Source organism: Streptomyces sp. KL109B, assembly GCF_030766935.1.
Classification (GTDB): Bacteria; Actinomycetota; Actinomycetes; order Streptomycetales; family Streptomycetaceae; genus Streptomyces.
The window spans coordinates 396,257-509,155 of sequence record NZ_JASERL010000003.1; the positions used below are offsets into that span (position 1 = coordinate 396,257).

General features: G+C 69.5%; 105 protein-coding genes, 3 tRNA genes, 1 pseudogene and 1 riboswitch (2 of these 110 only partly in view). Of the genes and pseudogenes, 48 read left to right on the top strand and 61 right to left on the bottom strand.

The genetic code is table 11. The features are described 5' to 3' along the window. The 3 genes in view from RBJ65_RS13115 to pdhA are tightly spaced (at most 14 nt apart) and all read right to left on the bottom strand, a layout consistent with a single transcriptional unit that may run on beyond the window. Window positions 1-797: the 5' portion of a dihydrolipoamide acetyltransferase family protein gene (locus RBJ65_RS13115; protein ID WP_306322645.1), read on the bottom strand. The gene continues 592 nt to the left of window position 1, outside the view; the window shows 797 of its 1,389 coding nt (coding positions 1-797); its start codon is at window positions 795-797; its stop codon lies off the left edge, out of view. Window positions 798-811: 14 nt separating this feature from the next. Continuing rightward, entirely contained in the window at window positions 812-1,834 is a 1,023-nt protein-coding gene (locus RBJ65_RS13120) for an alpha-ketoacid dehydrogenase subunit beta (protein ID WP_306322646.1), read from the bottom strand. Next, entirely contained in the window at window positions 1,831-2,985 is a 1,155-nt protein-coding gene (pdhA, locus tag RBJ65_RS13125) for a pyruvate dehydrogenase (acetyl-transferring) E1 component subunit alpha (RefSeq protein WP_306322647.1), read from the bottom strand. The genes RBJ65_RS13120 and pdhA overlap by 4 nt, the downstream gene beginning before the upstream one ends. A 174-nt stretch (window positions 2,986-3,159) precedes the next feature. Here pdhA and RBJ65_RS13130 point away from each other — a divergent pair, with 174 nt between their 5' ends. Then, window positions 3,160-3,669: an Lrp/AsnC family transcriptional regulator gene (locus RBJ65_RS13130; protein ID WP_372341414.1), complete on the top strand. Its 510-nt coding sequence runs from the start codon at window positions 3,160-3,162 to the stop codon at window positions 3,667-3,669. A gap of 19 nt (window positions 3,670-3,688) precedes the next feature. Here RBJ65_RS13130 and RBJ65_RS13135 read toward each other — a convergent pair whose 3' ends face one another. Further along, window positions 3,689-4,297 (bottom strand): TetR/AcrR family transcriptional regulator, encoded by a 609-nt coding sequence (locus RBJ65_RS13135; protein WP_306322648.1) that lies wholly within the window; start codon window positions 4,295-4,297, stop codon window positions 3,689-3,691. Next, window positions 4,294-5,802: a 3-hydroxyacyl-CoA dehydrogenase gene (locus RBJ65_RS13140; protein WP_306322649.1), complete on the bottom strand. Its 1,509-nt coding sequence runs from the start codon at window positions 5,800-5,802 to the stop codon at window positions 4,294-4,296. The genes RBJ65_RS13135 and RBJ65_RS13140 overlap by 4 nt, the downstream gene beginning before the upstream one ends. Before the next feature lie 257 nt (window positions 5,803-6,059). On the opposite strand from RBJ65_RS13140, the gene paaN reads away from it, so the two are divergent. Continuing rightward, window positions 6,060-7,778: a phenylacetic acid degradation protein PaaN gene (paaN, locus tag RBJ65_RS13145; RefSeq protein WP_306322650.1), complete on the top strand. Its 1,719-nt coding sequence runs from the start codon at window positions 6,060-6,062 to the stop codon at window positions 7,776-7,778. A gap of 26 nt (window positions 7,779-7,804) precedes the next feature. Here paaN and RBJ65_RS13150 read toward each other — a convergent pair whose 3' ends face one another. The 3 genes from RBJ65_RS13150 to RBJ65_RS13160 all read right to left on the bottom strand — a co-directional run bounded on the left by RBJ65_RS13150 (window position 7,805) and on the right by RBJ65_RS13160 (window position 10,753). After that, window positions 7,805-8,569 carry an RNA methyltransferase gene (locus RBJ65_RS13150; protein WP_306322744.1) on the bottom strand — a complete coding sequence of 255 codons (765 nt, stop codon included), beginning with the start codon at window positions 8,567-8,569 and terminating at the stop codon, window positions 7,805-7,807. A 67-nt stretch (window positions 8,570-8,636) separates the two neighbouring features. Next, window positions 8,637-9,881, bottom strand: a complete 1,245-nt coding sequence (locus RBJ65_RS13155) for an HTTM domain-containing protein (RefSeq protein WP_306322651.1) — start codon at window positions 9,879-9,881, stop codon at window positions 8,637-8,639. After that, window positions 9,878-10,753 (bottom strand): DUF5819 family protein, encoded by an 876-nt coding sequence (locus tag RBJ65_RS13160; RefSeq protein WP_306322652.1) that lies wholly within the window; start codon window positions 10,751-10,753, stop codon window positions 9,878-9,880. Before RBJ65_RS13160 ends, RBJ65_RS13155 begins: the two co-directional genes overlap by 4 nt. 266 nt (window positions 10,754-11,019) lie before the next feature. On the opposite strand from RBJ65_RS13160, the gene paaA reads away from it, so the two are divergent. From paaA to RBJ65_RS13190, 6 genes are all read left to right on the top strand, one after another. Further along, entirely contained in the window at window positions 11,020-12,012 is a 993-nt protein-coding gene (gene paaA / locus RBJ65_RS13165) for a 1,2-phenylacetyl-CoA epoxidase subunit PaaA (RefSeq protein ID WP_306322653.1), read from the top strand. Continuing rightward, window positions 12,009-12,347, top strand: coding sequence for a 1,2-phenylacetyl-CoA epoxidase subunit PaaB (gene paaB, locus RBJ65_RS13170; protein WP_306322654.1), 339 nt, complete (start codon window positions 12,009-12,011; stop codon window positions 12,345-12,347). Before paaA ends, paaB begins: the two co-directional genes overlap by 4 nt. A 20-nt stretch (window positions 12,348-12,367) precedes the next feature. Further along, complete coding sequence (gene paaC, locus RBJ65_RS13175) at window positions 12,368-13,108, top strand: 1,2-phenylacetyl-CoA epoxidase subunit PaaC (protein WP_306322655.1); 741 nt, start codon at window positions 12,368-12,370, stop codon at window positions 13,106-13,108. Then, on the top strand, window positions 13,102-13,698 hold the full coding sequence (gene paaD, locus RBJ65_RS13180; protein ID WP_306322656.1) for a 1,2-phenylacetyl-CoA epoxidase subunit PaaD: 597 nt from the start codon (window positions 13,102-13,104) through the stop codon (window positions 13,696-13,698). Before paaC ends, paaD begins: the two co-directional genes overlap by 7 nt. Beyond that, the gene (paaE, locus tag RBJ65_RS13185; protein ID WP_306322657.1) at window positions 13,698-14,822 is read left to right on the top strand and encodes a 1,2-phenylacetyl-CoA epoxidase subunit PaaE; all 1,125 of its coding nucleotides are present in this window, start codon (window positions 13,698-13,700) and stop codon (window positions 14,820-14,822) included. Before paaD ends, paaE begins: the two co-directional genes overlap by 1 nt. 109 nt (window positions 14,823-14,931) lie before the next feature. Beyond that, entirely contained in the window at window positions 14,932-16,086 is a 1,155-nt protein-coding gene (locus tag RBJ65_RS13190; RefSeq protein ID WP_306322658.1) for an acyl-CoA dehydrogenase family protein, read from the top strand. Between the two features lie 55 nt (window positions 16,087-16,141). On the opposite strand, the gene RBJ65_RS13195 is transcribed toward RBJ65_RS13190, so the two are convergent. The 4 genes from RBJ65_RS13195 to RBJ65_RS13210 form a co-directional block, all read right to left on the bottom strand. After that, window positions 16,142-16,489: a rhodanese-like domain-containing protein gene (locus RBJ65_RS13195; protein WP_306322659.1), complete on the bottom strand. Its 348-nt coding sequence runs from the start codon at window positions 16,487-16,489 to the stop codon at window positions 16,142-16,144. A gap of 145 nt (window positions 16,490-16,634) precedes the next feature. After that, the gene (locus RBJ65_RS13200) at window positions 16,635-17,513 is read right to left on the bottom strand and encodes a J domain-containing protein (RefSeq protein WP_372341415.1); all 879 of its coding nucleotides are present in this window, start codon (window positions 17,511-17,513) and stop codon (window positions 16,635-16,637) included. Between the two features lie 196 nt (window positions 17,514-17,709). Next, the gene (locus tag RBJ65_RS13205; RefSeq protein WP_306322745.1) at window positions 17,710-19,191 is read right to left on the bottom strand and encodes a DUF2252 domain-containing protein; all 1,482 of its coding nucleotides are present in this window, start codon (window positions 19,189-19,191) and stop codon (window positions 17,710-17,712) included. A 242-nt stretch (window positions 19,192-19,433) separates the two neighbouring features. Continuing rightward, complete coding sequence (locus RBJ65_RS13210) at window positions 19,434-19,823, bottom strand: winged helix-turn-helix transcriptional regulator (RefSeq protein ID WP_372341416.1); 390 nt, start codon at window positions 19,821-19,823, stop codon at window positions 19,434-19,436. A gap of 149 nt (window positions 19,824-19,972) precedes the next feature. Between RBJ65_RS13210 and RBJ65_RS13215 the strand changes: the two genes are divergently transcribed. Continuing rightward, the gene (locus RBJ65_RS13215; protein WP_306322661.1) at window positions 19,973-20,629 is read left to right on the top strand and encodes an FMN-dependent NADH-azoreductase; all 657 of its coding nucleotides are present in this window, start codon (window positions 19,973-19,975) and stop codon (window positions 20,627-20,629) included. A 155-nt stretch (window positions 20,630-20,784) separates the two neighbouring features. Here RBJ65_RS13215 and RBJ65_RS13220 read toward each other — a convergent pair. Next, window positions 20,785-20,868 (bottom strand) — tRNA-Leu (locus tag RBJ65_RS13220). Between the two features lie 384 nt (window positions 20,869-21,252). Between RBJ65_RS13220 and RBJ65_RS13225 the strand changes: the two genes are divergently transcribed. The 6 genes from RBJ65_RS13225 to pknB all read left to right on the top strand — a co-directional run bounded on the left by RBJ65_RS13225 (window position 21,253) and on the right by pknB (window position 29,474). Next, complete coding sequence (locus RBJ65_RS13225; RefSeq protein WP_306322662.1) at window positions 21,253-22,119, top strand: DUF3662 and FHA domain-containing protein; 867 nt, start codon at window positions 21,253-21,255, stop codon at window positions 22,117-22,119. A gap of 10 nt (window positions 22,120-22,129) precedes the next feature. Then, on the top strand, window positions 22,130-22,642 hold the full coding sequence (locus RBJ65_RS13230; RefSeq protein ID WP_306322663.1) for an FHA domain-containing protein: 513 nt from the start codon (window positions 22,130-22,132) through the stop codon (window positions 22,640-22,642). 167 nt (window positions 22,643-22,809) lie between these two features. Further along, window positions 22,810-24,342, top strand: a complete 1,533-nt coding sequence (locus RBJ65_RS13235; RefSeq protein ID WP_306322664.1) for a Stp1/IreP family PP2C-type Ser/Thr phosphatase — start codon at window positions 22,810-22,812, stop codon at window positions 24,340-24,342. A gap of 25 nt (window positions 24,343-24,367) precedes the next feature. Further along, the gene (locus tag RBJ65_RS13240) at window positions 24,368-25,795 is read left to right on the top strand and encodes an FtsW/RodA/SpoVE family cell cycle protein (RefSeq protein ID WP_306322665.1); all 1,428 of its coding nucleotides are present in this window, start codon (window positions 24,368-24,370) and stop codon (window positions 25,793-25,795) included. Further along, window positions 25,792-27,267: a penicillin-binding protein 2 gene (locus RBJ65_RS13245; protein WP_306322666.1), complete on the top strand. Its 1,476-nt coding sequence runs from the start codon at window positions 25,792-25,794 to the stop codon at window positions 27,265-27,267. The genes RBJ65_RS13240 and RBJ65_RS13245 overlap by 4 nt, the downstream gene beginning before the upstream one ends. A 203-nt stretch (window positions 27,268-27,470) precedes the next feature. Then, window positions 27,471-29,474, top strand: coding sequence for a Stk1 family PASTA domain-containing Ser/Thr kinase (gene pknB / locus RBJ65_RS13250; RefSeq protein ID WP_306322667.1), 2,004 nt, complete (start codon window positions 27,471-27,473; stop codon window positions 29,472-29,474). 84 nt (window positions 29,475-29,558) lie between these two features. Here pknB and RBJ65_RS13255 read toward each other — a convergent pair whose 3' ends face one another. From RBJ65_RS13255 to RBJ65_RS13280, 6 genes are all read right to left on the bottom strand, one after another. Then, window positions 29,559-30,299 (bottom strand): class E sortase, encoded by a 741-nt coding sequence (locus tag RBJ65_RS13255; protein WP_306322668.1) that lies wholly within the window; start codon window positions 30,297-30,299, stop codon window positions 29,559-29,561. A gap of 61 nt (window positions 30,300-30,360) precedes the next feature. Beyond that, window positions 30,361-31,656, bottom strand: coding sequence for a class E sortase (locus RBJ65_RS13260; RefSeq protein WP_306322669.1), 1,296 nt, complete (start codon window positions 31,654-31,656; stop codon window positions 30,361-30,363). After that, window positions 31,653-32,300, bottom strand: a complete 648-nt coding sequence (locus tag RBJ65_RS13265; protein ID WP_306322670.1) for an aminodeoxychorismate/anthranilate synthase component II — start codon at window positions 32,298-32,300, stop codon at window positions 31,653-31,655. Before RBJ65_RS13265 ends, RBJ65_RS13260 begins: the two co-directional genes overlap by 4 nt. After that, window positions 32,297-32,458 (bottom strand): hypothetical protein, encoded by a 162-nt coding sequence (locus tag RBJ65_RS13270; RefSeq protein WP_306322671.1) that lies wholly within the window; start codon window positions 32,456-32,458, stop codon window positions 32,297-32,299. Before RBJ65_RS13270 ends, RBJ65_RS13265 begins: the two co-directional genes overlap by 4 nt. 41 nt (window positions 32,459-32,499) lie before the next feature. Beyond that, complete coding sequence (locus RBJ65_RS13275) at window positions 32,500-33,198, bottom strand: class E sortase (RefSeq protein ID WP_306322672.1); 699 nt, start codon at window positions 33,196-33,198, stop codon at window positions 32,500-32,502. A 71-nt stretch (window positions 33,199-33,269) separates the two neighbouring features. Then, on the bottom strand, window positions 33,270-34,037 hold the full coding sequence (locus RBJ65_RS13280; protein WP_306322673.1) for a DUF881 domain-containing protein: 768 nt from the start codon (window positions 34,035-34,037) through the stop codon (window positions 33,270-33,272). Between the two features lie 158 nt (window positions 34,038-34,195). Between RBJ65_RS13280 and crgA the strand changes: the two genes are divergently transcribed. Continuing rightward, window positions 34,196-34,453, top strand: a complete 258-nt coding sequence (gene crgA / locus RBJ65_RS13285; protein WP_306322674.1) for a cell division protein CrgA — start codon at window positions 34,196-34,198, stop codon at window positions 34,451-34,453. Window positions 34,454-34,740: 287 nt separating this feature from the next. Here crgA and RBJ65_RS13290 read toward each other — a convergent pair whose 3' ends face one another. Both RBJ65_RS13290 and RBJ65_RS13295 read right to left on the bottom strand, forming a co-directional pair. Continuing rightward, window positions 34,741-35,640, bottom strand: coding sequence for a rhomboid family intramembrane serine protease (locus tag RBJ65_RS13290; protein ID WP_306322675.1), 900 nt, complete (start codon window positions 35,638-35,640; stop codon window positions 34,741-34,743). A gap of 127 nt (window positions 35,641-35,767) precedes the next feature. Then, entirely contained in the window at window positions 35,768-36,295 is a 528-nt protein-coding gene (locus RBJ65_RS13295) for a peptidylprolyl isomerase (protein WP_306322676.1), read from the bottom strand. 281 nt (window positions 36,296-36,576) lie between these two features. Here RBJ65_RS13295 and RBJ65_RS13300 point away from each other — a divergent pair, with 281 nt between their 5' ends. Continuing rightward, window positions 36,577-37,278: a DUF5324 family protein gene (locus RBJ65_RS13300; protein ID WP_306322747.1), complete on the top strand. Its 702-nt coding sequence runs from the start codon at window positions 36,577-36,579 to the stop codon at window positions 37,276-37,278. 243 nt (window positions 37,279-37,521) lie between these two features. On the opposite strand, the gene RBJ65_RS13305 is transcribed toward RBJ65_RS13300, so the two are convergent. Further along, window positions 37,522-37,743 carry a hypothetical protein gene (locus RBJ65_RS13305; protein WP_306322677.1) on the bottom strand — a complete coding sequence of 74 codons (222 nt, stop codon included), beginning with the start codon at window positions 37,741-37,743 and terminating at the stop codon, window positions 37,522-37,524. A 201-nt stretch (window positions 37,744-37,944) separates the two neighbouring features. On the opposite strand from RBJ65_RS13305, the pseudogene RBJ65_RS13310 reads away from it, so the two are divergent. Both RBJ65_RS13310 and RBJ65_RS13315 read left to right on the top strand, forming a co-directional pair. After that, window positions 37,945-38,292: pseudogene (locus RBJ65_RS13310) on the top strand (MarR family winged helix-turn-helix transcriptional regulator); the annotation flags it as partial. A 175-nt stretch (window positions 38,293-38,467) separates the two neighbouring features. Further along, entirely contained in the window at window positions 38,468-38,809 is a 342-nt protein-coding gene (locus RBJ65_RS13315) for a hypothetical protein (protein WP_306322678.1), read from the top strand. A 52-nt stretch (window positions 38,810-38,861) separates the two neighbouring features. On the opposite strand, the gene RBJ65_RS13320 is transcribed toward RBJ65_RS13315, so the two are convergent. Further along, a tRNA-Ala gene (locus tag RBJ65_RS13320) sits at window positions 38,862-38,934 on the bottom strand. A 183-nt stretch (window positions 38,935-39,117) separates the two neighbouring features. Between RBJ65_RS13320 and RBJ65_RS13325 the strand changes: the two genes are divergently transcribed. Both RBJ65_RS13325 and RBJ65_RS13330 read left to right on the top strand, forming a co-directional pair. Continuing rightward, the gene (locus tag RBJ65_RS13325; RefSeq protein WP_306322679.1) at window positions 39,118-39,666 is read left to right on the top strand and encodes a helix-turn-helix domain-containing protein; all 549 of its coding nucleotides are present in this window, start codon (window positions 39,118-39,120) and stop codon (window positions 39,664-39,666) included. Window positions 39,667-39,720: 54 nt separating this feature from the next. After that, window positions 39,721-41,553, top strand: a complete 1,833-nt coding sequence (locus tag RBJ65_RS13330; protein WP_306322680.1) for a serine/threonine-protein kinase — start codon at window positions 39,721-39,723, stop codon at window positions 41,551-41,553. A 90-nt stretch (window positions 41,554-41,643) separates the two neighbouring features. Here RBJ65_RS13330 and RBJ65_RS13335 read toward each other — a convergent pair whose 3' ends face one another. Together RBJ65_RS13335 and RBJ65_RS13340 are read right to left on the bottom strand one after the other, a co-directional pair. After that, window positions 41,644-43,134, bottom strand: a complete 1,491-nt coding sequence (locus RBJ65_RS13335; RefSeq protein WP_306322681.1) for a hypothetical protein — start codon at window positions 43,132-43,134, stop codon at window positions 41,644-41,646. A 160-nt stretch (window positions 43,135-43,294) separates the two neighbouring features. After that, the gene (locus tag RBJ65_RS13340; protein ID WP_003999697.1) at window positions 43,295-43,423 is read right to left on the bottom strand and encodes a DLW-39 family protein; all 129 of its coding nucleotides are present in this window, start codon (window positions 43,421-43,423) and stop codon (window positions 43,295-43,297) included. Window positions 43,424-43,674: 251 nt separating this feature from the next. Here RBJ65_RS13340 and RBJ65_RS13345 point away from each other — a divergent pair, with 251 nt between their 5' ends. Continuing rightward, window positions 43,675-44,016, top strand: coding sequence for a DUF6344 domain-containing protein (locus RBJ65_RS13345; RefSeq protein ID WP_306322682.1), 342 nt, complete (start codon window positions 43,675-43,677; stop codon window positions 44,014-44,016). 294 nt (window positions 44,017-44,310) lie between these two features. Here the strand turns inward: RBJ65_RS13345 and RBJ65_RS13350 are convergent. The 9 genes from RBJ65_RS13350 to dnaA form a co-directional block, all read right to left on the bottom strand. Further along, window positions 44,311-44,384 (bottom strand) — tRNA-Ile (locus RBJ65_RS13350). Between the two features lie 111 nt (window positions 44,385-44,495). Next, a complete protein-coding gene (locus RBJ65_RS13355; RefSeq protein ID WP_306322683.1) occupies window positions 44,496-45,185 on the bottom strand; it encodes a DUF3566 domain-containing protein in 690 nt (229 codons plus the stop codon). Window positions 45,186-45,203: 18 nt separating this feature from the next. Further along, window positions 45,204-47,828: a DNA gyrase subunit A gene (gyrA, locus tag RBJ65_RS13360; RefSeq protein WP_306322684.1), complete on the bottom strand. Its 2,625-nt coding sequence runs from the start codon at window positions 47,826-47,828 to the stop codon at window positions 45,204-45,206. Between the two features lie 41 nt (window positions 47,829-47,869). After that, a complete protein-coding gene (gyrB, locus tag RBJ65_RS13365; protein ID WP_306322685.1) occupies window positions 47,870-49,918 on the bottom strand; it encodes a DNA topoisomerase (ATP-hydrolyzing) subunit B in 2,049 nt (682 codons plus the stop codon). A gap of 299 nt (window positions 49,919-50,217) precedes the next feature. Next, window positions 50,218-50,778: a DUF721 domain-containing protein gene (locus RBJ65_RS13370; RefSeq protein ID WP_306322686.1), complete on the bottom strand. Its 561-nt coding sequence runs from the start codon at window positions 50,776-50,778 to the stop codon at window positions 50,218-50,220. Further along, the gene (gene recF / locus RBJ65_RS13375) at window positions 50,775-51,899 is read right to left on the bottom strand and encodes a DNA replication/repair protein RecF (protein ID WP_306322687.1); all 1,125 of its coding nucleotides are present in this window, start codon (window positions 51,897-51,899) and stop codon (window positions 50,775-50,777) included. Before recF ends, RBJ65_RS13370 begins: the two co-directional genes overlap by 4 nt. Before the next feature lie 68 nt (window positions 51,900-51,967). Beyond that, on the bottom strand, window positions 51,968-52,843 hold the full coding sequence (gene gnd, locus RBJ65_RS13380; protein WP_306322688.1) for a phosphogluconate dehydrogenase (NAD(+)-dependent, decarboxylating): 876 nt from the start codon (window positions 52,841-52,843) through the stop codon (window positions 51,968-51,970). 176 nt (window positions 52,844-53,019) lie between these two features. Beyond that, window positions 53,020-54,150, bottom strand: coding sequence for a DNA polymerase III subunit beta (gene dnaN, locus RBJ65_RS13385; RefSeq protein ID WP_306322689.1), 1,131 nt, complete (start codon window positions 54,148-54,150; stop codon window positions 53,020-53,022). A gap of 941 nt (window positions 54,151-55,091) precedes the next feature. Next, a complete protein-coding gene (dnaA, locus tag RBJ65_RS13390) occupies window positions 55,092-57,212 on the bottom strand; it encodes a chromosomal replication initiator protein DnaA (RefSeq protein ID WP_306322690.1) in 2,121 nt (706 codons plus the stop codon). A gap of 382 nt (window positions 57,213-57,594) precedes the next feature. On the opposite strand from dnaA, the gene rpmH reads away from it, so the two are divergent. The 9 genes from rpmH to RBJ65_RS13435 all read left to right on the top strand — a co-directional run bounded on the left by rpmH (window position 57,595) and on the right by RBJ65_RS13435 (window position 64,557). Continuing rightward, entirely contained in the window at window positions 57,595-57,732 is a 138-nt protein-coding gene (rpmH, locus tag RBJ65_RS13395; RefSeq protein WP_003949374.1) for a 50S ribosomal protein L34, read from the top strand. Window positions 57,733-57,751: 19 nt separating this feature from the next. Continuing rightward, the gene (rnpA, locus tag RBJ65_RS13400) at window positions 57,752-58,123 is read left to right on the top strand and encodes a ribonuclease P protein component (RefSeq protein WP_306322691.1); all 372 of its coding nucleotides are present in this window, start codon (window positions 57,752-57,754) and stop codon (window positions 58,121-58,123) included. Then, window positions 58,120-58,470 (top strand): membrane protein insertion efficiency factor YidD, encoded by a 351-nt coding sequence (gene yidD, locus RBJ65_RS13405; RefSeq protein ID WP_306322692.1) that lies wholly within the window; start codon window positions 58,120-58,122, stop codon window positions 58,468-58,470. The genes rnpA and yidD overlap by 4 nt, the downstream gene beginning before the upstream one ends. Window positions 58,471-58,478: 8 nt before the next feature. Next, a complete protein-coding gene (gene yidC, locus RBJ65_RS13410) occupies window positions 58,479-59,801 on the top strand; it encodes a membrane protein insertase YidC (RefSeq protein ID WP_306322693.1) in 1,323 nt (440 codons plus the stop codon). Between the two features lie 62 nt (window positions 59,802-59,863). Beyond that, on the top strand, window positions 59,864-60,376 hold the full coding sequence (locus tag RBJ65_RS13415) for a R3H domain-containing nucleic acid-binding protein (protein WP_306322694.1): 513 nt from the start codon (window positions 59,864-59,866) through the stop codon (window positions 60,374-60,376). A 108-nt stretch (window positions 60,377-60,484) separates the two neighbouring features. Next, a complete protein-coding gene (gene rsmG / locus RBJ65_RS13420; protein WP_306322695.1) occupies window positions 60,485-61,201 on the top strand; it encodes a 16S rRNA (guanine(527)-N(7))-methyltransferase RsmG in 717 nt (238 codons plus the stop codon). A gap of 255 nt (window positions 61,202-61,456) precedes the next feature. Further along, window positions 61,457-62,533, top strand: a complete 1,077-nt coding sequence (locus RBJ65_RS13425; protein ID WP_306322748.1) for an AAA family ATPase — start codon at window positions 61,457-61,459, stop codon at window positions 62,531-62,533. Continuing rightward, window positions 62,530-63,636 (top strand): ParB/RepB/Spo0J family partition protein, encoded by a 1,107-nt coding sequence (locus tag RBJ65_RS13430; protein ID WP_306322696.1) that lies wholly within the window; start codon window positions 62,530-62,532, stop codon window positions 63,634-63,636. The genes RBJ65_RS13425 and RBJ65_RS13430 overlap by 4 nt, the downstream gene beginning before the upstream one ends. A 303-nt stretch (window positions 63,637-63,939) precedes the next feature. Then, window positions 63,940-64,557: a GNAT family N-acetyltransferase gene (locus RBJ65_RS13435; RefSeq protein WP_306322697.1), complete on the top strand. Its 618-nt coding sequence runs from the start codon at window positions 63,940-63,942 to the stop codon at window positions 64,555-64,557. A 98-nt stretch (window positions 64,558-64,655) separates the two neighbouring features. Here the strand turns inward: RBJ65_RS13435 and trxA are convergent, their stop codons facing one another. From trxA to RBJ65_RS13470, 7 genes are all read right to left on the bottom strand, one after another. Next, window positions 64,656-64,988, bottom strand: a complete 333-nt coding sequence (gene trxA / locus RBJ65_RS13440) for a thioredoxin (RefSeq protein ID WP_306322698.1) — start codon at window positions 64,986-64,988, stop codon at window positions 64,656-64,658. 49 nt (window positions 64,989-65,037) lie between these two features. Beyond that, complete coding sequence (gene trxB / locus RBJ65_RS13445) at window positions 65,038-66,015, bottom strand: thioredoxin-disulfide reductase (protein ID WP_306322699.1); 978 nt, start codon at window positions 66,013-66,015, stop codon at window positions 65,038-65,040. Window positions 66,016-66,134: 119 nt separating this feature from the next. After that, entirely contained in the window at window positions 66,135-66,989 is an 855-nt protein-coding gene (locus RBJ65_RS13450) for an anti-sigma factor (protein ID WP_306322700.1), read from the bottom strand. Further along, window positions 66,986-67,699, bottom strand: a complete 714-nt coding sequence (sigM, locus tag RBJ65_RS13455; RefSeq protein ID WP_306322701.1) for an RNA polymerase sigma factor SigM — start codon at window positions 67,697-67,699, stop codon at window positions 66,986-66,988. The genes RBJ65_RS13450 and sigM overlap by 4 nt, the downstream gene beginning before the upstream one ends. Before the next feature lie 34 nt (window positions 67,700-67,733). After that, window positions 67,734-69,455, bottom strand: a complete 1,722-nt coding sequence (locus RBJ65_RS13460; protein ID WP_306322702.1) for a protein kinase family protein — start codon at window positions 69,453-69,455, stop codon at window positions 67,734-67,736. A gap of 120 nt (window positions 69,456-69,575) precedes the next feature. After that, window positions 69,576-71,822 (bottom strand): murein biosynthesis integral membrane protein MurJ, encoded by a 2,247-nt coding sequence (gene murJ, locus RBJ65_RS13465; protein WP_306322703.1) that lies wholly within the window; start codon window positions 71,820-71,822, stop codon window positions 69,576-69,578. A gap of 45 nt (window positions 71,823-71,867) precedes the next feature. After that, window positions 71,868-74,264 carry a DUF6049 family protein gene (locus tag RBJ65_RS13470; RefSeq protein ID WP_306322704.1) on the bottom strand — a complete coding sequence of 799 codons (2,397 nt, stop codon included), beginning with the start codon at window positions 74,262-74,264 and terminating at the stop codon, window positions 71,868-71,870. Window positions 74,265-74,459: 195 nt separating this feature from the next. Between RBJ65_RS13470 and RBJ65_RS13475 the strand changes: the two genes are divergently transcribed. Continuing rightward, window positions 74,460-75,932, top strand: coding sequence for a CCA tRNA nucleotidyltransferase (locus RBJ65_RS13475; protein ID WP_306322705.1), 1,473 nt, complete (start codon window positions 74,460-74,462; stop codon window positions 75,930-75,932). A 53-nt stretch (window positions 75,933-75,985) separates the two neighbouring features. Here RBJ65_RS13475 and RBJ65_RS13480 read toward each other — a convergent pair whose 3' ends face one another. The 3 genes from RBJ65_RS13480 to RBJ65_RS13490 all read right to left on the bottom strand — a co-directional run bounded on the left by RBJ65_RS13480 (window position 75,986) and on the right by RBJ65_RS13490 (window position 79,191). Continuing rightward, on the bottom strand, window positions 75,986-77,260 hold the full coding sequence (locus tag RBJ65_RS13480; protein WP_306322706.1) for an MFS transporter: 1,275 nt from the start codon (window positions 77,258-77,260) through the stop codon (window positions 75,986-75,988). Window positions 77,261-77,383: 123 nt separating this feature from the next. Next, window positions 77,384-78,466, bottom strand: a complete 1,083-nt coding sequence (locus RBJ65_RS13485) for an inositol-3-phosphate synthase (protein WP_306322707.1) — start codon at window positions 78,464-78,466, stop codon at window positions 77,384-77,386. A gap of 44 nt (window positions 78,467-78,510) precedes the next feature. Further along, complete coding sequence (locus RBJ65_RS13490; protein WP_306322708.1) at window positions 78,511-79,191, bottom strand: PadR family transcriptional regulator; 681 nt, start codon at window positions 79,189-79,191, stop codon at window positions 78,511-78,513. 374 nt (window positions 79,192-79,565) lie between these two features. On the opposite strand from RBJ65_RS13490, the gene RBJ65_RS13495 reads away from it, so the two are divergent. Continuing rightward, entirely contained in the window at window positions 79,566-82,313 is a 2,748-nt protein-coding gene (locus RBJ65_RS13495) for a transglycosylase domain-containing protein (protein ID WP_306322709.1), read from the top strand. 126 nt (window positions 82,314-82,439) lie between these two features. Beyond that, complete coding sequence (locus RBJ65_RS13500; protein ID WP_372341417.1) at window positions 82,440-83,987, top strand: glycosyltransferase family 87 protein; 1,548 nt, start codon at window positions 82,440-82,442, stop codon at window positions 83,985-83,987. Between the two features lie 10 nt (window positions 83,988-83,997). On the opposite strand, the gene RBJ65_RS13505 is transcribed toward RBJ65_RS13500, so the two are convergent. The 3 genes from RBJ65_RS13505 to RBJ65_RS13515 form a co-directional block, all read right to left on the bottom strand. Continuing rightward, window positions 83,998-85,029 (bottom strand): alanine racemase, encoded by a 1,032-nt coding sequence (locus RBJ65_RS13505; RefSeq protein WP_306322711.1) that lies wholly within the window; start codon window positions 85,027-85,029, stop codon window positions 83,998-84,000. Window positions 85,030-85,088: 59 nt separating this feature from the next. Beyond that, on the bottom strand, window positions 85,089-86,210 hold the full coding sequence (locus RBJ65_RS13510; protein WP_306322712.1) for a peptidoglycan bridge formation glycyltransferase FemA/FemB family protein: 1,122 nt from the start codon (window positions 86,208-86,210) through the stop codon (window positions 85,089-85,091). Window positions 86,211-86,360: 150 nt separating this feature from the next. Beyond that, window positions 86,361-86,690, bottom strand: coding sequence for a hypothetical protein (locus RBJ65_RS13515; RefSeq protein ID WP_306322713.1), 330 nt, complete (start codon window positions 86,688-86,690; stop codon window positions 86,361-86,363). A 240-nt stretch (window positions 86,691-86,930) separates the two neighbouring features. On the opposite strand from RBJ65_RS13515, the gene rpsF reads away from it, so the two are divergent. The 4 genes from rpsF (at window position 86,931) to rplI (ending at window position 88,662) form a co-directional block, all read left to right on the top strand. Beyond that, window positions 86,931-87,221 (top strand): 30S ribosomal protein S6, encoded by a 291-nt coding sequence (rpsF, locus tag RBJ65_RS13520; protein WP_164559357.1) that lies wholly within the window; start codon window positions 86,931-86,933, stop codon window positions 87,219-87,221. Between the two features lie 76 nt (window positions 87,222-87,297). Further along, on the top strand, window positions 87,298-87,897 hold the full coding sequence (locus RBJ65_RS13525) for a single-stranded DNA-binding protein (RefSeq protein WP_306322714.1): 600 nt from the start codon (window positions 87,298-87,300) through the stop codon (window positions 87,895-87,897). 63 nt (window positions 87,898-87,960) lie between these two features. After that, window positions 87,961-88,197: a 30S ribosomal protein S18 gene (gene rpsR, locus RBJ65_RS13530; RefSeq protein ID WP_003949403.1), complete on the top strand. Its 237-nt coding sequence runs from the start codon at window positions 87,961-87,963 to the stop codon at window positions 88,195-88,197. A gap of 18 nt (window positions 88,198-88,215) precedes the next feature. Further along, window positions 88,216-88,662 carry a 50S ribosomal protein L9 gene (gene rplI, locus RBJ65_RS13535; RefSeq protein ID WP_306322715.1) on the top strand — a complete coding sequence of 149 codons (447 nt, stop codon included), beginning with the start codon at window positions 88,216-88,218 and terminating at the stop codon, window positions 88,660-88,662. A gap of 148 nt (window positions 88,663-88,810) precedes the next feature. On the opposite strand, the gene RBJ65_RS13540 is transcribed toward rplI, so the two are convergent. Further along, a complete protein-coding gene (locus tag RBJ65_RS13540; RefSeq protein WP_306322716.1) occupies window positions 88,811-90,148 on the bottom strand; it encodes an MATE family efflux transporter in 1,338 nt (445 codons plus the stop codon). A gap of 459 nt (window positions 90,149-90,607) precedes the next feature. Here RBJ65_RS13540 and dnaB point away from each other — a divergent pair, with 459 nt between their 5' ends. Next, window positions 90,608-92,086 (top strand): replicative DNA helicase, encoded by a 1,479-nt coding sequence (dnaB, locus tag RBJ65_RS13545; protein ID WP_306322717.1) that lies wholly within the window; start codon window positions 90,608-90,610, stop codon window positions 92,084-92,086. Here dnaB and RBJ65_RS13550 read toward each other — a convergent pair whose 3' ends face one another. After that, window positions 92,087-92,983, bottom strand: a complete 897-nt coding sequence (locus RBJ65_RS13550) for a sigma-70 family RNA polymerase sigma factor (RefSeq protein ID WP_306322749.1) — start codon at window positions 92,981-92,983, stop codon at window positions 92,087-92,089. Window positions 92,984-93,116: 133 nt separating this feature from the next. Here RBJ65_RS13550 and RBJ65_RS13555 point away from each other — a divergent pair, with 133 nt between their 5' ends. Next, a complete protein-coding gene (locus RBJ65_RS13555) occupies window positions 93,117-94,517 on the top strand; it encodes a serine hydrolase (protein ID WP_306322718.1) in 1,401 nt (466 codons plus the stop codon). A 132-nt stretch (window positions 94,518-94,649) separates the two neighbouring features. Here the strand turns inward: RBJ65_RS13555 and RBJ65_RS13560 are convergent, their stop codons facing one another. Continuing rightward, on the bottom strand, window positions 94,650-95,102 hold the full coding sequence (locus tag RBJ65_RS13560) for a GNAT family N-acetyltransferase (RefSeq protein ID WP_306322719.1): 453 nt from the start codon (window positions 95,100-95,102) through the stop codon (window positions 94,650-94,652). 44 nt (window positions 95,103-95,146) lie between these two features. Next, window positions 95,147-95,605 (bottom strand): MarR family winged helix-turn-helix transcriptional regulator, encoded by a 459-nt coding sequence (locus RBJ65_RS13565; RefSeq protein ID WP_306322720.1) that lies wholly within the window; start codon window positions 95,603-95,605, stop codon window positions 95,147-95,149. A 144-nt stretch (window positions 95,606-95,749) separates the two neighbouring features. Between RBJ65_RS13565 and RBJ65_RS13570 the strand changes: the two genes are divergently transcribed. Together RBJ65_RS13570 and RBJ65_RS13575 are read left to right on the top strand one after the other, a co-directional pair. Beyond that, the gene (locus RBJ65_RS13570; RefSeq protein ID WP_306322721.1) at window positions 95,750-96,955 is read left to right on the top strand and encodes an MFS transporter; all 1,206 of its coding nucleotides are present in this window, start codon (window positions 95,750-95,752) and stop codon (window positions 96,953-96,955) included. A gap of 97 nt (window positions 96,956-97,052) precedes the next feature. After that, a complete protein-coding gene (locus RBJ65_RS13575; RefSeq protein WP_306322722.1) occupies window positions 97,053-97,472 on the top strand; it encodes a heme-binding protein in 420 nt (139 codons plus the stop codon). A gap of 81 nt (window positions 97,473-97,553) precedes the next feature. On the opposite strand, the gene RBJ65_RS13580 is transcribed toward RBJ65_RS13575, so the two are convergent. Further along, complete coding sequence (locus RBJ65_RS13580) at window positions 97,554-98,429, bottom strand: GNAT family N-acetyltransferase (protein ID WP_306322723.1); 876 nt, start codon at window positions 98,427-98,429, stop codon at window positions 97,554-97,556. Between the two features lie 558 nt (window positions 98,430-98,987). Here RBJ65_RS13580 and RBJ65_RS13585 point away from each other — a divergent pair. Then, window positions 98,988-100,319 carry a globin domain-containing protein gene (locus RBJ65_RS13585; protein WP_306322724.1) on the top strand — a complete coding sequence of 444 codons (1,332 nt, stop codon included), beginning with the start codon at window positions 98,988-98,990 and terminating at the stop codon, window positions 100,317-100,319. A 76-nt stretch (window positions 100,320-100,395) separates the two neighbouring features. Here RBJ65_RS13585 and RBJ65_RS13590 read toward each other — a convergent pair whose 3' ends face one another. The 5 genes from RBJ65_RS13590 to RBJ65_RS13610 form a co-directional block, all read right to left on the bottom strand. After that, window positions 100,396-100,878, bottom strand: coding sequence for an NUDIX domain-containing protein (locus RBJ65_RS13590; protein WP_306322725.1), 483 nt, complete (start codon window positions 100,876-100,878; stop codon window positions 100,396-100,398). Window positions 100,879-100,937: 59 nt separating this feature from the next. Next, entirely contained in the window at window positions 100,938-101,843 is a 906-nt protein-coding gene (locus tag RBJ65_RS13595; RefSeq protein WP_306322726.1) for a LysR family transcriptional regulator, read from the bottom strand. A 204-nt stretch (window positions 101,844-102,047) separates the two neighbouring features. Further along, a complete protein-coding gene (locus RBJ65_RS13600) occupies window positions 102,048-103,196 on the bottom strand; it encodes a cystathionine gamma-lyase (protein WP_306322727.1) in 1,149 nt (382 codons plus the stop codon). Further along, entirely contained in the window at window positions 103,193-103,684 is a 492-nt protein-coding gene (locus tag RBJ65_RS13605) for a low molecular weight protein-tyrosine-phosphatase (protein WP_306322728.1), read from the bottom strand. The genes RBJ65_RS13600 and RBJ65_RS13605 overlap by 4 nt, the downstream gene beginning before the upstream one ends. A 31-nt stretch (window positions 103,685-103,715) precedes the next feature. Then, entirely contained in the window at window positions 103,716-104,096 is a 381-nt protein-coding gene (locus tag RBJ65_RS13610) for a phage holin family protein (RefSeq protein WP_306322729.1), read from the bottom strand. A gap of 48 nt (window positions 104,097-104,144) precedes the next feature. Between RBJ65_RS13610 and RBJ65_RS13615 the strand changes: the two genes are divergently transcribed. The 4 genes from RBJ65_RS13615 (at window position 104,145) to RBJ65_RS13630 (ending at window position 106,344) form a co-directional block, all read left to right on the top strand. After that, a complete protein-coding gene (locus tag RBJ65_RS13615; RefSeq protein ID WP_306322730.1) occupies window positions 104,145-104,462 on the top strand; it encodes a cupin domain-containing protein in 318 nt (105 codons plus the stop codon). A gap of 136 nt (window positions 104,463-104,598) precedes the next feature. Further along, window positions 104,599-104,814 (top strand): DUF5326 family protein, encoded by a 216-nt coding sequence (locus RBJ65_RS13620; protein ID WP_306322731.1) that lies wholly within the window; start codon window positions 104,599-104,601, stop codon window positions 104,812-104,814. A gap of 188 nt (window positions 104,815-105,002) precedes the next feature. Continuing rightward, the gene (locus RBJ65_RS13625) at window positions 105,003-105,779 is read left to right on the top strand and encodes an IclR family transcriptional regulator (RefSeq protein WP_306322732.1); all 777 of its coding nucleotides are present in this window, start codon (window positions 105,003-105,005) and stop codon (window positions 105,777-105,779) included. Between the two features lie 100 nt (window positions 105,780-105,879). Then, window positions 105,880-106,344: an SsgA family sporulation/cell division regulator gene (locus RBJ65_RS13630; protein WP_306322733.1), complete on the top strand. Its 465-nt coding sequence runs from the start codon at window positions 105,880-105,882 to the stop codon at window positions 106,342-106,344. Between the two features lie 102 nt (window positions 106,345-106,446). Here RBJ65_RS13630 and RBJ65_RS13635 read toward each other — a convergent pair whose 3' ends face one another. Next, complete coding sequence (locus RBJ65_RS13635; RefSeq protein WP_306322734.1) at window positions 106,447-107,781, bottom strand: YibE/F family protein; 1,335 nt, start codon at window positions 107,779-107,781, stop codon at window positions 106,447-106,449. Between the two features lie 71 nt (window positions 107,782-107,852). Continuing rightward, window positions 107,853-108,025, top strand: a riboswitch (TPP riboswitch). On the opposite strand from RBJ65_RS13635, the gene thiC reads away from it, so the two are divergent. Continuing rightward, complete coding sequence (gene thiC, locus RBJ65_RS13640; protein ID WP_306322735.1) at window positions 108,018-109,829, top strand: phosphomethylpyrimidine synthase ThiC; 1,812 nt, start codon at window positions 108,018-108,020, stop codon at window positions 109,827-109,829. Its footprint overlaps the riboswitch before it by 8 nt. 114 nt (window positions 109,830-109,943) lie before the next feature. Here thiC and RBJ65_RS13645 read toward each other — a convergent pair whose 3' ends face one another. The 3 genes from RBJ65_RS13645 to RBJ65_RS13655 form a co-directional block, all read right to left on the bottom strand. Continuing rightward, the gene (locus tag RBJ65_RS13645) at window positions 109,944-110,771 is read right to left on the bottom strand and encodes a hypothetical protein (protein ID WP_306322736.1); all 828 of its coding nucleotides are present in this window, start codon (window positions 110,769-110,771) and stop codon (window positions 109,944-109,946) included. A 182-nt stretch (window positions 110,772-110,953) separates the two neighbouring features. Beyond that, a complete protein-coding gene (locus RBJ65_RS13650) occupies window positions 110,954-112,030 on the bottom strand; it encodes a metallophosphoesterase (protein WP_306322737.1) in 1,077 nt (358 codons plus the stop codon). Window positions 112,031-112,249: 219 nt separating this feature from the next. Beyond that, window positions 112,250-112,899, bottom strand: partial view of a LacI family DNA-binding transcriptional regulator gene (locus RBJ65_RS13655; RefSeq protein WP_306322738.1) — the 3' portion only. 472 nt of this gene lie beyond the right edge of the window; 650 of the gene's 1,122 nt are visible here — the last part of the coding sequence; its start codon lies off the right edge, out of view — the gene reads right to left on this strand; the stop codon is at window positions 112,250-112,252.

Sequence of the window (112,899 nt, forward strand, 5' to 3'; positions counted from 1 at the left end):
GTGGCGTCGGCGTCCACCCAGCAGGTCGCGTCGGGTATCTCGCGCCTGCTGCGGGAGAGCTTGTCGGCCACGGCGCCGCGGATGCCGCGCAGGGGTGTGCGGTGCTCCTGTGGGGCGGGCGCCTGGGCGGGGGCCGACGCGGGGGCCTGCGCGGGGGCGGCGTTCGCAGCGTTCGCCGCGTTTTCCACATCCGCCCTGAGGATCAGTCCGTCGGGCCCGGACCCGGTCAGCGCTCTGAGGTCCACGCCGCGGTCACGGGCGAGCTTGCGGACGAGCGGGGAGATCACGGGGACGGGGCCCTGGGCGCGCGGGGCGCTCTCCGGGGCGGCGGGCACGCTGTCCAGCGGCGCGGGCCGCATCCGCCTGCGCCGGGTCGGCGCGGTGCTGGTCCCGTACCCCACCAGTACGTTCCCCGAGCCCTCGGCTGCCTTCTCCGGTGCCTTCCGGCCCGCCTCTTGCCGCGCCTGTACGGGCTCCCGCGCCGGTGCGGGCTCCTCGGCCGCCGTCGACGGCGCGGGAACGTCCGACAGGGGAACGTCCGAAGGCGACCGCGCGCCGACGGCCACCGTCAACAGCGGCGCCCCGACCGGAAGTTCGCTGCCCTCGTCGCCGAACCGGGCCGTGACCACACCCCCGTACGGGCACGGCACCTCGACCATCGCCTTGGCGGTCTCCACCTCGACGACGGGCTGGTCGACGTCGACGACGTCACCGACCTTCACCAGCCACTGGACGATCTCCGCCTCGGTGAGACCCTCCCCGAGGTCGGGCAGCTTGAACTCGAGCACCTGCGCCATTACCCCACCGTCCCTCACTGATCCCATTGCAGCCGCGCCACCGCGTCCAACACCCGGTCGACTCCGGGCAGATGGTGCCGCTCCAGCATGGGCGGCGGATACGGAATGTCGAAACCGGCCACCCGCAGCACCGGCGCCTCCAGGTGGTGGAAGCAGCGCTCGGTCACGCGCGCGGCGATCTCCCCGCCGGGCCCGCCGAAGCCGCCCGACTCGTGCACGACGACCGCGCGCCCCGTGCGCCGGACGGACGCGGCGACCGTCGCGTCGTCGAACGGCACCAGCGAGCGCAGGTCGACCACTTCAAGATCCCACCCCTCCCCTCGGGCCGCCTCCGCCGCCTCCAGGCAGACGGGGACGGACGGGCCGTACGTGAGCAGCGTGGCACTGGTGCCGGGCCTGCGGACCACTGCCCTGCCTATCGGAAGAACGTCTTCCGGTGCCTCGGGGTTCCAGGAATCCTTCGCCCAGTAAAGGCGCTTGGGCTCCAGGAAGACGACCGGGTCGTCGGAGGCGATGGACTGCCGCAGCAGCCCGTACGCGTCCGCGACGGTGGCCGGAGTGACGACGGTCAGGCCCGGCGTCGCCATGTAGTACGCCTCGGAGGAGTCGCTGTGGTGTTCTACGCCGCCGATCCCGCCGCCGTACGGAATCCGGACGGTGATGGGCAGCGGCAGGGCGCCGCGCGTGCGGTTGCGCATCCGCGCGACGTGCGAGATCAGCTGCTCGAAGGCGGGGTAGGCGAACGCGTCGAACTGCATCTCCACGACGGGCCGAAGCCCGTACATCGCCATGCCGACGGCGGCGCCGAGGATGCCGGCCTCGGCGAGCGGGGTGTCCGTGCAGCGGTCCTCGCCGAACTCCTTGGCGAGCCCGTCGGTGATCCGGAAGACGCCGCCCAGGGTGCCGACGTCCTCGCCCATGACGTGCACGGCGGGGTCCTCGGCCATGGAGTCGCGCAGCGCGCGCCCGAGGGCCTGCGCCATGGTGGCCGGTTTGGTGGCGGGCTTGGCCTTCGGCGGCCGGGCCACAGTGGTCATTCCCGGTCCCCTTCCGCCGCTGCCTCCGCCTCCGCTTCCAGCTCGGCGCGCAACTGCGCTGCCTGCTCTGCCAGTTGCGGCGTCTGCTGGGCGTACACGTCGCCGAACAGGTCCATCGGGTCGAGCGCCGGGTCCCGGTTCATGTGCTCGCGCAGTGCGGCGGCCCGCTGTTCGGCGTCGTCGCGGACGGCCCGGATGCCGTCCTCGTCGATGAGGCCCCGGCCGGTCAACTCCCGTTCCAGGAGCCGGACCGGGTCGTGGGCGCGCCACATCTCGACCTCGGCGTCGCCGCGGTAGCGGGTCGCGTCGTCGGCGTTGGTGTGCGCGTCCAGGCGGTACGTGACGGCCTCGACGAGCGTCGGGCCGCCGCCCCCACGCGCGCGGGAGACCGCGTCGGTGAGCACCTCGTGCAGGGCGGCGGCGTCGTTCCCGTCGACCAGGCGGCCCGGCATGCCGTAGCCGACGGCCTTGTGGGCCAGGGACGGCGCGGCGGTCTGCTTGGCGAGCGGCACGGAGATCGCGAACCCGTTGTTCTGCACGAGGAAGACGACGGGGGCCCGCCACACGGCGGCGAAGTTCAGCGCCTCGTGGAAGTCGCCCTCACTGGTGCCGCCGTCGCCGACCATGGCGAGCGCCACCACATCGTCGCCCTTGAGGCGCGCGGCATGTGCGAGGCCCACGGCGTGCGGGAGCTGTGTCGCGAGCGGGGTGCTGAGCGGCGCGATCCGGTGCTCGCGCGGGTCGTAGCCGGTGTGCCAGTCGCCGCGCAGCAGGGTCAGGGCCTGTACGGGGTCGAGGCCGCGGGCGACGGCGGCGAGGGTGTCGCGGTAGCTGGGGAAGAGCCAGTCCCGCTCCGCCAAGGCCAGCGCGGCGGCGACCTGAGCGGCCTCCTGGCCGGTCGACGAGGGGTACACGGCGAGGCACCCCTGCTTGGTCAGCGCGGTCGCCTGCGCGTTGTACCGGCGGCCGCGCACCACCTCCGCGTACAGGCGGCGCAGCAGTTCGGAGTCGACGTGGGCGGCGGCCTCGGTGCCCAGGACCCGGTGGGGCTCGGCGTCCGGCAGCAGCGGCGCGGGGTCCGTGCGGGGCTGCCAGGCGGGCGGCGGCACGGGCCTGCCCTCGCGCGCGGCCCGCTGGTCCATGACCGTCATGACGGCACCTCCTCGTGGGAGCGGCTCGGAAGGCGCGTCGGGTGTGATGCGCCTCACCTACCGATTGTTCGGTCGACGGCACATTTTGGCTACAGGCACCTTCAGGCTGTGGACAATCGGTTCTCCACAGCCTGAGATGAAAGCAGTACGTCCATGGTAAGGAGGCGGGGGCGGATGGCATCTGAACAAATGGCCGAGGGCTCCACAGGCCCCGGGGGCCCGGCTCCCGACCCCGCGGCCCGCCCCCTGGACGCCATCGACCGGGACATCCTTCAGCTGCTCCTGAGGGACGGCCGCGCGTCGATACGGTCCGTCGCCGAACAGGTCCACGTGTCCCGCGCGAACGCCTACGCGCGCATCAACCGCCTCATCGAGGACCGCGTGATCCGCGGATTCGGCGCCCGCGTCAACCACGAGCGGGCGGGCCAGGGCGCCTCCGCCTACATCACGCTCAAGATCGTCCAGAACACCTGGCGGACCGTGCGCGAACAGCTGCGCAGGCTGCCGGAGGCCTCGCACATCGCCCTGGTCAGCGGCGACTTCGACGTCCTGATCCTGGTGCACACCGAGGACAACAGGGCGCTGCGCGAACTGGTCCTCACCAAGCTCCAGTCCATCCCCGAGGTGCTCAGCACGCGCACGCTGCTGGTCTTCGAGGAGGAGGACCTGGAACCGGACTCCTAAGAGCCTGATCCTCCGGGGCTCAGCCCTCCTTGCGCAGCCCCTGGAAGACCAGCTCGACCACGGCGTCCGCCACTTCGCGGTCGCCGAGCCCGCCGCCGTCCGGCCGGTACCACTCCACCAGCGAGTTGATCATCCCGAAGACGAGCCGGGTGGCGAGCCGTACCTCGATGTCGCCGCGTACGTCCCCGTCGGCCGCGGCCGCCTTCAGCAGCTCGGCGACCTGGTGGTCGAACTCCCTGCGCCGCTCCATGGCCCACCGCTCGGTGTCGGTGTTGCCGCGCACCCGCAACAGCAGGGTGACGTAGGGCAGTTCACCGGTGAGCACCTCGACCATGCGCCGGGTGACGTACTCCAGGCGCTCGATGGCGCGTCCCGCGCGCGCGGGTTGCTCGTCGAGGATCCCGAAGAGGCCGTCGAGCGCGCGGCTCACGGCGCGGCGCAGCAGCTCCTCCTTGCCCGCCACATGGTGGTAGATCGACGACTTGGAGATGCCGGCCGCCTTGGAGAGGTGCTCCATGGAGGTGCCGTCGTAGCCGCGCTCGTTGAAGACGGTGACGGCGACGGCGAGCAGGCTGTCGGGCGTGTAGGTGTCGCGGCGCGCGACCGCGTCCCGGCGTGCGGTGGTCATGCGGAGCCCTCCCACTTCTTGGGGGTGTACGAGTGCCTGAGGAGGGCCAGTGACGGCGCGTGCCGCCCGGAGGGGTCGCGCTCGTGCAGCTCCTCCAGCAGGCCGCGGGCCCAGCCGCGGCCGAGCGCGCGGTCCCACTCCAGGGGTCCGAGCGGGTAGTTGACGCCCAGGCGCATCGCGGTGTCGATGTCGTCCTCGGTGGCCACCCCGCGCGCGTGGGCGTCGTGCGCGAGGTCGATGATCCGCGCGACGGTGCGGGCCACGATCATGCCGGGCACGTCGCCGATGACGCTGACCTTCTTGCCGAGCGCCTGGAAGAGTCCGACGGCCTCGCCCAGGGTGCGCGGGTTGCCGTCCTGGCATGCGGCGAGGGCGATGCGGGTGGCCGCGCGGTAGTCGTGGGCGAGGTCGAAGTAGACGACGTCGCGGAACTCGATGGACGTCTGGCCGTCCGCCTGGACGAGCTGGCCGCCGCTGGGCAGCAGGATCCGCGTGCCCTTGTCCTCGTCCTCCTGGACGACCTCGATGCCCGCCTCGCGCATCATCGGGATCAGCGCGCCCGCGGAGTCCAGGTCGCCCTCCACGGTCACGCGCGCGGGCGGCAGGGCCGGTGGCGCCGTGTGCGGTTCGGGAAGTTCCTCGCCGTCCCCGTACGCGTACCAGCCCTGCCCCGACTTCCGCCCCAGGCGCCCGGCCTCCACCAGGCGGCGCTGGGCCAGCGAGGGCCGGAACTTCGCGTCCTGGAAGAAGCCCTCCCACACGGAGCGCGTCACGGCCTCGTTGACGTCCTGCCCGATCAGGTCGGTCAGCTCGAAGGCGCCCATCCTGAAGCCGCCGCACTCGCGCAGCACGGCGTCGATGGTGGCGGGGTCCGCGCCCTGCTCCTCGTACACCGCGAACGCCTCGGCGTAGAAGGGCCGCGCGATCCGGTTGACCAGGAAGCCGGGGGTGTCGGCGCAGGCCACGGGGGTCTTGCCCCAGGCGCGGGCGGTCTCGTACGCGCGCGTGGCCGCGGTGACGTCGGTGGCGGCGCCGGAGACGACCTCCACGAGCGGCAGCAGGGGCGCCGGGTTGAAGAAGTGCAGCCCTACGAAGCGGCCCGGCCGGCGCAGCGCCCCGCCGATCGCCGTCACGGACAGGGAGGAGGTGTTGGTGGCGAGCAGGCAGTCGTCCGCGACGACGTCCTCCAGCTCGCGGAACAGGTCCTGTTTGACGTCGAGTCGCTCCAGGACGGCCTCGACGACGAGCGTGGCGGGCGCCAACTCGCCGATGCTCTGCGCTGGTTCGAGCCGGGCGACGGCGTCCGCGCGCTCCTCGGCGGCCATCCGGCCCTTCTCGACGAGCCGGTCGAGGCGCGCGGCGATCGACTCGGCGGCGCTCCTCGCACGGCCTGGCACGGCGTCGTACAGCCGGACGGGATGCCCGGCGACGAGGGCGACCTGGGCGATGCCCTGGCCCATGGTGCCGGTTCCGACCACGCCGACGAGGCGGTCAAGTGCTGTCATGCACGTGATCCTCCCGTACCCGTCCCCGCGGCGGGGTTCCGGGGCTCGTCGGTCCGGCCGCCCATCGCTTTTGGACCGCTTTTCCCTGGCTTTCCCTCGGCTTTTCCACAGCCCCTTGCCCCGACCGATCGTTCGGTTACTCTAACTCTGTTGGTCCTTTCCTGCCCAGTCCCGCCCAGCCCAGCCCCGTCCCGTTCCAGTCCCGCCCAGCTCGCCGGCTCGACGAGGAGCCGCAGTCCAGGAGGAGTTGGTCCGCCATGGCCGCCGCCGCACTCACCTCGCACGATCTGATCGCCAAGCACCGGCCGACCCTCGACCGGACGCTGGAAGCGATCCGCACGCGCGCGTACTGGTCCCCGCACCCCGAGCACCCCAAGGCGTACGGAGACGCCGAGACCGGCAGCCTGAGCATGCCCGAGGGCAAGGCCGCCTTCGACGCCCTGCTCGGCACCCGTCTCGACCTGGGCCAGCCCGGCACGGACGACTTCGTGGGCGGCGAAGTGTCGCCGTACGGAATCGAGTTGGGCGTCACCTACCCGCACGCCGACATCGACGTGCTGCTGCCTGCCATGCGCGCGGGCATGCGCGCGTGGCGCGAGGCGGGCGCCGAGGCGCGCGCGGTGACGTGCCTGGAGATCCTGGCCCGGATCAGCGCGCGGACGCACGAGTTCGCGCACGCGGTCATGCACACCAGCGGCCAGGCCTTCATGATGGCGTTCCAGGCGGGCGGCCCGCACGCGCAGGACCGCGGCCTGGAGGCGGTGGCGTACGCGTACGAGGAGCAGGTGCGCACCCCGGACGCCGCGCAGTGGTCCAAGCCGCAGGGCAAGCGCGATCCCCTGGTCCTGGACAAGGAGTTCACGCCGGTCGCGCGCGGCGTCTCGCTGCTGGTCGGCTGCAACACGTTCCCCACGTGGAACGGGTATCCGGGCCTGTTCGCCTCCCTGGCCACCGGCAACCCGGTCCTCGTGAAGCCGCACCCGCGCGCGGTGCTGCCGCTCGCGCTCACGGTGCGCATCGCCCGCGAGGTCCTCGCCGACGCGGGCTTCGACCCGAACCTGGTGGCGCTGGCCGTCGAGCGTCCGGGAGAGGGCATCGCCAAGACCCTCGCCGTACGCCCCGAGGTGAAGATCATCGACTACACGGGGTCCACGGCCTTCGGCGACTGGCTGGAGACGCACGCCCGGCAGGCGCAGGTCTACACGGAGAAGGCCGGCGTCAACACCGTCGTCATCGACTCCACGGACGACTACAAGGGCATGCTGGCGAACCTCGCCTTCTCGCTGTCCCTCTACAGCGGCCAGATGTGCACGACGCCGCAGAACCTCCTGATGCCGCGCGAGGGCATCACCACGGACGAGGGACCCAAGGCGTACGACGAGGTGGTGGCGGACCTCGCGACGTCGGTCGGCGGCCTGCTCGGCGACGACGCGCGGGCGAACGGGCTGCTGGGCGCGCTGGTCAACCCGGACGTGCGGGCCCGCCTCGACGCGGCCCGCGGAATCGGCGAAGTCGCCCTGCCCTCAAGGGAGATCGCCAACCCGGACTTCCCGGACGCCGTCGTGCGTACGCCGGTGATCGTGAAGCTGGACGGCGCGCGGAAATACTGGGAGGGGGCCGACGCGGAGGCCGCCTACATGAGCGAGTGCTTCGGCCCCGTCTCCTTCGCGGTCTGTGTCGACACGACCGGCGACGCGGTGGAGCTGCTGCGCCGCACCGTGCGCGACAAGGGCGCCATGACGGTCGGCGCCTACACCACCTCCGAGGACGTGGCGCAGGCCGTGGAGGAGGTCTGCCTGGAGGAGTGCGCGCAGCTCTCGCTCAACCTGACGGGCGGGGTGTACGTGAACCAGACTGCGGCGTTCTCCGACTTCCACGGCTCGGGCGGCAACCCGGCGGCGAACGCGGCGCTGTGCGACAGCGCGTTCGTGGCGAACCGCTTCCGGGTGGTGGAGGTGCGACGGGCAGCCGCGTAAGGCCCTAGGGGGCGTGGGCCCAGGCTCTACGGGGCGTGCGTGCTGTGTGCGCTCCAGTGGAAGAGCGTCATGCCGACGCTGGTGGCCAGGTTGTAGCTGGAGACCTGGGGCCGCATCGGCAGCGACACCAACTGGTCGGCACGCGCGCGTAGTTCCGCCGACAGGCCGCTGCGCTCGGACCCGAAGGCGAGCAGGGCGTCGTCGGGCAGCTTCAGGCCGCGGATGTCCGCGCCCTCGGGGTCGAGCGCGTACAGCGGCCCGCTCGGCAGCTCGTCCACGTCCAGCCGCTCCACGGCGGTCGCGAAGTGCAGCCCGGCCCCGCCCCGTACGACGGTGGGGTGCCAGGGGTCGAGGTCGCCGGTGGTGACGACGCCGGTGGCGCCGTAGCCGGCGGCGAGGCGGATCACGGCGCCCGCGTTGCCGAGGTTGCGCGGGTTGTCGAGCACGACGACGGGCGTGGTGCGGGCCTCGCGTCCCAGGGCGGCCAGATGGGCGTCCCGCGCGGGCCGCCCGGCGAGCGCGGCGACGCCGGTCGGGTGCAGGCGCGGCACGAGCCCCCGCAGCACGGCGTCCGGCACCTCCACGAGGAGCCGCGCCAGGTCCCGTACGACATCGGGGGCGAGGTCCTCGGCCAGGGCGAGCGCGGCCGCCCGGTCGACGGCGAGCGCGACGGGGACGTCGGCGCCGAAGCGTACGGCGTGCTTGAGGGCGTGGAAGCCGTCGAGCAGCACCGCCGCGTCGGCCCGCCGCTGCCAGGCGCGCACGGCGTCCTCGGCCCGCTCCTCGCGCATGCCGCCGTCCGCCGCACTCGTCCCACTCGTCCTGTTCACGCCGTTCACACCCTTCACGGCAAGAAGCCTACGTGCGCACGGCCGACTGCTCCGCCGCCACGGTCTCGCCGCTCGCCTCCGCGGGGCGGGCGCCGGGCACCGCGCCACCCTTCGCAGCCTTCGTAGAAGGAAGAACGCGACCACGCGCGCGTGCCGCCCAGCCGCCGACGCGCCGCAGGAAGGACGTCGGCAGGAACACCGCGTCCGCGGCGATCATCGCGAGCGAGAAGAAGGGCAGCCCCAGCACGACGGCGATGACCGCGTGCTCCAGCATCATGAACACCAACAGGACGTTCTTCAGGCGCCGGTTGAAGACGGTGAACGGGAAGGCGACCTGCACGGCCACCGTCCCGTACGTCACGAGCAGCACCATCGGGCCGAACGTGCTCAGCAGGTCGCCCAGGGCGGGCCAGGGCGAGAAGTAGTCCAGGTGGAGCGGGTAGTAGACCGCGGTGCCGTCCTGCCAGCGGCTGCCCTGGATCTTGTACCAGCCGGCCGTCGCGTAGATCAGGCACGCCTCGACCATGACCACGAGCAACCCGGCGTTGTGCATCAGATTGGCGATCACGTCGCACAGCAGGCGGGAGTCGCCGTGCGGATCGCGGCGGTTCACGGCCCACCACACCCCGTGGCCTGCCCACAGCGCCCAGAAGAACAGCAGCCAGCCGCCACCGACCTGCCCCATGAACGTGATCGCGGCGAGGACGAGCCCCATCGCCCACCACAGCACGATCCCGAACCGGTCCTCGGCCCCCCGCCGCGCCCTGCGGGCGTCCAGCGACCAGACCTGGCCGCACCGCGTGAAGATCAGGTAGATCGACATGAGGTGGATGACGTTGTCGCCGCCGTCCCCCATGAAGACGCTGCGGTTCTGCAGGGACAGCACACCGACCATGAAGAGCACCGACATGGTGCGGGTGCGCCAGCCCAGCATCAGCAGCACGGACGACAACACGGCCACTACGTAGACGAGCTCGAACCAGCCCTGCCCGTCGGACCACATGAGCGCGCTGAACGCGTGGTTGTCCTCGATGAGCTGCTGCGCCATGCCCCAGCTCCACGGCCCGTCGGGGCCGTACATCTCCTGCCGGTGCGGGAACTCGCGCAGCAGGAACAGCAGCCAGGTCGCGGAGAACCCGATGCGGATCACGGCGCTCTGGTAGGGCGCGAGCGAGGACGCGGAGATCCACTGGAGGCCGTCGGCCAGCTTCCGCTGGAGGCGGATCACGGGGTTCGCGGGGTTCTCGGTATTCACCGGAGGTACGTGGCTCATCGGTCACCGCCCGCCCGCGACTGCACGCGCGCACCGCTGTCGAGCGGCGCGTCACTGGAGGTGACCGTCCACCACGGCACCTGCCGGTACACCGGCTTCTGGTTCACCTTCTCGTCACTCCACTTCGGAGGATCGACCATCGTCGTCTTGGAGCGGATCTGGACGCGCTCGACGGTCTCGCCCTTGCCCGCGGTCCCGAGCCGGTCGAGGCGCAGCACGAGGATGCGGCGCAGGTACTGCTCGGACAGGGTGCCGCGCAGCCCGCTCGGCCGGTTCTGCTCGTCGTGGGTCCCGGTGTAGATGTCCCAGGCGCGGCGCAGCTCGTTCTGCTGGGTGTGGCTGGGCAGCAGGTTGCCGTCGATGGCGGCGCCGTCCTGCGCGGACAGGTCGTACCAGCGGCTCGAGCGCAGCTCCCCGTCGGGCGTACGCACCTCGGCACGGGCCTGCACCGCGACGTTCTGCTGCAGCGGGTTGGGCGCGAACAGCTTCCAGTTCTGCTCGAACTCCGGGTAGATCCACGCGCCGACCAGCTCGCCGTGCCGCTTGGTGACCGTGTTCGCCGGCGCGACGTGCAGGAACACCATCAGGATGTGGACGCAGGTGACGAGCGCGATACCGGCGAGCGCGAACCCGGCGGTCATCCGATAGCCGGGGGAGAGCGCGGCGAGGCCCCTGCGGGCGGGAGCCGCGCCGGAGCGCGGGCCGTCCGACGCGGTCGCCTCAGGCGCGACGGCCGACCCGGTCGTGGCGGCCGCGGTCGGCCCGGTCGTGGCGGTCGGCCCGGTCGAGTCCGGCAGGCGGGGGCGCGGCGGAGCCGACGGGTCCGTCGTGAGCCGGGCGCCCTCGTCCGCGGCGCCTGCTTCTGTCTCCATCGGTGCTCCCCGATCCCGATCCGGTTCTGACGGTCCCGTGTCCGACCCGCTGCCCGACGCCCCGTCGCCGAACCGATTCCGCTTCCGCGCCGCCGCCCCGCCGGACGATGCATCGGAACGGTACTGGGGAGCGCCCGCACGGCACAGGCGTCCGAGGTTATCCACAGCCCGACTGCACAGGGTTGACACCTTACGGCGCCTGGACCCACCATTGAATCCGACGGACCGAACGATCGGTCGGGAGCCTGGGTCGAGGGGGACCGAGAATGGCGACAGCAGCGCCGCGGCGGACGAAGACAGAGGTGACAGGGGCGTTCCAGGCCGCGTTCGACGCGGCGGTGGCGGCGGACGAGCGCATCGAACCCCGCGACTGGATGCCCGACGCCTACCGCGCGACGCTCGTGCGCCAGATCGCCCAGCACGCCCACTCCGAAATCATCGGCATGCAGCCGGAGGCGAACTGGATCACGCGCGCCCCCTCGCTGCGCCGCAAGGCGATCCTGATGGCGAAGGTCCAGGACGAGGCGGGGCACGGCCTCTACCTCTACAGCGCGGCGGAGACCCTCGGCACCGGCCGCGACGAACTCCTCGACAAGCTGCACAGCGGCCGCCAGAAGTACTCCTCGATCTTCAACTACCCCACGCTGACCTGGGCCGACGTCGGAGCGATCGGCTGGCTCGTGGACGGCGCCGCGATCACCAACCAGGTACCGCTGTGCCGCTGCTCGTACGGGCCGTACGCCCGCGCGATGGTGCGGATCTGCAAGGAGGAGTCCTTCCACCAGCGCCAGGGGTACGAGCTGCTGCTCGCGCTCAGCCGCGGCACCGAGGCCCAGCACGCGATGGCACAGGACGCCGTGGACCGCTGGTGGTGGCCGTCCCTGATGATGTTCGGCCCGCCCGACGACGAGTCGGCGCACTCCGCGCAGTCCATGGAGTGGAAGATCAAGCGGCACTCGAACGACGAGCTGCGCCAGCGCTTCGTCGACATCTGCGTCCCCCAGGCCGAATCCCTCGGACTCACGCTCCCCGACCCGGAGTTGAGGTGGAACGAGGAGCGCGGGCAGCACGACTTCGGGGCGATCGACTGGTCCGAGTTCAAGGCGGTCCTCAAGGGCAACGGGCCGTGCAACGAACAGCGCATCACCCAGCGCAGGCACGCCCACGAAGAGGGCGCGTGGGTGCGCGAGGCCGCCGCGGCCCACGCCGCCAAGCACTCCACATCCACCACGGCGACCCGAGAAGGCAGGGCGGCATGAGCGACACCCCGAGCAGCGCCACCGACAGCGCCTCCGGCACCAGCTCCACCGGCGCCGCGGACTGGCCCCTGTGGGAGGTCTTCGTACGCTCCCGCCGCGGCCTCTCCCACACGCACGCCGGCAGCCTGCACGCCCCGGACGCCGAACTGGCGCTGCGCAACGCGCGTGACCTGTACACCCGGCGCGGCGAAGGCATCTCCCTGTGGGTCGTGCCGTCCGCGTCGATCACCGCCTCCTCGCCGGACGAGAAGGACCCCTTCTTCGAGCCCGCCGCCGACAAGCCCTACCGGCACCCGACGTTCTACGAGATCCCGGAAGGGGTGAAGCACCTGTGACGCGCCCCTCGGAAACACCTGTGACGCAGCCTCGTACGCACGAGACGACGGACACCGCGTCCGCCGCCGCCCTGGCCCTCGGCGACGACGCCCTGGTGCTCTCGCACCGCCTGGGGGAGTGGGCGGGCCACGCCCCCGTCCTCGAAGAGGAGGTCGCCCTCGCGAACATCGCCCTCGACCTGCTCGGCCAGGCCCGCGTCCTGCTGAGCATGGTCGGCGACGAGGACGAACTGGCGTACCTGCGCGAGGAACGCGCCTTCCGCAACGTACAACTGGTCGAGCAGCCCAACGGAGACTTCGCCCGCACCATCGCCCGCCAGCTCTACTTCTCGGCCTACCAGCAGTTCCTCTACGCCCAACTGGCCGAGCGGGAATCCGAGTTCACACCCCTCGCCGTCAAAGCGGCCAAAGAGGTCGCCTACCACCAGGACCACGCCCGCCAGTGGACACTCCGCCTCGGAGACGGCACCCAGGAGAGCCACACGCGGATGCAGCGCGCGGTCGACGCGCTGTGGCGCTACACCGGAGAGCTGTTCCAGCCCGTCCCCGGACTGGACCTCAACCCGCAGGAGCTCCGGGCGAGTTGGACCGCTTCCGTCACCGACACCCTGCGCGAGGCGACGCTGACCGTGCCCGAAGGGCCACAGCTCGGCGCCTGGAGCGCCGGAGCCGGACGGCAGGGCGTCCACACCGAGCCCTTCGGCCGGATGCTCGCCGAGATGCAGCATCTGCACCGCAGCCACCCGGGGGCGTCATGGTGAGCACCGCGAAGGCCCCAGGGACCGGGCACGAAACCCGGCACGAAACCCGGCACGAGACCCCGCTCGAAGCCGAACTGCGCAGCCTGGCCGGGTCCGTACCCGACCCCGAACTGCCCGTACTGAGTCTGGAGGAGCTGGGCGTACTGCGCGCCGTGCACGCGCGGGGACCCGGCTCCGTGGAGGTCGAGCTCAGCCCCACCTACACCGGATGCCCCGCGATCGAGACCATGTCGGCCGACATAGAGCGGGTGCTGCACGAGCACGGCATCCCCGAGGTCACCGTCCGCCCGGTACTCTCCCCCGCCTGGACGACGGACGACATCACACCCGAAGGCCGCCGCAAGCTACAGGAGTTCGGCATAGCGCCACCCCGCACGACGCGCGCACCCGCGGGCGCGGGCCCGGTGGCCGTACCGCTGGGCCCGACCCGGCACACGTCCGAACCGTCCGCGCCCCTGGACGCGATCGCCTGCCCGCACTGCGGATCGACGGAGACCGAGCTGCTGAGCCGGTTCTCCTCCACCGCCTGCAAGGCGCTGCGCCGCTGCCTGTCCTGCCGCGAACCCTTCGACCACTTCAAGGAGTTGTGATGGCGCACGAAGGGGGACGCGCCCGCTTCCACCGGCTGCGCGTCACGGCGGTCGACCGGCTCACCGACGACTCCGTGGCGCTGACCTTCGCCGTGCCGCAGGAGCTGCGCGAGGCGTACCGCTTCACCCCGGGCCAGCACCTCGCACTGCGCCGCACCGCGGACGGCGCGGAGATCCGGCGCACGTACTCGATCTGCTCGACCGCCCCGGCCGACGAGGCACCGCGCAGCCTCCGGGTGGGCGTACGCCTGGTCGACGACGGCGCCTTCTCCACGTACGCCCACAAGGAGATCGCCGTCGGCGACGAGCTGGAAGTGATGACACCGGCGGGCCGCTTCACCCTCGACCCGACCCCCGAAGCCGACCCCAACACCGGCACCGGCACCGCCCCGGTCTCCGGGCACTACGCGGCCGTGGTCGGCGGCAGCGGCATCACACCGGTCCTGTCCATCGCCGGCACCCTCCTGGAGCGGGCGCCCGAGGCCCGCTTCTGCCTGATACGCAGCGACCGCAGCACCGCGTCGACGATGTTCCTGGAGGAGGTCGCCGACCTGAAGGACCGGTACCCGGACCGGTTCCAGCTGGTCACCGTGCTCTCCCGGGAGGAACAGCAGGCGGGGCTCGCGTCCGGCCGGCTCGACCAGGAGCGACTCGGCGCACTCCTGCCCGCGCTGCTGCCGGTGGAGCGAGTGGCGGGCTGGTACCTGTGCGGGCCGTACGGCCTGGTCCAGGGAGCCGAGCGGGCCCTGCGCGCCCTCGGCGTACGGCGCGAGCGCGTCCACGAGGAGATATTCCACGTCGACGACGGGCCCGCCGCCAAGGACCGCCCGGCCACGCCGACTCCCGCGCACAGCACGGTGACCGCGCAGCTCGACGGCCGTTCGGGAACCTGGCCCGTACAAGGCGGCGAGTCCGTTCTGGAGACGGTGCTGCGCAACCGGCCGGACGCGCCGTACGCCTGCAAGGGCGGCGTCTGCGGGACCTGCCGCGCCTTCCTCGTCACCGGATCGGTGCGCATGGACCGGAACTTCGCGCTGGAGGCCGAGGAGACCGACGCGGGCTATGTGCTGGCCTGCCAGTCGCACCCCACCACGGAGGGGGTACAGGTGGACTTCGACCGCTGAGCGCGAGCGAAGCCCGTGGGGCCCACTGTTCCCTTCTCGTAGAACCTGTTCTATCTTGACGCCCCGTCAGATCACGGACGCGGTACGGCAGGAACGGGAGGAAAGGCCAGTGGACTTCACCTTCTCCGAGGAGCAGCAGGCAGCAGCCGAGGCGGCAAAAGCGGTGTTCGGACCGGTCGCGCCCGACAGTGTGCCCAGCCCCTCGCTCACCTCCGGGGCGGTCGCCGAGGACTTCGACCGGGCACTGTGGGCGAAGGCCGCCGACGCCGACCTGCTCAGCCTGCTGATCGCGCCGGAACACGGCGGAGCCGGACTCGACGCCATCGCGCTCTGCCTCGTCCTGCGCGAATCGGCGAAGGCCCTCGCCAGGCTCCCGCTCCTGGAACACAGCGCGGCCGCGACAGCCGTACAGGCCCATGGCAGCGAGGAGTTGAAGCAGGAGATCCTCCCCCGCGCCGGACGCGGCGAACTCACCCTGACCGTGGCCTCCGCGGGCCGCACCGGACACGACCCGGCCGAACTCGCCGTCACCGCACGCAAGGAGACCGACGGCGACCGGACGACCTGGGTGCTCGACGGCGTACAGACCGCAGTGCCCTGGGCCTACGGCGCCGACCGGATCCTCGTCCCGGCCCACGTCGGCGAGGGCGAGGCGGTACTCGCCGTACTCCCGGGACCGTTCGCCGAACTGCCGGGATGCACGCTCGCCGAACAGATATCGACGACCGGCGAGCGCCAGGCCGAGCTCCGCCTCGACGGCGCCCGCGTCGAGGCACACCACATCATCGAGGACCCCGCCGCCTGGCCCCGCCTGCACGACCTGCTCGTCACCGGCACCTGCGCGCTCGCGCTCGGCCTCGGCGACGGCGTACTCAAGATGACCAGCGACTACGCGGGCAAGCGCGAGCAGTTCGGGTATCCCATCGCCACGTTCCAGGCCGTCGCCGTGCAGGCCGCCGACCGCTTCATCGACCTGCGCGCCATGGAAGCCACCCTCTGGCAGGCCGCCTGGCGCATCAGCAGCGGAGCGAGCGGCCCCCTACCGGTCGCGGGAGACGTGGCGGTCGCCAAGACCTGGGCCTCCGACGGCGTACGACGCGTCGTACAGACCGCACAGCACCTGCACGGCGGCTTCGGCGCGGACACCGACTACCCACTGCACCGCTACCACGCGTGGGCCAAGCACCTGGAGCTCTCGCTCGGCCCGGCCGCCGCCCACGAGGAGGCACTCGGCGACCTGCTCGCGGCGCACCCACTCGGCTGACCCCGCCGGCCTGACCGACCCGGCCTGGCCGACCCGGCCGGCCCATGGGCGAAAGCTAGATCACAGCGCCCGGCTGCCCGTTGTCGGCCTCGACGGGGCGGCCGGCCGCCTCCCACGCCTGCATACCACCCGCGACGTTCGCCGCGTCGACACCCTGCTGGGTCAGATACATCGTCACCTGGGCGGAACGCCCGCCGGAGCGACAGATCACGTTGACACGGCCGTCCTGCGGCGCCGCCTCCGTCAACTCGCCGTAACGGGCGACGAATTCGCTCATCGGAATGTGCAGCGCACCCGCGGCGTGACCTGCCTGCCACTCGTCGTCCTCACGGACGTCGAGCAGGAAGTCCTGCTCCTTGAGCTCGTCGACACCGACCGTGGGCACACCAGAACCGAAAACCATGCCCCCGACGCTACCCTCTCCGGCCACGGCCTCCACCAGCACCACGAAGGTCAGGCACCACGGACCCCGGCGCTACGAAGGTCAGGCGTCACGTAGGTCAGGCACCACGGAGGCCAGGCACCATGAAGGTCAGGCACCACGTAGGTCAGGACGCGGTCAACCGCTCCAGCTCGGCCTCCTGCTCGGCGACCTGCGCGAGCAACTGCTCGGCGATCTGGTCGAGCAACGCGTCCGGGTCCTCGGGAGCCATCCGCAGCATCGCGCCGATCGCGCTCTCCTCCAGCTCCCGCGCCACCGCCGTGAGCAACTCCTTGCGCTGCGCCAGCCACTCCAGACGCGCGTACAGCTCCTCGCTCTCGGTCGGCTGCTGCTCGGGCGGCTTCGGCCCCGCGGCCCACTCCTCGGCCAGCTCACGCAGCAACGCCTCGTCGCCACGCCCGTACGCCGCGTTCACCCGCGAGATGAACTCGTCGCGGCGCTCCCGCTCCTTCTCGTCCTGCGCCAGATCCGGGTGCGCCTTGCGGGCCAGCTCGCGGTAGAGCTTGCGCGCCTCGTCGCTGGGCCGCACCCGCTGCGGCGGCCGCACCGGCTGCTCGGTCAGCATCGCGGAGGCCTCGGGGAACAGCCCGTCCCCGTCCATCCACCCGTGGAACAGCTCCTCGACGCCCGGCATCGGCAACACCCGCGCCCGCGCCTCATCGGCCTTGCGGCGGTCCTCCGGATCACCGGTGCGGGCCGCCGTTGCCTCCGCGATCAACGCCTCCAGCTCGTCGAGCCGGGCGTACATCGGGCCGAGCTTCTGGTGGTGCAGACGCGAGAAGTTCTCCACCTCGACCCGGAACGTCTCGACGGCGATCTCGAACTCGATCAACGCCTGCTCAGCCGCCCGCACAGCCCGCTCGAGCCGCTCCTCGGCTCGCTCCCCGGCCGGCTGCTCAGCCGATTCCCCGGCCCGCCCCTCGGGGCGCCCTCCCGGCTGCTCCGCGCTCCGCTCTTCGGCCCGCTCCTCGAGGCGCTCCTTCAGGCGGTCCTTGAGGCGCTGCCGAGGCTGCCCCTCAGGCTGCTGCCCTGCCACATCGTCGGTATCCGAAGTCGTCACCCGACCAGCGTAGGGCACGGCATCGACCGCGAAGGGCGGGGCGGATCCACCCCACGAACCGCAACGCCTCCGGGGGCCCCTCCCCCCTCCCTCCCCTCCCACCCCACCCCCTCAAAGCCCCTCAAACCCCCACCTCAGCCCCCACCCTCCCCTCCCGCACGGCGCGCACCAGTGCCCCGTGGTCCGCCTCCGTCCGGTCCGCGTACGTCACGGCGAACGCGGCGACGGCCTCGTCCAGTTCCTCGTTCTTGCCGCAGTAGCCGGCCACGAGCCTCGGGTCCGCGCTGTGCGCGTGGGCGCGGGCGAGGAGGGCGCCGGTCATCCGGGCGTAGTCGTCGATCTGGTCGGCGGCGAGGGCGGCCGGGTCGACGCTGCCCTTGCGGTTCCTGAACTGCCGGACCTGGAAGGGCCGTTCGGCGACCGTGGTCCAGCCGAGCAGGATGTCGCTGACGACCTGCATCCGCTTCTGCCCGAGCACCACCCGCCGGCCCTCGTGCTCGACGGGCGCCGCCGCGAACCCGGCCGTCGGCAGATGCGGCAGCAGCACCGAGGACCGTGCCTCCTTCACCTGAAGTACGAGTGCTTCGCCCCGGTGGTCGAGGAGCAGCACCACGTAGGAGCGCGTGCCCACGCTGCCGGTGCCGACGACGCGGAACGCCACGTCGTGGATCGCGTACCGGCCGAGCAGCGGCAGTCGGTCCTCGGACAGGGTGTCGAGGTACGGGCCGAGGGCGCTCGCGACGGCTTCGGCTTCCGCGTCGGGTATCGACCGCAGTACGGGTGGGGCGTCGACGAAGCGTCGTCCGCCGCCGTCCGCGGCGACCGTGGATTTGGCGGCGTAGCGTCCGCTGGTGTTTCTGCTGGCTTTCTCGGAGACGCGTTCCAGGGTGCCGAGCAGGTCTTGGGCGTCGGTGTGCGAGACGAGTTCCTCGTCGGCGATGGCGTTCCACGCGTCGAGGGCCGGCAGCTTGGCGAGCAGCCGCATGGTGCGCCGGTAGGCGCCGACGGCGTCGTGTGCGGCTTCGCGGCAGGTGTTCTCGTCGGCTCCGGCTTCGCGTCCGGCGAGGACCAGCGACGTGGCGAGGCGTTTGACGTCCCATTCCCAGGGGCCGTGCACGGTCTCGTCGAAGTCGTTGAGGTCCATGACGAGGCCGCCGCGTGCGTCGGCGTAGAGGCCGAAGTTGGCGGCGTGGGCGTCACCGCATATCTGGGCGCCGATGCCGGTCGTGGGGGTGTGTGCGAGGTCGTGTGCCATGAGGCCGGCGGATCCGCGCAGGAAGGCGAAGGGGGTGGCGGCCATGCGTCCGACGCGTATCGGGGTCAGGTGGGGGAGTCGGCCGCGGTTGGATTCCTCGACGGCGGCGACCGCGTCGGGCCGGTCGGGCCCCGGTGTGAGGTCGCGGTGTGCGGTGCGGGCCAGTTTCTCGCGCAGTGCCTTGCCCTCGGCCTTGGGCGAGGTTCCCGAGCCGCTTCCCGTGGCCGCGGCGAACCCGGGCACCCTCGGCACCCGCGACACCGTCTGTGTCCCGCCTCGCGGCCCGCCTTGTGTCCCGCCCCGCGCCTCGCGCTGTCGCGGCACCGCCGCGTCGTCCGATCCGCGCATGCCGACCGCCTCCCCCGTCCCGTACGGACGTCCCGTACGGACGTCGCGTACGGGCCCGTCCCCGCACGTCGTGTCCCGCACGTCGTATGTGATCGGTCATGACCGTACCGCCGCCCGGAAAGCGTCGTCAGCGCCTGTGGAAAACCCTCAGCACGTGCACAACTCGCTCACTCCGCAGGCCCGGCGCAACGCCCCACAGGCCTCACCGGGCCTCGCCGGGCCTCACCGGGCCTCACCGGGCCTCATTTCCGAAACTCCTCCGGGCACGTCCCGCCCTCGGCGCCCAGGTACTTCTCGGCCCACACCCCGAGCTCCCGCAGCGCGGGTCCCAGTGCCTCGCCCGCTGCCGACAGCCGGTACGAGACCCGCAGGGGTGGCCCTTCGTCGACCTGTCGTACGACGAGTCCGGCGGCGCCGAGTTCGGTGAGCCGGTCGGAGAGCATGCGCTCGCTGATGCCGGGGATGGCCCTGCGCAGGTCCGCGAAGTGCCTGGGGCCGGCCATCAGGACGGAGACGATCAGCCCCGTCCAGCGCTTGCCGAGCAGTCCGAAGACGCGCGTCATGCCGATGTCGACCGTCGAACACCTTTGGGGTTCGTGGGTCACGACGCCTCCCGCGCCCGCCCCGCTCATGTCTTCCCCGTTGCCCACCATGCCTCCAGGGTACTGCGTTCTTGTATGGGGATGAAAAAAAGTAAGCCCCTGTGCTATTACTAGTTACATACTCAATTACCGCGCCCTCAACCCTCGCGGGGCGCCCTCAACCCTCACGGGAGAGAACCATGGCCACCCTGCTCCACATCGACTCCTCCGTCTTCGACGGCCAGTCTTCCGCCTCGCGCCCCGTCACGGACGCCTTCCGCAAGGCCTGGCAGGAGCAGCACCCCGAGGGCACCGTCGTCTACCGCGACCTGGCCGCGAACCCGGTGCCGCACATCACCGCCGCCTCCCACCTGGCCGGCTTCACCCCCGCCGACGCGCACAGCCCGGAGCAGGCCGCCGTCTTCGCCGAGCGCGTCAAGCTCATCGAGGAGCTGGAGCAGGCGGACGCCATCCTGATCGGCGCCCCCATGTACAACTTCTCGATCCCCTCCACGCTGAAGGCGTGGCTGGACAACGTGATCCTGATGGGCCGCACCTCGGGCGGCCCCGACTCCCAGTCCGCCAAGGGCACCCCGGTCACCGTCGTCGCCAGCCGCGGCGGCTCCTACGCGCCGGGCACCCCGCGCGAGGACTTCGAGTACGTGCAGAACTTCCTGGGCGCCGCCCTGCGCGACACCCTCGGTCTCGACCTGGACTTCATCGTCCCGGAGCTGACCATGGCCCCGCAGAACCCGGCGATGTCCGAGCTGGTCCCGAAGTTCGAGGCCTCCCGTGACAAGGCTCTCGCCGACGCCCAGGAGAAGGGCAAGACGCTGGCCGCCCGTTTCGCCGCCTGAAACCCGCCTCGAACGCGGACGTGACATAACCCACAGGGCCCCGGCCCTGTGGGTTCACTCATGCACCCCGCCGCACCGCCCACGCGGCTCCACCGCACCGTCTCCGGGCAACGCAAAAGCCCCGCAGATCCTGAGATCTGCGGGGCTTTTCGCTGTGCGCGAGGGGGGAGTTGAACCCCCACGCCCTTGCGGGCACTGGAACCTGAATCCAGCGCGTCTGCCTATTCCGCCACCCGCGCATTGGGTGTGTCTTCCGGCTCCTTCACCCTTGCGGGCCCGGCGCCTTCCGACGAACAAAACATTAGCACGCTGCGGAGGGTGGATTCACATCCGTTCTGCTGGGCACTGACCGGGCACCGGGAGCGGGCCCGGCACCCGGACCGAGCACGCGTGCGGGACCCTGACCGGGACCGGATCCCGCACGGTCCACAGCCGCGTACGGGACACTGTGTGGAGGCCACCTCTACGATCCCTACATAGGGGCCCGGCAAGGGGCTGTGAGCGTCGACACTCATCGAGCAGGCGGACAGGGGGAACCAGCCGATTTCCCGACGCGTGGATACGATCAGTAAGCAGTACCAAGAGCGGTACCAAGAAGGCAGCGACGAAGGAGGAGGTGCCTCATGGGAGTCCTGAAGAAGTTCGAACAGCGCCTCGAGGGGCTGGTCAACGGCACCTTCGCCAAGGTCTTCAAGTCCGAGGTGCAGCCCGTCGAGATCGCCGGAGCGCTGCAGCGCGAGTGCGACAACAACGCGACGATCTGGAATCGCGACCGGACCGTCGTCCCCAATGACTTCATCGTGGAGCTCAGCGCGCCCGACTACGAGCGCCTGAGCCCCTACTCGGGCCAGCTCGGCGACGAACTGTCCGGCATGGTGCGCGACTACGCGAAGCAGCAGCGCTACAGCTTCATGGGCCCCATCAAGGTGCACCTGGAGAAGGCGGACGACCTGGACACAGGTCTGTACCGGGTACGCAGCCGCACCCTCGCGTCGTCCACCAGCCAGGAGCGCCCGCAGTCCCAGCGCCCGGCCCCGGCCGCCCGGCCCCACCAGGCGCCCGGCGGCTACGGCTACCCGCAGCCCGCCGCGGCCCCGCCGATGCCCGCCGGTCCGCCGCCGGGACGTCCGGCGCAGGCCCCGCAGTCCGCTCAGGGACAGCAGGCGGCGCAGGGGCAGCAGGCGGGCGCGGGACCGCTGCCCGGCGCCCGCGTGCGCCACTGGATCGAGATCAATGGCACACGCCACCAGATCTCCCGCCCCACCCTCGTGCTCGGCCGGTCCACCGAGGCCGACGTGCGGATCGACGACCCCGGCGTATCGCGCCGGCACTGCGAGATCCGGACCGGAACGCCCTCGACGATCCAGGATCTCGGATCCACCAACGGCATCGTGGTGGACGGGCAGCACACCACCCGCGCTACGCTCCGCGACGGTTCGCGGATCGTCGTGGGCCAAACCACCATCGTTTACCGGCAAGCCGAAGGGTGAAGCGGGGGCAATGTCAGAGCTGACCCTGACGGTCATGCGGCTGGGTTTCCTGGCCGTTCTGTGGCTGTTCGTGATCGTGGCCGTCCAGGTCATCCGCAGCGACCTGTTCGGTACGCGCGTCACCCAGCGCGGTGCGCGCCGGGAGAGCGGGCGGGCGCAGCAGGCCGCCCGCCAGTCCGCGCCTCCGCAGCAGCGGCAACAGGGCGGCGGTGGCCGGCAACGGCGCGGCGCCCCCACCAAGCTGGTCGTCTCCGAAGGCACCCTCACCGGTACGACGGTGGCGCTGCAGGGGCAGACGATCACGCTCGGCCGTGCGCACGACAGCACGATCGTGCTCGACGACGACTACGCGTCGAGCCGGCATGCCAGGATCTACCCGGACCGGGACGGTCAGTGGATCGTCGAGGATCTCGGGTCCACCAACGGCACATATCTCGACCGGACCCGCCTCACGACGCCCCAGCCGATCCCGCTGGGCGCGCCGATCCGCATCGGCAAGACCGTCATCGAGCTGCGGAAGTAGTGCTACGTCATGAATGAGCGCGAGCGGAGCGAGCGAGCCGACACGGTCGGCCGGGTCCTGGACGACCAGGCTGCCCCGGCGACCGGCGCGCTCCCGAGCGGAGGGTGGGCAGTGTGGTTCGACACGACCGGCTGTACCCGGAGTCTGAGCCAGCTGGGCAGGTGCGCATGAGCCTGTCACTGCGCTTCGCCGCCGGATCACACAAAGGCATGATCCGCGAGGGCAACGAGGACTCCGGTTACGCCGGCCCCCGCCTTCTCGCGATCGCCGACGGCATGGGCGGTCAGGCCGCCGGTGAGGTCGCCTCGTCCGAGGTGATCTCCACCATCGTCGCGCTCGACGACGACGTACCGGGCTCGGACATCCTGACCTCGCTCGGCACCGCCGTGCAGCGGGCCAACGACCAGCTGCGCGTGATGGTCGAGGAGGACCCCCAGCTCGAGGGCATGGGGACCACCCTGACCGCGCTGCTGTGGACGGGCCAGCGGCTCGGCCTCGTACACGTCGGTGACTCGCGCGCGTACTTGCTGCGCGACGGTGTCCTTACGCAGATCACGCAGGACCACACGTGGGTGCAGCGCCTCGTCGACGAGGGCCGCATCACGGAAGAGGAAGCCACCACGCACCCGCAGCGCTCGCTCCTCATGCGGGCGCTGGGCAGCGGCGACCACGTCGAGCCCGACCTCTCCATCCGTGAGGTGCGGGCCGGCGACCGGTATCTGATCTGCTCCGACGGCCTGTCCGGCGTCGTCTCCCACCAGACGATGGAGGAGACACTCGCCAGCTACCAGGGCCCGCAGGAGACGGTCCAGGACCTGATCCAGCTGGCGCTGCGCGGCGGCGGACCCGACAACATCACCGTGATCGTCGCGGACGTCCTCGACATCGACAGCGGGGACACCCTCGCCGGTCAGCTCTCGGACGCCCCGGTCGTCGTCGGCGCGGTCGCCGAGAACCAGCAGGCGCTGCACGAGGGCTCCGCCATGGAGACCCCCGCGGGCCGCGCCGCCGGACTCGGCCGCCCGGCCCCGGGCGGAGGCGGCGAGTTCGGCCCGCCCGGCAGCGGCGACACCGTCGGCTACGCGCCCGAGGGGGGCTTCGGCGCGTACATGGACGAGGACTTCGTGAAGCCGCGGCCGCGCCGCAAGTGGCTGAAGAGATCCCTGTACACGGTGCTCGCGCTCGCCGTCATCGGCGGCGGCCTCTACGGCGGCTACCGCTGGACGCAGACCCAGTACTACGTCGGCTCCAACGAGGAGCACGTGGCGCTGTACCGCGGCATCAGCCAGGACCTGGCCTGGGTGAGCATGTCCGAGGTGGCCAAGGACCACCCGGAGATCCAGCTCAAGTACCTGCCGCCGTACCAGCGCAAGCAGGTCGAGGCGACCATCGCCGAAGGCGACCTGGCCGCCGCCCAGGACAAGATCCAGGAACTGTCAGCGCAGGCCACCGCATGCGAGAAGCAGGCCGAGCGGGACAAGGCCGAGAACGAGAAGAACGCGAAGACCGGCGAGGGCGAAGCAGGCGGAACCACCACAGGTGGCACGGCGTCCAAGGCGTCGTACCGCACCGTCACCCCTACGCCGAACCCGTCCTCTTCCGGCAAGTCCGGTCAGTCGAAGAACTCTCCCACGCCCACCCCTGGCCCCAGTCTCTCCGAGGAAGAGCAGCAGCTGGCCAAGGCGTGCGCACAGCAGTAGAAGCCGTTGGGGGCCTCAGCACGCCATGAGTAGTAACTCCACGACCCATACGTCGACCATTGGAGCGATCGGAGCACCCAGCCGGCGCAACACCGAGCTGGCACTGCTCGTGTTCGCCGTGATCATCCCGGTGTTCGCGTACGCCAACGTGGGCCTCGCCCTCGACGGCGAGCTCCCCGCGGGCCTGCTCGGCTACGGCCTCGGCCTCGGCCTGCTCGCGGGCGTCGCCCACATCGTCGTACGGAAGTTCGCGGCGTACTCGGACCCGCTGATGCTGCCGCTGGCCACGCTGCTGAACGGGCTCGGTCTGGTCGTCATCTGGCGGCTCGACCAGTCGAAGCTGCTGCAGTCGATCAATGTGTCGGGCAGTGCGGCGCCGAAGCAGCTGATGTACTCGGCGATCGGCATCGGCCTGTTCGTCGCCGTGCTGTTCTTCCTCAAGGACCACCGCGTTCTGCAGCGCTACACCTACATCTCCATGCTCGGCGCGATCGTGCTGCTGCTGCTGCCGCTGGTGCCGGGCATCGGGCAGAACATCAACGGCGCCAAGATCTGGATCCACGTCGGCGGATTCTCCATCCAGCCCGGTGAGTTCGCGAAGATCGTCCTCGCGGTGTTCTTCGCCGGCTACCTGATGGTGAAGCGGGACGCGCTGGCGCTCGCCTCGCGCCGCTTCATGGGCATGTACCTTCCGCGCGGCCGCGACCTCGGTCCGATCCTCGTCGTCTGGGCGATCTCGATCCTCATCCTGATCTTCGAGACCGACCTCGGTACGTCGCTGCTCTTCTTCGGCATGTTCGTGATCATGCTGTACGTCGCCACCGAGCGGACCAGCTGGATCGTCTTCGGCCTGATGATGTCCGCGGTCGGCGCCGTCGGCGTGGCCACGTTCGAGCCGCACATCCAGCAGCGCGTCGACGCCTGGCTCGACCCGATGAAGGAGTACATGCTCAGCCGGCAGGGCGTGCCCGGCCACTCCGAGCAGGCGATGCAGGCGCTGTGGGCGTTCGGCTCCGGCGGCACGCTGGGCACCGGCTGGGGCCAGGGCCACTCCGAGCTGATCCGCTTCGCCGCGAACTCCGACTTCATCCTCGCCACGTACGGCGAGGAGCTGGGCCTCGCGGGGCTGATGGCGATCCTGCTGATCTACGCGCTGATCGTGGAGCGCGGTGTGCGCACGGCGCTCGCGGCCCGCGACCCGTTCGGCAAGCTGCTCGCCGTCGGCCTGTCCGGCGCCTTCGCGCTGCAGGTCTTCGTCGTCGCGGGCGGCGTGATGGGGCTCATCCCGCTGACCGGTATGACGATGCCGTTCCTCGCCTACGGCGGTTCCTCCGTCATCGCGAACTGGGCGCTCATCGGCATCCTGATCCGCATCAGCGACACCGCGCGGCGCCCCGCGCCCAGCCCCACGCCAAGCCCCGACGCCGAGATGACCCAGGTGGTCCGACCGTGAACAAGCCCCTGCGCCGCATCGCGATCTTCTGCGGCCTCCTCATCCTGGGCCTCCTGATCCGCGACAACTGGCTCCAGTACGTGAAGGCCGACTCGCTCGCCTCCGACAAGGAGAACCGTCGCGTCGCCATCGAGCGGTACTCCACGCCGCGCGGCGACATCATCGTCGACGGCAAGTCCGTCACCGGCTCCAAGGCGACCACCGGCACCGACCTCAAGTACAAGCGGACCTGGAAGGACGGGCCCATGTGGTCGCCCGTCACCGGCTACGCCTCGCAGGTCGTCGGCGCCAGCCAGATCGAGAACCTCGAGGACGGCATCCTCAGCGGCAACGACGACCGCCTCTTCTTCCGCAACACCCTCGACATGATCACGGGCAAGCAGAAGGAGGGCGGCAACGTCGTCACCACCCTCAACGCCGACGCGCAGAAGGCCGCCTACGACGGCCTGAAGAACCGCGGCAAGGGTGCCGTCGCCGCCATCGAGCCGTCCACCGGCAAGATCCTCGCGCTCGCGTCCACGCCGTCGTACGACCCGTCGTCCTTCGCCGGGAACTCCATCGACGACGGCAAGACGTTCCAGCGGCTCGACAAGGACAAGGACAAGCCGCTCCTGAACCGCGCGCTGCGCGAGACGTACCCGCCGGGTTCCACGTTCAAGCTGGTGACGGCCGCGGCCGCGCTGGAGAGCGGGAACTACGACCCGGACAAGGCGACGGACACCCCGCTGCCGTGGACGATGCCGGGCACCACGACGCCGCTGAAGAACGAGGGCAACATCCCTTGTAAGAACGCGACGCTGCGCAACGCCCTGAAGGTGTCCTGCAACACCGTATTCGGCAAGATCGGCTCGGACCTCGGCGTCGACGCGATGCGCGAGGAGGCGGACAAGTTCGGCTTCAACAAGGAGCAGTTCATCCCGGTCCGCTCGAACGCGTCGAACTTCGACGACGACATGAACAAGTCGGAGACCGCGCTCTCCTCGATCGGCCAGTTCAACACCGCGACGACCCCGCTGCAGATGGCCATGGTCGCCTCCGCGATCGCCAACGACGGCAAGCTCATGGAGCCGTACATGGTCGACGAACTGAAGGCCCCGAACCTCGACACCATCGAGAAGACGGACCCGAAGGAGATGAGCCAGCCGCTCTCCGCGGAGAACGCGACGAAGCTCCAGTCGATGATGGAGACCGTCGTCAACGACCCGGGCGGCACCGGCTCCAACGCCAAGATCCCCGGCGTCACCGTCGGCGGCAAGACCGGTACCGCCCAGCACGGCGTCGACAACAGCGAGAAGCCGTACGCCTGGTTCGTCTCCTACGCCAAGACCGACTCCGGTTCGCCGGTCGCCGTGGCCGTGGTCGTCGAGGACGGCAGCGCCAACCGTGACGACATCTCCGGTGGCGGTCTGGCGGCGCCCATCGCGCGCGACGTGATGAAGGCAGTCGTCGACGGCGCTTCCAGCAAGAAGTGAGCGGACGGACCCCGGTTTCACCACTCCTTGTGAGCCCGGTCACTCGTTGTTCACATAGATGCACGTGGCGATACCGGTCCTGTCACGGGTCACGGTGGTGGCCAGGTCACGCCCAGCGAGCCGGGTACCGTAAGGCCCGGACAGCACACCGCCCGACCCGTACGCCGGGTGCGGTCGGGACCGACGGAGAGGGCTGGTAGGTAATGGAAGAGCCGCGTCGCCTCGGCGGCCGGTACGAGCTGGGCCAGGTGCTCGGCCGTGGTGGCATGGCGGAGGTCTACCTCGCCCATGACACCCGGCTCGGCCGCACCGTGGCGGTGAAGACGCTGCGCGTGGACCTCGCGCGCGACCCGTCGTTCCAGGCCCGGTTCCGCCGGGAGGCCCAGTCGGCCGCCTCGCTCAACCATCCCGCGATCGTGGCGGTGTACGACACGGGCGAGGACTACGTCGACCAGGTCTCCATCCCGTACATCGTGATGGAGTACGTCGACGGATCCACCCTCCGTGAGCTGCTGCACTCCGGCCGCAAGCTGCTGCCCGAGCGCGCCATGGAGATGACCGTCGGCATCCTGCAGGCGCTTGAGTACTCGCACCGCGCCGGCATCGTGCACCGCGACATCAAGCCGGCCAACGTGATGCTGACCCGCACCGGTCAGGTCAAGGTCATGGACTTCGGCATCGCCCGCGCGATGGGCGACGCCGGCATGACGATGACGCAGACCGCGGCCGTCATCGGCACCGCGCAGTACCTCTCCCCGGAGCAGGCCAAGGGCGAGCAGGTCGACGCCCGCTCCGACCTGTACTCCACGGGCTGCCTGCTGTACGAGCTCCTGACCGTGCGGCCGCCGTTCGTCGGCGACTCCCCGGTCGCCGTCGCGTACCAGCACGTACGTGAGGAGCCGCAGGCGCCCAGCGTCTTCGACGGCGAGATCACGCCCGAGATGGACGCGATCGTCCTCAAGGCCCTCACCAAGGACCCGGACTACCGCTACCAGTCGGCCGACGAGATGCGCGCCGACATCGAGGCCTGCCTCGACGGCCAGCCCGTCGCCGCCACCGCCGCCCTCGGCGCGGTCGGCTACGGCGGCGGTCACGCCGACGACCAGCAGACCGCGATGCTGCGCCCGCAGAACGGCGCGGGCCAGACGTCGATGCTGCCGCCGACCAACCCCGACGACGGCGGCTACGGCTACGACGACCGGCCGGACCGGCGCCGCTCGGGCAAGAACCGCACATCGACGATCTTCCTGGTCCTCGCGGGCATCCTGGTGCTCGTCGGAGCCATCCTCATCGGCAAGGAGATCTTCGGCAGCGGGGGCGTGGGCAACGAGTCGTTCAAGGCCCCGAACTTCGTCGGCAAGACGGTCGACGAGGCCGAGAAGATGGCCCAGAACCGCGACCTCAAGCTGGACTCCAGCAAGTCGGGCCCCTGCGAGGACTACCCCAAGGGCCAGATCTGCTCGCAGACCCCGAAGTCCGGCACCGAGGTCGAGAAGAACGACACGGTCACCGTGTCGGTCTCCACCGGCGCCCCCAAGGTCGCCATCCCGGACGTCAAGGGCCTCTCCTACGACGATGCCGTCGCCGAGCTGAACAACAAGGGCTTCGACAAGGTCGAGAAGCTGGTCGAGGAGTCCGACCGGACGCCGGGCACGGTCACCAAGCAGAGCCCGTCCCCGGACGGCGGCAAGGTCGAGAAGGGCACCCAGATCACCCTGACCGTCGCCAAGAAGAAGGCGCTCGTCACGGTCCCGGACGTGGCCGGCGGCAACCTCACCTGCGACCAGGCCACCGAGCAGCTCAAGAACAGCAAGCTGGAGGCCAGCTGCACCGAGGAGGAGAGCACCGCCGCCGAGCCCGGCAAGGTCTTCGCCCAGAGCCTCGCCGCGAACACCCAGGCCGAGCCCGGCTCCACGGTCACGCTCAAGGTCGCCAAGGCCGGCGCGCAGACCCCGGTCCCGAGCGTGGTCGGCCAGACCGTCAAGGACGCCAAGAAGACGCTGAACGAAGCGGGCTTCAAGAACGTCCAGTTCGCCGACGGCTCCGACCAGGGCGACGACGCCCGCGTCATCACCCAGGACCCGGCGGCCAACACCCCCTCCGACCCGGAGAACACCACGGTCACCCTGACCACGGTCGGCGGGAACGGCAACAACAACGGCGGGAACGACAACGGCGGCATCTTCGGAGGCAACCTCGGCGGCTGACGCCCACCCGCCCCCGCTCACGGCTGGAGCCCCGGTACCCCTCGACGCGAGGGGCCGGGGCTCCGGCCTTCGGGACGGCAGCCCCTACCGCAGTTCCTTCGGCGGCGTACGGTCCGCGTCCACCTTGTCGACCCGCTCCAGCTCGCCCCACACCACGTACCGGTACTTCGACGTGTAGACCGGCGTGCACGTCGTCAGCGTGATGTACTTCCCGGCCTTCTTCTTCCCCGACTCCTCGGGCACCTTGTCGAGGACGTCCACGTTGTACTTCGAGGTCTCCGGGAGGATGTCGTAGACCTTGTAGACGTACCAGTCGTCCTTCGTCTCGAAGACGATCGGGTCGCCCTTCTCGATCTTGTCGATGTTGTGGAACTTGGCGCCGTGCCCGTCCCGGTGCGCGGCCAGCGAGAAGTTGCCGTCCTTGCCGCTCGTCGGCAGCGCCGCCTTCACGGGGTCCGTGTAGTAGCCGGCGACACCGTCGTTGAGGATCTTCGTGTCGGTGCTCTTCTCGACCAGTACCTCGCCGCCGCTCATCGTGGGGACGTGCAGGAAGCCGATGCCGTTCTTGGTGTCCAGGGCGCCGGGCCCGCTGTCGCCCTTCCACTGGTCGCGCACCTTGTCGCCCTGCTTGCCCGCCGCACGATCGGCGACGACATTCGTCCACCACAGTGAATAGCCCACGAAGAGACCGAGGATCACGCCCGCGGTGATGAGCAGTTCACCGAAGACACTGACGGCGGTCGCGATCCGGCCCCGCCGGGGCGCGGGCGAACGCGGGCGGTCCTTCGGTGCGGCCTCTTCCCCATGGTCGGTCGTCGCTGCCACTGCGTCATGCCCCGTCTCTGTACGCCGTACTGCCCGATGCCCTGTGCCCGGTGGTCCCCGGTTATTCGACGAGCGCGTCCGGCTTGCCCTTGCTGCGCGGACGCTCCTCGACCATCTTGCCCCAGACGATCATTCGATACGTACTGGTGAATTCCGGCGTACAGGTCGTCAGAGTGAGGTACCGGCCCGGTTTGGTGAATCCGGAGCCCGCCGGGACCGGGTCGAGCACCGAGGTGTTCGAGGGCGCCGTCTGCGGCAGGATGTTCGCCATCTTGTACACGTAGTACTTGTCCTGCGTCTCGACCACGATCGGATCGCCGGGTTCGAGGCGGTTGATGAAGCGGAACGGCTCGCCGTGCGTATTGCGGTGGCCGGCGATCCCGAAGTTGCCCTTCTTCGCGTCCGGCATCGCGGTCGGAATGCTGTCCTTGTCGTAGTGCCCGACCATTCCCTTGTCGAGCACCTGCGTCTTGCTGATGCCCTCCGCGATCGGCACCACGACGTCCAGCTTCGGTATGTAGAGGATCGCGAAACCCTGACCGGGCTCGAAGGCGTCCGGCTTGCCCTTGCCGTTCGCCCAGTCGTCCTCAAGGCTGCTGCGCGCGCTGCCCGCGAGATCGTGGGCCCGTATGTTCGACCACCACAGCTGGTAGGTGACGAACAGCAGCATCAACACCCCGATGCTGATGAACACTTCGCCGACCGCCCGGCTCGCGATCACCCCGGCGGTGGGCTTCGCCGCGCGCGCCGCGGCCCGCGCCTCGACCCGGGTCAGCGGCTTGCCGTCCGCCGCCTCCGTCTCGGGGTCCTTCTCCGGCGCGGCCGCCGCCGAGTGCCGCCCGCCGCCCTTCTTGGCGGCCTTCCTGCGCGCGGCCCGGCCACCGACGGCCGGCGGGATCCCGGCCGCCCGCCGCGTGTCCGCGGTGCGCAGCGCGACGGTCTCGTCGTCCTGTACGGGCCCGGGCTCGGCCTCGGGCTCCTGTAGCTCCTGTACGGGGACGTGGGCCGGCTCGGGCTCCTGTACGGCTACGGGTGCCGGTTCCGGGGCCTGTTGCTGGGCGGCGTGTTGCTGAGTGGCGGGCTGGGCGCCTCCGTACCAGTCCTGCTCGTACCCCTGCGGGTCGTACCACTCGGGCTCCGGCTCGGGCCGGCGCCGCGCCTCCTCAGCCTGCCCCTGCGCCTGTCCCTGGCCCTGCCCTTGCCCCTGGTCCGGCTCCTGTTCCTGCGCCCCCGTCGGCCGGAACCACGGCGACGGGTGCTGCCCCGGCAACGGATCGTTCAGCGGGTCGTCGAGGCGGCGCACGGCATCCTCGAACCCACTGCTCCCACCGTCCTGTTCGGGGCGCAGCGCGGTCACGCCGAGGCCCTGCCCACGACCGGCGCGAGCCCGGCCGATCTGGCCACCGCCCCCTGGTCCCCGCACTCGACGAGCCAGTTCGCGAGCATCAGGTGCCCGTGCTCGGTCAGCACCGACTCGGGGTGGAACTGCACGCCCTCGACGGGCAGTTCACGGTGGCGCAGCCCCATGACGATGCCGTCGTCGGTGCGCGCCGTGACCTCGAGGATCTCCGGTACGGTGCCGGGCTGCGCGGCCAGCGAGTGGTAGCGGGTGGCCGTGAAGGGGTCGGGGAGGCCCGCGAAGACGCCCTTGCCCTCGTGGTGGACGAGGGAGGTCTTCCCGTGCAGCAGCTCGGGCGCGCGGTCCACGACGCCGCCGTACGCCACCTGCATCGACTGCATGCCCAGGCAGACGCCGAAGACCGGCACCCCGGTCTGCGCGCAGTGCCGGACCATGTCGATGCAGACCCCGGCCTGTTCGGGGGCGCCGGGGCCGGGGCTGAGCAGTACGCCGTCGAACCCGTCCTGTGCGTGCGAGGTGGTCACCTCGTCGTTGCGCACGACCTCGCACTCTGCACCCAGCTGGTACAGGTACTGGACGAGGTTGAAGACGAAGCTGTCGTAGTTGTCGACGACGAGAATGCGGGTCTTGCTGGCGCTCACTGGCCGTTCACCGTCACATCGTTGAAGGGCAGCAGCGGCTCGGCCCACGGGAAAACGTACTGGAAGAGGACGTAGACGACCGCCAGGACGAGCAGGACCGAAATCCCCGCCCTCACCCAGGTGTTCCCCGGCAGATGCCGCCAGATCCAGCCGTACATGCCGGGCTCCCCTTCCACCGCTTAGCGATTACGGCACCAGACTAACGGCGCAACGCTTTCGGTTTGCCTGCCTCTACAGGCTGAGTGGCATCGAGATGCGCCCAGACGATCAGACGGTGACTGTGGCCCCACTCCGGCTCACACGTCGTCAGCGTCAGATAGCGCCCCGGCTCGTCGTACCCGGACTTGCGCGGCACCGGATCGATGACCCCGACGTCGGTGGGCAGCGTCTTGTACGGCTTGGTGTCGATGACGTACGTGAACCAGGTGTCCCCGTCGGTGAGTATCACCTGGTCACCGGGGGTGAGCTTGGGAAAGTCCTTGAAGGGGTCGCCGTAGGTGCGCCGGTGCCCGGCGACCGCGAAGTTCCCCTTCTGCCCGAGCTGGGCCGTCCCCGCGTAGTGGCCGAGCCCCTTCTTGAGGGTGTCGACCTCGGTGTTCTGCAGCACGGGCTTGTTCCACGTGAAACCGAGCCGTGGGATGTACATCACGGCGAAGGGATCGCCGTCCTTGTACGGCTTCGGCTTCGGCGGCGCCGTACTGGTCTGGCCGCCTTCGGGCGCCGCGCTGGCCACCGGCCGCTTCGCCCACTGGTCCTGGAGGTCGTCGATCTGACCGCCCATCGCGCTGTCGGCCTTCACACCGGTCCAGAACAGGACGTAGGCGACGAACAACACGATCAACGCGCCGACGGTGATGCAGACTTCGCTGAATGTCCTGATGGCGACACGTACCGACACAGGCCCCCCCCAGACGGCTCTGGCTACCGGCGGCTACTCCACGGCTCGGCTCACGCGTTCAGCTCGCGGGTTCAGCTCACGGGCTTCGCGTAATGGAGATCCACTGTGCCCGAGTAACCGGGAAGAGTCACTGCCCCGTCGTCCTCGACTTTCCAGCCGAGCCCGTAGGCGTTGACGTACAGCATGTAGTTCTGGATCTCCGGCGAGGCCGCGACCGCCTGCTTCAGCTTCTCCGGGTCACCGACCGCGGTGATCTTGTACGGGGGCGAGTAGACGCGGCCCTGGAGGATCAGGGTGTTGCCGACGCAGCGGACGGCGGAGGTGGAGATGAGGCGCTGGTCCATGACCTTGATGCCCTTGGCGCCGCCGTGCCACAGGGCGTTCACCACGGCCTGGAGGTCCTGCTGGTGGATGACCAGGTCGTTGGGTTGCGGCTCGGGGTAGCCGGGGAGCTTGGGGCCGGCGTTCGGCGGGGCGTCGTCGAGCGTGACGGAGACGGCCTCGCCCTTCAGCTTCTTCGTGCCCGAGGCCTTCTCCAGGGCGTCGACCTTCTTGTCGTCGGCCTCGGTGGAGCCGTTGTCCCGCTCGGCGAGGCGCTCGACGTCGGCGCGCACTCCGCTGTTGCCCGCGTCCAGTTCCTGGTTCTTGCGGCTGCGCTCCTGGATGAGGTCGGAGAGCTTCAGCAGCGACCCGTCCGTCCGGATATTGGTGCCCTTGGCCGTATTGAAACTGGTGAAGAAGATGAGCCCGGCGAGAGCGAACACGCCAACGGTGAGCAAGCGCACGGGCTTGAGACGCCCACGGGCGGAACTCTTGGCAGAGTCGGCGGAATTGCTCAACGTACCCTTATCTCCTTCGACGCCACGGAAGCACTACGCTAACGGACGCCCGAAGGAGCACTGGGAATCCCCACAACTTCCCCTTGTACGCTGCTCCGGAGCCAGCACCGCCCACGTACTCTGCGCGGCCACGCAGCGCATCGACAGGAGAGACCCTCGTGCCGAAGTCACGTATCCGCAAGAAGGCCGACTACACGCCGCCGCCGGCGTCGAAGCAGGCGGCGAACATCAAGCTGACCAACCGCGGCTGGGTGGCGCCGGTGATGCTGGCGCTGTTCCTGATCGGTCTGGTCTGGATCGTCGTCTTCTACGTGGCCGACGGCTCGCTGCCCATCAAGGCGCTCGGCAACTGGAACATCGTCGTGGGCTTCGGCTTCATCGCCGGCGGCTTCGGCGTCTCCACCCAGTGGAAATAGCCTCCGCCTCCCCTGTGGACGTAGCTCTGCCCTGAGCTATCCCCTGAGTTATCCACAGACTTTCGTCCACTGTCCACAGCCGTGGAAAAGGTCGCATGATCTGTGGATAACCCACCGAGTGTTGACGCCGGTGTGACCGGTCCGACTCCACTCGACCACCTGTTCGCCCCTTGTCCTTCCTGGTCAAACCCGTGTTGATGACAAGGGGCACAGCTGTTCCCCACAGGATGCACAAGATCCGCCACTCGCTGTGGACAACGTCGGTCACCCTCGGTGGAAAACCGGGCTCACGTGAGCTGCGCGGTCCTGACGACGACGGTGACGATCACGGCGAGCAGCACCACGGCGCAGGTCCCGTACTGAATGAGCGCGCGGCGCTCGCGCGGGGCGTGCACCATCGCGTACCCGACGATCAGGCCGCCGACGAGGCCGCCGATGTGGGCCTGCCAGGCGATGTTGAAGCCCGGGCTGAACGTGAAGATCAGGTTGATCACGAGCAGCGCGATGACCGGCCGCAGATCGTAGTTGAGCCGCCGCATCAGCACGGCGGTCGCGCCGAACAGGCCGAAGATCGCTCCGGAGGCGCCGAGCGAGGGCTGGTTCTGCGCGGCGAGCAGATAGGTCAGCGCGCTGCCGGCCAGGCCGGAGACGAAGTAGAGCGCGAGGTAGCGGGCCCGGCCGAGGGCCGCCTCCAGGGGTCCGCCGATCCACCACAGGCTGAGCATGTTGAAGGCGATGTGCACGACGGAGCCGTGCAGGAACATCGCGGTGAGCAGCCGGTACCACTGCCCTTCCGCGACGCCTTCGAGTCCGCCGAGGCCGGGTACCCAGGCGAGGCCGATCATCTCGAAGCGCTCGGTGAACCGGTCGCCGATCGCCATCTGCAGCACGTACACGACCACGCAGATCCCGACCAGCACCTTCGTGACCAGGCGCGGGTCGGAGGTGAGGGTGCCGCCCGCCATGGTGCGCGGCTGGTTGGCGCTCGGCGCGTGCCCGGTGCCCGAGCCGGTGCGCACGCACTCCGGACACTGGAAGCCGACGGAGGCGCTGACCATGCACTCGGGGCAGATGGGCCGCTCGCAGCGGGTGCAGCTGATGCCGGTCGGGCGGTCCGGGTGCCGGTAGCAGCCGGGCAGGCCCTGGGCGTCCTTCGGTTCCTGCGGGCTGCCGGGCGCCTGGTCCATGGCGGTCGTCCCCTCGGGTCTCGGGTCGAGCGGTCGGTGGGTGTGCGTCGGCGCCGCGCGGCCGCCCAACGCACCGCCCCGCCCATCCTTGTTACGGACGGGCGGGGCGCATTGGTTCCCTGCGGAACTACCGGGTCTCTACGACGACGGTCTCGATGACCACGTCGTCGACCGGCCGGTCGGTGCGGGGGTTGGTCCGCGTACCGGCGATCGCGTCGACGACCTTCTGGCTGGCCTCGTCGACGACCTCACCGAAGATGGTGTGCTTGCGGGTGAGCCAGTTGGTGGTCTGGACGGTGATGAAGAACTGCGAGCCGTTCGTGCCGGGTCCCGCGTTGGCCATGGCCAGCAGGTACGGCTTGTCGAAGGCGAGGTCGGGGTGGAACTCGTCCGCGAACTGGTAGCCCGGGTCGCCCGTGCCGTTTCCCAGCGGGTCGCCGCCCTGGATCATGAAGCCGTTGATGACGCGGTGGAAGATCGTGCCGTCGTAGAGGGGGGCCGTGGACTTCTCCCCGGTCCGCGGGTTGGTCCACTCCCGCTCGCCCTTGGCGAGCTCCACGAAGTTCTTGACCGTCTTGGGCGTGTGGTTCGGCAGCAGCCGGACCTCGATGTCCCCCTGGTTGGTCTTGAGAGTGGCGTACAGCTGCTCGGCCACGATCTGCCTTCCGTCGAGTTTTGTGCACCCCGATCCTCGCACGGAGCGGCCTTGGCGACGCCGGATGGAGTTGTCAGGGTTGTGCGGGGGTTTCGGCCGCCGAAAACCGGTCTACTCGCGGTCGAAGAGGCGCGCCTCGCCGCGATCCGTGGCATTGTCGTCGCCAAGCCCCTTTATCAAGCCGTACCAAGCCTTACCACCGCATTGACGCTCCCCACAGGCATGATCCGCAAAAGGGTGGAAAGGTGAAATACCTGTACGCCACCGAGGAGGAGGATCCCGTGACCCGCATCGACAGCGTGCGTGCCGCGACCGGCTCGGCGAAGGACAGCGTGCTGCATGCCGCGGAAGTGGTGGCGCCCTACGCCGAGACGGCAAGGGACCGCGCCACGACGTACGCGCACGACGCGCGCGTCGCGCTCGGGCCCAAGGTTTCGCAGGCCGCGCTCCAGGCGCGTGCCCAGTACGACGCGCACCTCGCGCCGCGCCTCGAGCAGGCGCGGACGCACGTACCGCCGAAGCTCGACCAGGCCGCGCACGACGCGGCGACCCGCACCCGCGATGCCGCCCGGCAGGCGGCGGCGTATTCGAAGCCGCGTATCGAGCAGGCGGTGGCGGCGTCCGAGCCGGTACGCAAGGAGGCCGCGGCCCGCGGCAGCGCGGCGTACTCCGGGCTGCGCGGGGAGGTGACCCCGAAGGAGATCCGCAAGCTGGTGCGCAAGCACGAGCGCCGGTCCCGCACGGGCCGCCTCGCCAAGCGTCTCGCCGTCGTCGGCATTCTCGTGGGCGGTGCCTTCGCCGCGTGGAAGTGGTGGGACAAGCAGGCCAACCCGGACTGGCTGGTGGAGCCGCCGGCCGCCACCGAGGTCCCCGACAGCGCACCGCTGACCTCCGTCGACGGCAGCGGCCAGGACATCCTCGACCCGGAGGTCCAGGCGAAGCAGGCGGAGGCGGACACCTCGCCCGCGGAGGACGAGCGCTGACGGCGCCCTCTGCCACGTACGAAGAAGTACGCGGCAGCAGAACACAGAAGTACGGCACGAGCCCCTCCGCCCGGGAGAATCTGGGCGGAGGGGCTTTTGCCGGGGTGGCGCCCGGGTGGCGTGCTGCGTACGGTGGCGCTGCCCGCCGAGCGGGACACTTCGAGGGGCGGTGGACCGTCCGCGAGGGCCTGATCGCCACCGCTCTGACGGTCCCCCGCCCCTGACTCCCGGCCGGGGTCGGCCCTACGCGTCGGCCGCCTGGAAGATGCTGAACCCCACGCCCTGGTCATCGACGCAGTTGGCGAACCTTCCCGCCGGGATGGTCACCGCTTCGCCCGCAGTCCCGCCGAGTTCACGGATCCGCGCGGTGGCCGCCTCCAGGTCGTCGACGCCGAAGGAGACGCGCGGGAACTTCGCCGTGTCTCCGTGGGGGAAGCCGCCCATGGGGTTCGGGCCGTGAATCATCGAGTACCCCGGGAAGTTCCCCTCCTTGAACTCCCACCCGAACAACGACTCCCAGAACTTGGTCGTCGACGGACACCAACCCGAACGGCTCGCCGACCCTGCCGCCGAACTTCGCGAACTCCATCGGGTTTCTGCTGAACAAGGCCGGTCAGCTCCTGACCGGCCTAGTTCGAAAGCGAGCTCGCTCCGTACGGACTCAGCGCGCGGAACTGGGGAATCCTCCGGTTTATCGATGCCCACGGCAGCCGCTCCCAGCAGTACATCGGCGAGCGCCTGCGCATCGACCGGTCGACGATGGTGACCCTGGTCGACGAGCTGGAGCAGATGGGCTACGTCGTCAGGCTGCGCGACCGGCACGACCGTCGGCGCTACGCCGTGACGCTCACCGAGTACGGCGAGCGTCAGTTGCGCGACGGGCTCGACTCGGTCGAGGAGAAAGTGACGAAGCGGTTCCTCGCACCCGTCAGCGAGCAGAGCAGCGAGCGCCTGATCTCCATCCTGGTCTCGCTGGTCGTACCGGAGGACGCCGCGGTGTCGGGCACCGACTAGGCCCTCGCGACCACCGCGGTAGGCACCGACGCGTTCGTCATCGCCGCACCGGTTCTCAGCCGGCTGCTGAGTTCGTTCGACCGTCTTACGGCGCTACAGGTGGCGCTGCTCGTGTTCGCCGTGGGCAACGCGGTCACCGCGCTGAGTCCCGCTTACACGGTGGCGCGGGTGTGCGATGGCCTTCGTCATCGGCGGGCTCACCGTCTCGACAGCGCTGGGCATGCTGTTGGGCAACATGATCGGCAGCGTCGACCGGCGGCTGACGCTCTGGGCGGTGACCGCGCTCGGCGTCGTCACGGCGCTCGCCGCCGCGACGCTGCTGCTCGGTATCAGCCCGCTCGCGGTCGACAACCTCGCCGTCGTCATCATCTGGGCCGGGATCCGAGGCATCACGGACGGAGCCCCCTCGGTCATCCAGCAGTACCGGCTGGTCAGCTTTACTCCCGCCTCGGCCCCGGTCCTGTTCGGCCTCAACTCCTCCGCCTGGCCGCCACCGTGCTCACCGCGCCCCCCATAGCGCAAAAAGCCCCTCTGACCTGGGTTTACACAGGTCAGAGGGGCTATGGGTGTGGAGCCTAGGGGAGTCGAACCCCTGACATCTGCCATGCAAAGACAGCGCTCTACCAACTGAGCTAAGGCCCCGAAAACGGTGCGTTCCACCGGAAGGTTCATGCTCCCGTGCGGCACCGCAGACCAGAGTACCGGGTCACCCCCTGAATCCTGCAAAAAGATTGGGGGTCCCGGCGGGCGACCACTCTCCGTAAGATGCCCCACGTGCTTCGCGGCAGCGAAGGACCGTACATGGGGAAGCGATGGGGAGACGCAATGGACGCCGCACAGCAGGAAGCCACCGCAAGAGCCCGGGAGCTCCAGCGGAACTGGTACGGGGAGCCGCTGGGGGCGCTCTTCCGCCGGCTGATCGAGGACCTGGGGCTCAACCAGGCGCGCCTCGCGGGGGTGCTCGGCCTCTCCGCCCCCATGCTGTCGCAGCTGATGAGCGGTCAGCGCGCGAAGATCGGAAACCCCGCGGTGGTGCAGCGCGTGCAGCAACTGCAGGCGCTCTCGGGGCAGGTCGCCGACGGCAGCGTCAGCGCGGCCGAGGCCACCGAGCGGATGGACGAGATCAAGAAGTCTCAGGGCGGCTCCGTACTCACCAACACCGGGCAGCAGTCGAACAGTTCGGGCGCGCCGACGGTGAAGCGCGTGGTGCGCGAGATCCAGTCGCTGCTGCGCTCCGTCTCCGCCGCGGGCGACATCATCGACGCGGCGGACTCCCTCGCCCCCACCCACCCCGAACTGGCAGAGTTCCTCCGGGTGTACGGCGCGGGGCGCACCTCCGACGCGGTCGCCCACTACCAGTCGCACCAGAACTGACCCCGGCCTGGCGCGCCGCCGTGTCCGGCTCCGAAGGGGGAGCGACGCACGACCATGGGTGAGGTCTTCGCCGGCCGGTACGAACTGGCCGATCCGATCGGCCGCGGGGGAGTGGGCGCGGTCTGGCGCGCCTGGGACCACCGGCGCCGCCGCTATGTGGCGGCGAAAGTGCTTCAGCAGTCCGATGCCCACACCTTGCTGCGCTTCGTGCGGGAGCAGTCGCTGCGCATCGATCATCCGCATGTGCTGGCCCCGGCCAGTTGGGCCGCGGACGACGACAAGGTCCTGTTCACCATGGACCTGGTCGCCGGCGGCTCGCTGGTCCATCTCGTCGCGGACTACGGGCCGCTGCCGCCGCAGTTCGTCTGCCTCCTGCTCGACCAGCTCCTCTCCGGGCTCTCCGCCGTGCACGCGGAGGGCGTGGTGCACCGCGACATCAAGCCCGCCAACCTCCTCCTGGAGGCGACCGGCACCGGGCTTCCGCATCTGCGGGTGTCCGACTTCGGCATCGCGATGCGCAAGGGCGAGCCGCGCCTGACGGAGGCGGACTATGTGGTGGGCACGCCGGGGTACTTCGCGCCCGAGCAGGAGATGGGCGCGGAACCCGACTTCCCCGCCGACCTGTTCGCCACGGGTCTCGTCGGCCTCTACCTCCTCGAAGGCGCGCGGCCCGACTCCAGGGCACTGGTCAAGCACTTCGAGGAACACGGCACGCCGCGGGCGCCCCGGGGCGTGCCGGGTCCGCTGTGGGACGTCCTCGCGGGTCTGCTGCAGCCGGACCCCGACACCCGCTTCCGCACCGCGACCGGCGCCCGCAAGGCACTCCTCTCCGCCTCCGAACTCCTGCCGGAGCCGGGTCCCGACGACGAGCTGATCGAGGTCTTCGACCAACTCGGCCCCCTCCCCCCGGGCTTCGCCCCCGGCGGCCCAGCCGTACGCGGCCGCAGGGCCCGCCCACTGGACGCCGCGAGCACACCAACGGGCGGTGCCACCCCGCCGCTCCATGAGGCGAGCACGGTGGGGCCGGGGATGGGCGCGGCTGGTCCGGGAGGCAGTGCGGCGGGGCCGGAGGCCGGGCCGGAAACCGGCGCGGCAGGCCCCGGAGCGACCCCTTCGGCACATGGGGCAGTCGCCCCGCCGTCCACCAACTCCCCGCTCCCACCACGGCCTTCGGCACCCCCCACGGCCTCGGTACCTTCCGCGGCCGCGATACCTCCCGCGCCACCAACGCCCCCGGCGGCCCACATCCCTCCCGCCCCCGAGCTGCCCCCGGCACCACCGGTCCAGCACACCCCGCCACCGGCCAAGCCCCCGGCACCACCGGTCCAGCACACCCCGCCACCGGCCAAGCCCACGGCACCCCCCGCCGAAGCCACCCCGCCGCCGGCCGAACTCACGGCACCACCCACCGAGTCCACGCCACCACCGGCCAGGCCCACCCAGCCACCGGCCACCCCCACGCCCACTCCGCTGCCCGTCGAGTTCACCCCGCCACACGTCACACCGCCGCCGCCCACGCTCCGGCCAGGACCACCGGCCGAACCGACACCCGCGCCCGCGCCCGCGCCGAGCCACGACCCCAGCCCCAGCCCCGGCCACGACTCCGGCCCCGGCCCCAAGCCCGCCGCCGGCACCACGCCCTCGCACGACCCCGCGGCCCCCGTACCCGAACCAGCGCTCGCCCCCACGCCTCTCACCCCGCACCCTGCCGCCCCCTCCCCGCTCGCCCCTCCCCAGGCCCGTCACTCTCTGTACGCACACGATGACGCAGAAGTTCCCCGTCTCCGCCCCCCACGACCGGGACCACCCGCGAGGGTGACGATCCCGGTATTGCTCCTGGCCGTGATCTGTTTCGCCGTGGGCATCTGGGCCCTGACCCACCCCTGACCCCAGCCACCCCACCCCACCCGCACCCACACCCGCACTCGCCACCCGCACACCCCGGCTCGGGCCCGCCGCACACACCCACCGCTCCACTCAGCCCCGCACCCTCCGAAACCTCCGCACCGCGACCATCCGCCACACCCCCAGCCACAGCACCAACGCGCTCCCGGTCCCGACCCCGGTCACCCCCACCAGCGTCATCAGGCCGTCCCCCGGCGACGTAGCGGAGGAGGCCGTCGCCCCGGCGGAAGCGCCACCTCGCCCACCCGCGGCCCCGGAGTCCGCACCCGAACCGGCACCAGACCCGGAACCGGCCCCCGGGGACGCCTCCGCCCCCTTCCCCTCCGCCTCGGAGGAGGAACCGTCACCCCACTCGGCGCCGCCCTCCCCCCGCTCGGCAGCCGCCAGATCCGCCGACGTCACCTGGAACTCCCCCGGATCCCGTACGTAGTCGGGCGCCCGCTTCTCGTCCCCATCGACGGTCACCCTCAAGGTCACCCCGAAGTCCCCGCCGCCGAACTTCCCGGCCAGCGCCGGGTCGAGCGTGACCTTGAGGCAGTACCAGCCGGCGACCCGCATCGCCGCTTCGTCCTTGCGCGACAACAGCCGGTTCCCGTACGAGACGGGCGGCAGCGGATCGAGCGCGGCCGACGCCGAATCCCCCGAGTACGGGGCCCCCTTCACCGCCACCTGCGCCCGCGCGGGGTTGTACAGCTCCATGTCGAGTGCCCCCGCCACCGCACCTCGCCGGGCGCCGTCCCCCGTCACACCGCCCAACTCGGCGCCGAGGAAGAGCTGTTGCCCCCAGTCCACCGGAACCCGGTAGAAGTGGCTCTGCCCCGGCCGGATCCGGTCCTTCCAGACGCCGGACGTGAGCGCCTTGGCATCGTTGAACCCGGTGCCACCGACGCGCCGCACGCCCGCCCCCGAAGGCAGCGCAGCCGTCTCCGACGGCCAGGGGCGCGCCTCCTCGCTGGGCGTCGCGGACACAAGACCCGGCTCGGTGGCCACCCGCAGTTCGAGCCCCCAGGCCCGACCACTCGACCCGGCCGCCGCCTCGCGCTCCACGACTACGTAGTACGTCCCCGCCGACTGGCACCGCAGCCCTCCCGGACGTACGGAACGCTCGACCGCGACCGCGATCGGTTGCGGGGAGGAGCCGGACCGGAACGTCGCGCGCCCCGCGTCGCACTCATTGCCCCGCAGGTCCCGCAGCGACACCGCGATGCCGTCCGAGGCCGCCGCCTTCACCCCCGAACCGAGCGGGGGCACGGCGACGACCGAGGCGTACGCGGTCGCCGCCCCGTCCAGTTCGACGCGGTAGTACGCGACGGCGCCGTCCCCCGCCGCGAGCGAACTCCGGTAGGTCTCACCGGTCTTGAGCTGCGCCGCCGTCGCACTGCCGCGCGCCCCTCCGACGGTCCGGGCCCCCTCGGCGTAGACGTATGGATCGCCGCTGTCCACCGCCACCGCGGCCCCTGGCGCCACCATCACCAGCGCCGCGCCCAGGCCCGCCCCGGCCATGCCCCTCGCCAGGCCCCGGCCGCGTCGGACCGTCCTCAGCCGCCTCAGGAGTCTCCCCATGGACGGTCATCCTGCCGTTCCGGACCACGTGGTGTCCGCCGTGCGATGCTTTCCCGCCATCCAGCGGCCCACGGAGTCGCATACGTGAAGGCGGCCCGGACAGCACAAGGCCCCGGCCGCTACAGCGACCGGGGCCCTATGAAGAGACTGTTGTCGATACTCACGAACCCGTGGGCACGGAGTCAGTCGCCTCCGTCCACAGATCCTGCTCGGCGCGATCCGCCTGGATCTGGCGGTACACGAGGAGCCCGCCGATGGCGGCCAGTGCGACCAGGAGAAGCTTCTTCACCGCGCGACCTCGTCTTTCCTTGACGTAGGGGACTTCTGGCGCCCGACTATACACACCGATCGATACCGATCGGTGACCTGGATCCACCTCAACTCGACCCCTGCGAACCGCGGTAGAAACGGTCGTTTGCGCCCATCCGAGTGGTGTTCATCTGAATATCGACGCCCCGCGAGCGTCGGTCCCACCCTCGCGTCTCTCCATCCACATCATGAGGAAAGTACGCAAATCGCCCAACCTGAAAGCGAGGGGCCATGACCAAGAACAGGGTCATGACGCTGTGGACCGTCATCATCTCCGCCTTCATCGCGCTCTTCTCGGCGCTCGGACTCACCTCCCCGGCCACCGCGGCCACCACGACCGCTCCGGCCCAGCAGGCGGAGAAGACGCAGACCGCGCAGGCCAGCACTCCTGCCACCGAGTCGGCCCGCCCGTACTGGGCCTTCAAGCGGTCCCTGCCACCGACGATGAAGCAGCGCATCCGCGCCGAGGCCCACGGTTCCTCCCCCAGCGCCCGCCACCGCCCGCCGGCCGACACTGAGCAGCGCAACGCCGACAGCAACCTGGCGTCCGAGGCCCTCACCACGCAGAAGTAGGCCGCCCCAGGCAGTAGACGCGCAGCACGAGCAGCACAGACGGAACAGACGGAACAGACGGAACAGCCGGGCGCACTACAACGCCCGGACCAGGCAAGACCGCACACAGCAAGACCGCACAACAGAAGAGCACGACTGTCGAACGAGGCCCCAGCCATCCCCTACGGCTGCGAGGGCCCATCGGCATGTCCGCGCGCACCCTCGCGCCACATACAACAGAACCACCGCGTACAGCAGAACGATCGCGTACAGCAGAAGACCCCCAAGCGTTTCCGCTTGAGGGTCCTCATGATGTGGGGCTAACAGGATTTGAACCTGTGGCCTCATCCTTATCAGGGATGCGCTCTAACCAACTGAGCTATAGCCCCGCCGCGCTCTGCGGGGTGTGTCCCGCGCGCTGACTCCTGAAGATTAGCGCACTGGGGGGCCAGTCCCAAAATCGATAGTCCCGGCCCGCCCACCAGCGGATCTCTCAGACGTCACTCGTCCTCGGCGAGCGTGAGCTCGACGCCGCCGACGAAGCCCGCGGAGAGGTTGTAGATGAACGCGCCGAGCGTCGCCAGGGCCGTGGCCAGGACGACGTCGATGACGGCGATGACCGTCGTGAACATCAGGACGCGCGGCAGCGACAGGAACGACTGCAGGTCGAAGCCGTTGGACTCGTTCGAGCCCGTGGCCTCGGAGATCGTGCCGCCCACGGTCGAGAAGACGCCCATGGCGTCCATGACCATCCACAGCACGGCGGCCGCGATGATCGTGCAGATGCCGAGCGCGATGGAGAGCAGGAAGCTGACCTTCATCACCGACCACGGATCCGCCTTGGCGACCCGCAGCCGGGCCTTGCGGGTGCGCGGGGTGGTGCGCGCCCCGGTGCGCGGCCTGCGAACCCCGTCCGGGGAGTTCTGGTAGGCCTGCGGCGGGTGGTACGGCTGGGCCGGCTGCTGCGGCCGCTCGCCCGGCAGGGCACCGCTGCCCCCGGCCGCGTATTGCTGGGTCTGCGGACCTCGGGTGTCCGTCACAGTTCCCCCCTGGGATCCATGAGACTCGTTCGAGTCAGAAGAGCCTTTGGCGTCGGCGACGCCGTCAATGTCGTGAGCGGAGCCACGGCCGCTCTCGGTTTCCGTACCGGTGGATGTACCGGTAGAGCCTGCGCCCGTGGCTCCGCTCACGATGACTCACTCCTCGCGCTACTCGGCCGAGGACTGTCCGCCCTCGTCCGTTCCGACGGCCGTCTCGCCCGCGGTGGATTCGTCGTTCTCGGCGCCGTCCGCGTCCTGCGCGATGTCGCCGTCGACTTCCTCCGCCTCACGACCGGCCTCGGCGTTACGTGCGATGCCGACGACGGCATCGCGCTTGCCCAGGTTGATCAGTTGGACGCCCATGGTGTCACGGCCCGTCTCCCTGACCTCGTTGACTCGCGTACGAATCACACCGCCGGACAGCGTGATGGCGAGGATCTCATCGGTCTCCTCGACCACCAGGGCACCGACGAGTTCGCCGCGGTCCTCCACGATCCTGGCGGCCTTGATACCGAGGCCACCGCGACCCTGGACGCGGTAATCGTCGACGTTGGTCCGCTTTGCGTACCCACCGTCGGTGGCGGTGAACACGAACGTACCGGCACGGACGACATTCATCGAGAGCAGTTCGTCTCCCTCGCGGAAGCTCATGCCCTTCACGCCGGAGGTGGCACGGCCCATCGGACGCAGCGCGTCGTCGGTGGCCGTGAACCGGATGGACTGCGCCTTCTTACTGATGAGCAGCAGGTCGTCCTCGGGGGACACCAGCTCGGCGCCGATCAGCTCGTCGTCCGAACCGTCCGCGGCCTCACGGAGGTTGATGGCGATGACACCGCCGGAGCGCGGCGAGTCGTAGTCCTTGAGAGGCGTCTTCTTTACGAGGCCGGCCTTTGTGGCGAGGACCAGGTAGGGCACCGCTTCGTAGTCGCGGATCGCGAGGATCTCGGCGATCGACTCGTCCGGCTGGAAGGCGAGCAGGTTCGCCACGTGCTGGCCGCGCGCGTCCCTGCCGGCGTCCGGGAGTTCGTACGCCTTCGCCCTGTAGACGCGTCCCTTGTTGGTGAAGAAGAGCAGCCAGTGGTGCGTCGTCGATACGAAGAAGTGGTCGACGATGTCGTCTTCCTTGAGCTTCGTGCCGCGTACGCCCTTGCCGCCGCGCTTCTGGGAGCGGTAGTCGTCGGTCTTGGTGCGCTTGATGTAGCCGCCGCGCGTGATGGTGACGACGATGTCCTCTTCGGCGATGAGGTCCTCGATGGACATGTCGCCTTCGAAGGGCACCAGCTTGGTGCGGCGGTCGTCGCCGAACTTGTCGACGATCTGCTGCAGTTCCGCGCTGACGATCTCGCGCTGGCGCTGCGGCGAGGCCAGGATCGCGTTGTACTCGTTGATCTTCTGCTGGAGCTCGTCGTGCTCCTGGACGATCTTCTGGCGCTCCAGGGCGGCCAGTCGGCGCAGCTGCATCTCGAGGATGGCGTTCGCCTGGATCTCGTCGATCTCCAGGAGGCCCATGAGGCCCTCTCGAGCGACGTCTACGGTCTCGCTGCGCCGGATGAGGGCGATGACCTCGTCGATGGCGTCCAGGGCCTTCAGGAGGCCGCGCAGGATGTGTGCGCGCTCCTCGGCCTTGCGCAGGCGGAACTTCGTACGCCGGACGATGACCTCGATCTGGTGCGCCACCCAGTGCCGGATGAACGCGTCGAGGGACAGCGTGCGCGGCACACCGTCGACGAGCGCCAGCATGTTGGCGCCGAAGTTCGTCTGCAGGTCGGTGTGCTTGTAGAGGTTGTTCAGGACGACCTTGGCGACCGCGTCCCGCTTGAGGACGATGACCAGGCGCTGGCCCGTACGGGACGACGTCTCGTCGCGGACGTCCGCGATGCCGCCGACCCTGCCGTCCTTCACGAGGTCGGCGATCTTCTGGGCGAGGTTGTCCGGGTTGACCTGGTAGGGCAGCTCCGTGACGACCAGGCACTGGCGGTTCTGGATCTCCTCGACGGCGACGACCGCGCGCATCGTGATGGAGCCGCGGCCGGTGCGGTACGCCTCCTCGATGCCCTTGCGGCCCACCACGAGGGCGCCGGTCGGGAAGTCGGGGCCCTTGATGCGCTCGACGAGCGCGTCCAGGAGCTCCTCGTGCGAGGCCTCCGGGTTCTCCAGGCACCACTGGGCACCGGCGGCGACCTCGCGCAGGTTGTGCGGCGGGATGTTGGTCGCCATGCCGACCGCGATGCCGGCCGAGCCGTTGATCAGCAGGTTCGGGAAGCGGGCCGGCAGGACGGTCGGCTCCTGGGAGCGGCCGTCGTAGTTGTCCGTGAAGTCGACGGTCTCCTCGTCGATGTCCCGGACCATCTCCATGGACAGCGGCGCCATCTTGCACTCGGTGTAGCGCATGGCGGCCGCGGGGTCGTTGCCCGGAGAGCCGAAGTTTCCGTTGGAGTCCACCAGCGGCATCCGCATCGACCACGGCTGGGCGAGGCGCACCAGGGCGTCGTAGATCGAGGAGTCGCCGTGCGGGTGGTAGTTGCCCATGACGTCGCCGACGACGCGGGCGCACTTGTAGAAGCCCTTCTCGGGCCGGTAGCCGCCGTCGTACATGGCGTACAGGACGCGGCGGTGGACGGGCTTGAGGCCGTCGCGTACGTCGGGCAGCGCGCGGGACACGATGACGGACATCGCGTAGTCCAGGTAGGAGCGCTGCATCTCCGTCTCGAGCCCGACGGGCTCGATGCGCATCGCGATGGCGCTGCCGTCCGCGTTCTCTTCAGGCGGCGTGGGGGTGTTCTCGTCGGCCATTGCTGGTCAAGATCCTTTCTGCGCGGTCAGCTGAGACCGACTCAGATGTCGAGGAAGCGGACGTCCTTGGCGTTGCGCTGGATGAACGAACGGCGGGCCTCGACGTCCTCACCCATGAGGACCGAGAACAGGTCGTCGGCCTGGGCGGCGTCGTCGAGCGTGACCTGGCCGAGCACGCGGTGCTCCTGGTCCATGGTCGTGACGCGCAGCTCCTCGGCGTTCATCTCGCCGAGACCCTTGAAGCGCTGGACCGAGTCCTCGCGGATGCGCTTGCCGGCCTGCCTGCCCATCTCGATCAGGGCGTCGCGCTCGCGGTCCGAGTACGCGTACTCGAAGTCGTCGCGACCCCACTTGATCTTGTAGAGCGGCGGGCGCGACAGGAAGACGTGACCGGCCTCGACCAGCGGGCGCATGAAGCGGAACAGGAACGTCAGCAGCAGGGTGTTGATGTGCTGGCCGTCGACGTCGGCGTCCGCCATCAGAATGATCTTGTGGTAGCGGAGCTTCTCGATGTCGAAGTCCTCGTGGACTCCGGTGCCGAAGGCCGAGATCAGCGCCTGGATCTCCTGGTTGTGCAGGATCTTGTCGACGCGCGCCTTCTCGACGTTCAGGATCTTGCCTCGGATCGGCAGGATCGCCTGGTACATCGGGTCACGGCCGGACTTCGCCGAACCGCCGGCGGAGTCGCCCTCGACGATGAAGATCTCGCACTTGGTGGGGTCGTTCGACTGGCAGTCGGAGAGCTTGCCCGGCAGCGACGCGGTCTCCAGGAGGCCCTTGCGACGGGTCAGGTCGCGGGCCTTGCGGGCCGCCACGCGCGCGGTGGCCGCCTGGATGGCCTTGCGGATGATGTCCGTGGCCTCGTTCGGATTCCGGTCCAGCCAGTCGTTGAGGTGCTCGTAGACGACCTTCTGGACGAAGGTCTTCGCCTCCGTGTTGCCCAGCTTGGTCTTGGTCTGGCCCTCGAACTGCGGCTCGCTCAGCTTGATCGAGATGATCGCGGTCAGACCCTCGCGGATGTCGTCACCCGTGAGGTTGTCGTCCTTCTCGCGCAGCAGTCGCTTCTCGCGCGCGTACTTGTTGATGAGCGAGGTCATCGCGGCGCGGAAGCCCTCTTCGTGGGTGCCGCCCTCGTGCGTGTGGATCACGTTCGCGAAGGAGTAGACGCCCTCGCTGTAGCTGGAGTTCCACTGCATCGCGACCTCGATGGACAGGAGCTTGTCCTTGTCCTCGGCCTCGATGTCGATCACGGAGGGGTGTACGACCTCTCCCTTGCGGGAGTTGAGGTACTTCACGAAGTCGACGATGCCGCCTTCGTAGTGGTACGACACCGAGCGCGGCTCGAAGGCGGTGTCGTCGCCCGCCTCGTTCGTGTCCGCGCCCGCCGTGGCCTTCGCCGTGTCGCGCTCGTCCGTGAGGTTGATCTTCAGGCCCTTGTTGAGGAAGGCCATCTCCTGGAAGCGCCGCGACAGCGTCTCGAAGGAGTACTCGGTGGTCTCGAAGATGTCGCCGTCGGCCCAGAAGGTGACCGAGGTGCCGGTCTCCTCGGTGGCCTCGTGCTGGGCGAGCGGGGCGGTCGGGACGCCGGCCTTGTACTCCTGCGTCCAGCGGTAGCCCTCGGTCTTGATCTCGACGGAGACCTTCGTGGACAGCGCGTTCACGACGGAGACGCCGACGCCGTGCAGACCACCGGAGACGGCGTAGCCGCCGCCTCCGAACTTGCCGCCCGCGTGCAGGACGGTCAGCACGACCTCGACGGCGGGCTTGCCCTCGGAGGCGACCATGCCCACGGGGATGCCGCGGCCGTTGTCGACGACGCGGACGCCGCCGTCGGGCAGGATCGTGACGTCGATCGTGTCCGCGTACCCGGCCAGGGCCTCGTCGACGGAGTTGTCCACGACCTCCTGCACCATGTGGTGAAGGCCACGCTCACCGGTCGAGCCGATGTACATGCCGGGTCGCTTGCGGACCGCGTCCAGCCCTTCGAGGACGGTGATCGCACTGGCGTCGTACGAGCCCTCTGTGGCCTCGACGTGCTCTTCGGCGTCGGTGGACGGGATGTTCTCGTTGGGGTTGCCGGAATCGGCCACGAAGCGCCCTTTCTGGCACAGCACAAACCAAGCTCCCGGTTGGTGGCCGGAGCGGCTGCGGCGTGTTTGTTCGGTAGGCCCTGATCAGCGTTGCTCGGTGCGTCCCACAAGTGGGGCGGGATTGTCTCCCAGTGTACCGGTAGCCCGGACATAGATGGGGGTTTGGCGGTGCCTGAGTCCTCATGTGCCGCCCTCAACCGGTCTCGGCCGACTCCCCCCATGCGGAGCGGGCCCCCAAGAGGCTCACAGTGGCACTCAGCGCTTCGAGGTGTGAACCACCAGCTACGGCGGCCGATCACTCACCCGTAGGTGTCGCCGTGACCCGTGCTCCCGGGGGCTCGCAAGGGGCCGTAGCGGCGGGGGCCGCCGCCGGGATTCTTGATGTCGATACGGCGTACGGTGCCGTGCCCAAGATCCTCGTTCAGGCGTCTGACCAGCTGCGGAGCCAGCATCCGTACCTGCGTCGCCCAGGCCGTCGAATCGCACTGCACGACCAGGACGCGCTCGTCCTCGTCGTACGTCTGCGGAACGCAGTGCTTGGCGAGGTCCTCGCCGACGATCTGCGGCCAGCGCCCCATGACGCCGCCGACGGCGGCGGGCGTCTCCCAGCCGCGCTCGGTGATCAGCCGGTTGATGGCGGCGCCGAGGCCCATCGGGTCCCGCCCGTCGGAGCGCGCCCCGGACCGCAGTCCGCCACCGCGCCGGGCCTGCTTCTTCTGCTGGGCGGAGTCACCACGCGCGCGTGCCGCTTCCTTCGCCGCCCGTAGGGCGACGCGGGCCAGGTCGACACCTGAAGGTTCGGGCTCGCGTTTTGGTTCCCGCGAGCCCTTCGCACCTTCGGGGGATTCGTCGCCGCTCACAGCCGCTCCACCGTCCCGTCCGACACCGCGTACCGGGTGCCGGCCAGGACGTCCGGTACGTCGTCGTCGACGGCGGCCGTGACGAGGACCTGCTCACCCGGCGCCACGAGCTCCGCCAGCCGCTCCCTGCGGCGCGCGTCCAGCTCGGCGAAGACGTCGTCGAGCACGAGCACCGGCTCGTTCCCCTCGGCACGCAGCAGGTCGTATGAGGCAAGGCGCAGCGCCAGCGCGTACGACCAGGACTCGCCGTGGCTCGCGTAGCCCTTGGCGGGCAGCTGGCCGAGTTTGAGGACCAGTTCGTCGCGGTGCGGGCCGACCAGTGTGACGCCCCGCTCGATCTCCTGCTTGCGCGCACCCTCAAGGGCCGCCATCAGCTGCTCGTACAGCTCCTCGCGCGCGTGCCCGACGATTTCGGGGGACGAGGGCTTGTACTCCAGGGCGATCGGTCCGCCGCCGGGCGCCAGTTGCTCGTACGCCTTGTCGGCCAGCGGCTGGAGCGTCGCGATCAGGTCGAGGCGCTGCGCGAGCAGCTCCGCGCCCGCGCGCGCGATGTGCTGGTCCCACACGTCGAGCGTGGACAGGTCCATGGAGCGCCCGCCGTGCCGCCGCGCGAGCGCCGCGGACTTCAGGAGCGTATTGCGCTGCTTCAGGACACGGTCGTAATCGGAACGCACCCCGGCCATCCGCGGCGAGCGCGCGGTGATCAGCTCGTCGAGGAAGCGCCGCCGCTCCCCGGGGTCCCCCTTGACCAGCGCGAGGTCCTCGGGCGCGAACAGCACCGTGCGTACGATCCCCAGCACGTCACGCGGCTTGACCTGCGAGGAGCGGTTGATGCGGGCGCGGTTGGCCTTGCCGGGGTTGAGTTCGAGCTCGATGAGCTGCTGGCGGTCGCCCTGGCGCACCTGCGCCCGGATCACGGAGCGCTCGGCGCCCATGCGGACCAGCGGGGCGTCCGAGGAGACGCGGTGGCTGCCGAGGTTGGCCAGATAGCCGACGGCCTCCACGAGGTTCGTCTTGCCCTGCCCGTTCGGGCCCACGAACGCGGTGACGCCCGGTTCGAGTGCGACCTCGGCCCGGGCGTACGAGCGGAAGTCGGCCAGCGACAGATGCGTGACGTGCATGGTCGTGGGCCGACCTCCCCCAACGTTCTGAACAGCGGTTTTCTACAGGTGTGGAGCGTTTGTGGGCGCTACTTCTTCTCGACGGCGTGGCCGCCGAACTGGTTCCGCAGCGCCGCGATCATCTTCATCTGCGGCGAGTCCTCCTGCCGCGAGGCGAAGCGCGCGAAGAGCGACGCGGTGATCGCCGGGAGCGGGACGGCGTTGTCGATGGCGGCCTCCACGGTCCAGCGGCCCTCGCCGGAGTCGGCGGCGTAACCGCGCAGCTTGTCCAGGTGCTGGTCCTCGTCGAGGGCGTTGACCGCGAGGTCGAGGAGCCAGGAGCGGATGACCGTGCCCTCCTGCCAGGAGCGGAAGACCTCGCGGACGTTGTCCACGGAGTCGACCTTCTCCAGGAGCTCCCAGCCCTCGGCGTAGGCCTGCATCATCGCGTACTCGATGCCGTTGTGGACCATCTTCGCGAAGTGGCCCGCGCCGACCTTGCCGGCGTGCACGGAACCGTAGTCGCCCTCGGGCTTGAGGGCGTCGAAGACCGGCTGGACCTTGGCGACGTCCTCGGCGGAGCCGCCGTACATCAGCGCGTAGCCGTTCTCGAGGCCCCAGACGCCGCCTGAGACGCCGCAGTCGACGAAGCCGATGCCCTTGGCCGCCAGCTCCTCGGCGTGCTTCTCGTCGTCCGTCCAGCGCGAGTTGCCGCCGTCGACGACGACGTCGCCGGGCTGGAGGAGTTCGCCGAGTTCGTCGATGGTGGACTGGGTCGCGGCGCCGGCCGGGACCATCACCCACACCACACGCGGGCCCTTGAGCTTGCCCACAAGCTCTTCGAGGCTGTGGACGTCCGCGAGGTCCGGGTTGCGGTCGTAGCCGAAGACGGTGTGGCCCGCGCGGCGGATGCGCTCGCGCATGTTGCCGCCCATCTTGCCGAGGCCGACGAGACCGAGCTCCATCAGTGGTTCCTTACGTTGCGACGGCGCGTGAGGTGGTGCGGGGCGGTACGAGCGCACGCGCGCGTGGCGTGCTCGTAGCCCTCGTACCTGGGTCCGAGCCTAAACCCGGACGCTCCCGCACACCTGTGGGCATAGCCGCTCAGGCGAACCCCGAGCGGCTATGCCCCTCAGGAGCCTCAGCCGGACAGCCGCACCGGCATGATCAGGTACTTGTACGCGTCGTCCGCCTCGGCGTCCAGGGCCGGCTTGCCGGAGAGCAGCGCTGGCTTGGTCGACGTCGTGAACGACAGCTGGGCGACCGGGGAGTCGATCGCGCTCAGGCCGTCGAGCAGGAAGGTCGGGTTGAAGGCGATGGAGATGTCGTCGCCCTCCAGGTTCGCGTCCACCCTTTCCACAGCCTGTGCGTCGTCGCTGGAGCCGGCCTCCAGGATGAGCACGCCCTGCTCGAAGCTGAGCCGCACCGGGGTGTTGCGCTCGGCGACGAGGGCCACACGCTTGACGGCCTCCACGAAGGGGGCGGTCTCGATGACGGCCACGGAGTTGAACTCCGTCGGGAACAGCGTGCGGTACTTCGGCAGGTCGCCTTCCAGGAGGCGGGTGGTGGTGCGGCGGCCCGCGCCCTCGAAGCCGATGAGGCCCTCGCCCGCGCCGGAGCCGGACAGCGCCAGCGTCACCGTGTCACCGCTCGTGAGCGCCTTCGCGGTGTCCAGGAGCGTCTTGGCGGGCACCAGGGCGACGGCGGACGCCTCCGGGTCCTCGGGCTTCCACAGGAAGTCGCGGACCGCGAAGCGGTAGCGGTCGGTGGAGGCCAGCGTCACCGTGTCGCCCTCGATCTCGATGCGCACACCGGTGAGGACGGGCAGCGTGTCGTCGCGGCCGGCCGCGATGGCCACCTGGGAGGCGGCGGCGGCGAAGACCTCGCCAGGGACGGTGCCCGTGGCGGTCGGCATCTGCGGCAGCGCCGGGTACTCCTCCACAGGAAGCGTGTGGAGTGTGAATCGCGAGGAACCGCAGACGACGGTGGCTCGTACACCGTCTGTGGAGATCTCCACCGGACGGTTGGGCAGAGCGCGGCAGATGTCGGCGAGCAGGCGGCCGGAGACGAGCACCGTGCCCTCCTCGTCGACCTCCGCGTCCACCGAAACGCGTGCCGAGACTTCGTAGTCGAAGCTCGACAGGCTGAGTGCGCCTTCCTCGGCCTTCAGCAGAAGGCCCGCGAGGACGGGCGCAGGCGGTCGTGCCGGAAGGCTGCGCGCCGCCCAGGCCACCGCCTCCGCGAGTACGTCGCGTTCCACCCGGATCTTCACTTAAGCCGCCTCCTGCTGTTGCTGGCTGCTCTCGCCCTGCTTGGTCTTCGGTCTGCCGTCTGCATCGGCAGACGTGGTGTCGCTCGGCCCACAGCTGGGGAGAACGACGGGGACCAGTCTGACGCACGGCACTGACAGTCGTTGCCCGCCTCGGTCAAGTCGCGTCGAACCGCGGCCGAGGGTCCGAGACCGACTTGTGCACAGCCCCCTCTTCGAAACGAATTCCCAGCTCTTACTAGTTGGGGGTAGTAGTAGGGGCTGTGGAAAGCGTGGATAACCGCTAAATCGCAGGTCAGAGGCGGTTTTTTGTCCACTGCGGCTGTGGGCCGAGACGGTGGACAACCGGCGCTCGCTGTGGACGGCGGAAAGTTCTGCACACCCGATGCACAGCCTGGGGCGACTTCTCCCCAGCGCCGTCCCCAGCTTTACCCCAGTTCTCCCCAGCCCAACCAAGCACCTTGGTGTGACGCCTTTCACTCGGCGGAGTGAGATGGCGCGTTGCATTGCCGAACAGTGGACAGCCGTGTGGAGAAGCCGCCGATCACTGTGCACAACGATCCTGAGCCTGTGGGTTGCCGGTGGACAACGTTACGCACAGGCTGTGGAGGAAAGATCTTTCCACAGTCTGTGGAGATCACCTTTCCACGAATCCACAGGCGTCTGACCTGGCCTGATGTCATGTCAGAGGGGTGCTCTGTGGACGCCATCTGGACAACTTTCCAGTCCCCAGGGTGTGGACCGCAAAAACCAGGCAGATCTGTGGAGAACACCCGTAACGCGGCGGGGAATCGAACACCGGCCCCGAAGGGCAGGGCTGCGGACAGGGCTGCGGACGGGGACATGGACAGGACGGGGACATGAAGAAGGGCGCTCCGGGAGTCCTTCCCGAAGCGCCCTGCGAGCGACCTACAAGCACCTGGCGAGCCGCAACTGGGCTGCTGTCAGCCGTTCTTGATGCGGTTGGTGAGCTCGGTGACCTGGTTGTAGATGGAGCGCCGCTCGGCCATCAGCGCGCGGATCTTGCGGTCCGCGTGCATCACGGTCGTGTGGTCGCGGCCGCCGAACTGCGCGCCGATCTTCGGCAGCGACAGGTCGGTCAGCTCGCGGCACAGGTACATGGCGATCTGTCGGGCCGTCACCAGCACGCGGCTGCGCGAGGATCCGCACAGGTCCTCGACGGTGAGGCCGAAGTAGTCCGCGGTCGCCGCCATGATGGCCGACGCCGTGATCTCCGGAGCCGCGTCCTCGCCGCCGGGGATCAGGTCCTTGAGGACGATCTCCGTCAGCCCCAGGTCCACCGGCTGCCGGTTGAGCGACGCGAACGCCGTGACCCGGATCAACGCCCCTTCCAGCTCACGGATGTTGCGCGAGATGCGGGACGCGATGAACTCGAGCACCTCCGGAGGCGCGTTGAGCTGCTCCTGCACCGCCTTCTTACGAAGGATGGCGATACGGGTCTCCAGCTCGGGCGGCTGGACGTCCGTGATCAGGCCCCACTCGAACCTGTTGCGCAGCCGGTCCTCCAGGGTCACCAGCTGCTTGGGCGGCCGGTCGCTGGAGAGCACGATCTGCTTGTTGGCATTGTGGAGCGTGTTGAAGGTGTGGAAGAACTCCTCCTGCGTCGACTCCTTGTCCGCGAGGAACTGGATGTCGTCGACCAGCAGGATGTCCATCTCGCGGTACCGCTTCCGGAAGGAGTCGCCCTTGCCGTCGCGGATCGAGTTGATGAACTCGTTGGTGAACTCCTCGGAGCTCACGTAGCGCACGCGCGTGCCCGGGTAGAGGCTGCGGGCGTAGTGCCCGATCGCGTGCAGCAGGTGCGTCTTGCCGAGGCCCGACTCCCCATAGATGAACAGGGGGTTGTACGCCTTGGCGGGTGCTTCGGCGACGGCGACCGCGGCCGCGTGCGCGAAGCGGTTCGACGCGCCGATGACGAACGTGTCGAAGAGGTACTTGGGGTTCAGGCGCGCCGTCGGCTCACCGGGCCCGGTGGCCGGCGCGGGCTGCGCCGCCAGGGGGCCGGGGGCGCCACTGGGCACGCCACGGTTGCCGGGCCCTCCGGGACCGCTCGGGCCTGCTGGGCCGTGGCCGCCGTCCAGGCCCGGTCGACCGCCCATCGCGGGCTTGCCGGGCTCACGCCGCTGCGGCCGCTCGCGCCCCGGCTCGTACGAACCGCGCTCTTCGTAGGACGACCGCTCTTCATAAGAAGAGCGGTCCTCGTAGGAGCGGTCCTCGTAGGGACGTTCTTCGTAAGAGGAAGAGCGGTCCTCATAGGAGGGGCGGTCCTCGTATGAGGACCGCTCTTCATAAGAGGGGCGGTCCTCGTAGGAAGGTCGGTCCTCGTACGGAGGGCGGCCGTCGGCCTTCTGTTCGTACGGGGGGCGCTCCGGCTGCTGGTCGTAGCGACCGCGCTCCTGCTCGTACGGCTGCTGCTGTTCGTAGGGCGGCCGCTCCGGCTGCCGGTAGTCGTGCTGCGGCTGCTGCGCGGGCGTCGCGTACGGGTCGCGCTCCGGGAAGCCGAGCCGGGGCTGCTGCCAGTTGTAGTCGTCCTGCTGCGGGCGTGGCCAGGCGCCCGGCTCGGGGCGCTGGTAGTCCGGGTAGGCGGGCCGGGCGGTCGGCAGCGGGTCGGGGCGGGGGGCCGGGGGCTGCTCGGCGCGCGGGCCCTGGCCGTGCTCGTCCGCGCCGCGGCGCTCGTAGCCGTCGTACGGCTGCGGCTCGGGGTCCTCGTAGCGGTGCTGCGGGGCCGCGGGGGCCGGGGCCGGCGGCGTGGGAGCGGGGGGCTCGCCCACGGAGTCGTCGACGGTGATCGCGATCCGGATGGGGCGGCCGCACTCGCGGCTGAGGGTCTCGCTGACGACCGGGGCGAGGCGGCCCTCGAGTACGCCCTTGGCGAATTCGTTCGGCACGGCGAGCAGCGCGGTGTCGGCGACGAGTGCCAACGGCTGACAGCGCCGGATCCAGTGCTCGTCCTTCGTCTCGACGCCCTGCCCGCGACCTTCCCCGAGGAGTTGCTCCAGAACTCGTGGCCACACTGCGGCAAGATCGGCAGGTACGTCAGCCACAGGGCACGCTCTCTCGCTGGTCCCACGAACGTGTGATTCCTGGGAGGGGTCGGGAAGAAAATCGGGTGGGGCGGTGAGAAGGGAACGAATCGGAGTTCAGCCACGGTAGTCAGCGCGACCGCTGCGGTTCAAGTTGTTGTCCCCAGCCTGTGGACAGTGTCCCCCGCATGACGCCGGTTTGACCGGATGGCGTAGCCGCGCGTACCGTAACCAGGTCGAGTTGTCGATGGCTGCTGCCGCCTGCCTCCGATGGGCAAGGTCACGATCCACAGTTCTTGCGGGCCGTGTAGCGGTGCACTCGGGCGTATTCGCGAGCTACTCGTGGGCGCACGGTGACAGCCAGGCGATGTCCCGCCACCACACGTTTTTCAGGAGCCCCCGAGTGAGCAAGCGCACCTTCCAGCCGAACAACCGTCGCCGCGCCAAGACCCACGGCTTCCGCCTGCGTATGCGCACGCGTGCCGGCCGCGCGATCCTCGCGTCCCGCCGTGGCAAGGGTCGCGCCCGCCTGTCCGCCTGATCGCGGAACAGGTCATGACGTGCTGCCTACCGAGTATCGGCTGAGGCGGCGCGAAGACTTCGCGACCGCGGTACGCCGGGGACGTCGGGCCGGACGCCCGCTTCTCGTCGTCCATCTACGCAGCGGTTCAACGGACCCGCACGTGACCGGGGAGACTCTCTCCCCACCGCGTGCGGGTTTCGTCGTGAGCAAGGCCGTGGGTGGCGCCGTCGTACGCAACGCGGTGAAGCGCAGGCTTCGGCACCTCATGCGCGACCGGGTGGCTTCGTTGCCCCCAGGTAGCCTGGTAGTCGTACGCGCGTTGCCCGGAGCGGGCGACGCGACCCACGCACAGCTGGCCCGAGACCTGGATGCCGCCCTCAAGCGGCTGCTGGGAGGGGGCGCGCGATGAAGTACCCACTGCTCGCTTTGATCAAGATCTACCAGTGGACCATCAGTCCACTGCTCGGTCCGGTGTGCAAGTACTACCCGTCGTGCTCCCACTATGGCTTCACCGCCATTGACCGGCACGGGGCAATCAAGGGAACAGCACTCACCGCCTGGCGAATCCTTCGGTGCAATCCGTGGTCGCTGGGCGGCGTCGACTATGTTCCGCCACGCAAGCGTCCGCGCTGGCACGAGATGCTGCGTGCGGCATGGCGCGGGGACAAACACACGGCCCCCGCCGTTGAGGGCGACAGCCCCTCTGCACAGGACAATAAGTCCGGAGCGACTTCGCCCAACGCCCAAGGAGCCTGATCAGGGACATGATTTCCGATATCGCCAACGCTGTTTCAGGCGTTTTCGCGTTCCTCACGACCCCGGTGTCGTGGGTCATCGTCCAGTTCCACACGGTCTACGGGGCGATCTTCGGCCCTGATACCGGCTGGGCCTGGGGCCTGTCGATCGTGTCCCTGGTGGTCCTGATCCGGATCTGCCTGATCCCGCTCTTCGTCAAGCAGATCAAGTCGACCCGGAACATGCAGCTGCTCCAGCCTCAGATGAAGGCGATCCAGGAGCGCTACAAGAACGACAAGCAGCGTCAGTCCGAAGAGATGATGAAGCTGTACAAGGAGACGGGTACCAACCCGCTCTCCTCGTGCCTTCCGATTCTCGTGCAGTCGCCGTTCTTCTTCGCCCTGTACCACGTGCTCGCGGCCATCGCCGAGGGCAACACCATCGGCGTCATCAACCAGGACCTGCTGGACAGCGCCCAGAAGGCGCACATCTTCGGTGCCCCGCTGGCCGCCAAGTTCATGGACAGCGCCGACACGGTCCAGGCGATGGGGGCCTCGCTGACCGACGTCCGCGTGGTCACCGCGGTCATGATCATCATGATGTCGGCGTCGCAGTTCTACACGCAGCGCCAGCTGATGACGAAGAACGTCGACCTGACGGTGAAGACGCCGTTCATGCAGCAGCAGAAGATGCTGATGTACGTCTTCCCGCTGATCTTCCTCTTCATGGGCATCAACTTCCCCGTCGGTGTCCTCGTCTACTGGCTGACCACCAACGTGTGGACCATGGGCCAGCAGATGTACGTGATCAACCGGAACCCCACTCCGGGCTCCAAGGCCCAGGCCAAGATGCTCGAGGGGCTGCAGAAGCACGTCGTCGAGCACAGCGCCACGCGCAACAAGCGCGAGCGGAACATCGTCAAGGCGATCGTCGCCAAGGGCCGCGACCGCAACGAGTACGAGCGCAAGTTCATCAACGGTCTGAGCAAGGCCGGCCTCGCGGCGCAGACCGACGGCACTGTGGCCAAGGGCGCCTCCACCGAGGAGCTGGACGAGGACGGTCTGCCGAAGGGCGCGCCGAAGCGCCAGCAGCCCAAGCGGCAGTCCAAGTCGCAGCGTCAGTCCGGTGGCTCCGGTGCCCAGGGTGCGGCGAAGGAGGACTCCGTTCCCTCGGATGCGGAGAAGACGTCGCTGTCCAAGGACGACGGTCCGCAGGACGCCAAGCCGCAGGCCAAGGGCAAGCAGCAGTCCGGCGGCGCCAAGCCGGCGGGCGGCTCCCAGCAGCGCAGCAAGGCCAAGTCCGGGCAGCGCAAGGGCGGCCCGCAGCGGCCCAAGTCCTCGTCCAAGAAGTAATCCCTCGACTCACCCGTCGTAAGACGTTGGCGCAAGCCTTGACGCAAGAAGGAGCCCATCCCGTGACGGAAGGCACCACCTCCGCCGCTGCCGAGGGTGGCGACACCCTGACCCGCCTCGAGCAGGAGGGTGAGATCGCCGCGGACTACCTCGAAGGCCTGCTGGACATCGCCGACCTCGACGGCGACATCGACATGGACGTGGAGGCCGACCGGGCCGCCGTTTCCATCGTCAGCGACTCGAGCAGCCGCGATCTGCAGAAGCTGGTCGGCCGGGACGGAGAGGTCCTCGAGGCGCTCCAGGAGCTGACCCGTCTCGCGGTGCACCGGGAGACCGGGGACCGCAGCCGCCTGATGCTGGACATCGCCGGCTACCGCGCCAAGAAGCGTGCCGAGCTCACCGAGCAGGGCGCCAAGGCCGCGGCTGAGGTGAAGAGCACCGGTGAGCCGGTCAAGATGAAGCCGATGACGCCCTTCGAGCGCAAGGTCGTCCACGACGCCATCAAGGCCGCCGGCCTGCGCAGCGAGTCCGAGGGCGAGGAGCCGCAGCGCTTCGTCGTCGTGCTTCCTGCCTGATCGGCAGTACGTCGTCTTCCGGCCCCGTCTGTTCGCAGGCGGGGCCGATCTTTGTCAGCCTGATAGTCAGCACTTACTGCGGTAGCGCGGTACGGAAGGACGGTCCCCGTGACGGAGGCAGCAGAACTCCCCCCGGCTCCGGAGCAGGCCCGGACGGTATTCGGCGAGCGCTTCTCGGACGCGGTCCGGTACGCGGAGCTCCTCGCTGACGCGGGAGTGCAGCGTGGCCTCATCGGCCCTCGCGAGGTGCCGCGCCTATGGGAGCGACACATTCTGAACTGCGCCGTGCTCTCCGAGGTGGTCCCCGAGGACATCACCGTGTGCGACGTCGGCTCGGGAGCGGGCCTTCCGGGTATTCCGCTCGCCCTGGTCCGCCCGGACCTGAAGATCACCCTCCTTGAGCCCCTGCTCCGTCGTACGACCTTCCTGACCGAGGTCGTCGAGCTGCTCGGGCTCGACCATGTGACCGTGGTGCGGGGGCGGGCCGAGGAGGTCCTCGGCAAGTTGCCGCCCGTGCATGTCGTCACCGCTCGCGCCGTAGCCCCGCTGGACCGGCTGGCCGCGTGGGGCGTCCCCCTGCTCCGTCCGTACGGAGAGATGCTGGCGCTCAAGGGTGACACGGCCGAGGAGGAGCTCAAGAGTGCGGGCGCTGCCCTGAGCAAGCTGGGCGCGGTGGAGACTTCGGTGCTGCACGTCGGTGAGGGCGTCGTGGACCCCCTGTCGACCGTCGTGCGTGTGGAGGTCGGGGAGAGTCCCGGCGGTGTGCGCTTCGCTGCGAAGCGCGCCAAGGCGGCCCGCACGGGGCGTGCCCGGCGTAGGCGCTGACGACCAGCAGTACTCCACAAAAGCTGTCAAACGTACCCATCTCGGGGTGTCGCGCGGGAGCGTATCCCGCTGCGGTGCATCGTGTTTCACGTGAAACGTCGCTCACTGCTGCAAGGCATCATCAGTCGCGGCCGCGCGGCGGCCGCTCCCCGCGACCGTAAACGCCTCGGATCCCCCGATACGGACACGGAGTTGTCCACAGAGGGGGATTCGTCCACAGAAGCACGGGCCTCGCTGGTTCTTGACCCCGAAGGCATGGGAGGCTCTGTTCATTGCGAGCCTGAAGTCGAGGAGAGTGAATCCTTGCGGTCCGACGCCAACATCGCGGGACCGATGACCGATCCGGTCCCCGGTCCCCGTACCGAGTCGCTGGGGGAGGATGTTTCACGTGAAACGCCGCCCCCGATGGACGACACACCCATCGGTCGTGCTGCCCAACTGGCGGTAGAAGCTCTCGGTCGCGCGGGCGAGGGCCTGCCGCGTCCGGAGCAGACCCGCGTCATGGTGGTGGCCAACCAGAAGGGCGGGGTCGGTAAGACCACGACAACGGTCAACCTCGCCGCCTCACTTGCGCTGCACGGAGCACGCGTACTGGTGGTGGACCTGGACCCACAGGGCAATGCCTCCACGGCTCTGGGCGTCGACCACCACTCCGAAGTGCCCTCCGTCTACGACGTGTTGGTCGACAGCAAGCCGCTCTCCGAAGTTGTCCAGCCCGTCCCTGACGTGGAAGGCCTCTTCTGCGCCCCGGCCACCATCGATCTCGCCGGTGCGGAGATCGAGCTGGTCTCTCTGGTCGCGCGGGAAAGCCGGCTGCAGCGCGCCCTCCAGGCGTACGAGCAGCCCCTGGACTACATCCTCATCGACTGCCCGCCGTCGCTCGGGCTCCTGACGATCAACGCCATGGTCGCCGGTGCGGAGGTTCTGATCCCGATCCAGTGCGAGTACTACGCGCTGGAGGGGCTCGGCCAGCTTCTGCGGAATGTGGATCTCGTGCGCGGGCACCTCAACCCCGCTCTCCACGTATCCACGATCCTCCTCACGATGTACGACGGACGGACTCGGCTGGCTTCCCAGGTCGCAGATGAAGTCCGTAACCACTTCGCGGGCGAGGTCCTTCGGACGAGCATTCCGCGTTCAGTGCGCATCTCCGAGGCGCCGAGTTATGGGCAGACCGTGTTGACCTACGATCCAGGGTCGAGCGGTGCGCTCTCCTACCTCGAAGCGGCGCGAGAGATGGCGCTGCGTGGAGTCGGGATTCACTACGACGCCCAGAACGCCCACACGGGCACTCAACTTGACCAGCAGAGTACGGCGGAGGGGATTCAGTGAGCGAGCGACGGAGGGGCCTTGGCCGAGGACTCGGCGCGCTGATTCCGGCTGCCCCCACACCTGAGAAGGCGGCTCCGACGACCCAGCAGTCGGGCGGAGCGTCGACGTCTCCCGCCTCTGTGCCGGTGCTGACATCGGAGCGCGGCGTGGCGGCCGCAAAGGTGGCAGCGTTGTCGCAGCCGCCTGTTTCACGGGAAACCGAGCAGCCGGCGGCCCCTGCGGCCGACGACTTCGAGCGTCCCGCGGGAGCGCATTTCGCCGAGCTGCCGCTCGACACCATCACGCCCAACCCGCGCCAGCCGCGTGAGGTGTTCGACGAGGACGCTCTCGCTGAACTCATCACGTCCATCAAGGAAGTCGGGCTGCTGCAGCCTGTCGTCGTTCGACAGGTGGGCGCCGGCAACTACGAACTCATCATGGGCGAGCGGCGCTGGAGGGCCTGCCGTGAGGCGGGACTCGAGCGCATCCCGGCCATCGTGCGCGCCACGGACGACGAGAAGCTCCTCCTCGACGCGCTGCTCGAGAATCTGCACCGTGCGCAGCTGAACCCGCTGGAAGAGGCCGCCGCTTACGACCAGTTGCTCAAGGACTTCAACTGCACGCACGATCAGCTGGCGGACCGGATCGGCCGGTCCCGCCCGCAGGTGTCCAACACCCTGCGGCTGCTGAAGCTTTCGCCGGCCGTTCAGCGTCGAGTGGCCGCGGGTGTGCTGTCGGCGGGCCACGCGCGTGCCCTGCTCTCCGTGGAGGACTCGGAGGAGCAGGACCGGCTGGCCCACCGCATCGTCGCCGAAGGGCTCTCGGTGCGCGCCGTCGAGGAGATCGTGACGCTCATGGGCTCGCACCCCAAGAGCTCGTCGAAGGCGAAGGGGCCGCGGGCCGGTACCCGTGTCTCCCCGGCGTTGAGCGATCTGGCCACGCGGCTGTCCGACCGGTTCGAGACTCGGGTGAAGGTCGACCTGGGGCAGAAGAAGGGCAAGATCGTCGTCGAGTTCGCCTCGATGGACGACCTGTCGCGCATCCTCGGCTCCCTCGCTCCGGGCGAGGGACCGGTGCTCCAGAACGGCCTCCCTGAGGAGACCGAAGAGGACGAGCAGGGCTGACCAACGCACTGTCGTGAACAGGAGCGGGCCGTGTCCGGTGTGTACCGGAACACGGCCCGCTCTTTGCTTTTCTACGGTATCGACGCAATCCCATCGTGGTTACGATGCGACGGGAAGAGCGCATCCACCCGGCGGCACCTCATACAGGAGGCGGGTCATGCGATCGGTGAGTCGCACCGGACTGATGACCGCAGGTCTCGGCCTGGGAGCAGTCGGCGGATTCGTCGGCAGCCTGCTCAGGGAACGGAGCGCTCTGACAGCCGCCCGCGCAGCGGCGGGCGAAGGAAGCGAGGAACTGCCTTCATGGGGCGTCGGCTCGTACCGCTCACGCTGGACAACCTCCCGGACCTCCCCAAGCGATGCCGCTCATGCGTCTTCTGGGAACTGGACCCGGTCAGCGGCCAGGCCGCGGTAAAGGCGGGCACGTCCGAACTGGAGAAGGAGTCCTGGATCTCCGCTGTCCTGCTGGAGTGGGGTTCCTGCGGACGCGTCGTCTACGTGGATGACGTCCCGGTCGGCTTCGTGCTCTACGCGCCGCCCGCGTACGTCCCTCGGTCCACGGCCTTCCCGACGAGTCCGGTGTCCCCGGACGCCGTTCAGCTCATGACGGCCTGGATCTCGCCGGACTATCAAGGGCAGGGCCTGGGCCGGGTCATTGTGCAGACCGTCGCGAAGGACCTGCTGCGTCGGGGCTTCAAGGCGATCGAGGCATTCGGTGACGCGCGATGGAAGGGGCCCGCCTGTCTGCTTCCCGCTGACCATCTACTGGCGGTTGGATTCAAGACCGTACGACCCCACCCCTCGTACCCCCGGCTGCGCCTGGAACTGCGGACGACGCTGTCCTGGAAGGAAGACGTCGAGATGGCGCTGGATCGGCTTCTGGGAGCCGTACAGAAGGAACCGGCGCTCCGGCCCCTGTGATGGGTCATGCAACGAGAGAGGGCCAACCCGAAGGGGTTGGCCCTCTCTCGTGTTTCACGTGAAACAACGGCTGCCGTCCATGGAACGGCGTCGCCTGATTACTCGGCGATGAAGTCCTCGAGGTCGCGCACGATGGCGGCCTTGGGCTTGGCACCGACGATGGTCTTGGCGACCTCGCCGCCCTGGTACACGTTCAGGGTCGGGATCGACATGACGCCGTACTTGGCTGCCGTGCCCGGGTTCTCGTCGATGTTGAGCTTGACGACCTCGATCTTGTCGCCGTGCTCAGCGGCGATGGCCTCGAGCGACGGCGCGATCTGGCGGCACGGACCGCACCAGGCGGCCCAGAAGTCGACCAGGACGGGCTTGTCGCTCTTCAGGACGGCCTCGTCGAAGGTGTCGTCCGTAACGTTCTTCAGGTTGCCGGCCACAGCAGGCTCCTCATTTCTCGGGGGATACGTAGGTGGGAGTGTTCGGGGGTCAGACGCCGGCGGTCTGGGTCTTCTCCGGCTCGGCGGCCTCGCCGTCGGAGAGCGCGGCCAGGAAGCGCTCGGCGTCGAGAGCGGCGGAGCAGCCGGTGCCGGCCGCCGTGATCGCCTGCCGGTAGGTGTGGTCCACGACGTCACCGGCGCCGAAGACACCGGAGAGGTTTGTGCGCGTCGACGGCGCCTCGACCTTCAGGTAGCCCTCGTCGTCCAGCTCCAGCTGACCCTTGAAGAGCTCGGTGCGCGGGTCGTGGCCGATCGCGATGAACAGGCCCGTCACCGGAAGCTCGGAGGTCTCGCCCGTCTTGAGGTTGCGCAGCGTCAGACCGGAGAGCTTCTGCTCGCCCTTGACCTCGGCGACCTCGCTGTCCCAGACGAACTTGATCTTCGGGTCGGCGAAGGCGCGCTCCTGCATCGCCTTGGAGGCACGCAGGGTGTCGCGGCGGTGCACGATCGTCACGGACTTGGCGAAGCGCGACAGGAAGGTGGCCTCCTCCATCGCGGTGTCGCCGCCGCCGATCACGGCGATGTCCTGGTCCTTGAAGAAGAAGCCGTCGCAGGTCGCGCACCAGGAGACGCCGCGGCCGGAGAGCGCGTCCTCGTTGGGGAGGCCGAGCTTGCGGTGCTGGGAGCCGGTGGTGACGATGACGGTCTTCGCGCGGTGCACGGTGCCCGCGGTGTCCGTCACGGTCTTGATCTCGCCGCTCAGGTCGACGGACACGATGTCGTCGGGGACGAGCTCGGCGCCGAAGCGCTCGGCCTGTCCGCGCATGTTGTCCATGAGCTCGGGGCCCATGATGCCGTCCTGGAACCCGGGGAAGTTCTCCACCTCGGTCGTGTTCATCAGCGCGCCACCAGCGGTGACGGCACCTTCGAACACGAGCGGCTTCAGCGACGCGCGCGCGGTGTAGAGCGCCGCCGTGTAGCCGGCGGGCCCGGAGCCGATGATGATCACGTTACGGACGTCGCTCACGGCTTGATTCCTCGTCTCTGCGGGACTGCTGCGTACTGCCTGGGGAGGCCCCTTGGGAGGACTCTCACCCCACCCAACGGATCCTACGGGGCATGCATTCCCGACGTGCCCGGGCACACCTAGTGAGTGCTCTTGGGTGCTCCTGAGGCGCGGTCGTAATCGTGCCGGTACAGCAGCGTGCCCGTGGAGGAGGGCTTGCCGACGCAGGAGGAGTCCACGACGAAGGCCGTCACCTGGTGGGCAGGGTCGGTCTTGTGGGGCAGCACGACGAGGTAGGCATTCTTCCCCTCGTACGTGCCTGTCTCCGCGGCGAGTGGGTCCTCGTTCCGGTGGGTGCCGAGTTGGACGCACGGGGGCACCGAGGGGGCGCGCTTCTGCATCGGCGCGTTCGTGCCCTGGGTGGCGGGGCCGTTGTTCTCCGTGCTGAGGGACGGCGAGCCGAGCAGCGACGTGACCCTGGTCTCCAAGGTGTCCTTGGCGAAGGTCGATGTGGTGCCGCTGTCGCTTCCGGTGCTCCTGTGCGCGGTCGGGGTCCCGCCCTCGTCGTTCTGGATGAGCATGGCCCCCACGCCGATCGCGGCGACGGTCAGGACAGCTCCGAGTACGGCTCCGGTGCGCCTTCGGGTGCCGCGTGGCTTGCGCCCCGGCCCGGTACCGGCGTGCGGGTGCCCGGCAGGACGGTCGACGGCCGCGGTCGATGTTTCACGTGAAACGGGCCCCGTTTCACGGTCGACCTCGGCGGCCAGTGCCGCGTCGATCCGGCTCGCGATCTCCTCGGGCATGCTCGGCGGACCCGGCACGGTGCCGAGCGTGCCCCGGATCTCCTCCAGGGACGCGAGGACGTCGGCACAGAGCGCGCAGCCGTCGAGGTGCTGCTGTATGTCCGACGTACGGGTGGGAGGCAGCAGGCCCTCGGCGAGGTCGGAGATCTCGGTGACCTCCGGGTGCTCTGCCGTGTCGGTCGTGGATGTCACGCTCGCCCACCTCCGCCCTTCACCGCAGCCGAATCGCTTGGTCCTGCCTCGTCACGAGGCCCCGCTGCCGGTGGGACGGATGTCCCCTGCGCCCGGTTCCTTCCTGGGAGCGGGTTCTCGCCACTCTCCGCGCGTCCGTTCTCCGTGCGGAGGTGCGTCAGGAGCGGGAGCAGTTTGGCTCTGCCGCGTGCGCAGCGACTCTTGACCGTGCCTGTGGGCACGTCGAGGATCCGGGCGGCTTCGGCCACTGGGTACCCCTGCATGTCGACGAGGACGAGGGCCGCCCGCTGCTCGCTCGGCAGGACCGAGAGGGCCTCCAGGAGCTGGCGGTGCAGATCGTCCCGCTCCACGGGGGCGTCCGCGGATTCGTGGGGCTCCAGAAGCTGGTCCAGGCGGTCGGCGTCGTCGACGGGGGCGGTCCTGCGGGAGGCCATCTTGCGGGCCCGGTCCAGGCAGGCGTTCACCGTGATGCGGTGCAGCCAGGTCGTCACCGCGGACTGGCCGCGGAAGGTGTGGGCCGCCCGGTAGGCCGAGACGAGGGCGTCCTGCACCGCGTCCGCGGCTTCTTCCCGGTCCCCCAGCGTCCGCAGGGCCACGGCCCAGAGGCGGTCCCGGTGCCGCCGTACAAGCTCACCGAAGGCATCCTTGTCGCCCGCGACATGGCGGGTGAGGAGGTCCTGGTCGCTCGCTTCGCCGTAGGCGTCGTCCACTGTCGAACCCCCTCCCCGTGGTGAGTCCCGCCCGTCAGCCGGTGAACTCCACGTCGGTGATGCCCTGCTTGTAGCCCGCGCTGCTGTACCCATCCTGGCTCGCGTGGGGCAGGGCGGTCAGCCAGACGAGTACATAGCGCGTCTTGACCGGGTCATCGGCCGTGATCTTGGCGGAGGTCTTCGTCGACTCGGTCTTGGACCCGATCTGCTTCAGGCCGGACACCGAGCCCGGATTGAGTGAGGGCGCGGCGTACAGGGAGACCGTGGTGTGGTCGCCGCCGTACCGGAGCCCTATCGACGCGGCCGACACGTCCTTCTCGGAGCCGAGGTCGTAGACGATGCCGACGCCTGGCTTGATGACCATCTTGGGGCCGTCCACGAAGGACTTGGTCCGCCAGTACGTGGACTTGCTGTCGTCGTAGGTCTTGTCGACGTCGTCCGCGGCCTGGGCGTCGCCCTCGGCGACGTACTCCTTGGCGCTCTGGATGGCGATCGGCTTCGCGTCCGGCTTGCCGTCCTTGCCGCTGTCGTCGGAGCTGTCGGAGGACCCGGAGCTGCCTGTGTTGTTGCGGTCCATGAGCGCGTCCGCGAGCTGCCAGCTGCCGAGGCCGAGGGCCGCGATGAGCAGCGCGGAGACGGCCCACTTGAGAGCCTTGCCGGTACGGCTGTGCAGGGGTGGCGGCGGGGTGGGGACGGGCTGGGTGGCGCGCGGGGTCGAGCGGCCGTAGCTCCCCTGCTGGTACGTGGTCCGCTGGTACTCCGGCGGCGCGGTGAAGGCGGGCTCCGGCGGGCGGATCTTCGGCATCTCGCCGATGGCCTTCACCAGGTCCTCCGGCGTGGTGCACGGGGGCTCCTGGCGGGACGCGGTCGCCCCGTCGTTGGCGAGCGCGCGCATGGCGAGCTCGGCGAGGCCGCGGTGGACGCCTGCGCGCACCTGGTCGGGGGCGATGAGCCCGACGTCCTTCGGTAGCCCTGACAGGCCGTAGGCGTCCTCCTCGTACGGCCAGCGCTGGGTCAGGGAGGCGTACAGGAGGGCGCCGATCGCCTCGGTGTCGGCGCGCTGCGGGGTGTCGCAGGTGATGCCGCGCAGCGCCGCGTTCACGGCGAGGCCGCGGATGCGCCACTGCCCGGTGGAGGTGCGAAGGACGGCGCTCGGCGTGAGGCGCAGATGGGCGAGGCCCTCGCGATGGGCGGCGGCCATGGCGTGGGAGACCTGGCTGACCATCTGGTACGCGTCGTGGGCCTCGAGGGGGCCGAGCGCGAGCAGGGCGGTCAGCTCCGTCGCGTCGGGCAGCCACTCGTGGACGACGTAGACGAGGTCGTTCTCCTCGACCGCGTCAAGCACCTGCACGAAGCGGGGGTCGCCGAGGAGGGCCGAGGAGCGGGCGGCGGCGAGCACCGAACGGCCCCTGGGGTGGTCGGCGGGGAGGATGTGCACGCCGACGGCACGGCGGAGTTTCTCGTCCACCGCACGCCAGCTGCTGAAACCGTCCAGACGGGTGACGCACTCCTCGAGGCGATAGCGCCTCGCGAGCTTGTGGCCGCTGTGCAGCTCGGGCGGCGACGAGGCGCCGGGGCTCAGATGAGTCCCCGTTTCCGCGGTGTCCGCGTTCTCCTCGCGCGCCGGCGCGTCCTGCTCCCCGGTCTCGGCCACCCCGTCGGCCGTGGCCTGCTCCGCCTTGTCCGCCTTGGCGGTCAGCGGTTCGTCACCGCTGTTGTCGGCCACGTCGACGGCAGCCGTGCTCCGTTCCGCCACCGTCGTTCCTGCCTCCCCATCCGTTGCGCTCACTCCGACGCCAAAGCCAATTGTGCCCACAGTCCGGCGCTATGCACGACACGCGATGGCCGCCGAAGGTTGCACGCAGTTCCGGACGACTCAGCGGCCGAGACGGCCGCGGACCATGCCGACCAGCGAATTCAGTTCTTCGATCCTCATCTTGCGGGCCGCCACGTAGAAGACCCCGAGGAGTGCCGCACTGCCCACGACCAGCGCCGCGATCGAGCCGAGCACGCCGTGGCCCAGTGCTTGCGTGACCGCGTACCCGATTCCGCCGCCGATGACCGTCGCCGGCAGGGACGCGAGGCAGAGCCTGGCGTAGGTGCGGACGACATGCGCGCCGTCCAGGTCGCCGCCGAGCCGGTTGCGCAGGCGTCGCCACGCGACACCGACCCCGATCGCGTACGCGATGCCGTAGGACAGTGCCATGCCGACGACCGCCCACTGAGCGGGCAGGATCAGGTAGCAGATGCCCGAGGCGGCGGCGTTGACCGCGGCGACGATGACCGTGTTGTAGAAGGGCGTGCGCGTGTCCTCGTACGCGTAGAAGCCACGCAGCACGACGTACTGCACGGAGTACGGGATGAGGCCGATTCCGAAGGCCATGAGGATGTAGCCCATGGACTGGGCGGCCTCGGTGCCGCTGGTGCCGAAGAGCAGGGTGCACATCGGGACGCCGAGCGCGACGAACATGAACGAGATCGGGACGATCGCCACGGCCGAGGTGCGCAGGCCGGAGGAGATGTCGTCGCGGACCGCGCCCGGGTCGTTGTCGTGGGCGGCGCGCGAGATGCGCGGCAGCAGCGCGGCCATGACGGAGACGGTGATGATGGCCTGCGGCATGCCCCAGATGAGCTGGGCGTTCGAGTAACCCATGATGCCCGCGCCGGCCTTGCCGGACGCCTCACCGGCCGCCGTGGCGAGCTGGGTGACGACCACGACGCCCGCCTGGTTGGCGAGCACGAACAGGACGGTCCACTTGGCGAGCTTCACGGCCTTGCCGAGGCCGTGGCCCTTCCAGTCGAAGCGCAGCCGGAAGCGGAAGCCGGTCTCGCGCAGGTACGGGATCATCGCGAGGGACTGCACGACGAGGCCGAGCAGGGTTCCCATGCCGAGGAGGCGGATGCCCTCGTCCGGGATGGTCGTCACGCCCATGTGGGACTCGGAGGCGGTCCCGTAGACCCAGATGAACAGGCCGAACGTGCAGATCATGACGATGTTGTTGAGGACCGGGGTCCACATCATCGCGCCGAACTTGCCGCGGGCGTTAAGGACCTGGCCCATGACCACGTGGATGCCCATGAAGAAGATCGTGGGCAGGCAGAAGCGGGCGAAGGCGACGCCGACGCTGTTGGCGGCCTCGTTGTTGGCGATCGTCGGTGACATCGCGTGGACCAGCAGGGGCGCCGCGAGGACGACAACCGCCGTGATGACCGCGAGCGCCACCATCACGAGGGTGAGCAGGCGGTTGGCGAAGGCTTCGCCGCCGTCGTCGTCCTCCTTCATGGCGCGCACGAGCTGCGGTACGAACACGGAGTTCAGGCCGCCGCCGACGGTCAGGATGTAGATCATCGTCGGCAGCGTGTACGCGACGGTCCACGTGTCACCGAGCAGTCCGGCGCCCAGCGCCGCGGTGATCACCATGGTGCGGACGAAGCCGGTCAGACGGGAGACCAGCGTGCCCGCCGCCATCACCGCGCTCGACTTAAGGAGGCCGGAGGCGCGTCCGCTCTTCTTCGGCGCGGGCGCCGGTGCGGGAGCGCCGACCGGTGGCGGCGGTGGCTGCGGAGGGCCGAGCTGTGTGGTCGGGTTGTCGACGGGCTCGGCCGGCGGGCGGCCGCCGCTGTGGCCGGGCTGCTGGTCGCGGTACAGGTGCGCGAAGGCGTCCGGCTCGTGGCTCTCCTCGGCGGAGTGCGTCACCAGGTCGTCGACGCCCACGAACTGCGTCGTGCGGGCGTTTTCGCCGTACGGCAGATGCTGGGTGGGGCCCGCCGGCTCAGGCGCGGGCGTCTGCGCCCACACGCGCGGGTCGGGCTGGTACTGCTGCGCGGGCGGCGGCGCGTACAGGGGCTGCTGCGCCTGGTACGTGCCCGGGGGCGGCGGAGGGTGCGCGGCGCGGTCGTACAGCGCCTCGGTCACCGGGTCCTGAGCGGTCAGGTCGTGCGCCCGGTACGGATCCTGCTCGTACGCGTCCTGGAGGTACGCGTCCTGCGGATATGTGTCGGGAGCGGGCTGCGGCGGCGGCACCTGCCCCTCGGGCTGCTGTGAACCGGCGTACGGCCGGCCATCGCCCGAGGCAGAGCCGCCCGAGCCGCGGCCACGTTCACCGTCGTACGGCGCGTTCATGGTTACCCCACCTCATCGTCCCCGGCCCAGCGGCCCCGACTTCGCTCAACGGTCCACTCTCTCACCCGGGCCCGACGGGGCCGCGCTTTCCGAAGCGGTGTCAGCCGTCGGGTCACTCGGCTGCTGCGGAACGTCTGCCCGTGGGGCGGCGGCCGAGTCGCTGTCCGGCTCGTCGCTCTGATCGGCGCCCGGCTCGTCGTCCGTTTCGGCTTCCGCGGCCGCGGAGCCGCCCTGGGGGGTGTTCGCGTCGGGCTGCGTGGTGGCGGCGGCGCGCTTGCGCTGCTGGTACATCCGGTAGCCGGCGAGGACGAGCAGCAGGACACCGCCGGCGATGACGAGCATCACGGTCGGGGTGACCTCGGTGACGTCGACCTTGAAGGAGAGCGGGGCGCCGTAGGGCTCGCCGTCCTGGGTGTACAGCTGGGCGCGCACCCAGATCGGGCCCGTGGCCTTGGCCGTGGTCGTGAACTTCACGGACTGGCTGTGCCCGCTGGCGATCTTCACTTCCTGGTCTTGGAACTTCTTGTCGCCGATCTTGAGGCGCGTGCCGTTGTCCGAGGTGAGGCGGAGCGTCAGATGGTCGACGTCCTGCCACAGGTTGTTCTGCACCGACACCGGGATGGTCGCGCTGCGCCCGGAGAGCTTCACCTCGGACTTGTCGATCAGCGTCACCTGGTCGGTGAGGCCGGACAGGTACCCGGAGACACCGTCCCGGAAGCCCGTCGACGCGCCGGAGTCGCTCCGCCACGACGTGGACATCTCCCGGTCCATCGCGCGGCCGAACGGCGTCACCACGCGGGACTGGTCGGTGAGGACGACCTTGAAGTTCTCGAGGTCGCGCTGGGTCGCCCGGATCTGCTCGAAGGCCGACTGCGGCAGCTCCTGCTTGCGCAGCGACGACGGGTACGCGTTCGGAACCCGCGTGGTCGCCCGGGCGTCGGGCTTCGCCTTCGCGGCGGCCGACAGGGTCTGGGACTGCGACCAGGTGCCGTCCTGCAGCGCGTGCAGCGCCGTGGCCATGGTCTGGGCCTGGCTGGCGGTGGGCATGCGCTGCGGGGCCATGACGACGCTGCGCTGCTTGGGCGTCTGCTGGTTCAGTACCAGGGACTGCGCGAGGAACTTCTGCACGGCGAGCGTGGAGCTCTCGGCGCCCGTCATGTCGCCCTGGAAAGCGGTCGACAGGCGGCCGTCGGCGACCATGGCCGTGGCGCCGCCGCCGATCGGCCGTGCGGCGGACGGCGTGTACGTGAGGCCGCCGGTCTCCGGGAAGTGGTCGCTGCGCGCGATGATCTTGTCGGCGCCCGCGGACGTGGCGACCTTGACGATGTCGCGGTCGACGGCGCCTTCGGCGGGCCAGGCGTAGGACGTGTCCGGCTTCGTGTGCAGGATCGTCTGCACGGTCAGCGTGGCGGCGTCCGTGGCGTCCTTGAGGTGGCCGAGGGAGCCGGTGACCTTCGTGCCCGTGTGGGCGAGCGAGGCGAGATCCGGGTCGGCGAACGGGAGCGTGACCACCTTCTGGCCCTGTACGGCGGTCTCCAGGTCGCTCAGCCACTGCTTGGCGGCCGCCTGGTCCTTGCCCGCCCTGAGCTTTCCGTCGGGTCCCTTGACCTTGTACGGCTCCGTCATGGCGTCGACCGAGGCCAGCAGGTCGGGGTCGATCACCCAGGTCACGTCGAGGTCGCTGCCGAGGCTCAGCATCTGCTGGAGACGGCCGCCCGGACCGATCTGCTTCGCCAGGTCGTTGTCGTCGAAGACCGGAGTCTGCTGTTCGTTCGCGCCCGTCTCGGCGGTGAGGTGGGAGTCGGAGATGAGCGGCCACAGGGCCGTCGTCTTCGTCCTCGTGTCTGCGCTCGCCGGTTGCCAGGGAAGGAAGGTGCGCTGGATGCCGAGCGTCTGCTGGTACGGCAGGGCCGAGGTCTGTCCCATCAGGGCGACGCTGAGCTGGTAGACACCGTCGGCACCGAGGTGCAGCGCCTTGACGGGGACGGACAGCGTGAAGTCCTGTGCGACGCCGGGCGCCAACTTGGCGAATTTCTGTCCGTACTTACGGGACACCTCGTTGCCGTCCGCGGCGCCGCCCGTGCCGTTCTTCGCGGCGTTGTCGAGGGCCGAGCGGCCGCTGTAGGACGCGCCGACCCGCAGGCCCACGTGCGCGTCGGTGACCGTTCGCTTGGCCTTGTTCGTCACCGTGCCGCTGACCTTGACGGTGTCGCCGTCCGTCGGGGCGCTGGGCGAGAGCGAGTTCACGGCCACGTCGACCGTGCTGGTCCCCGTCGCGTCCGCCGCGGCGGTGGCCGGGGTGGACGCTCCGGCCGGAGCGGCGGCGGGCAGCAGCGGCAGCGACGCCAGGAGTGGCGCAGCCGCGAGCAAGGCTCCGGTGCGCCGTAGCAGTCGCCGGGCCGGTGAGGGACTCACCGTTGGGATGTCTGCCGCCTCGGCCACGTGGTCGTCCGTCCCTCGTCGTCGTCGGTGGTCGCAGATGTGTCCACGCATGGTAACGAGGAGCACTGTGGCTGAGTGCCACGGTCTGCCCGGCTGGATCGTGGGGCAAGGGTAGGTGGACCGCCGGTGTGCTCCGGCCACGGGCCCGGGAAACGGTTCGGTTCGGGCCGCTCGGGCCACGTACCCTGTCCTGTTGTGCCGAACGCCAATGAAGACAACCCCAGCGCCCTGAGCCAGGTGCAGCACCGCGCGGTCAGCGAACTGTTGCGGGTCTCACCCGTCGCAGACGATCTCGCCCGTCGATTCCAGGAGGCCGGATTCTCCCTCGCCCTGGTCGGTGGTTCGGTGCGGGACGCACTGCTCGGCCGGCTCGGCAACGACCTGGACTTCACCACTGACGCCCGCCCCGAGGACGTACTGAAGATCGTCCGCCCGTGGGCCGACGCGGTGTGGGAGGTCGGGATCGCGTTCGGCACCGTCGGCTGCCAGAAGGACGCCCGCGTCGGAGACGCTGATCATCGCTTTCAGGTCGAGGTCACGACCTACCGGTCGGAGGCGTACGACCGGACCTCGCGCAAGCCCGAGGTGTCCTACGGCGACTCCATCGAAGAGGACCTGGTCCGCCGGGACTTCACCGTCAACGCGATGGCGGTGGCCCTTCCCGAGAAGGAGTTCATCGATCCGCACGGTGGCATCAAGGACCTGTCCGAGCGGGTGTTGCGCACGCCCGGCGCCCCGGAGGACTCCTTCTCCGACGACCCGCTGCGGATGATGCGGGCCGCCCGCTTCGCCGCCCAGCTCGACTTCGAGGTCGCTCCCGAGGTCGTCGCCGCGATGACGGCCATGGCCGGCCGCATCGAGATCGTCTCCGCGGAGCGGGTACGTGACGAGCTCAACAAGCTGATCCTCTCCGCGCACCCGCGCAAGGGCCTCACGCTGCTCGTCGAGACCGGCCTGGCCGACAGCGTGCTGCCCGAGCTGCCCGCTCTGCGTCTGGAGCGTGACGAGCACCACAGGCACAAGGACGTCTACGACCACACGCTGATCGTCCTCGAGCAGGCGATGGCGCTGGAGACCGAAGGCCCCGATCTGACGCTGCGGCTCGCCGCGCTGCTCCACGACATCGGGAAGCCGCGCACCCGCCGCTTCGAGAAGGACGGCCGCGTCTCGTTCCACCATCACGAGGTGGTCGGCGCCAAGATGACGAAGAAGCGCATGACCGCGCTCAAGTACTCCAACGACTTGGTGAAGGACGTCTCGCGCCTCGTCGAGCTGCACCTGCGCTTCCACGGCTATGGGACCGGCGAGTGGACGGACTCCGCGGTACGTCGCTACGTACGCGACGCAGGGCCGCTTCTCGACCGGCTGCACAAGCTGACCCGTTCCGACTGCACGACGCGCAACAAGCGGAAGGCCAATGCGCTCTCGCGCGCGTACGACGGCCTTGAGGAGCGCATCGCGCGGCTCCAGGAGCAGGAGGAGCTGGACTCGATCCGGCCCGACCTCGACGGGAACCAGATCATGGAGATCCTGGGCGTCGGCCCGGGCCCCGTGATCGGGCAGGCGTACAAGTTCCTGCTGGAACTGCGCCTGGAGAACGGCCCGATGGAGTACGACGCCGCGGTGTCGGCGCTCAAGGAGTGGTGGGCCGCTAGCTCTCAGAGCTGAGACTGTGCGACGCGTCGGGCTCCGTTTCACGTGAAACGGAGCCCGACGCGTATTTAAGGGGGCGATGTTTCACGTGAAACGGTCCTCGCGCGCAGAACCAGGGCCGTCGCTCCATAGAGGACCGATACCAGGACGACGAGGGGAATCGAGCGGCCGTCCGGCGGAAGCATCAGCGCCGCCACTCCGGCCGCACCGACGAAGGAGACGTTGAACAGCACGTCGTAGACGGAGAAGACCCGGCCGCGGAACCCGTCGTCGACGGACGACTGTACGACCGTGTCCGTGGCGATCTTCGCTGCCTGTGTGGTCAGGCCCAGGACGAACGCGGCCACTATGGTCGGCGCGGGTTCGAAGGTGAGGCCCAGGGCGAGCTCCAGGATGGACGCGGCACCGGCACAGATGACGACCCACCCCGTCGAGCCGAAGCGGCCCGCGGCCGCCGGGGTGATGGCCGCCGCGACGAAGAAGCCGGCTCCCGAGACCCCTACGGCGAGGCCGAGCAGGGCCAGCCCTTCGGACTCCGTGGACGACCATGCGTACCGGCACAGCATGAGCATCATGACGAGCAGGGCGCCGTAGCAGAACCGCATCACCGTCATCGCGGCGAGGGTGCGCGCGGCGGACGACCGCGAGGCGAGGTGCCGGACCCCGGAGGCGATGTCACGGGCGGCTCCGGAGACCGCGACCCTCAGGCGCGGCTGGATCAACTCCGGATCGGGGCCGAGGAGTTGTGCGTCCATGCGCAGGGAGGCGAGCGCGGCGCACAGGTAGAGCAGTGCCCCGATGAGGACGACCGCGGCGTCCGAGTCCGAGGCGATCAGACGCACGCCGAAGGCGAGGCCGCCGCCCAGGGTCGCCGCGAGCGTTCCCGTCGTCGGGGAGACGGAGTTGGCCATGACGAGGCGCTCCGCGTCGACGACACGGGGCAGCGCGGCCGAAAGTCCGGCCAGTACAAAGCGATTGACCGCGGTGACGCACAGCGCGGACGCGTAGAAGAGCCAGTCCGGGGCGTGGCTCAGCATGAGGGCGGCCGTCGCGGAGGCGAGCAGGACCCGCAGCAGATTGCCGTACAGAAAGACCTGGCGGCGGCGCCAACGGTCGAGGAGGACACCCGCGAACGGGCCCACGAGGGAGTACGGCAGCAGCAGTACGGCCATCGCGGACGCGATGGCGGCGGGAGACGTCTGCTTCTCCGGCGAGAACACCACGTAGGTGGCGAGCCCCACCTGGTACACGCCGTCCGCGCCCTGGGAGAGCAGCCGCAGCGTCAGCAGACGCCGAAAGTCGTGCAGGCGCAGGAGTACGCGCAGGTCACGGACGACAGCCATGGAGCACAGCCTCACATACGAGGCAGGCCCCCGGCCGCACAATATGTACGAGCCGAGGGCCTCAACAGCCTTCAGGCGGCGGGCGTTTCACGTGAAACACCCACATCGGCCTTCAGGGGACGGTCAGCGCTCGACCTCGCCCTTGATGAACTTCTCGACGTTGTCGAAGGCCTCGTCGTCGAAGTACTGCACCGGCGGGGACTTCATGAAGTACGAGGACGCGGAGAGGATCGGGCCGCCGATGCCGCGGTCCTTGGCGATCTTCGCGGCGCGCAGCGCGTCGATGATGACACCCGCGGAGTTCGGGGAGTCCCAGACCTCGAGCTTGTACTCCAGGTTCAGCGGGACCTCACCGAAGGCGCGGCCCTCGAGGCGGACGTACGCCCACTTGCGGTCGTCGAGCCACGCGACGTAGTCGGACGGGCCGATGTGGACGTTGTTCTCGCCCAGCTCGCGGTCGCGGATCTGCGAGGTGACGGCCTGCGTCTTCGAGATCTTCTTCGACTCGAGGCGGTCGCGCTCCAGCATGTTCTTGAAGTCCATGTTGCCGCCGACGTTGAGCTGCATCGTGCGCTCGAGGCGGACACCGCGGTCCTCGAAGAGCTTCGCCATCACACGGTGCGTGATGGTCGCGCCGACCTGCGACTTGATGTCGTCACCGACGATCGGGACACCGGCCTCGGTGAACTTGTCAGCCCACTCCTTGGTGCCGGCGATGAAGACCGGGAGGGCGTTGACGAACGCGACCCCGGCGTCGATGGCGCACTGGGCGTAGTACTTCGCCGCGTCCTCGGAGCCGACGGGCAGGTAGCAGACGAGAACGTCGACCTGCTGGTCCTTGAGAACCTTGACGACGTCGACGGGGGCCTCGGAGGACTCCTCGATCGTCTCGCGGTAGTAGCGGCCGAGGCCGTCGAGGGTGTGACCGCGCTGGACCTGGACGCCCTTGTTCGGCACGTCACAGATCTTGATGGTGTTGTTCTCGGAGGCGCCGATGGCGTCCGCGAGGTCCAGGCCGACCTTCTTCGCGTCGACGTCGAACGCGGCGACGAACTCGACGTCACCGACGTGGTAGTCGCCGAACTGTACGTGCATCAGGCCCGGGACCTTGGTCTCCGGGTCGGCGTCCTTGTAGAACTCGACGCCCTGCACCAGCGAGGCGGCGCAGTTGCCCACGCCGACGATGGCTACGCGAACCGAACCCATTCCGGTTGCTCCCTGTGTGTACTCGGTGAAGTCCTGACCGGACTTCACGTGGCGGTGTCGTCGGACGGATCCGGCCGGGTGCTGTCCCGGTTCCGGGGCAGGCCGCCCGTCTCTCCAGATGTGTCCTGCTGAGCCGCGTCCCCCGGGCCGGAGCTCCGTTGGTCGCGGCCCGCGCGCTCGCTCTCGATGAGCTCGTTCAGCCAGCGCACCTCGCGCTCCACGGACTCCATGCCGTGGCGCTGCAGCTCAAGCGTGTAGTCGTCCAGACGCTCGCGGGTGCGGGCGAAGGAGATGCGCATCTTCTCGAGGCGCTCCTCCAGCCGGCTGCGGCGACCCTCGAGGACGCGCATGCGCACGTCCCGCGACGTCTGCCCGAAGAAGGCGAAGCGCGCGGCGAAGTGTTCGTCCTCGTATGCGTCGGGGCCGGTCTGCGAGAGCAGGTCCTCGAAGTGCTCCTTACCTTCCGCCGTCAATCGATAGACGATCTTGGCGCGACGCCCTGCGAGTGGTGCCGCAGTGGTGTCGGCGGGTCCTGCACCCGACTCCTCGATCAGCCAGCCATTGGCGACCAGCGTCTTGAGGCAGGGGTACAGCGTCCCGTAGCTGAAGGCGCGGAAGATCCCGAGCGATGTGTTGAGTCGCTTGCGCAGCTCGTAGCCGTGCATCGGGGACTCGCGGAGCAGTCCGAGGACGGCGAACTCCAAGATGCCGGAACGTCGGCTCATCGTCGCCTCCTCTCTGCCGCGGCCCTCTGTAGCGACTCTTTATGTCGAGCTGATGTATCGACTCGATACATCCCGACGATAGAACTGCCCTTCGGCCGCGGCAAGTGGGATCACGGTGAACGGCGTCACATCACCGATTCGTAGGAATCGAGTTGCCTGTTTTGGGGTGAAGTTCGGCCCTAGGAGGGTTTTGACGGTGCGTAGTCTGTCCGCCATGCAGACCACCGGGAACCAAGTGACGCCTGTGAGCGTCGTCGTCCCCGGTGTAGTGCGGGTGAGTGCCGAGAGGGGCGCACCCGTACTCCGGGGGGACCGGAAACCCGACGCCGTTTCCAGGCGCGCGATGCCGCGCCTGCCCGAGGAGTAGTCGTTCGATGAGCGAGCACCGTCGCAAACCGCCGCAGCCGCAAGGCGGTGGGCGCGCCGCGGCCCGTCGCGGAGCATTCGGAGCACCATCGGGGCGCCGCGCGGCGCCCCGCGGAGGTTCCGCATCGTCCTCCGCCTCCGCTTCCTATGGCGCCCCGAGTGCATCAGGCTCGTACGAGAGCCCCGAGGGAGACCGTCCGTGGGGCGGTCGCGCCGAGGCTCGTAGAGCTGCTCAGCGCGGCGGGAGCCGACGCAGGTCACCCGATGGCGGTGGAGCCGGCGGCGGTGGCGGTCGCCGCGGTGGCGGCGGTCCCGGTGGTGGCGGCCGTGGCGGCCCCTACGGCGCCGGTCGTGGTGGGCCGGAGAAGAAGAAGTTCGTCGACTACCCGCGTGCGTACAAGCACGGCTGGCGTCGCTGGGTGCCGTCGTGGCGCCTGGTGACCGGCATGTGCGTCGGCCTGTTCGGCAGCATGATGGTCGCGGCCGGCATCGCGTACGCGCTGGTGGGAGTGCCCGACCCGGCGAAGACGGCGACGGCGCAGAACAACGTCTACTACTGGTCCGACGGTTCGCAGATGGTCGCCACCGGTGGTGAGACCAACCGGCAGATCATCAAGTACGAGGACATCCCGAAGTCCATGCGCTACGCCGTCATGTCGGCGGAGAACAAGACGTTCGAGACGGACAAGGGCGTCGACCCGATGGGTATCGCCCGTGCCGTGTTCAACATGGCCAAGGGCGGCGAGACCCAGGGCGGCTCGACCATCACCCAGCAGTACGTGAAGAACGCCATGCTGGACGACCAGTCCCAGACGGTGACCCGAAAGCTCAAGGAGCTGTTCGTCTCCATAAAGGTCGGCCGGACCGTCGACAAGGACGACGTCATGGCCGGCTATCTGAACTCGGCGTACTACGGACGCGGCGCCTACGGCATCCAGGCCGCGGCCCGCGCCTACTTCGACGAGGACGCCACGAAGCTCAACGCGAGCCAGACCGCGTTCCTCGCGGCCGTGCTGAAGGGCTCGACGTACTACGACCCGGCGGGCTCGCCCGGCATCGACCCGGTCAACGCCACTCCGGAGAAGAACCGCGAGCGCGCCACGAAGCGCTGGCAGTGGATCCTCGACGAGGAGCTGAAGGACGGGCGGCTGACCCAGAGCCAGCGGGCCGGGTTCAAGACCTTCCCCAAGCTGAAGAGCCCCCGCGCCAACGCGCAGCTCGGTGGCCAGACCGGCTATCTCGTCGACCTCGCCAAGGCGAACGCGATCAAGAACAGCAACGGCAAGATCACCGAGGACGACCTGCAAAAGGGCGGCTACGAGATCCACACCACGTTCAAGAAGAACAAGGTGAACCAGCTCGAGAACGCCGTGAAGAAGGTCCGCAAGGAGAACCTCAACAAGAACCGCAAGGTCAACGGGAAGTACGTGGACCGGCACGTCCAGTTCGGCGGTGCCTCCGTCAGTCCGGAGTCCGGTGCGATCGAGGCCATCTACGGCGGTGAGGACGCCACCAAGCACTTCACCAACAACGCCGATGTGACCGGCGCCCAGGTCGGCTCGACCTTCAAGCCCTTCGTGCTCGCGGCCGCCTTCAAGTACGGCGTCAGGAACCCGGACGGCCCCGAGGACCAGGGCCCGGACATGCGCACGATCGCCTCCCCCAAGAGCCTGTACAGCGGCAAGAACGGGCTCAAGATCAAGGACTGGAAGGGGGACATCTGGACGAACGAGAAGGGCAAGCAGTGGAACCAGACCAACGACGGTAAGCAGTCCTACAACCGCCCCAGCTACCAGATCGATCTGCGCGAGGCCATGCGCGAGTCCGTGAACTCGGCGTATGTGCAGCTGGGCATGGACGTCGGCCTGGACAAGGTGCGCGCGGCGGCCAAGAGCGCGGGCATCCTGGACAACAGCTTCGCCTCCTCCAACTACCCCTCGTTCTCCCTCGGTACCTCCGACCCGAGCGCGATCCGTATGGCGGGTGCCTACGGGACGTTCGCGACCAGTGGCCAGCAGAACGACCCGTACTCGGTGAAGTCGGTCGACCACGGGGGCGAGAACGTCTTCCGGCACGATCCCCAGTCGAAGCGCGTCTTCGACCCGAAGGTCGCCGACAACGTCACCGACGTCCTCAAGACCGTCGTCGACGACGGCACGGGTACGGCGGCGCGGCTGCCGGGCCGCGACGTGGCCGGCAAGACCGGTACCACCGACGGCAACAAGTCGGCCTGGTTCGTGGGCTACACCAAGCAGCTGTCCACCGCGATCACGATGTACCGGATGGACGACAACGAGAAGTCCCAGAACCGCAAGTTCCTGGAGATGTACGGCACCGGTGGCCAGGAGAAGATCCACGGTGCGTCGTTCCCGTCGGAGATCTGGCACGACTACATGACCCAGGCTCTGAAGGGGCAGCCGAACCAGCCGTTCCCGACGCCCGAGCCCATCGGTGAGCTCGTGGGCTCGACGCCGAGCCCCACGCCGACGCCGTCCGTCTCGACGTCGCCGACCGAGTCCGCCTCGCCGTCCCCGTCGACCAGCGAGAGCTCCTCGCCCTCCCCGTCGCCGAGCGAGACGTGCAGCGACTGGGACATCGCCTGCAAGAACAACAACGGGAACGACGGCGGTATGGACACCGGAGGCACCGACGGCGGTACGTCGGCTTCGCCGTCCGACGGAAGTACCGACGACAGCGGGAACCCACAAGGCAACGGGAACGGAGGCGGCCTCTTCGGAGGCCCGGACGGTCGCTAGCCGCCTGGCTCCCGGCAACAACGCATCGTGTTTCACGTGAAACGCTGCGTGTTCCACGGCAGTCGAGGGCCGTCACACCGATCAGGTGTGGCGGCCCTCGCCGCGTTCTCAGGCTCGTACGGCAGGATGTGCCGCATGCCCAGTGCAGAGACGCCCAGTGCAGAGACGACGCGCGCGAATCCGCAGCAGCCTGAGCCGGAACAGGTACGGCCCACCAGAGAGGACGAGGTCTCGGCTGCCGGGGCCGAGTTCATCGGTGGGCCGATCGGACGGCGGGTGTTGCTCGGGGCCTCGCGATGGACCCCCGCGCGGGTGATCGTGCTCGTCATGCTCGGCATGTTCGCGCTCGGCATGGTCCAGAAGTTCCCCTGCTACGACGGCGCCTGGTTCTACGGAGCCAGCTCCCAGTACACGCACGCGTGTTACTCGGACATCCCGCACCTCTACCAGGGGCGCGGCTTCGCCGACGGTCTCGTGCCGTACTTCGACAAGCTGTCCGGCGACATGGACTACCTCGAATACCCGGTCCTCACCGGTGTGTTCATGGAGGTCGCCGCGTGGCTGACGCCCGGCAGCGGCTCCATCCAGCACCAGGAGCAGGTGTACTGGATGGTCAACGCCGGGATGCTGATGATCTGCGCCGCGGTGATCGCGGTGTGCGTCACGCGCACCCACCGCAGGCGCCCCTGGGACGCGCTGCTGGTCGCCCTGGCGCCCGCCTTCGCACTGACCGCGACCATCAACTGGGACCTCTTCGCGGTGGCGCTCACGGCGGCCGCGATGCTGATGTGGTCGCGGGGCCGGGCCATCACCTTCGGCGTGCTGCTCGGGCTCGCGACGGCTGCGAAGCTGTACCCGGTGCTGCTGCTCGGACCGCTCTTCGTGCTGTGCTGGCGGGCGGGCAAGTGGCGGGAGTTCGGCAGGGCGATGTTCGGCGCAGCCGTCTCATGGCTGGTCGTGAACTTGCCGGTGATGCTCCTCGCCCCGGCGGGCTGGTCGAAGTTCTATACGTTCAGCCAGGAACGCGGAGTCGACTTCGGCTCCTTCTGGCTGATCATCTCCCAGCACCGGGACACTCCCCTCGACACCGACGTCGTCAACACCCTGGCCACGACGCTGATGCTGCTCGCCTGCCTGGGCGTCGCCGCGCTCACGCTCACCGCGCCGCGCCGGCCGCGCTTCTCGCAGCTCGCGTTCCTGGTGGTCGCCGCCTTCATCCTGACCAACAAGGTCTATTCACCGCAGTACGTCCTGTGGCTGATCCCGCTCGCCGCGCTTGCGCGCCCCAAGTGGCGGGACTTCCTGGTCTGGCAGGCGTGCGAGGTCGCGTACTTCCTGGGGATCTGGCTGTACCTCGCGTACACGACGAGCGGGGACAAGCACCAGGGCCTGCCCGAGGACGGCTATCAACTGGCCGTTGCGGCACACCTGTTGGGCACGCTCTACATGTGCGCGGTCATCGTGCGGGACATCTGGCTGCCCGAGCGGGACGTGGTGCGCCGCTCCGGCGAGGACGACCCGACGGGCGGCGCTCTGGACGGCGCCGAGGACGTCTTCGTACTGGGTCAGGCGGCCCGGCCGCGGCGGCACCGGCACGCCGCGCATGCCGTGCACGCCGCAGAGGGCCCGCCTCCCACGGTCGACTGGGGGCGGGCACCGGGTGGTTCGCTCTGAGCGAACGCGCTCAGCGGTCCACGAGACGGTCGAACTGCGTCGTGGTGTGCCGCAGATGGGCCACCAGCTCCTCGCCGACCTTCGGTTCGGGGGCGTCCGAGGGTACGAAGAGGATCGACACCTGCATGTGCGGCGGCTCGGCGAACCAGCGCTGCTTGCCCGCCCAGACGAACGGCGCCAGGTTCCGGTTCACCGTCGCCAGGCCGGCCCGTGCGACGCCCTTGGCGCGCGGCATGACGCCGTGCACCGCCTTCGGGGCCTCCAGGCCCACACCGTGCGACGTACCGCCCGCCACGACCACCAGCCAGCCGTCCGAGGCGGCCTTCTGCTGGCGGTAGCCGAACCGGTCGCCCTTGGCGACGCGCGTGACGTCCAGGACGGAGCCGCGGTACTCGGTCGCCTCGTGGTCGCCCAGCCACAGCCGCGTGCCGATGCGCGCGCGGAAGCGGGTCTGCGGGAACTGCTGCTGCAGGCGCGCCAGTTCCTCGGCCTTCAGGTGGCTGACGAACATGGTGTGCAGCGGAAGACGGGCCGCGCGCAGCCGGTCCATCCAGCCGATGACCTCCTCGACGGCGTCCGTGCCGTCGGTGCGGTCGAGCGGCAGATGGATCGCGAAGCCCTCCAGGCGCACGTCCTGTATGGCGTGCGCCAGCTGCGGAAGGTCCTGCTCGGTGACGCCGTGCCGCTTCATCGAGGACATCACCTCGACGACGACGCGGGCGCCGACGAGGCCGTGCACGCCGTCGACGGAGGAGACGGAGCGGATCACGCGGTCGGGCAGCGGCACCGGCTCCTCACCGCGCCGGAACGGCGTCAGGACCAGCAGGTCGCCGCCGAACCAGTCCTTGATCCGGGCGGCCTCGTACGTGGTCCCGACCGCGAGGATGTCGGAGTCGAGGCGCGTCGCCTCCTCCGCGAGCCGCTCATGGCCGAAGCCATAGCCGTTGCCCTTGCAGACGGGGACGAGACCCGGGAACTGTTCGAGCACCTGCTTGTGGTGTGCCCGCCAGCGCGCGGTGTCGACGTAGAGCGTGAGCGCCATGGCCGGTCCCGGAACCTTTCCGTGGGGAGTTACGTAGCTACGTGAATTGTGCCGGGCGCTCAGCGCCGCGACATGTAGATGTCGAGCGCCTTGTGCAGCAGCTTGTTGAGCGGGAAGTCCCATTCGCCCAGGTACTCGGCGGCCTGGCCACCCGTGCCGACCTTGAACTGGATCAGGCCGAAGAGGTGGTCGGTCTCGTCCAGCGAGTCGGAGATGCCGCGCAGGTCGTAGACGGTGGCGCCGAGCGCGTAGGCGTCGCGCAGCATCCGCCACTGCATGGCGTTGGACGGGCGCACCTCGCGGCCGATGTTGTCGGAGGCGCCGTAGGAGTACCAGACGTGCCCGCCGACGACGAGCATCGTGGCCGCCGCGAGGTTCACGCCGTTGTGCCGCGCGAAGTAGAGCCGCATCCGGTTGGGGTCCTCGGTGTTGAGGGCCGTCCACATGCGCTGGAAGTACGACAGCGGGCGCGGCCGGAAGTGGTCGCGCACGGCCGTGATCTCGTACAGCCGCTGCCACTCGGCGAGGTCCTGGTAGCCGCCCTGGACGACCTCGACGCCGGCCTTCTCGGCCTTCTTGATGTTGCGGCGCCACAGCTGGTTGAAGTTCTTGTGGACCTCTTCCAGGGAGCGGTTCGCGAGCGGCACCTGGAAGACGTAGCGCGGCTGTACGTCGCCGAAGCCGGCGCCGCCGTCCTCGCCCTGCTGCCAGCCCATGCGGCGGAGCTTGTCGGCGACCTCGAAGGCGCGCGGCTCGATGTGGTCCGCCTCGATGTCCCGCAGGCGCTTCACATCGGCGTCCGCGATGCCCTTCTTGATGGAGGGCGCGTCCCAGCGGCGGATGACGACCGGCGGGCCCATCTTCACGGAGAAGGCGCCCTGCTGCTTCAGATGCGCGAGCATCGGGCGCAGCCACTCTTCGAGGTTCGGGGCGTACCAGTTGATGACCGGGCCCTCGGGCAGGTACGCGAGGTAGCGCTTGATCTTGGGGAGCTGCCGGTACAGCACGAGGCCCGCACCGACCATGTCGCCGGTGCGCTCGTCGAACCAGCCGAGGTGCTCGGAGCGCCACTCCGCCTTCACATCTGCCCAGGCAGGGACCTGCATGTGGCTCGCCGACGGCAGGGTCTGGATGTACGCCAGATGCTGCTCTCGGCTGATGGTCCTCAGGGTCAGGCTCATTCGGGGCGCTCCTCGGGCTGGTGTGTCCCCATGGGTACAGGGGCTCCGGCTCTCGCGCCGAAGCCTACTGCGCCCTGCGAGCGCCCCGACCGGCCGTATGGGAGGTCGGTTGTGAAGGCTGCCCCGACTCAGCTTCTGAGGTGGGCTTCCTCAGCCGATGACGCCGCCGAAGAGACCGCCGTGGGCCATGCCGATGAAGAAGCCGATGGCCGACGCGCCCAGGCCCAGGATCAGCCCGAAGCGCTCCCGGGTCGTCTCCGAGACGAACTGGCCGTAGGCCCCGGTCAGGATGCCGACCAGGCCGGCCCAGGAACTGAGGAGATGAAGGTCGCTCCAGAGCGAGGAGATGATCGCGATCGCTCCGAGCACCACGGTCACCCCGAGCAGGGTGTCCGGCAGCGGGTGGGGCTTGCCGTCCGTGGCGAAGAGGGACGATGAATGAGCGGAAGCGGTGCTGTTCGGACGCATTGCTTGTGCCATGGGGCACCTCCTGCGGAAGCGGCGCATCGTAGCGCCGTACACACCCGATGTGTACAGATTGCGGCGCTTGGCAGCCGGATTTCAACCGGAAGCGGAGGTGCGGGTACTCTGTACCGTCTGCACCGGTGTCTGTCCACGCCCCCGACCAGGGGCCGGGGACCGATACCGTTGCTCACGCATAAACAACCCTCCTGCCACGGAACGACCGTGGCCGCTGAGTCCAAAGGAGGTGGGTTCCACATGCGTCACTACGAGGTGATGGTCATCCTCGACCCCGATCTGGAGGAGCGCGCTGTCGCCCCCCTGATCGAGAACTTCATGTCTGTTGTCCGTGAGGGCAACGGCAAGGTGGAGAAGGTCGACACCTGGGGCCGTCGTCGTCTCTCGTACGAGATCAAGAAGAAGCCCGAGGGCATCTACTCGGTCATCGACCTGCAGGCCGAGCCTGCGGTCGTCAAGGAGCTCGACCGCCAGATGAACCTGAACGAGTCGGTCCTCCGGACCAAGGTCCTCCGCCCCGAGACCCACTGAACTTCCTAGTTCAGCGGCACTCGGGACTCGAGTAGCAGCAAGCAGCCAAGCAGCAAACCCGCCGAGAGGTTCCCCCATGGCAGGCGAGACCGTTATCACCGTCGTCGGAAACCTGACCGACGACCCCGAGCTGCGCTTCACCCCGTCCGGCGCGGCCGTCGCGAACTTCACGATCGCGTCGACGCCCCGGATGTTCGACCGCCAGACCAATGAGTGGAAGGACGGCGACGCGCTGTTCCTCCGCGCGTCGATCTGGCGTCAGGCCGCGGAGAACGTCGCCGAGTCGCTGACGCGTGGCATGCGCGTCGTCGCTCAGGGACGACTGCGGCAGCGTTCGTACGAGACCCAGCAGGGCGAGAAGCGGACGGTCGTGGAGCTCGAGGTCGACGAGATCGGCCCCTCGCTGCGCTACGCCACCGCCAAGGTCACCAAGACCCCCGGTCGTGGCGGCCAGGGTGGCGGCGGCGGCTTCGGCGGCGGCGGTCAGCAGCAGGGTGGCGGCGGCTGGGGCGGCGGCCCCGGCGGTCAGCAGGGTGGCCAGGGCGGAGCCCCGGCCAACGACCCCTGGGCGACCGGTGCGCCGGCCGGCGGCGGGCAGCAGGGCGGCGGCGGTGGCGGCTGGGGCGGAAGCTCCGGCGGCTCCGGCGGCGGCTACTCGGACGAGCCCCCCTTCTAGGGATCACTCCCTGACGGGGCTGGGCTCGCACCCCACACTTCTTGATCACACAGGAGAAACACCATGGCGAAGCCGCCTGTGCGCAAGCCTAAGAAGAAGGTCTGCGCTTTCTGCAAGGACAAGGTCACGTACGTGGACTACAAGGACACGAACATGCTGCGGAAGTTCATTTCCGACCGCGGCAAGATCCGTGCCCGCCGCGTGACCGGCAACTGCACGCAGCACCAGCGTGACGTCGCCACGGCCGTCAAGAACAGCCGTGAGATGGCGCTGCTGCCCTACACGTCCACCGCGCGATAAGGGAAGGGTGACCGACTAATGAAGATCATCCTGACCCACGAGGTCTCCGGCCTCGGCACCGCCGGCGAGGTCGTCGACGTCAAGGACGGGTACGCCCGTAACTACCTGATCCCGCGGAAGTTCGCTATCCGCTGGACCAAGGGTGGTGAGCAGGACGTGGCGCAGATCCGCCGCGCCCGCAAGATCCACGAGATCGCCACCATCGAGCAGGCCAACGAGATCAAGGCCAAGCTCGAGGGCACCGCGGTCCGCCTGGCCGTCCGCTCCGGCGACGCCGGTCGTCTCTTCGGTTCCGTCACCCCGGCCGACATCGCTTCGGCGATCGAGGCTGCCGGTGGCCCGAAGGTCGACAAGCGTCGTGTCGAGCTGGGCGCGCCGATCAAGTCGCTCGGTGGCCACGAGGCCTCCGTGCGTCTGCACCCCGAGGTTGCCGCCAAGGTCAACATCGAGGTCGTCGCTGCCTGAGCACTGCCCTGAGCAGCGCTGAAGCGAATGTGGGGCCGCACCCTTCGGGGTGCGGCCCCACATGCTTGTCAGCCGCGTTTCACGTGAAACCGTGGAACGGCCTGCTTTGGTGGCTCACCGTTTCACGTGAAACAGCCCGCTGAGCGTGTCAGCGCGTCGCGCCCGTCACGGCCCAGCGTCCCGAGCGGTAGCGCATCCAGAGCGTGATCATCCGTACCGTCATCATCAGCGCCATCGCACCCCACACGGCGGTGAGACCGCCGCCGAAGACCGGCACGAGGAGCGCCACCGGCGTGAAGACGGCAAGCGTGACCAGCATGGCCCAGGCCAGATACGGTCCGTCGCCCGCGCCCATGAGGACTCCGTCGAGTACGTAGACGATTCCGCAGATGGGCTGCGCGAGGGCCACGACGATGAGCGCGGGCAGGGCGGCGTCCTGGACAAGCTGATCGCTCGAGAACAGCGGGACGAACAGCGGTCGTGCGGCGACGATCAGTACGCAGAGGACGACTCCCGCGGCGACGCCCCACTCCAGCATCCGACGGCACACGGCCCGCGCACCCGGTGCGTCGTCCGCGCCGAGGTAGCGGCCGATGATGGCCTGTCCGGCGATGGCGATGGCGTCGAGGGCGAAGGCCGTCAGGCTCCACAGGGACAGAATGATCTGGTGTGCGGCCACATCGGCGTCGCCGAGACGGGCGGCCACGGCTGTCGCGATCATCAGGATCGCCCGGAGCGAGATGGTGCGGACGAGGAGCGGCGCGCCCGCCTGGGCACAGGCTCGGATGCCCGCGGCGTCCGGGCGCAGCGAGGCGCCGTGGCGGCGAGCGCCGCGGACCACCACGACGAGGTAGACGGCGGCCATGCCGACCTGGGCGATGACGGTGCCCCAGGCAGAACCCGCGATGCCGAGGCCGGCGCCATAGACGAGAGCGGCGTTCAGCGCGGCGTTGGCGATGAAGCCAGCGACTGCCACGTAGAGCGGGGTTTTGGTGTTCTGCAGTCCGCGCAGCACGCCGGTGGCGGCGAGGACGATGAGCATCGGGGGAATGCCGAGCGAGGAGATGCGCAGATACGTGATCGCGTAGGGCGTCGCGGTGTCGGAGGCTCCGAAGAGGTCGACGAGGGCCGGGGCGGTGGGCAGGGTGATCGCGACGACCACGACGCCGAGGAGCAGGGCGAGCCAGATGCCGTCCATGCCCTGCTGGATGGCGGACTTCAGATCTCCGGATCCGACGCGGCGGGCGACCGCGGCAGTGGTCGCGTAGGCGAGGAAGACGAAGATGCTGACCGCCGTCTGCAGCAGGGCGGAGGCGACGGCGAGTCCGGCGAGCTGTGAGGTGCCGAGATGGCCGACGATGGCGCTGTCGGCCATGAGGAAGAGGGGCTCAGCGACGAGTGCGCCGAAGGCCGGAACGGCGAGGGCGACGATCTCTCGGTCGTGCCGACGTCGAGCGGCCTTGGATGCCGCGGGAGCCTGTGTCATGGGCACCAATCTAATCTTCCACAGGTAAGAGATGCAATGCGATAGAGACCCTTACTTGTGGAGGTCCTCCGCGTGTCGTGCGGCGGGTCTGTCGGCGATCTTGGGCCGACTGGGGAAGTTTTTCTTCTGCACAGCCGGTGGATGGGAAAAGTGCAGGTCAGGAACTGTGTGTGTGAGTGCCTGAGGGCTTGTTCACAGCCCTGTCCACCGTGTCGTGCACAGGATTTCCCGAGTTCTCCACAGCGAGGGGCCCGTCGTCCACACTGCCTGTGGATAACCAGATTGGCTGACGGTGCCCACGCGCCTACCGTAGTGCGGCGCCCACCATGTCTTCCGACCTCGGAAACCTCACAAATCCGACGCGTCAGAAGCGGAGTTGGGCCTCTTATTTGTCAGTGTCGTGCCGTAGGAATGAGGGGTACGGCGAGGTCCGCTCGGCGGACGGGAGGAGGCGGCCCGGTGAGTATCTCCGAGCCTTTGGACGACCCCTGGGCCGACGAAGGTCCCAGCGATCGCCTCCCCCCTTCGCGGCCGTTCCGGGGTGGCGGCCGAGGCCAGGGCGACCAGCACGAGCGAGGCCGCGAGGACGGTGGCTGGGACGAGGGACCGGCCACGTTCGAGCGCGTTCCGCCGCAGGACCTGGAGGCGGAGCAGTCCGTGCTCGGCGGCATGCTCCTGTCGAAGGACGCGATCGCCGACGTCGTGGAGGTCATCAAGGGCCCCGACTTCTACAAGCCGGCCCACGAAACGATCTTCCAGGCGATCCTCGACGTCTACGCCAAGGGCGAGCCCGCCGACCCGATCACCATCGCCGCGGAGCTGACCAAGCGCGGCGAGATCAACAAGGTGGGTGGCGCATCGTATCTGCACACCCTCGTACAGACGGTCCCGACCGCGGCGAACGCCGAGTACTACGCGGAGATCGTCCACGAGCGCGCCGTGCTGCGCCGCCTCGTCGAGGCCGGCACGCGGATCACGCAGATGGGATACGCGGGCGACGACGACGTAGACGAGATCGTCAACAAGGCGCAGGCCGAGGTCTACGCGGTCACCGAGCAGCGCACCAGCGAGGACTACCTCCCGCTCGGCGACATCATGGAGGGCGCGCTCGACGAGATCGAGGCGATCGGCTCGCGCAGCGGCGAGATGACCGGTGTGCCGACCGGCTTCACCGACTTCGACTCGCTCACCAACGGTCTGCACCCGGGCCAGATGATCGTCATCGCGGCCCGCCCCGCCATGGGTAAGTCCACGCTGGCACTGGACTTCGCGCGCGCCGCGTCGATCAAGAACAACCTGCCAAGCGTCATCTTCTCCCTCGAAATGGGGCGCAACGAGATCGCGATGCGTCTGCTGTCGGCCGAGGCGCGCGTGGCCCTGCACCACATGCGCTCCGGCACGATGACCGACGAGGACTGGACGCGGCTCGCGCGCCGGATGCCCGAGGTCTCGGCCGCGCCGCTGTACATCGACGACTCCCCGAACCTGTCGATGATGGAGATCCGCGCGAAGTGCCGTCGGCTCAAGCAGCGCAACGACATCAAGCTCGTGATCATCGACTATCTGCAGCTGATGCAGGCCGGTGGCTCGAAGCGCTCCGAGAGCCGTCAGCAGGAGGTCTCGGACATGTCCCGAAACCTCAAGCTGCTCGCCAAGGAGCTGGAGCTTCCGGTGATCGCGCTCTCCCAGCTGAACCGTGGTCCCGAGCAGCGCACGGACAAGAAGCCGCAGGTCTCCGACCTGCGTGAGTCCGGCTCCATCGAGCAGGACGCCGACATGGTCATCCTGCTGCACCGCGAGGACGCGTACGAGAAGGAGTCGCCGCGCGCGGGCGAGGCCGACATCATCGTCGGCAAGCACCGTAACGGCCCGACGGCCACGATCACGGTCGCCTTCCAGGGCCACTACTCGCGCTTCGTGGACATGGCGCAGACCTGATCAGCTCGCGTTGTCGAGGACGGCGACCTCCAGCTCCGCCAGGCGCTCGGGGTCGGCGATCACCTCGTACGTGGCGACCCTGTCCCCCTCGACCGTGACGGCCAGGGCGAGCAGCAGGCGACCGCGCGGGGCGACGACGAGGCCGACCCGTCCGTCGAGGAGCGCCGTCGCCGCGAACCGGGCATTGCGCCGCAGCAGGACCGTCTCCCGCGCCACCGTGTCGGCGCCGTGGCTCTGTGCCGGGGCTCCGGCCGGGAGCGTGATCGGGTCGGCATGGCGTACGACGTCGGGGGCGAGGACGGCGAGCAGCGCGTTCAGGTCTCCGTCGCGGGCCGCGGTGAGGAAGGCGTCGACGACGTGCCGTTGGTGGTCGAGTTCCTCGGTGGGGAGCGTCGGTGCGCCCTGGATCCGGCGGCGAGCGCGACTGGCGAGCTTCTTGGTGGTGGCCTCGGTTCGCTCCACGATGGGCGCGATCTCGCCGAACGGCACGGCGAACAGGTCGTGCAGGACGAACGCGACCCGCTCGGCGGGGCTCAAAGTCCCGAGGACGACGAGCAGGGCGCGCCCCACCGATTCGACCAGCACCGCCTCGCTCTCGGGGCTCGCGCCGTCCCCCTCGTCCCAGACGTGCTCGGGCAGGTGGCCGACGAACTCCTCACGGCGTGCGGTACGCGAGCGCAGCATGTCGAGGCAGATGCGCGAGACGACGGTGCGCAGCCAGGCGGCAAGGTTGTCGATGCCGTCGGCGTCGCTGCGGCTCAGCCGGAGCCAGGCTTCCTGCACCGCGTCGTCCGCGTCGTTGAGAGAGCCGAGCATGCGGTAGGCGAGGCCCCGCAGTTGGCCGCGCTGCTCCTCGAAGTGCCGCGCCAGCGCGTCCGGGGTGTGCTGCGTGGTCATCGGGTTCGGCCCGCGGCTCTCGTCTCGCTCCACCCGGTCCACGCTACGACCGTGCGCCCCCGACCGGCGCGTGATGATCAGCCTCCGGTGAAATTCCCTCGACGCGGGTCGTGGGGCGGGATGGACTGGGGCCATGACGACATCCCCGGAAGCGACATCCCCGGAAGAGCTGCTGCCCAGCACGCGCCGCGCTCTCCTGCACCGCATCGCCGTTGCCCAGAGCGAAGGGCGGGCGCCCTCACTCGTGGCCGCGGTCGCGCGGGACGGGGAGCTGGTGTGGACCGGGTCGCGTACCTCGGTGGACGGACACGGGCCGGACGAGCATGTGCAGTACCGGATCGGTTCGATCACCAAGACCTTCACCGCCGTGCTGGTGCTGAGGCTGCGGGACGAAGGGCTCCTCGACCTGGCGGACCCGCTGGAGAAGCATCTGCCCGGCACCGCTGCCGGCACCGTCACCATCGCCGAACTCCTCGCCCACACCGGCGGGCTGGCCGCCGAGACACCGGGCGAGTGGTGGGAGCGCAGCCCCGCGAGCCTGCGTCCGACCCTCGCCGACGTCCTCGGCGAGCAGCCCTTCCGGCACCCCGTCGGCCGCCGTCACCACTATTCGAACCCCGGCTATACGCTCCTGGGCTCGCTGGTCGAGGCAGTGCGCGGGGTGCCCTGGGAGGAGGCCCTGCGCACCGAGATCCTCGAACCACTGGGCCTGACCCGTACCAGCGTCCAACCGCAGCAGCCGCACGCCGGGGGCTGGGCCGTGCACCCGTACGCCGACGTGCTGCTTCCGGAGCCGAGCGAGGACTTGGGCCTGATGGCCCCCGCCGGACAACTGTGGTCCACGACGCGTGACTTGGCGGTCTTCGCCTCTTTCCTCGCGGTCGGCGACGAGCGGGTACTGAGCGCCGACTCCGTCCGGGAGATGCGGACTCCCGCCGCGCCGACCGTGCCGGGCGACTGGGAGGCGTCGTACGGGTTCGGCATGCAGGTCGTGCGGGGCGGCGGGTTCACCCTGGCCGGACACAGCGGCTCGCTGCCGGGGTTCGTTGCGGGGCTGTGGCTGTGCGAGGAACAAGGGCTCGTGGCGGTCGCCCTCGCCAACTGCACGTCGGGGGTCCCCGTGGTGACGCTGGCCGCCGAACTGTTGGCGACCGTCGCCGAAGCCGAGCCGCGGATGCCCGAGCCGTGGCGGCCGCTCACCGAAGTCGACCCGGCCCTACTGGAACTGACAGGCCCATGGTTCTGGGGGACGCAAGCCGTGGTGCTCCGGTTGGCGGCCGATGGTGGCGTCGAACTGGGCCCGGCGGCCGAGGGCGGACGACGCTCCCGGTTCCGGTCCAACAGTGACGGCACTTGGACCGGGCTCGACGGCTACTACGCGGGGGAGCCACTTCGGGCCGTCCGGCGGGCCGACGGATCGGTCAGCCACCTCGACCTCGGGTCCTTCGTCTTCACGCGGGAGCCGTATCCCGCGGACGGGCCGGTGCCGGGTGGGGTGGACCCGGGAGGCTGGCGGGGGATTCCGCGGGGATGAGCAGAGCTGTGGGTCGCCCGTTTCACGTGAAACGGGCGACCCACGGAGACAGTTGAGCCGGTGCGTCGTTTCACGTGAAACAACGCACCGGCTCTCCCTGTCCAGGAGTCTCAGACGCCCCGGCTCGCCCTGTCAGAGCTGCATCTTGAAGCCCAGATGCGAGCCGACGAAACCGAGTCGCTCGTAGAAGCGATGGGCGTCGGTGCGCGTGACATCGGAGGTCAGCTGCACCAACTGGCAGCCCTGGCGCCGGGATTCATCGACGGCCCACTCGATGAGCCGCGTGCCGAGACCGCTGCCGCGCTCGTCCGCGTGGATGCGTACACCCTCGATGATCGAGCGGGTGGAGCCCTTCCGGGAGAGCCCGGGGATGATGCTCAGTTGCAGCGTGCCGACGACGCGGCCCTCGCGTACGGCGACGACGAGGTGCTGATTCGGGTCGGCTGCCAGTCGCGCGTGCGCGGCGCGATACGGCGTGAGGTCCTCCGGCGACTCGCGCTGGGCGCCCAGCGGGTCGTCCGCCAGCATGGCGACCATCTCCGGAATGTCCTCGGCCACGGCCGGCCTGATCTCAAGATCTCCCATGGCCAGCAGCCTATGCGCCGCCTCCCGCACGGCTGCTCAGGGGCCTAGGCGGCGGCGTGCAGCCCTTCGACCGCCTTGACCAGCGGGGCGAGTTCCGGGTTCTCGGCAGCGGCGTCGAGAGCTTCCCGCAGCGCCTCCGTGTTCGTGGGGCGGGCCTCTTCGAGGAGCTTGAACCCTTCCTCGGAGACGTTCGTGTAGATGCCCCGTCGGTCGGTCGGGCACAAATAGCGGGCGAGCAGGCCGCGTTCCTCGAGGCGGGTGACCAGGCGCGTGGTCGCGCTCTGGCTGAGGACGACGGCGTCGGCGACCTGCTTCATCTGTAGATGGCCGCCCTCCCCGTCGTGCTGACGGCTCAGGACGTCGAGGAGTGAGTACTCGCGCACGCTCAGCCCGTGCCGGGACTGCAGGGCGCGCTCGATGTGGGCCTCGATCTTCCCGTGGAGCAGCGAGAGTGCACACCAGCCCTGAGAGAGGGCGGTCAGCGCTGGGTCTGTGGCGGTCATGACGCGTGGTTCCTCCGTCCCGGAGCGGCTGACCCCAGGATAGTCGATGTGCGAGGTTGCCCGCGTTTGCAAATAACCCGCGCATGCAATTATTGTGGTGTCTCGTAAAGCGCACCCGCAACAGTCTGGAAGGGATCCTCCCTCATGCCTCTCGCGCTTCTCGCCCTCGCGATCGGGGCGTTCGGAATCGGAACCACGGAATTCGTGATCATGGGATTGCTCCCAGAGGTCGCGGGTGACTTCGGCGTCTCCATCCCCACGGCCGGCTACCTGGTGACCGGCTACGCGCTCGGCGTGATGTTCGGTGCTCCGCTGATGACCGCCCTGGGCACGCGCATCCCGCGCAAGCGGATGCTGATGCTGCTCCTCGGCTTCTTCATCGTCGGCAACCTGCTCTCCGCCGTCGCGCCCGTCTTCGCCGTCATGCTGATCGGCCGCGTGGTCGCCTCGCTCGCCCACGGCGCGTTCTTCGGCATCGGCTCGGTCGTCGCGGCCGAGTTGGTGGCCCCGGAGAAGAAGGCCGGAGCGATCGCCATGATGTTCACGGGCCTGACCGTCGCCAATGTCGTCGGCGTCCCGCTCGGCACGTTCATCGGTCAGTCGGTCGGCTGGCGCGTGACCTTCGCGGTCGTCGCCGCCCTCGGTGTCATCGGCCTCGTCGGTATCGCCAAGCTGGTGCCGGACCTGCCCAAGCCGGAAGGGGTACGGCTGCGTCACGAACTGGCCGCATTCAAGAACGTGCAGGTCGTGCTCGCCATGGCGATGACCGTGCTCGGCTTCGGCGGCGTCTTCGCGGCCATCACCTACATCGCGCCGATGATGACGCACGTCGCCGGCTTCGCGGACGGCTCCGTCACCTGGCTCATGGTCCTCTTCGGCCTCGGCATGGTCGCGGGCAACCTCACCGGCGGAAGGTTCGCCGACCGTGCCCTGATGCCCATGTTGTACGTGGCGCTGGGCGCGCTCGCCCTCGTGCTCGCCCTGTTCACGGTCACCGCGCACAACCAGGTCCTGTCCGCGATCTCCATCGTGCTGATCGGCGCGTTCGGCTTCGCGACCGTGCCGCCGCTCCAGAAGCGCGTCCTCGACCAGGCATCCGGAGCCCCGACGCTCGCCTCGGCCGTGAACATCGGCGCCTTCAACCTCGGTAACGCCCTCTCCGCCTGGCTCGGCGGCATGGTGATCGCCGCGGGCTTCGGCTACACCTCCCCGAACTGGGTCGGCGCCGTGCTCGCCGCGGCCGCCCTCGTCCTGGCCGTGCTCTCCGCGACCTTGGAGCGCCGCGCGGCCGCACCGAGCCGGATCGTCGCGGCCGCCGAGCAGCCCCTCACCGAGCCGGCCCACCACTGACCCGAATCCCCGGCCGACGGGGCCAACGACGTCCCCGCTCCACCACACCCCCTCTCACCAGCACCCCTGAGCCGCATCCCGCAAGGAGCACCACCTCATGAGCACCACCGCCGTCACCCCGCTCACCACGCAGGACGCCGAGACCCTCGTCGCCGCAGCCCGTCTCGCCGCCGAAGCGGCCGGAGTCACGGTCAGCGTCACCGTCCTCGACGCGGGCGGCCACCTCCTGGCCTTCCGCCGCGACGACCGCGCCGTCCTCATCTCTGGTGAGACCAGCACCCGCAAGGCGTACACCGCGCTCCAGTTGAACGCCCCCACCGCCGACCTGGTCGACCTGGTCAAGCCCGAGGGCCCCTTCCACAGCCTGCCCACCGCGCTCGACCGGCCGCTGCTGTTCATCGCCGGCGGTCTGCCGATCCACCGCGACGGCCGCCTCATCGGCGCCATCGGTGTCGGTGGCGGCGCCCCCGAGCAGGACCACGGCTTCGCCACCGCGGCCGTGGAGGCCCTCGCGTAACTCCGGACACACATCGCGCAACCGCCCCAAGTCGCCGCAACACAGTGGCACTTGGGGCGGACGTGCGCCCAGGGCCTGTTCTCAGCCCGCGGCCACCGTCAGCGGTGCGAAGCGGCGGGTCCAGTCGCCGGGCAGTTCCGAAGCGCCATAGTTCATCACCGCGTTGAGGCCCATGGACGCAAGACCGCGCTCCTTGAGCCACGTCAGCAGCTCTTCGTGCCGTACGTCGATGTCGGTGCGCAGCGGCCGGTCCGTGCCTGCCGCGAGCGAGGCGACGAGGGCCTGCGCGGTCGCGGTGTCGCGGGCGATGAGAGGGCCGACGACGTGGGTGTCCTCGTTGGGCCAGGCGGCCGCGAAGCCGATGAGCCCGCCGGTCTCGTCGTCCACAGCCACCCGCAGTTGGTCCGCGAAGGCCGGAAGCCGGGTGATGACATGCGTACGGTCCGGGCCGAAGACCTCCGCGTCCAGGCGGAGGATCGCCGGGAGGTCCTCCGCGGTGGCCGCCCGGGTGGTGACCTCGGGCAGGGTGGCCTGGCCCGCGACGAAGGCGCCGCGCACCATCTCGGCCCGCCCCGTGAGCTTGAAGCCCAACTCCTCGTAGAGCGGCTGCCCGTACGGCGTCGCGTGGAGCGTGAGCGGGGTCGTGCCCGCCTGCTCGACGACATGGCGCATCAGGCGCCTGCCGACGCCCTTGCGGGCATGCCGTTCGGCGACCAGGACCATGCCGATCGCGGCGAGTTCGGGCCGCTCTCGGGGGCCGTACTCGGTCACCACGCAGGCGCTGACGAGCCCACCGTCGGGGTCGTCGATGCCATGGCCGGTGCCCGCGGAGAGCAGCAGGCGCCACTTGTGTTCCTCACGGGGCCAGCCCCGGTTCTCGGAGAGGTCGGCGCACGCGAGGACATCGCGCGGGGTGAGACGACGGATGGGCAGGCCGGAGAGGGAAGGTGTCGACACGCAGGTCAGGCTGTCGGACTTCGACCCGTGGCGTCCACCGCTTTGCCGGCAGTACCCCGGCGCTTTCGGCCACGCCGGGAGTTTCACGTGAAACATGGCGCCGGGTCGGCTCTGGCGGGCGCGCGGCGGTGCGAGGCGTGAATTGGTGCGCGGAGACCGGTAATTGAGGAATTTACGGAGTGCCCGAGGTTCACTTAATCCGCAGTTATGCCAGTAGGGGGTTGTCGACTTCGCGGCTGCCGGTATCGTCGGGTTCAGATCGCGTCGGGCGGCCGAAGAAGGCCCAGGGGGAAGCCCGTGTGATGCGCGCAGGCCGACGCAGCCTAACGGGACGGAGAGATCGAAGACCTGCACTTTCCGCTTTGCGTTCTGTGCAATGACATCGCGTGGCATCCTGCCGTGAGGGGACTGCGGACAATGTCACACTCTTGCCTTACTTGTCAGTAGCCGTCCGGAATGCAGTGTTCAATGTGGACTGCATTGTTGTCGAGGCACGCGGGGGAAAGCCCACAGTTTCCGAGTGGGGAACAGCTCGGGAGTACGTTGACCGACCAAAAGATGTTCGAGGCGAGGCACAGCATGGACGCTCCGACCACTACGCCGTCGGCCGATTCCGGTTCGGACGGCGGGGGCGGCTGGTTCACACCGCGCAAGGCCCCGGACCCGCAATCTCCCGCCCCCGGTTCCGGCCAGGAGGCGGCGGAGGAGCACCGAATACCCGAGCCGCGCCCGCAGTCGGACACCCAGCCCCCACAGCGGCCCGCCCCCACGCACGCCTCGCCCGACGCGATCCTCGTCCGCCGCACGATGGAGGAGATCAGCCCCGTCGCGGACAAGGTCACCTCGTACTTCTACGCACTCCTCTTCGTGCGCCACCCCGAACTGCGCCCGCTCTTCCCGGCGGCGATGGACACCCAGCGCGACCGGCTCCTCAGGGCGCTGCTGACCGCCGCCGAGCACATCGACAACAAGGACGTCCTGGTGGCGTACCTGAAGAACCTGGGGCGCGGCCACCGCAAGTACGGCACCCAGGCCGAGCACTATCCGGCCGTCGGCGAGTGCCTGATCGCGGCCCTCACCCAGTACGCCACGACCACGTGGAGCGCGGAGACCGAGGCCGCCTGGGTGCGCACGTACACGACGATCTCCCAGATCATGATCGACGCGGCGGCCGAGGACGAGATGAAGGCCCCGGCCTGGTGGATGGCCGAGGTCGTCTCGCACGATCTGCGCACGTCCGACGTCGCCGTGGTGACCGTGCGGCCCGATCAGCCGTACCCGTTCCTGGCCGGCCAGTACACGACGCTGGAGACGCCGTGGTGGCCGCGGATCTGGCGGCACTACTCGTTCGCCTCCGCGCCCCGCTCGGACGGGCTGCTCTCGTTCCACGTGAAGGCGGTTCCCGCGGGCTGGGTCTCGGGCGCCCTGGTGCATCGCGCCCGCCCCGGCGACGTACTGCGGCTCGGACCGCCCGCCGGCTCCATGACCGTCGACCACACCAGCGACAGCGGGCTGCTCTGCCTCGGCGGCGGCACCGGCATCGCGCCCATCAAGGCGCTCGTCGAGGACGTGGCCGAGCACGGGAACCAGCGCCCGGTCGAGGTGTTCTACGGCGCCCGCACCAGTCACGACCTGTACGACATCGACACGATGCTGCGCCTGGCACAGAGCCACCCGTGGCTCTCGGTGCGCCCCGTCGTCGACCAGCAGGCCCACCTCCAGCTGCCGGACGCGGTACGGGAGTACGGCCCCTGGAACGAGTACGACGCCTATCTTTCCGGTCCGCCCGGCATGATCCGCAGTGGCATCGACGCCCTGCGGCGCATCGGCATCCCCGGCAGCCGCATCCGGCACGACTCGGTGGAGGACCTGGTCGCGGCGACGGACTGAGCGCCGCGCCGCAACACCAAAGCCCGCAGCAATAAAGCCCGCAACACCAAAGCCCGCAGCACCAATGCCCGCGGCGTCAGCCCAGATCGGGCGCGTGCATCGCCCGTACGCCCTCGATGTTGCCGTCCAGGTAATGGCGCAGCGAGAGCGGCACCAGGTGGACCGAGGCGATCCCGACGCGGGTGAACGGCACCCGCACGATCTCGTAGCCGCCGCACGGGTCCTCGACCTCGGGACCGTGCCGCTGCTCGGTGTCCATCGACTCCAGCCGGCAGACGAAGAAGTGCTGGACCTTCACGCCGGTCGCGCCGCCGTCCTCGCCGATGTGCTCGACGGTGTCCACGAAACAGGGCACCACGTCGACGATCTTGGCGCCGAGTTCCTCGTGCACCTCGCGATGGAGGGCGTCCACGACGGTCGTGTCCTCCGGCTCGACCCCGCCCCCGGGAGTTACCCAGTAGGGATCGACACCGGGCTTGGTCCGCTTGATCAGAATCAGGTCGTCGCCGTCCAGCAGGACGGCGCGTGCGGTGCGCTTGACCACGGGTCGGACGGTCATGGGAGAAATGTGGCCCGGCTGGTTCCACGTGAAACATCCCGTATCGCTCGGCGCCCCGCTCACGACCAGTCGACGGCAGCGCGCAGCAGCCACTCGTGCGCCCGCGCGATGTGCGGCATGGCGAGCGTGCCGGTGCGCACCACCAGGAAGTACGTACGCAGTGGCGGCACCGGAGGGTCGAGCAGGGCGACGACCTCCCCGCGCTCCAGGCTCTCCTCGCACAGATAGCGCGGCAGGACGGCGAGGCCGGCGCCCGCGATCACGCAGGCCAGTACCGCACGCAGATCCGGCACGACGACGGTGCCGGAGACGGCGGGCCGGGAGTCGAAGACCGCCGCCCAGTAGCGGCTGACCAGCGGCAACGACTCGTGCACCTCGACCACGGGGAACTTCTCCAGGGACGGTGCCGCGTCGCGGTGCAGCATGCCGGGGCCGATGCGGGCGGCGAACCGCGGGGCGGCGGTCAGCACGTGCTCCTCGTCGCAGAGCGCAGTCGCTGTGAGCAGCGCGCCGCGCGGGCGGGCCGTCGCGATGGCCAGATCGTGGTGTCCCGCCGCGAGCCCTTCCAGGGTCTCCTCGGCCGTGCCGAAGCTCGCCCGTAACGCGACGTTCTGCCCGTCGTCGCGGGTCAGCGCGGTGAGCGCGGGCAGGGCACGTTCCGCGGTGAACTCCGGGGGCCCCGCCAGATGCAGCGTGCGCAGGGCGGATTCCTCGTCGAGCCCGGTCTCGGCGATCTCCACGAGGGCGTCGAGATGCGGGGCCGCCTTGTGGGCCAGCTCGTCGCCGATCGTCGTGGGCGTCACTCCGCGCGCCTGGCGCAGGAAGAGCGGGCGCCCCAACTGCCGCTCCAGCGTGCGGATCTGGGAGGTGACCGCCGGTTGTGACAGGCCGAGCAGTGCGGCGGCGCGGGTGAACGACCCGGCGCGATGCACCGTCACAAAGGTGCGCAGCAACGCGAGATCCATCGCGGCACGCCTCCCTCCCCAACCCCCGGGCCGCGCCCAACTATAAATAAGTCGATAGGTCTCTGTCGCTACCGTGATTGGACACTGACACAGAGTCAACTAGCCTTGTTCGCGCGGTTCTTCGCGCGCAGAACCGGGACGGTCCGAGCCACGAGGGGGGAGGCTCGGACCGTCCGTTGTGCGTAGCGCGGTACTACGCGGGAGCTACGCGGTGCGATCCAGCGCCCGCAGCACGTCCGCCACCAGGTCCTCGGTGTTCTCGGCGCCCGCCGAGAAGCGGATGAAGCCCTCGGCGACGGCGTCCCCGCCCCAGCGCCCGCGCCGCTCGGCGGTGGACCGTACGCCGCCGAAGCTCGTCGCGTCGTCCACCAGCGTCAGGGCCTCGAGGAACCGCTCGGCCCGCTCGCGCGAGGGCAGTTCGAAGGACACCACACAGCCGAAGTGACGCATCTGCCCGGCGGCGACGGCATGGGACGGGTCGCCGGGCAGCCCGGGGTGGCGCACCCCGGTGACGTCCGCGCGATCCAGCAGGGCCCGCGCCACGGCCAGCGCGTTGGCGCTCTGCCGCTCGGCGCGCAGCTCCAGCGTGGCGAGGGAACGGTGCGCGAGCCAGGCCTCCATCGGCCCCGGAATCGCCCCGACGATCTTGCGCCAGCGTCGCACCGGGGCCAGTAACTCGGCGTCGGCGCACGCGACGTAGCCGAGCAGCAGGTCCCCGTGGCCCGTGAGCTGCTTGGTGGCGCTGGCCACCGCGAAGTCCGCGCCGAGTTCGAGTGGGCGCTGTCCGAGCGGCGTGGCCAGCGTGTTGTCTACGGCGACGAGCGCCCCGCGCGCGTGCGCGGCGTCGGCGAGGCGCCGGATGTCGCAGACGTCGAGGCCGGGGTTGGACGGCGTCTCCAGCCACAGCAGGCGCGCCCCGTCGAGCACATCGAGCCCCGACGGTGCGGAGAAGCCGGCGGTCGGCGCGGTGCGCACCTCGATCCCGTACGCCGTGAGCTGCTCGCGGACGAGCGGGAAGACCTGGTAGCCGTCGGACGGCAGGACCACCGTGTCGCCCGCGCGCAGCTGCGAGAAGAGCACCGCGGAGATCGCGGCCATTCCGGAGGAGAAGGCCAGCGACTCCACGCCGGAACGCCCCGGGGCCTCCAACTCGGCGACAGCACGCTCCAGATGCGTCCACGTCGGGTTCTCGTCGCGGCCGTACGCATAGGGCCCCGACACATCGCCGGGCAGATGGAAGTGTGCGGCGAACACCGGCCCCGGCAGGGTCGGTTCGTTCTTGACCGGGTCCGGCAGACCCGCCCGTACGGCCCGTGTACCGTCTCCCGGCTGTCGCGCCGCGGGTTCCGTCATGCCTCTCGTCCCTCCACTGCCTCGCGCACGGATTCGAGCAGCCCCTCGGACGCCGCCTCGACCAGCTTGAGGCACTCCTCGAAGCCGCTCAGGTCGCCGTAGTACGGGTCCGGAACGTCGAGATCGCCATGGGCCCCGGCATCGTAGGAGCGCAGCAGGCGGACCTTTTCGGCGTCCTCGGGCGTGGGGGCCAGGCGGCGCAGGGTGCGCAGGTGGCCGGAGTCGAGGGCGACGACCAGGTCGAGGCGGGCGAACCAGTCGGGGTGGAACCGGCGCGCCGTGTGCTCGGAGCCGTAGCCCGCCTCCGTGAGGACGTGGACGGTGCGCGGGTCGGCGCCGTCGCCCTCGTGCCAGCCGTCCGTGCCGGCGCTGTCGACCTCGACGAGGCCGCCGAACCCCGCCTCCTCGACGCCGGCGCGGAAGACGTGCTCGGCCATGGGTGAGCGGCAGATGTTGCCGGTGCAGACGAAGCAGACGCGGTAGGTCATCTCAGGTGTTCCCGGTTCCTCTCGGCCGCTCTCAGTCCTTGCCGTCGGGCAGTACGACGTTCAGCGCCCAGGAGACGACCGACACGATCAGGCCACCGAGGATCGCGGTCCAGAGGCCGTCGACGTGGAAGCTCAGGTCCACCTGGTCGGCCAGCCACGACGTCAGCAGCAGCATCAGGGCGTTCACGATCAGCGTGATCAGGCCGAGCGTGAGAACGAACAACGGGAAGGTCAGCAGTTTGACGATCGGCTTCACGATCACGTTGACCAGGCCGAAGATGAGGGCGACGAGGATCAGCGTGCCGACCTTTTTACCGGTGCTGTCGCCGGTCAGGGTGATCTTGTCGAGCACCCAGACCGCGACGGCCAGGGCCCCCGCGTTGGCGATCGTCTTGACGAGGAAATTCTTCATGTGTCTGATCGTGGCAGACATGACTGGTGACAGGGGTGGGCGAGGGTGATGAAGGCGTTCCGGCTGGATGAACTCGAGGCGGAAAGAGCCGCCAATGACGGGGCGTATCTGCAGTTTCTGCGGGAGCGCAATATGTCGGTCGGGCTGTACGCGCTCGACGCGGGCACGCAGGACCCGCAGCAGCCGCACGGCCAGGACGAGGTCTATCTCGTGGTCAGCGGCCGCGGTTCGATCACGGTCGGCATGGAGACCACGCAGGTCGGCCGGGGCAGCGTGGTGTACGTGCCGGCCGGGGTCGCCCACAAGTTCCACCACATCAGCGAGGACCTGCGGGTTCTCGTCGTCTTCTCGCCGCCTGAGGGGTGATGGCTCGGGGTTCCCTAAGGGTCGGGTCAGGGGAGGACAAGGGATCGGAAGGGCCCGCGCGGGTCTTCGACGTGCCAGCATTTAGGTAGCAACCCCCAACAGGGAACCTCGAAGAGACTACGAAGGAGCGATGGCAGTGCGAGAGATATTCGCGGACATGCCGTGGTGGGTGAAGTGGGTCGCGGTGCCGGTCATCGCCATCGTCGTGTTCGGCGGTCTGATCGCGAGCGTCGTCGGCTTCGTGATCGGCCTGTTGTTCAAGGTGCTGGTCTTCGCCGCCCTGGTGGGTGGACTCATCTTCGTTGTACGGAAGTTCATGGCCGGCTCGTCCGCGCGGAGCCGCGACTGGTGAAGCTCGGGGCGCACTGGTGTGCGGATCCTGGTCGTTGCGTCGCGCGACCTTTCGCACGACCGGGGGAAGTTTCCCTGCGCGGCGGGCGGCAAGCGGTGGCCAAGGGTTAGAGTCCGGAATTCGATGGCTTTAGTCCCCTGCGAGCCCCGAACGCGCGGGGGTCCCCCCACGCGCATCGGGAGTGAACCTTGGCCACGGTCGATACCGCACCCGCCGCCCCGCAGACCCTCATCGGCTCCGTACAGAGAGCCATGCGACTGCTCGAGGCGGTCGCTTCCCATGACGACGGGGCACCGGCCAAGCAACTCGCGAGGGAAGCGGGCCTCGCCCTTCCCACGGCGTACCACCTGCTGCGCACGCTCGCTCACGAGGGATACCTCCGCCGGGAGAACGGCGTCTTCGTCTTCGGCGACGCCGCCGAGCGTCTGAGCAGCAGCGGAGCGCAGCAGAATCGTCGCAGCATGATCACCGACGCGCTGCGGCACTGGCGCGACACCATCGGTGTCCCGGTCTATTTCGCGGTCTACCGCGAGGGCGAGATCGAGGTCGTCGCCGTCGCCGACACCCCGAACAACCCGGCCGTCGAGGAGTGGGCCGACTTCCGCGAGACCGGCCATGCCCACGCCATTGGCCAGTGCCTGCTGTCCCAACTCGACGACGAGGCCCGCAAGGACCACCTCGACCGCTATCCCGCGCAGTCCATCACGCCGTACTCGGTCCGGGACGACCACACGCTGCTGCGGAAGTTGAGCGCGATGGGCCGCATGGAACCGGTCATCGAGCGTCAGGAGTACGCGCTCGGCACCGCCTGTGCCGCGTTCCCGCTCACGATCGGGTCGGCCGCGGCAACTTTGGCCATTTCTCTCCCTTCCCATCAGGCGGAGAAACTGCTGCCCACAGCCCGTCAGCTGCAGCAGGAGATCGGCAGGCTGGTAGGAACACTCGCCTTCTCTATCAGCATTTGAAAACTCACTCCTTGTGATCCTGTGTGCACGTTGAGCAAGATGCCAGGAGTGTCAGGAAGGTAATTCCTGGCCAATCGACGGCAAGTTGACGGGGTAGGCGATGCGCGAGTCGGTACAAGCAGTTCAGGCAGAGGTCATGATGAGCTTCCTCGTTTCCGAGGAGCTCTCGTTCCGCATTCCGGTGGAGCTCAAGTACGAGGCCACCGATCCGTACGCGGTGCGGCTGACCTTCCATCTCCCCGGAGACGCACCCGTGACCTGGGCGTTCGGCCGGGAACTCCTCGTTGACGGGGTCAACGGGGCGAGCGGTGACGGAGATGTACGGGTCACGCCGGTGGAGCGGGTCGGCGGGGCGGTCGGCGAGATGCCGGGGGAAGTGCACATCAGGCTCCAGGTCGGCGCGGATCAGGCGCTGTTCCGGGCCGGGGTCGCACCGCTCATCGCGTTCCTCGACCGGACGGACAAGCTCGTCCCGCTCGGCCAGGAGGAGACGGGCGCGGACTTCGAGTCGGACCTCGACGAGGCGCTCGACCGGATCCTCGCCGAGGAGCAGAGCGCGGGCTGACTCCCCATCGGCCCGCTCACCACGAGCCGGTGCGCACGACACCGGACCAGGCGTAACGCTTCAGCAGCGCGGTGCACCCGAGCAGTTCCGCGCTCTCGGCGTTCAGCGCTTACGCCGTCGGCCTCTGCCACCCCGTCCAGGAGCGGGAGCGGTCCGCACGGGCCCCTGCTCCTCCGGGCGGTCGGCGGAGACCACGAGCGCTGCCAGCGCGGTGGTCACCGGCACCGAGGCGACAAGGCCGATCGAGCCGACCAGGGTCCGCACGATCTCCTCGGCCACCAGCTCGCTGTTGGCCACGTCGCCGACGCTGCTCTGGGCGATCGAGAAGAGCAGCAGCAGCGGCAGCGCGGCGCCCGCGTACGCGAGGACGAGCGTGTTGACGACGGAGGCGATGTGGTCCCGGCCGATGCGGATGGCCGCCCGGTACAGGGCGCGCCAGCCCATCGTCGGGTTCGCCTCGTGCAGCTCCCACACGGCCGAGGTCTGCGTGACGGTCACATCGTCGAGTACGCCGAGCGAGCCGATGATGACGCCGGCGAGCAGCAGACCGCTCATGTCGATGTCCGGGTACAGGCCGTGGATCAGCCCCGTGTTGTCGTCGGTATTGCCCGTCAGGGCCGCCCAGCCGATGAACAGCGAGCCCAACAGGCCGATCAGCAGCAGTGACACCAGCGTGCCGAGCACGGCGACGGAGGTTCTCGCCGTCAGCCCGTGGCACATATAGAGCGCGATCAACATGATGGCGCTGGCCCCGATCACCGCGACGACCAGGGGATTCGACCCCTGCAGAATCGCGGGCAGGATGAAGAACGTCAGCACCAGGAAGCTGATCGCAAGGGCGATCAGTGCCATGACGCCCCGCATCCGGCCCACCACGACCACGGCCAGGGCGAAGATCCCGGCCAGCAGCACCATCGGAACCTTGCGGTTCACATCGGTGACCGAGTACTGCAGGCTCTTCGGGGCGTCCGGCGCATAGGCGACGATCACCTTCTGACCCTCGTGCAACTGCCGCGGCGAATCCGGCTGGACGACCTCCGTGAACGTACGGCCCTTGTCCTTGCCGCTGTCGATCCGGATCTTCGCGTTCTCGCAGGTGCCGCCGGTCTGCTTCTGGCCCGTGCCCTGTTGCGCGGTGGGGTCGCCGGGGGAGGTCTGGCCCTGGGCGTGCACGGACTTGCAGTCGACCTCGTCGACCTGGGTCACCGTCGCCTGTTGCGTCTGCCGGTCGAAACCGACACCGCTGCGCTCGTGCGGGGGCGCGCCGCCCGGCCAGAACACGGCGAGGCCCACGACGACCGCGACCGAGAACGGGATCAGGACGGCCGCGATCACCTTGCGCAGGTGGCGCGAAACGGGCGCCGCGGGGCCGTGGTTGTGGGAGTGCCCGTGCGGCGGATGGGACGGCGGAGCAGGGGGCTGCTGGCTGGTGGTCACCGCCCGATCATCGCAAGAACGGAAGGGGCCCTCTGTTCAACGCGTCGGACATGGCGTTAGCGTGGAGGCGCTTTTGCAATCGCGGGAGCTCGGAGCACCGGGCTGAGAGGGCGCTGACCTTCGCCTCAGCGCGTTTCACGTGAAACAGCGTGGAACGCCAAGAAGAACTGAGGACGAAACGCTGCGTCGACCGCCGAACCTGTTACCGGGTAATGCCGGCGTAGGGAGTAGGTCTCATGACCACAACGGACGCACACACGCCTGCCTCCAACTCGACCGAGGGCTCGACTCAGGGCTCGACCCAGGGCTCGGCCGAGGAGGTCGGCCAGTCCATCGGCTGGCACAAGGGGTACATCAGGGGCTCGCGCCCCGATCTCCAGGTGCCGGTCCGTCAAGTGCACCTCACCAATGGGCAGTCGGTGACGCTGTACGACACCTCAGGTCCGTACACCGATCCGACCGTCGACACGGATGTCCGTCGTGGCCTCGCGCCGCTGCGGGAGAACTGGATCATCGCGCGCGGCGACACCGCGGAGTACGCGGGCCGCCCCGCACGCCCCGAGGACGACGGCATCAAGCACACGTCGCCGCGCGGTGGCCTGCGCAACCTCGACGCGGTCTTCCCCGGCCGTCCGCGCCAGCCGCGCCGTGGCAGGACCGACCAGGCCGTGACCCAACTCGCGTACGCGCGACGGGGCGAGATCACCCCGGAGATGGAGTACGTGGCCATCCGGGAGAACGTCGAGCCCGAAGTCGTACGAGAGGAGATCGCGGCGGGCCGGGCCGTGCTGCCCGCGAACGTCAACCACCCGGAGATCGAGCCGATGATCATCGGCAAGCGGTTCCTGGTGAAGGTCAACGCCAACATCGGCAACTCCGCGGTGACTTCGTCGATCGAGGAGGAGGTGGAGAAGATGACATGGGCGACCCGCTGGGGCGCCGACACCGTCATGGACCTCTCCACCGGCCGCAACATCCACACCACGCGCGAGTGGGTGCTGCGCAACTCCCCCGTCCCGATCGGCACCGTGCCGCTCTACCAGGCCCTCGAAAAGGTCGACGGCAAGGCCGAGGAACTGACCTGGGAGATCTACAAGGACACGGTCATCGAGCAGGCCGAGCAGGGCGTGGACTACATGACGGTGCACGCCGGTGTCCGTCTCCCGTTCGTGCCGCTGACCGCCGACCGCAAGACCGGCATCGTCTCGCGCGGCGGCTCGATCATGGCCGCGTGGTGTCTCGCGCACCACAAGGAGAGCTTCCTCTACGAGAACTTCGAGGAGCTCTGCGAGATCCTCGCGTCGTACGACGTGACGTACTCGCTCGGCGACGGCCTGCGTCCCGGCTCGATCGCGGACGCCAACGACGAGGCGCAGTTCGCTGAGTTGAAGACGCTCGGCGAGCTGAACACGATCGCCAAGCGCCACAACGTACAGACGATGATCGAGGGCCCGGGACACGTCCCGATGCACAAGATCAAGGAGAACATCGACCTCCAGCAGGAGATCTGCGAGGAGGCGCCGTTCTACACGCTCGGCCCGCTGACCACCGACATCGCCCCGGCGTACGACCACATCACGTCCGGGATCGGCGCCGCGATGATCGCCTGGTGGGGCACGGCGATGCTCTGCTACGTCACGCCCAAGGAGCACCTGGGCCTGCCCAACCGCGACGACGTGAAGACCGGTGTCATCACGTACAAGATCGCGGCGCACGCGGCGGACCTCGCCAAGGGGCACCCGGACGCGCAGGCGTGGGACGACGCGCTGTCCGACGCCCGGTTCGAGTTCCGGTGGGAGGACCAGTTCAACCTGGCCCTCGACCCGGACACGGCGCGGGAGTTCCACGACGAGACGCTGCCGGCGGAGCCCGCGAAGACGGCGCACTTCTGCTCGATGTGCGGGCCGAAGTTCTGCTCGATGAAGATCTCGCAGGACATCCGGCGCGAGCACGGCACCACCCCCTCGGAGATCGAGGCGGGCATGGAGCAGAAGTCGAAGGAGTTCGCGCAGGCCGGCAACCGCGTGTATCTGCCGATCGCCGACTGACGCACATGACGGCATGACGCACATGACGTCATGACGGCATGACCGAATGACGGTGGGGCCCCTCGTGAACCGAGGGGCCTTGTCGTCGGGCACGGCCCGGTGGCCGCCGGAGGGTCAGTCCGGCTGGTGGTCCGGGCCGCCGAACTCCGGGCTCGAGAAGTCCGGGCTCGAGTATCCGGCGCGCTGGCCCGTGGCCGTGCCGCCGCCGTCCGGGCTGCTGAACCCCGGCTTGTGGTAACCAAGGTGCGGCATGCGCCCGGCGGAGCCGCCGCGCCCTCCGAGGCGTCGGCCGCCGCCCGCCGAGGGATCCGCCAGGGCGTCCCGCAGGAACGGCAGGATGCCCCGGTCCAGGAGCGCGGTGCGCCAGGCTTCCCTGGCCTGCTTCAGTTCCTCGCTCGCCTCGCCGTGCGCACTCGCCTGGAGCGACGTCGACCCGTTGCGCAGCGCCGCGAGCAGCAGGCAGACCGCCGCGACGAGCATGCTCGCCGCGGTGATCGCGCCGAACACCCAGCCGAAGGTGCGCAGGGTCTGCGCGAAGGACGGCGCCGGATGGAGCATGCGCAGGAGGTAGCCGACGATCAGGAAGATCGCGGCCGCGGTACCGGCGAGGACAGGGGCGAGCACGACGGCGACCGCGGCGACGCCCGGTCCCGTGCTCTCCCCGCTGCTGCTGTTGCCTCCTTCACGTAGCGGACGCAGGAGCCGCGGCGTGGAGCGCAGTTCCTCGCGGACCTTGACGTAGCGCTGGTACTCGGCGGCGGCCGCAGTGTTGATCAGTGGCGCGGCGCCGAGCGCCATCGTGCGCAGTTGTTCGGGGTTGAGCCGCTGGCCCACTGCGGCGAGATCAGGACGGTCTGGTGCGGTACGCAGCGCCTCATCGAGGAGCCGCTCGAACTCGGGGCGGTCCTCGTTCAGCAAATGCGGAGCGCTGTTCATGTGCATCCCCCGATGCTCCGTAGGGCTTGGTGGCCCGCATGGGTGCGAGCCGTCGGGCAGAAACGGAGGGGAGCCTGCTACGGATAAGCCGATGGTAGAGCTGTCACGGCACGCGGTGACAGGGGGTTTCCGGAAATTGGCCCTCGGACCAGCCGGATCCTCCGCTTTCGCGTGTGCCCCGCGAACTCTCAGATATCCATGGGAAGTTGCTGTACGAGGAGCTTTCCGGCCATGGTCACGCCGCCGTCCATGGCGATGGCCAGGCCGTTCGCGTACACATGCGGCCCCTCGACGGCGGGCCTGCTGTCCTCGCCCTCGCCGTCCTCGCCGCCCACCTCGCCGAGCAGATACGGGATCGGGCTGTGGCCGTGCACGATGCGCGAGCCGCCGTACGTGTCGAGGAGCTGCCGAACGGCGCCGGGCCCCGACTCCTCGTCCTTGAACGCGAAGCGCTTGGTGAACTTGCGGAACAGGTCCCAGCACTCGTCCGCGTCATTGCGCGTGAGGGTCTCGCGGACCGTGTCGTTGACGGCCTCGATGGAGTCGCCGTAGTCGAGGTACGCGGTGGTGTCCGAGTGCGTCAGCAGGTGGTCGTCCTCGATCTCGATCGCGTCGAGCCGGGACATCCACTGCAGATGTACGTCCTGGAGGCGGTCCATGTCGGCCTTCTGCCCGCCGTTGAGCAACCAGGCCGCCTGGAAGGTGGCGGTGCCGGCGCCGGAGTTGACGGGCGTGTCGCCGAACCGCTTCGCGCCGAGCAGCAGCAGCTCGTGGTTGCCCATGAGCGCCTTGCAGTAGCCGCCCGCGGCCGCCGCTTCGGCGGAGAGCCGCATCACGAGGTCGATGACGCCGATCCCGTCGGGCCCGCGGTCGGTGAAGTCGCCGAGGAACCACAGGCGCGCGGTGCCCGCCGCCCAATTGCCCTCGGCGTCGATCAGGCCCTTCTCGTGGAGCGCGGCGACCAGCTCGTCGAGGTAGCCGTGCACATCGCCGACGACGTACAGCGGGCCCGGGCCCTCGTCCCCCGTCGGCGCGGGCTGCGCGGCCTCGACCTGGACGGTGTCGCCCCGGTTGATGACCGGCAGATCGCGCTCGGTGGGGGTGTAGCCGTCGGGATACGCCTCGGGTTCCTCGGTGCCGGGGGCAGGACTGTCGGAGTCCGTCGGCAGTACGTTCGCCGGTACGTCATGGACGTACGCGGGAACACGGAAGTCACGCAGCGTCTCCGTGCGCGCTGCGGGTCCCAGACCGGCCCCCTGAGTCATCGACCCCTCCACCACCATTGCGCCGCCTGTGCACCGTATCGGACTGCCTGGTCGCAGCGGCCCGCGGTGTCGTGCGCCCATCATAGGAATGCGGCTCGCGCTGTGTGATGCACCAGGGGTGGTGAATCGGTGACGGGCGGCTGATCGCCGTGCATTTCTCCCGAATTGGTGTGGACTTTTCTTGCCGGTGGAGGGGTCGGAGGGGTGGGCGGCGGCCGGTCAGCCGGGCCCCGGGGAGCGGGGCGGGCTGACCGTGGTGCGGTGCGGGCGCCGCTGGGACGAGGTCCGCACGATGAGTTCGGTCGGCATCACCTGCTCGACCGGCTGGTCGGAGTCGACCCCTTCGATGGCGTCGATGAGGAGCTGTACGACGGACGTGCCGATCCGCCGCGGTTTGAGCGAGAGGGTAGTGATGGGCGGCTCTGTATTGGCGTAGACGTTCGACTCGCTGCAGCACACGAGCAGCAGGTCCTCCGGGACGCGCAGGCCGTAGCGGCGGGCGGCGGCGAGCAGATCGGTGCCGTTGGGGTCGAAGAGGCCGTAGACCGCGTCGGGACGGTCGGGCCGGGCGAGCAGCCGGTCGGCGGCGACGGCGCCCGCGCAGGGATCGTGCGCGGGGTACGACTCGTAGACCGGTTCCTGTCCGATCCGCTCGCACCAGCGCAGATACGCGGAGGTGGAGAGGTGGGTGTACGTGTCGGTGGTGGTGCCGGTCAGGAGCCCGATGCGGCGGGCGCCGGACTCGGCGAGGTGGTCGAGGATGCCCATCACGGCGGCCTCGTGGTCGTTGTCGACCCAGGCGGTCACGGGCAAAGTGGCCGCGGGACGTCCGTCCGAGACGACGGGCAGGCCCTGGCGGACCAGCTCGG

Bases quoted from the DNA above. Each gene is read 5' to 3' on its own strand.
- RBJ65_RS13610 (WP_306322729.1), bottom strand. From the start codon at position 104,096: ATGAAGAATTTCCTCGTCAAGACGATCGCCAACGCGGGGGCCCTGGCC.
- RBJ65_RS13490 (WP_306322708.1), bottom strand. From the start codon at position 79,191: ATGAGCCGACGTTCCGGCATCTTGGAGTTCGCCGTCCTCGGACTGCTC.
- RBJ65_RS13480 (WP_306322706.1), bottom strand. From the start codon at position 77,260: ATGGCTGTCGTCCGTGACCTGCGCGTACTCCTGCGCCTGCACGACTTT.
- paaB (WP_306322654.1), top strand. From the start codon at position 12,009: ATGAGCGACACCCCGAGCAGCGCCACCGACAGCGCCTCCGGCACCAGC.
- RBJ65_RS13435 (WP_306322697.1), top strand. From the start codon at position 63,940: ATGGGGCGTCGGCTCGTACCGCTCACGCTGGACAACCTCCCGGACCTC.
- paaA (WP_306322653.1), top strand. From the start codon at position 11,020: ATGGCGACAGCAGCGCCGCGGCGGACGAAGACAGAGGTGACAGGGGCG.
- RBJ65_RS13240 (WP_306322665.1), top strand. From the start codon at position 24,368: ATGAGTAGTAACTCCACGACCCATACGTCGACCATTGGAGCGATCGGA.
- RBJ65_RS13230 (WP_306322663.1), top strand. From the start codon at position 22,130: ATGTCAGAGCTGACCCTGACGGTCATGCGGCTGGGTTTCCTGGCCGTT.
- pknB (WP_306322667.1), top strand. From the start codon at position 27,471: ATGGAAGAGCCGCGTCGCCTCGGCGGCCGGTACGAGCTGGGCCAGGTG.
- RBJ65_RS13120 (WP_306322646.1), bottom strand. From the start codon at position 1,834: ATGACCACTGTGGCCCGGCCGCCGAAGGCCAAGCCCGCCACCAAACCG.
- thiC (WP_306322735.1), top strand. From the start codon at position 108,018: ATGACCACAACGGACGCACACACGCCTGCCTCCAACTCGACCGAGGGC.
- RBJ65_RS13290 (WP_306322675.1), bottom strand. From the start codon at position 35,640: ATGGACCAGGCGCCCGGCAGCCCGCAGGAACCGAAGGACGCCCAGGGC.
- RBJ65_RS13345 (WP_306322682.1), top strand. From the start codon at position 43,675: ATGACCAAGAACAGGGTCATGACGCTGTGGACCGTCATCATCTCCGCC.
- rpsF (WP_164559357.1), top strand. From the start codon at position 86,931: ATGCGTCACTACGAGGTGATGGTCATCCTCGACCCCGATCTGGAGGAG.
- rplI (WP_306322715.1), top strand. From the start codon at position 88,216: ATGAAGATCATCCTGACCCACGAGGTCTCCGGCCTCGGCACCGCCGGC.
- paaN (WP_306322650.1), top strand. From the start codon at position 6,060: ATGGCCGCCGCCGCACTCACCTCGCACGATCTGATCGCCAAGCACCGG.
- RBJ65_RS13560 (WP_306322719.1), bottom strand. From the start codon at position 95,102: ATGGGAGATCTTGAGATCAGGCCGGCCGTGGCCGAGGACATTCCGGAG.
- RBJ65_RS13505 (WP_306322711.1), bottom strand. From the start codon at position 85,029: ATGGCGCTCACGCTCTACGTCGACACCGCGCGCTGGCGGGCACACCAC.
- RBJ65_RS13325 (WP_306322679.1), top strand. From the start codon at position 39,118: ATGGACGCCGCACAGCAGGAAGCCACCGCAAGAGCCCGGGAGCTCCAG.
- RBJ65_RS13195 (WP_306322659.1), bottom strand. From the start codon at position 16,489: ATGGTTTTCGGTTCTGGTGTGCCCACGGTCGGTGTCGACGAGCTCAAG.
- RBJ65_RS13135 (WP_306322648.1), bottom strand. From the start codon at position 4,297: ATGACCACCGCACGCCGGGACGCGGTCGCGCGCCGCGACACCTACACG.
- RBJ65_RS13600 (WP_306322727.1), bottom strand. From the start codon at position 103,196: ATGACGGAACCCGCGGCGCGACAGCCGGGAGACGGTACACGGGCCGTA.
- RBJ65_RS13215 (WP_306322661.1), top strand. From the start codon at position 19,973: ATGGCCACCCTGCTCCACATCGACTCCTCCGTCTTCGACGGCCAGTCT.
- recF (WP_306322687.1), bottom strand. From the start codon at position 51,899: ATGCACGTCACGCATCTGTCGCTGGCCGACTTCCGCTCGTACGCCCGG.
- paaE (WP_306322657.1), top strand. From the start codon at position 13,698: ATGGCGCACGAAGGGGGACGCGCCCGCTTCCACCGGCTGCGCGTCACG.
- yidD (WP_306322692.1), top strand. From the start codon at position 58,120: ATGAAGTACCCACTGCTCGCTTTGATCAAGATCTACCAGTGGACCATC.
- RBJ65_RS13615 (WP_306322730.1), top strand. From the start codon at position 104,145: ATGAAGGCGTTCCGGCTGGATGAACTCGAGGCGGAAAGAGCCGCCAAT.
- paaD (WP_306322656.1), top strand. From the start codon at position 13,102: ATGGTGAGCACCGCGAAGGCCCCAGGGACCGGGCACGAAACCCGGCAC.
- RBJ65_RS13205 (WP_306322745.1), bottom strand. From the start codon at position 19,191: ATGCGCGGATCGGACGACGCGGCGGTGCCGCGACAGCGCGAGGCGCGG.
- RBJ65_RS13555 (WP_306322718.1), top strand. From the start codon at position 93,117: ATGACGACATCCCCGGAAGCGACATCCCCGGAAGAGCTGCTGCCCAGC.
- RBJ65_RS13495 (WP_306322709.1), top strand. From the start codon at position 79,566: ATGAGCGAGCACCGTCGCAAACCGCCGCAGCCGCAAGGCGGTGGGCGC.
- RBJ65_RS13605 (WP_306322728.1), bottom strand. From the start codon at position 103,684: ATGACCTACCGCGTCTGCTTCGTCTGCACCGGCAACATCTGCCGCTCA.
- RBJ65_RS13595 (WP_306322726.1), bottom strand. From the start codon at position 101,843: ATGGATCTCGCGTTGCTGCGCACCTTTGTGACGGTGCATCGCGCCGGG.
- yidC (WP_306322693.1), top strand. From the start codon at position 58,479: ATGATTTCCGATATCGCCAACGCTGTTTCAGGCGTTTTCGCGTTCCTC.
- RBJ65_RS13305 (WP_306322677.1), bottom strand. From the start codon at position 37,743: ATGATTCACGGCCCGAACCCCATGGGCGGCTTCCCCCACGGAGACACG.
- RBJ65_RS13160 (WP_306322652.1), bottom strand. From the start codon at position 10,753: ATGGAGACAGAAGCAGGCGCCGCGGACGAGGGCGCCCGGCTCACGACG.
- RBJ65_RS13330 (WP_306322680.1), top strand. From the start codon at position 39,721: ATGGGTGAGGTCTTCGCCGGCCGGTACGAACTGGCCGATCCGATCGGC.
- RBJ65_RS13500 (WP_372341417.1), top strand. From the start codon at position 82,440: ATGTGCCGCATGCCCAGTGCAGAGACGCCCAGTGCAGAGACGACGCGC.
- RBJ65_RS13575 (WP_306322722.1), top strand. From the start codon at position 97,053: ATGAGCACCACCGCCGTCACCCCGCTCACCACGCAGGACGCCGAGACC.
- RBJ65_RS13585 (WP_306322724.1), top strand. From the start codon at position 98,988: ATGTTCGAGGCGAGGCACAGCATGGACGCTCCGACCACTACGCCGTCG.
- RBJ65_RS13650 (WP_306322737.1), bottom strand. From the start codon at position 112,030: ATGACTCAGGGGGCCGGTCTGGGACCCGCAGCGCGCACGGAGACGCTG.
- RBJ65_RS13540 (WP_306322716.1), bottom strand. From the start codon at position 90,148: ATGACACAGGCTCCCGCGGCATCCAAGGCCGCTCGACGTCGGCACGAC.
- RBJ65_RS13570 (WP_306322721.1), top strand. From the start codon at position 95,750: ATGCCTCTCGCGCTTCTCGCCCTCGCGATCGGGGCGTTCGGAATCGGA.
- RBJ65_RS13235 (WP_306322664.1), top strand. From the start codon at position 22,810: ATGAGCCTGTCACTGCGCTTCGCCGCCGGATCACACAAAGGCATGATC.
- RBJ65_RS13155 (WP_306322651.1), bottom strand. From the start codon at position 9,881: ATGAGCCACGTACCTCCGGTGAATACCGAGAACCCCGCGAACCCCGTG.
- RBJ65_RS13565 (WP_306322720.1), bottom strand. From the start codon at position 95,605: ATGACCGCCACAGACCCAGCGCTGACCGCCCTCTCTCAGGGCTGGTGT.
- RBJ65_RS13225 (WP_306322662.1), top strand. From the start codon at position 21,253: ATGGGAGTCCTGAAGAAGTTCGAACAGCGCCTCGAGGGGCTGGTCAAC.
- RBJ65_RS13515 (WP_306322713.1), bottom strand. From the start codon at position 86,690: ATGGCACAAGCAATGCGTCCGAACAGCACCGCTTCCGCTCATTCATCG.
- gyrA (WP_306322684.1), bottom strand. From the start codon at position 47,828: ATGGCCGACGAGAACACCCCCACGCCGCCTGAAGAGAACGCGGACGGC.
- RBJ65_RS13210 (WP_372341416.1), bottom strand. From the start codon at position 19,823: ATGAGCGGGGCGGGCGCGGGAGGCGTCGTGACCCACGAACCCCAAAGG.
- pdhA (WP_306322647.1), bottom strand. From the start codon at position 2,985: ATGACGGTCATGGACCAGCGGGCCGCGCGCGAGGGCAGGCCCGTGCCG.
- RBJ65_RS13335 (WP_306322681.1), bottom strand. From the start codon at position 43,134: ATGGGGAGACTCCTGAGGCGGCTGAGGACGGTCCGACGCGGCCGGGGC.
- gnd (WP_306322688.1), bottom strand. From the start codon at position 52,843: ATGGAGCTCGGTCTCGTCGGCCTCGGCAAGATGGGCGGCAACATGCGC.
- RBJ65_RS13425 (WP_306322748.1), top strand. From the start codon at position 61,457: ATGGGAGGCTCTGTTCATTGCGAGCCTGAAGTCGAGGAGAGTGAATCC.
- RBJ65_RS13630 (WP_306322733.1), top strand. From the start codon at position 105,880: ATGCGCGAGTCGGTACAAGCAGTTCAGGCAGAGGTCATGATGAGCTTC.
- RBJ65_RS13270 (WP_306322671.1), bottom strand. From the start codon at position 32,458: ATGTACGGCTGGATCTGGCGGCATCTGCCGGGGAACACCTGGGTGAGG.
- RBJ65_RS13645 (WP_306322736.1), bottom strand. From the start codon at position 110,771: ATGCACATGAACAGCGCTCCGCATTTGCTGAACGAGGACCGCCCCGAG.
- RBJ65_RS13485 (WP_306322707.1), bottom strand. From the start codon at position 78,466: ATGGGTTCGGTTCGCGTAGCCATCGTCGGCGTGGGCAACTGCGCCGCC.
- RBJ65_RS13590 (WP_306322725.1), bottom strand. From the start codon at position 100,878: ATGACCGTCCGACCCGTGGTCAAGCGCACCGCACGCGCCGTCCTGCTG.
- rpsR (WP_003949403.1), top strand. From the start codon at position 87,961: ATGGCGAAGCCGCCTGTGCGCAAGCCTAAGAAGAAGGTCTGCGCTTTC.
- RBJ65_RS13510 (WP_306322712.1), bottom strand. From the start codon at position 86,210: ATGAGCCTGACCCTGAGGACCATCAGCCGAGAGCAGCATCTGGCGTAC.
- RBJ65_RS13550 (WP_306322749.1), bottom strand. From the start codon at position 92,983: ATGACCACGCAGCACACCCCGGACGCGCTGGCGCGGCACTTCGAGGAG.
- RBJ65_RS13140 (WP_306322649.1), bottom strand. From the start codon at position 5,802: ATGACAGCACTTGACCGCCTCGTCGGCGTGGTCGGAACCGGCACCATG.
- murJ (WP_306322703.1), bottom strand. From the start codon at position 71,822: ATGAACGCGCCGTACGACGGTGAACGTGGCCGCGGCTCGGGCGGCTCT.
- RBJ65_RS13150 (WP_306322744.1), bottom strand. From the start codon at position 8,569: ATGCGCGAGGAGCGGGCCGAGGACGCCGTGCGCGCCTGGCAGCGGCGG.
- RBJ65_RS13315 (WP_306322678.1), top strand. From the start codon at position 38,468: ATGGCCTTCGTCATCGGCGGGCTCACCGTCTCGACAGCGCTGGGCATG.
- RBJ65_RS13525 (WP_306322714.1), top strand. From the start codon at position 87,298: ATGGCAGGCGAGACCGTTATCACCGTCGTCGGAAACCTGACCGACGAC.
- RBJ65_RS13130 (WP_372341414.1), top strand. From the start codon at position 3,160: ATGGCATCTGAACAAATGGCCGAGGGCTCCACAGGCCCCGGGGGCCCG.